The sequence below is a fragment of the Stenotrophomonas sp. YJH_SMC_130 genome, assembly GCF_059369035.1.
Window position 1 is genome coordinate 507,195 of the sequence record NZ_JCAFSH010000001.1, and the last position, 113,038, is coordinate 620,232.

107 protein-coding genes (2 of these 107 only partly in view) are annotated in these 113,038 nt (G+C 66.7%); 50 read left to right on the forward strand and 57 right to left on the reverse strand.

The annotated features are described in order from the left end of the window. The 5 genes from ispH to murJ form a co-directional block, all read right to left on the reverse strand. Positions 1–939, reverse strand: partial view of a 4-hydroxy-3-methylbut-2-enyl diphosphate reductase gene (ispH, locus tag AC5P5V_RS02360; RefSeq protein ID WP_019659291.1) — the 5' portion only. 12 nt of this gene lie to the left of the window's left edge; 939 of the gene's 951 nt are visible here — the first part of the coding sequence; the start codon lies at positions 937–939; the stop codon falls past the left edge of the window. Positions 940–966: 27 nt separating this feature from the next. Further along, positions 967–1,491, reverse strand: coding sequence for a signal peptidase II (gene lspA, locus AC5P5V_RS02365; protein WP_134968495.1), 525 nt, complete (start codon positions 1,489–1,491; stop codon positions 967–969). Next, positions 1,491–4,322, reverse strand: a complete 2,832-nt coding sequence (gene ileS / locus AC5P5V_RS02370; RefSeq protein WP_134968496.1) for an isoleucine--tRNA ligase — start codon at positions 4,320–4,322, stop codon at positions 1,491–1,493. The genes lspA and ileS overlap by 1 nt, the downstream gene beginning before the upstream one ends. Continuing rightward, complete coding sequence (locus tag AC5P5V_RS02375; protein WP_231352606.1) at positions 4,319–5,266, reverse strand: bifunctional riboflavin kinase/FAD synthetase; 948 nt, start codon at positions 5,264–5,266, stop codon at positions 4,319–4,321. The genes ileS and AC5P5V_RS02375 overlap by 4 nt, the downstream gene beginning before the upstream one ends. Positions 5,267–5,341: 75 nt before the next feature. After that, positions 5,342–6,946, reverse strand: coding sequence for a murein biosynthesis integral membrane protein MurJ (gene murJ / locus AC5P5V_RS02380; RefSeq protein ID WP_095377769.1), 1,605 nt, complete (start codon positions 6,944–6,946; stop codon positions 5,342–5,344). Positions 6,947–7,063: 117 nt separating this feature from the next. On the opposite strand from murJ, the gene rpsT reads away from it, so the two are divergent. Further along, positions 7,064–7,333 carry a 30S ribosomal protein S20 gene (gene rpsT, locus AC5P5V_RS02385; RefSeq protein ID WP_005408560.1) on the forward strand — a complete coding sequence of 90 codons (270 nt, stop codon included), beginning with the start codon at positions 7,064–7,066 and terminating at the stop codon, positions 7,331–7,333. A gap of 218 nt (positions 7,334–7,551) precedes the next feature. Here rpsT and cgtA read toward each other — a convergent pair whose 3' ends face one another. The 3 genes from cgtA to rplU form a co-directional block, all read right to left on the reverse strand. Beyond that, positions 7,552–8,604: an Obg family GTPase CgtA gene (gene cgtA, locus AC5P5V_RS02390; protein ID WP_061479125.1), complete on the reverse strand. Its 1,053-nt coding sequence runs from the start codon at positions 8,602–8,604 to the stop codon at positions 7,552–7,554. 177 nt (positions 8,605–8,781) lie between these two features. Then, positions 8,782–9,045, reverse strand: a complete 264-nt coding sequence (gene rpmA / locus AC5P5V_RS02395; RefSeq protein ID WP_005415704.1) for a 50S ribosomal protein L27 — start codon at positions 9,043–9,045, stop codon at positions 8,782–8,784. An 18-nt stretch (positions 9,046–9,063) separates the two neighbouring features. Next, the gene (gene rplU / locus AC5P5V_RS02400; protein WP_005408557.1) at positions 9,064–9,372 is read right to left on the reverse strand and encodes a 50S ribosomal protein L21; all 309 of its coding nucleotides are present in this window, start codon (positions 9,370–9,372) and stop codon (positions 9,064–9,066) included. 316 nt (positions 9,373–9,688) lie between these two features. Between rplU and uvrA the strand changes: the two genes are divergently transcribed. The 3 genes from uvrA to AC5P5V_RS02415 all read left to right on the forward strand — a co-directional run bounded on the left by uvrA (position 9,689) and on the right by AC5P5V_RS02415 (position 13,905). Then, complete coding sequence (gene uvrA / locus AC5P5V_RS02405; protein WP_061480766.1) at positions 9,689–12,682, forward strand: excinuclease ABC subunit UvrA; 2,994 nt, start codon at positions 9,689–9,691, stop codon at positions 12,680–12,682. After that, positions 12,682–13,089 (forward strand): acyl-CoA thioesterase, encoded by a 408-nt coding sequence (locus tag AC5P5V_RS02410; protein WP_061480767.1) that lies wholly within the window; start codon positions 12,682–12,684, stop codon positions 13,087–13,089. The genes uvrA and AC5P5V_RS02410 overlap by 1 nt, the downstream gene beginning before the upstream one ends. A 90-nt stretch (positions 13,090–13,179) precedes the next feature. Next, the gene (locus tag AC5P5V_RS02415; RefSeq protein ID WP_134968497.1) at positions 13,180–13,905 is read left to right on the forward strand and encodes an enolase; all 726 of its coding nucleotides are present in this window, start codon (positions 13,180–13,182) and stop codon (positions 13,903–13,905) included. Between the two features lie 72 nt (positions 13,906–13,977). Here AC5P5V_RS02415 and AC5P5V_RS02420 read toward each other — a convergent pair whose 3' ends face one another. Continuing rightward, the gene (locus tag AC5P5V_RS02420; protein WP_134968498.1) at positions 13,978–14,424 is read right to left on the reverse strand and encodes a copper chaperone PCu(A)C; all 447 of its coding nucleotides are present in this window, start codon (positions 14,422–14,424) and stop codon (positions 13,978–13,980) included. A 34-nt stretch (positions 14,425–14,458) separates the two neighbouring features. Here AC5P5V_RS02420 and AC5P5V_RS02425 point away from each other — a divergent pair, with 34 nt between their 5' ends. From AC5P5V_RS02425 to AC5P5V_RS02440, 4 genes are all read left to right on the forward strand, one after another. Continuing rightward, positions 14,459–15,235 (forward strand): enoyl-CoA hydratase/isomerase family protein, encoded by a 777-nt coding sequence (locus AC5P5V_RS02425; RefSeq protein ID WP_134968499.1) that lies wholly within the window; start codon positions 14,459–14,461, stop codon positions 15,233–15,235. Between the two features lie 96 nt (positions 15,236–15,331). Further along, the gene (tesB, locus tag AC5P5V_RS02430) at positions 15,332–16,252 is read left to right on the forward strand and encodes an acyl-CoA thioesterase II (RefSeq protein WP_005408551.1); all 921 of its coding nucleotides are present in this window, start codon (positions 15,332–15,334) and stop codon (positions 16,250–16,252) included. Positions 16,253–16,256: 4 nt separating this feature from the next. Beyond that, positions 16,257–16,751 (forward strand): pathogenicity-like protein, encoded by a 495-nt coding sequence (locus AC5P5V_RS02435; protein ID WP_231352605.1) that lies wholly within the window; start codon positions 16,257–16,259, stop codon positions 16,749–16,751. 224 nt (positions 16,752–16,975) lie between these two features. Then, entirely contained in the window at positions 16,976–18,193 is a 1,218-nt protein-coding gene (locus tag AC5P5V_RS02440; protein WP_231352604.1) for an RNA polymerase sigma factor, read from the forward strand. A 51-nt stretch (positions 18,194–18,244) separates the two neighbouring features. Here AC5P5V_RS02440 and AC5P5V_RS02445 read toward each other — a convergent pair whose 3' ends face one another. Then, a complete protein-coding gene (locus tag AC5P5V_RS02445; protein ID WP_134968946.1) occupies positions 18,245–18,805 on the reverse strand; it encodes an EF-hand domain-containing protein in 561 nt (186 codons plus the stop codon). A gap of 156 nt (positions 18,806–18,961) precedes the next feature. Here AC5P5V_RS02445 and AC5P5V_RS02450 point away from each other — a divergent pair, with 156 nt between their 5' ends. Beyond that, positions 18,962–19,717 (forward strand): arginyltransferase, encoded by a 756-nt coding sequence (locus AC5P5V_RS02450; protein ID WP_061480378.1) that lies wholly within the window; start codon positions 18,962–18,964, stop codon positions 19,715–19,717. A 37-nt stretch (positions 19,718–19,754) separates the two neighbouring features. Beyond that, positions 19,755–20,963 carry an endonuclease/exonuclease/phosphatase family protein gene (locus tag AC5P5V_RS02455; RefSeq protein ID WP_134968945.1) on the forward strand — a complete coding sequence of 403 codons (1,209 nt, stop codon included), beginning with the start codon at positions 19,755–19,757 and terminating at the stop codon, positions 20,961–20,963. A gap of 91 nt (positions 20,964–21,054) precedes the next feature. On the opposite strand, the gene AC5P5V_RS02460 is transcribed toward AC5P5V_RS02455, so the two are convergent. Next, positions 21,055–21,465 (reverse strand): immunity protein YezG family protein, encoded by a 411-nt coding sequence (locus AC5P5V_RS02460; protein WP_181357903.1) that lies wholly within the window; start codon positions 21,463–21,465, stop codon positions 21,055–21,057. A 287-nt stretch (positions 21,466–21,752) separates the two neighbouring features. Further along, positions 21,753–22,940, reverse strand: coding sequence for a formate-dependent phosphoribosylglycinamide formyltransferase (gene purT, locus AC5P5V_RS02465; protein ID WP_014646362.1), 1,188 nt, complete (start codon positions 22,938–22,940; stop codon positions 21,753–21,755). A gap of 137 nt (positions 22,941–23,077) precedes the next feature. On the opposite strand from purT, the gene AC5P5V_RS02470 reads away from it, so the two are divergent. From AC5P5V_RS02470 to AC5P5V_RS02490, 5 genes are read left to right on the forward strand one after another with little or no spacing between them, the layout of a single operon-like run. Beyond that, positions 23,078–23,959, forward strand: coding sequence for an SPFH domain-containing protein (locus AC5P5V_RS02470; protein WP_134968943.1), 882 nt, complete (start codon positions 23,078–23,080; stop codon positions 23,957–23,959). Positions 23,960–24,004: 45 nt separating this feature from the next. Next, a complete protein-coding gene (locus tag AC5P5V_RS02475) occupies positions 24,005–24,184 on the forward strand; it encodes a type II toxin-antitoxin system antitoxin (protein ID WP_005415691.1) in 180 nt (59 codons plus the stop codon). Continuing rightward, the gene (locus tag AC5P5V_RS02480) at positions 24,181–24,360 is read left to right on the forward strand and encodes a DUF4177 domain-containing protein (protein WP_005415690.1); all 180 of its coding nucleotides are present in this window, start codon (positions 24,181–24,183) and stop codon (positions 24,358–24,360) included. The genes AC5P5V_RS02475 and AC5P5V_RS02480 overlap by 4 nt, the downstream gene beginning before the upstream one ends. 3 nt (positions 24,361–24,363) lie before the next feature. Continuing rightward, positions 24,364–24,957, forward strand: coding sequence for a PH domain-containing protein (locus AC5P5V_RS02485; protein WP_061480382.1), 594 nt, complete (start codon positions 24,364–24,366; stop codon positions 24,955–24,957). Positions 24,958–24,966: 9 nt separating this feature from the next. Further along, the gene (locus AC5P5V_RS02490) at positions 24,967–25,776 is read left to right on the forward strand and encodes a M15 family metallopeptidase (protein ID WP_134968942.1); all 810 of its coding nucleotides are present in this window, start codon (positions 24,967–24,969) and stop codon (positions 25,774–25,776) included. 511 nt (positions 25,777–26,287) lie between these two features. On the opposite strand, the gene AC5P5V_RS02495 is transcribed toward AC5P5V_RS02490, so the two are convergent. From AC5P5V_RS02495 to AC5P5V_RS02510, 4 genes are all read right to left on the reverse strand, one after another. Beyond that, positions 26,288–26,659: a DUF423 domain-containing protein gene (locus AC5P5V_RS02495; protein ID WP_019659313.1), complete on the reverse strand. Its 372-nt coding sequence runs from the start codon at positions 26,657–26,659 to the stop codon at positions 26,288–26,290. A gap of 104 nt (positions 26,660–26,763) precedes the next feature. Next, positions 26,764–27,837: a polyketide cyclase gene (locus AC5P5V_RS02500; protein WP_005415686.1), complete on the reverse strand. Its 1,074-nt coding sequence runs from the start codon at positions 27,835–27,837 to the stop codon at positions 26,764–26,766. Between the two features lie 235 nt (positions 27,838–28,072). Then, positions 28,073–28,714 (reverse strand): response regulator, encoded by a 642-nt coding sequence (locus AC5P5V_RS02505; protein ID WP_006424175.1) that lies wholly within the window; start codon positions 28,712–28,714, stop codon positions 28,073–28,075. Then, on the reverse strand, positions 28,714–29,910 hold the full coding sequence (locus AC5P5V_RS02510) for a sensor histidine kinase (RefSeq protein ID WP_061480385.1): 1,197 nt from the start codon (positions 29,908–29,910) through the stop codon (positions 28,714–28,716). Before AC5P5V_RS02510 ends, AC5P5V_RS02505 begins: the two co-directional genes overlap by 1 nt. Before the next feature lie 151 nt (positions 29,911–30,061). On the opposite strand from AC5P5V_RS02510, the gene AC5P5V_RS02515 reads away from it, so the two are divergent. The 5 genes from AC5P5V_RS02515 to AC5P5V_RS02535 are packed head-to-tail and all read left to right on the forward strand — an operon-like array spanning position 30,062 to position 33,086. Then, a complete protein-coding gene (locus AC5P5V_RS02515) occupies positions 30,062–30,658 on the forward strand; it encodes a GNAT family N-acetyltransferase (protein ID WP_005415684.1) in 597 nt (198 codons plus the stop codon). Then, entirely contained in the window at positions 30,604–31,449 is an 846-nt protein-coding gene (gene minC / locus AC5P5V_RS02520) for a septum site-determining protein MinC (RefSeq protein WP_049413254.1), read from the forward strand. The genes AC5P5V_RS02515 and minC overlap by 55 nt, the downstream gene beginning before the upstream one ends. Before the next feature lie 35 nt (positions 31,450–31,484). After that, positions 31,485–32,294 carry a septum site-determining protein MinD gene (minD, locus tag AC5P5V_RS02525; RefSeq protein ID WP_006424120.1) on the forward strand — a complete coding sequence of 270 codons (810 nt, stop codon included), beginning with the start codon at positions 31,485–31,487 and terminating at the stop codon, positions 32,292–32,294. Between the two features lie 2 nt (positions 32,295–32,296). After that, positions 32,297–32,557, forward strand: a complete 261-nt coding sequence (gene minE / locus AC5P5V_RS02530) for a cell division topological specificity factor MinE (protein WP_005408532.1) — start codon at positions 32,297–32,299, stop codon at positions 32,555–32,557. 46 nt (positions 32,558–32,603) lie between these two features. After that, a complete protein-coding gene (locus AC5P5V_RS02535; protein ID WP_134968088.1) occupies positions 32,604–33,086 on the forward strand; it encodes a hypothetical protein in 483 nt (160 codons plus the stop codon). Positions 33,087–33,253: 167 nt separating this feature from the next. Here AC5P5V_RS02535 and AC5P5V_RS02540 read toward each other — a convergent pair whose 3' ends face one another. From AC5P5V_RS02540 to AC5P5V_RS02550, 3 genes are all read right to left on the reverse strand, one after another. After that, entirely contained in the window at positions 33,254–34,483 is a 1,230-nt protein-coding gene (locus AC5P5V_RS02540; RefSeq protein ID WP_134968087.1) for a DUF819 family protein, read from the reverse strand. A 141-nt stretch (positions 34,484–34,624) separates the two neighbouring features. Beyond that, positions 34,625–36,703: an alpha/beta hydrolase family protein gene (locus tag AC5P5V_RS02545; RefSeq protein WP_134968086.1), complete on the reverse strand. Its 2,079-nt coding sequence runs from the start codon at positions 36,701–36,703 to the stop codon at positions 34,625–34,627. Positions 36,704–36,934: 231 nt separating this feature from the next. Continuing rightward, on the reverse strand, positions 36,935–38,899 hold the full coding sequence (locus tag AC5P5V_RS02550) for an OPT family oligopeptide transporter (protein WP_134968085.1): 1,965 nt from the start codon (positions 38,897–38,899) through the stop codon (positions 36,935–36,937). A gap of 200 nt (positions 38,900–39,099) precedes the next feature. Here AC5P5V_RS02550 and AC5P5V_RS02555 point away from each other — a divergent pair, with 200 nt between their 5' ends. Further along, positions 39,100–40,248 (forward strand): acetyltransferase domain-containing protein, encoded by a 1,149-nt coding sequence (locus tag AC5P5V_RS02555; RefSeq protein WP_134968084.1) that lies wholly within the window; start codon positions 39,100–39,102, stop codon positions 40,246–40,248. 79 nt (positions 40,249–40,327) lie between these two features. After that, entirely contained in the window at positions 40,328–42,082 is a 1,755-nt protein-coding gene (locus tag AC5P5V_RS02560) for a peptide MFS transporter (RefSeq protein WP_231352603.1), read from the forward strand. A 56-nt stretch (positions 42,083–42,138) separates the two neighbouring features. Here the strand turns inward: AC5P5V_RS02560 and AC5P5V_RS02565 are convergent, their stop codons facing one another. Together AC5P5V_RS02565 and AC5P5V_RS02570 are read right to left on the reverse strand one after the other, a co-directional pair. Continuing rightward, complete coding sequence (locus AC5P5V_RS02565) at positions 42,139–44,127, reverse strand: alpha/beta hydrolase family protein (RefSeq protein ID WP_061480393.1); 1,989 nt, start codon at positions 44,125–44,127, stop codon at positions 42,139–42,141. Positions 44,128–44,290: 163 nt separating this feature from the next. Then, entirely contained in the window at positions 44,291–44,926 is a 636-nt protein-coding gene (locus AC5P5V_RS02570; protein ID WP_049422777.1) for a LysE/ArgO family amino acid transporter, read from the reverse strand. Between the two features lie 138 nt (positions 44,927–45,064). On the opposite strand from AC5P5V_RS02570, the gene AC5P5V_RS02575 reads away from it, so the two are divergent. The 4 genes from AC5P5V_RS02575 to AC5P5V_RS02590 all read left to right on the forward strand — a co-directional run bounded on the left by AC5P5V_RS02575 (position 45,065) and on the right by AC5P5V_RS02590 (position 51,004). After that, complete coding sequence (locus tag AC5P5V_RS02575) at positions 45,065–45,970, forward strand: LysR family transcriptional regulator ArgP (protein WP_061480394.1); 906 nt, start codon at positions 45,065–45,067, stop codon at positions 45,968–45,970. Positions 45,971–46,140: 170 nt separating this feature from the next. Beyond that, positions 46,141–46,587 (forward strand): GNAT family N-acetyltransferase, encoded by a 447-nt coding sequence (locus AC5P5V_RS02580; RefSeq protein ID WP_019336987.1) that lies wholly within the window; start codon positions 46,141–46,143, stop codon positions 46,585–46,587. 193 nt (positions 46,588–46,780) lie between these two features. Continuing rightward, positions 46,781–48,469 carry a malate dehydrogenase (quinone) gene (gene mqo / locus AC5P5V_RS02585; protein WP_231352602.1) on the forward strand — a complete coding sequence of 563 codons (1,689 nt, stop codon included), beginning with the start codon at positions 46,781–46,783 and terminating at the stop codon, positions 48,467–48,469. A gap of 327 nt (positions 48,470–48,796) precedes the next feature. Further along, positions 48,797–51,004, forward strand: a complete 2,208-nt coding sequence (locus AC5P5V_RS02590) for a TonB-dependent siderophore receptor (RefSeq protein WP_134968083.1) — start codon at positions 48,797–48,799, stop codon at positions 51,002–51,004. 127 nt (positions 51,005–51,131) lie between these two features. Here AC5P5V_RS02590 and AC5P5V_RS02595 read toward each other — a convergent pair whose 3' ends face one another. Further along, on the reverse strand, positions 51,132–51,452 hold the full coding sequence (locus AC5P5V_RS02595; protein ID WP_061479173.1) for a hypothetical protein: 321 nt from the start codon (positions 51,450–51,452) through the stop codon (positions 51,132–51,134). 442 nt (positions 51,453–51,894) lie between these two features. Further along, a complete protein-coding gene (locus AC5P5V_RS02600) occupies positions 51,895–52,326 on the reverse strand; it encodes an SMI1/KNR4 family protein (protein ID WP_229298514.1) in 432 nt (143 codons plus the stop codon). 306 nt (positions 52,327–52,632) lie between these two features. On the opposite strand from AC5P5V_RS02600, the gene AC5P5V_RS02605 reads away from it, so the two are divergent. Further along, a complete protein-coding gene (locus AC5P5V_RS02605; RefSeq protein ID WP_134968082.1) occupies positions 52,633–53,580 on the forward strand; it encodes a nucleoside hydrolase in 948 nt (315 codons plus the stop codon). 4 nt (positions 53,581–53,584) lie between these two features. Here AC5P5V_RS02605 and AC5P5V_RS02610 read toward each other — a convergent pair whose 3' ends face one another. From AC5P5V_RS02610 to AC5P5V_RS02640, 7 genes are all read right to left on the reverse strand, one after another. Beyond that, a complete protein-coding gene (locus AC5P5V_RS02610) occupies positions 53,585–54,844 on the reverse strand; it encodes an MFS transporter (protein ID WP_134968081.1) in 1,260 nt (419 codons plus the stop codon). Next, positions 54,841–55,344: a hypothetical protein gene (locus AC5P5V_RS02615; RefSeq protein ID WP_231352601.1), complete on the reverse strand. Its 504-nt coding sequence runs from the start codon at positions 55,342–55,344 to the stop codon at positions 54,841–54,843. The genes AC5P5V_RS02610 and AC5P5V_RS02615 overlap by 4 nt, the downstream gene beginning before the upstream one ends. A gap of 59 nt (positions 55,345–55,403) precedes the next feature. Then, positions 55,404–56,540, reverse strand: coding sequence for a metallophosphoesterase (locus tag AC5P5V_RS02620; protein WP_061479176.1), 1,137 nt, complete (start codon positions 56,538–56,540; stop codon positions 55,404–55,406). Positions 56,541–56,673: 133 nt separating this feature from the next. After that, positions 56,674–58,212, reverse strand: a complete 1,539-nt coding sequence (locus AC5P5V_RS02625; protein ID WP_134968080.1) for a TerC family protein — start codon at positions 58,210–58,212, stop codon at positions 56,674–56,676. 43 nt (positions 58,213–58,255) lie between these two features. Next, positions 58,256–58,480, reverse strand: coding sequence for a helix-turn-helix domain-containing protein (locus AC5P5V_RS02630; protein ID WP_061479178.1), 225 nt, complete (start codon positions 58,478–58,480; stop codon positions 58,256–58,258). After that, entirely contained in the window at positions 58,480–58,947 is a 468-nt protein-coding gene (locus AC5P5V_RS02635; RefSeq protein WP_134968089.1) for a DUF2975 domain-containing protein, read from the reverse strand. The genes AC5P5V_RS02630 and AC5P5V_RS02635 overlap by 1 nt, the downstream gene beginning before the upstream one ends. Before the next feature lie 204 nt (positions 58,948–59,151). Then, positions 59,152–59,733 (reverse strand): NMCC_0638 family (lipo)protein, encoded by a 582-nt coding sequence (locus AC5P5V_RS02640; protein ID WP_061479179.1) that lies wholly within the window; start codon positions 59,731–59,733, stop codon positions 59,152–59,154. A 128-nt stretch (positions 59,734–59,861) separates the two neighbouring features. Between AC5P5V_RS02640 and AC5P5V_RS02645 the strand changes: the two genes are divergently transcribed. Beyond that, on the forward strand, positions 59,862–60,173 hold the full coding sequence (locus AC5P5V_RS02645; RefSeq protein WP_004147836.1) for a metalloregulator ArsR/SmtB family transcription factor: 312 nt from the start codon (positions 59,862–59,864) through the stop codon (positions 60,171–60,173). Between the two features lie 24 nt (positions 60,174–60,197). Beyond that, on the forward strand, positions 60,198–61,592 hold the full coding sequence (locus AC5P5V_RS02650) for a DUF2867 domain-containing protein (RefSeq protein ID WP_134968079.1): 1,395 nt from the start codon (positions 60,198–60,200) through the stop codon (positions 61,590–61,592). A 38-nt stretch (positions 61,593–61,630) separates the two neighbouring features. Here the strand turns inward: AC5P5V_RS02650 and AC5P5V_RS02655 are convergent, their stop codons facing one another. Then, positions 61,631–62,062 (reverse strand): pyridoxamine 5'-phosphate oxidase family protein, encoded by a 432-nt coding sequence (locus AC5P5V_RS02655; protein ID WP_134968078.1) that lies wholly within the window; start codon positions 62,060–62,062, stop codon positions 61,631–61,633. Positions 62,063–62,347: 285 nt separating this feature from the next. Between AC5P5V_RS02655 and AC5P5V_RS02660 the strand changes: the two genes are divergently transcribed. Next, positions 62,348–62,785 carry a hypothetical protein gene (locus tag AC5P5V_RS02660; RefSeq protein ID WP_134968077.1) on the forward strand — a complete coding sequence of 146 codons (438 nt, stop codon included), beginning with the start codon at positions 62,348–62,350 and terminating at the stop codon, positions 62,783–62,785. Positions 62,786–62,821: 36 nt separating this feature from the next. Next, the gene (locus AC5P5V_RS02665; RefSeq protein ID WP_231352600.1) at positions 62,822–63,328 is read left to right on the forward strand and encodes a PaaI family thioesterase; all 507 of its coding nucleotides are present in this window, start codon (positions 62,822–62,824) and stop codon (positions 63,326–63,328) included. A 9-nt stretch (positions 63,329–63,337) separates the two neighbouring features. On the opposite strand, the gene AC5P5V_RS02670 is transcribed toward AC5P5V_RS02665, so the two are convergent. The 4 genes from AC5P5V_RS02670 to AC5P5V_RS02685 all read right to left on the reverse strand — a co-directional run bounded on the left by AC5P5V_RS02670 (position 63,338) and on the right by AC5P5V_RS02685 (position 68,591). Next, entirely contained in the window at positions 63,338–65,080 is a 1,743-nt protein-coding gene (locus tag AC5P5V_RS02670) for a GGDEF domain-containing protein (protein WP_134968076.1), read from the reverse strand. A gap of 162 nt (positions 65,081–65,242) precedes the next feature. After that, the gene (locus AC5P5V_RS02675) at positions 65,243–66,268 is read right to left on the reverse strand and encodes an AI-2E family transporter (protein ID WP_053497611.1); all 1,026 of its coding nucleotides are present in this window, start codon (positions 66,266–66,268) and stop codon (positions 65,243–65,245) included. A gap of 116 nt (positions 66,269–66,384) precedes the next feature. Continuing rightward, a complete protein-coding gene (locus tag AC5P5V_RS02680) occupies positions 66,385–67,437 on the reverse strand; it encodes a sensor domain-containing diguanylate cyclase (RefSeq protein WP_061479183.1) in 1,053 nt (350 codons plus the stop codon). Between the two features lie 149 nt (positions 67,438–67,586). Then, complete coding sequence (locus AC5P5V_RS02685; protein WP_134968075.1) at positions 67,587–68,591, reverse strand: LacI family DNA-binding transcriptional regulator; 1,005 nt, start codon at positions 68,589–68,591, stop codon at positions 67,587–67,589. A 95-nt stretch (positions 68,592–68,686) separates the two neighbouring features. Here AC5P5V_RS02685 and AC5P5V_RS02690 point away from each other — a divergent pair, with 95 nt between their 5' ends. From AC5P5V_RS02690 to AC5P5V_RS02710, 5 genes are read left to right on the forward strand one after another with little or no spacing between them, the layout of a single operon-like run. Continuing rightward, positions 68,687–69,739 (forward strand): sugar phosphate isomerase/epimerase family protein, encoded by a 1,053-nt coding sequence (locus tag AC5P5V_RS02690; RefSeq protein ID WP_134968074.1) that lies wholly within the window; start codon positions 68,687–68,689, stop codon positions 69,737–69,739. Positions 69,740–69,766: 27 nt separating this feature from the next. Further along, positions 69,767–70,984: a nucleoside permease gene (locus AC5P5V_RS02695; protein WP_134968073.1), complete on the forward strand. Its 1,218-nt coding sequence runs from the start codon at positions 69,767–69,769 to the stop codon at positions 70,982–70,984. A 12-nt stretch (positions 70,985–70,996) separates the two neighbouring features. Beyond that, positions 70,997–72,121 carry a Gfo/Idh/MocA family protein gene (locus AC5P5V_RS02700; RefSeq protein WP_231352599.1) on the forward strand — a complete coding sequence of 375 codons (1,125 nt, stop codon included), beginning with the start codon at positions 70,997–70,999 and terminating at the stop codon, positions 72,119–72,121. Positions 72,122–72,140: 19 nt separating this feature from the next. Next, positions 72,141–73,004, forward strand: coding sequence for a sugar phosphate isomerase/epimerase family protein (locus tag AC5P5V_RS02705; protein ID WP_154350381.1), 864 nt, complete (start codon positions 72,141–72,143; stop codon positions 73,002–73,004). An 18-nt stretch (positions 73,005–73,022) separates the two neighbouring features. Next, positions 73,023–73,319, forward strand: a complete 297-nt coding sequence (locus AC5P5V_RS02710) for a c-type cytochrome (protein ID WP_005415640.1) — start codon at positions 73,023–73,025, stop codon at positions 73,317–73,319. A gap of 10 nt (positions 73,320–73,329) precedes the next feature. Here AC5P5V_RS02710 and AC5P5V_RS02715 read toward each other — a convergent pair whose 3' ends face one another. The 6 genes from AC5P5V_RS02715 to AC5P5V_RS02740 form a co-directional block, all read right to left on the reverse strand. After that, positions 73,330–74,088, reverse strand: a complete 759-nt coding sequence (locus AC5P5V_RS02715; RefSeq protein WP_061479188.1) for a 3-keto-disaccharide hydrolase — start codon at positions 74,086–74,088, stop codon at positions 73,330–73,332. Next, a complete protein-coding gene (locus AC5P5V_RS02720; RefSeq protein WP_134969200.1) occupies positions 74,088–74,663 on the reverse strand; it encodes a gluconate 2-dehydrogenase subunit 3 family protein in 576 nt (191 codons plus the stop codon). Before AC5P5V_RS02720 ends, AC5P5V_RS02715 begins: the two co-directional genes overlap by 1 nt. Continuing rightward, positions 74,663–76,348 carry a GMC oxidoreductase gene (locus AC5P5V_RS02725; protein ID WP_134969201.1) on the reverse strand — a complete coding sequence of 562 codons (1,686 nt, stop codon included), beginning with the start codon at positions 76,346–76,348 and terminating at the stop codon, positions 74,663–74,665. The genes AC5P5V_RS02720 and AC5P5V_RS02725 overlap by 1 nt, the downstream gene beginning before the upstream one ends. A 27-nt stretch (positions 76,349–76,375) precedes the next feature. Further along, on the reverse strand, positions 76,376–77,272 hold the full coding sequence (locus tag AC5P5V_RS02730) for a hydroxypyruvate isomerase family protein (protein WP_181357916.1): 897 nt from the start codon (positions 77,270–77,272) through the stop codon (positions 76,376–76,378). A 210-nt stretch (positions 77,273–77,482) separates the two neighbouring features. After that, entirely contained in the window at positions 77,483–78,265 is a 783-nt protein-coding gene (locus AC5P5V_RS02735) for an SDR family oxidoreductase (RefSeq protein WP_061479191.1), read from the reverse strand. After that, positions 78,262–78,588: a nuclear transport factor 2 family protein gene (locus tag AC5P5V_RS02740; protein WP_061479192.1), complete on the reverse strand. Its 327-nt coding sequence runs from the start codon at positions 78,586–78,588 to the stop codon at positions 78,262–78,264. The genes AC5P5V_RS02735 and AC5P5V_RS02740 overlap by 4 nt, the downstream gene beginning before the upstream one ends. A 98-nt stretch (positions 78,589–78,686) precedes the next feature. On the opposite strand from AC5P5V_RS02740, the gene AC5P5V_RS02745 reads away from it, so the two are divergent. Then, the gene (locus AC5P5V_RS02745; RefSeq protein WP_061479193.1) at positions 78,687–79,598 is read left to right on the forward strand and encodes a LysR family transcriptional regulator; all 912 of its coding nucleotides are present in this window, start codon (positions 78,687–78,689) and stop codon (positions 79,596–79,598) included. A 123-nt stretch (positions 79,599–79,721) separates the two neighbouring features. On the opposite strand, the gene AC5P5V_RS02750 is transcribed toward AC5P5V_RS02745, so the two are convergent. Beyond that, entirely contained in the window at positions 79,722–80,294 is a 573-nt protein-coding gene (locus tag AC5P5V_RS02750) for a single-stranded DNA-binding protein (RefSeq protein ID WP_043034165.1), read from the reverse strand. Between the two features lie 291 nt (positions 80,295–80,585). On the opposite strand from AC5P5V_RS02750, the gene AC5P5V_RS02755 reads away from it, so the two are divergent. Continuing rightward, positions 80,586–81,617 (forward strand): LacI family DNA-binding transcriptional regulator, encoded by a 1,032-nt coding sequence (locus AC5P5V_RS02755; RefSeq protein ID WP_134969283.1) that lies wholly within the window; start codon positions 80,586–80,588, stop codon positions 81,615–81,617. A 124-nt stretch (positions 81,618–81,741) separates the two neighbouring features. Here AC5P5V_RS02755 and AC5P5V_RS02760 read toward each other — a convergent pair whose 3' ends face one another. The 6 genes from AC5P5V_RS02760 to AC5P5V_RS02785 all read right to left on the reverse strand — a co-directional run bounded on the left by AC5P5V_RS02760 (position 81,742) and on the right by AC5P5V_RS02785 (position 88,563). After that, positions 81,742–82,047 carry a hypothetical protein gene (locus AC5P5V_RS02760; RefSeq protein WP_061479195.1) on the reverse strand — a complete coding sequence of 102 codons (306 nt, stop codon included), beginning with the start codon at positions 82,045–82,047 and terminating at the stop codon, positions 81,742–81,744. Next, positions 82,044–82,508, reverse strand: coding sequence for a GNAT family N-acetyltransferase (locus AC5P5V_RS02765; protein WP_134969282.1), 465 nt, complete (start codon positions 82,506–82,508; stop codon positions 82,044–82,046). Before AC5P5V_RS02765 ends, AC5P5V_RS02760 begins: the two co-directional genes overlap by 4 nt. Before the next feature lie 140 nt (positions 82,509–82,648). After that, positions 82,649–83,035 carry an SseB family protein gene (locus tag AC5P5V_RS02770; RefSeq protein WP_134969281.1) on the reverse strand — a complete coding sequence of 129 codons (387 nt, stop codon included), beginning with the start codon at positions 83,033–83,035 and terminating at the stop codon, positions 82,649–82,651. A gap of 127 nt (positions 83,036–83,162) precedes the next feature. Beyond that, the gene (locus AC5P5V_RS02775; RefSeq protein ID WP_134969280.1) at positions 83,163–84,878 is read right to left on the reverse strand and encodes an alpha-amylase family glycosyl hydrolase; all 1,716 of its coding nucleotides are present in this window, start codon (positions 84,876–84,878) and stop codon (positions 83,163–83,165) included. Next, a complete protein-coding gene (locus AC5P5V_RS02780; protein ID WP_134969279.1) occupies positions 84,878–86,365 on the reverse strand; it encodes an MFS transporter in 1,488 nt (495 codons plus the stop codon). The genes AC5P5V_RS02775 and AC5P5V_RS02780 overlap by 1 nt, the downstream gene beginning before the upstream one ends. Further along, a complete protein-coding gene (locus tag AC5P5V_RS02785) occupies positions 86,362–88,563 on the reverse strand; it encodes a glucosidase family protein (RefSeq protein WP_231352598.1) in 2,202 nt (733 codons plus the stop codon). Before AC5P5V_RS02785 ends, AC5P5V_RS02780 begins: the two co-directional genes overlap by 4 nt. Before the next feature lie 237 nt (positions 88,564–88,800). Between AC5P5V_RS02785 and AC5P5V_RS02790 the strand changes: the two genes are divergently transcribed. Both AC5P5V_RS02790 and AC5P5V_RS02795 read left to right on the forward strand, forming a co-directional pair. Further along, positions 88,801–90,855: a glycoside hydrolase family 97 protein gene (locus AC5P5V_RS02790; RefSeq protein ID WP_061479201.1), complete on the forward strand. Its 2,055-nt coding sequence runs from the start codon at positions 88,801–88,803 to the stop codon at positions 90,853–90,855. 275 nt (positions 90,856–91,130) lie between these two features. Further along, positions 91,131–93,887, forward strand: coding sequence for a TonB-dependent receptor (locus AC5P5V_RS02795; protein WP_181357890.1), 2,757 nt, complete (start codon positions 91,131–91,133; stop codon positions 93,885–93,887). A 220-nt stretch (positions 93,888–94,107) separates the two neighbouring features. Here the strand turns inward: AC5P5V_RS02795 and AC5P5V_RS02800 are convergent, their stop codons facing one another. Then, a complete protein-coding gene (locus AC5P5V_RS02800) occupies positions 94,108–95,721 on the reverse strand; it encodes an alpha-glucosidase (protein WP_134968733.1) in 1,614 nt (537 codons plus the stop codon). 214 nt (positions 95,722–95,935) lie between these two features. On the opposite strand from AC5P5V_RS02800, the gene AC5P5V_RS02805 reads away from it, so the two are divergent. Next, complete coding sequence (locus AC5P5V_RS02805) at positions 95,936–96,934, forward strand: polyprenyl synthetase family protein (protein ID WP_061479203.1); 999 nt, start codon at positions 95,936–95,938, stop codon at positions 96,932–96,934. An 84-nt stretch (positions 96,935–97,018) separates the two neighbouring features. Here the strand turns inward: AC5P5V_RS02805 and AC5P5V_RS02810 are convergent, their stop codons facing one another. Next, the gene (locus tag AC5P5V_RS02810) at positions 97,019–97,804 is read right to left on the reverse strand and encodes a dienelactone hydrolase family protein (RefSeq protein ID WP_134968732.1); all 786 of its coding nucleotides are present in this window, start codon (positions 97,802–97,804) and stop codon (positions 97,019–97,021) included. 133 nt (positions 97,805–97,937) lie between these two features. Here AC5P5V_RS02810 and AC5P5V_RS02815 point away from each other — a divergent pair, with 133 nt between their 5' ends. Next, positions 97,938–98,531 carry an SMI1/KNR4 family protein gene (locus AC5P5V_RS02815; RefSeq protein ID WP_134968731.1) on the forward strand — a complete coding sequence of 198 codons (594 nt, stop codon included), beginning with the start codon at positions 97,938–97,940 and terminating at the stop codon, positions 98,529–98,531. A 59-nt stretch (positions 98,532–98,590) separates the two neighbouring features. Here AC5P5V_RS02815 and AC5P5V_RS02820 read toward each other — a convergent pair whose 3' ends face one another. The 4 genes from AC5P5V_RS02820 to AC5P5V_RS02835 all read right to left on the reverse strand — a co-directional run bounded on the left by AC5P5V_RS02820 (position 98,591) and on the right by AC5P5V_RS02835 (position 104,633). Further along, positions 98,591–99,124 (reverse strand): hypothetical protein, encoded by a 534-nt coding sequence (locus AC5P5V_RS02820; protein ID WP_134968730.1) that lies wholly within the window; start codon positions 99,122–99,124, stop codon positions 98,591–98,593. A gap of 95 nt (positions 99,125–99,219) precedes the next feature. After that, on the reverse strand, positions 99,220–100,629 hold the full coding sequence (gene murD / locus AC5P5V_RS02825) for a UDP-N-acetylmuramoyl-L-alanine--D-glutamate ligase (RefSeq protein ID WP_134968729.1): 1,410 nt from the start codon (positions 100,627–100,629) through the stop codon (positions 99,220–99,222). Further along, positions 100,610–101,962 (reverse strand): UDP-N-acetyl-alpha-D-muramoyl-L-alanyl-L-glutamate epimerase, encoded by a 1,353-nt coding sequence (murL, locus tag AC5P5V_RS02830; protein ID WP_061479208.1) that lies wholly within the window; start codon positions 101,960–101,962, stop codon positions 100,610–100,612. Before murL ends, murD begins: the two co-directional genes overlap by 20 nt. A 76-nt stretch (positions 101,963–102,038) precedes the next feature. Next, on the reverse strand, positions 102,039–104,633 hold the full coding sequence (locus AC5P5V_RS02835; protein WP_134968728.1) for a bifunctional aspartate kinase/diaminopimelate decarboxylase: 2,595 nt from the start codon (positions 104,631–104,633) through the stop codon (positions 102,039–102,041). A gap of 75 nt (positions 104,634–104,708) precedes the next feature. On the opposite strand from AC5P5V_RS02835, the gene AC5P5V_RS02840 reads away from it, so the two are divergent. Next, positions 104,709–105,584 carry a PhzF family phenazine biosynthesis protein gene (locus AC5P5V_RS02840; protein WP_231352596.1) on the forward strand — a complete coding sequence of 292 codons (876 nt, stop codon included), beginning with the start codon at positions 104,709–104,711 and terminating at the stop codon, positions 105,582–105,584. A gap of 113 nt (positions 105,585–105,697) precedes the next feature. Next, entirely contained in the window at positions 105,698–106,576 is an 879-nt protein-coding gene (locus tag AC5P5V_RS02845; protein WP_231352595.1) for a PhzF family phenazine biosynthesis protein, read from the forward strand. A gap of 99 nt (positions 106,577–106,675) precedes the next feature. Here the strand turns inward: AC5P5V_RS02845 and AC5P5V_RS02850 are convergent, their stop codons facing one another. Next, the gene (locus AC5P5V_RS02850; protein WP_061479212.1) at positions 106,676–107,107 is read right to left on the reverse strand and encodes an OsmC family protein; all 432 of its coding nucleotides are present in this window, start codon (positions 107,105–107,107) and stop codon (positions 106,676–106,678) included. 372 nt (positions 107,108–107,479) lie between these two features. On the opposite strand from AC5P5V_RS02850, the gene AC5P5V_RS02855 reads away from it, so the two are divergent. From AC5P5V_RS02855 to AC5P5V_RS02870, 4 genes are all read left to right on the forward strand, one after another. Next, positions 107,480–107,878 carry an HU family DNA-binding protein gene (locus AC5P5V_RS02855; RefSeq protein WP_005415606.1) on the forward strand — a complete coding sequence of 133 codons (399 nt, stop codon included), beginning with the start codon at positions 107,480–107,482 and terminating at the stop codon, positions 107,876–107,878. Between the two features lie 295 nt (positions 107,879–108,173). After that, a complete protein-coding gene (locus AC5P5V_RS02860; protein ID WP_005415605.1) occupies positions 108,174–108,482 on the forward strand; it encodes a DUF3861 family protein in 309 nt (102 codons plus the stop codon). A gap of 56 nt (positions 108,483–108,538) precedes the next feature. Continuing rightward, complete coding sequence (locus AC5P5V_RS02865; RefSeq protein WP_134968776.1) at positions 108,539–109,078, forward strand: hypothetical protein; 540 nt, start codon at positions 108,539–108,541, stop codon at positions 109,076–109,078. An 81-nt stretch (positions 109,079–109,159) separates the two neighbouring features. Further along, complete coding sequence (locus AC5P5V_RS02870; protein ID WP_005415603.1) at positions 109,160–109,756, forward strand: YceB family lipoprotein; 597 nt, start codon at positions 109,160–109,162, stop codon at positions 109,754–109,756. Between the two features lie 40 nt (positions 109,757–109,796). Here AC5P5V_RS02870 and AC5P5V_RS02875 read toward each other — a convergent pair whose 3' ends face one another. Further along, positions 109,797–110,339 carry a type 1 glutamine amidotransferase domain-containing protein gene (locus AC5P5V_RS02875; protein ID WP_134968777.1) on the reverse strand — a complete coding sequence of 181 codons (543 nt, stop codon included), beginning with the start codon at positions 110,337–110,339 and terminating at the stop codon, positions 109,797–109,799. A 102-nt stretch (positions 110,340–110,441) separates the two neighbouring features. After that, the gene (locus AC5P5V_RS02880) at positions 110,442–110,909 is read right to left on the reverse strand and encodes an SET domain-containing protein (protein ID WP_134968778.1); all 468 of its coding nucleotides are present in this window, start codon (positions 110,907–110,909) and stop codon (positions 110,442–110,444) included. Positions 110,910–111,120: 211 nt separating this feature from the next. Between AC5P5V_RS02880 and AC5P5V_RS02885 the strand changes: the two genes are divergently transcribed. Together AC5P5V_RS02885 and sufB are read left to right on the forward strand one after the other, a co-directional pair. Continuing rightward, positions 111,121–111,576, forward strand: coding sequence for an SUF system Fe-S cluster assembly regulator (locus AC5P5V_RS02885; protein ID WP_049414161.1), 456 nt, complete (start codon positions 111,121–111,123; stop codon positions 111,574–111,576). A 17-nt stretch (positions 111,577–111,593) separates the two neighbouring features. Further along, positions 111,594–113,038, forward strand: the 5' portion of a protein-coding gene (sufB, locus tag AC5P5V_RS02890) for a Fe-S cluster assembly protein SufB (protein ID WP_005408435.1). 31 nt of this gene lie beyond the right edge of the window; only the first 1,445 of its 1,476 coding nucleotides appear in the window; its start codon is at positions 111,594–111,596; its stop codon lies beyond the right edge, outside the window.

Sequence of the window (113,038 nt, forward strand, 5' to 3'; positions counted from 1 at the left end):
GCGCAGACGCAGTTCCTTCGGCAGCGCGAACACCATCGATTCCGGCTCGCCGTCCAGCTCGGACACGCCACTGGCACCCAGCTCGGCCAGGCGTGCCAGCACGCCATCGACCAGCACCTGCGGTGCCGAGGCGCCGGCAGTCACGCCGATGTGCTGCTTGCCCGCCACCCACGCCGGGTCGATCTCGTGCGCACCGTCGATCAGGTACGACTCCACACCTTCACGGCGGGCCAGTTCGCTCAGACGGTTCGAGTTGGAGCTGTTCGGCGAACCGACCACCAGCACCAGGTCGCAGCGCTTGGCCAGATCGCGTACGGCGTCCTGGCGGTTCTGCGTGGCGTAGCAGATGTCGTCGTTCTTCGGGCCCTGCATCGCCGGGAAACGCTCGCGCAGCGCATCGATGATGCCGCGCGTATCGTCCACCGACAGCGTCGTCTGGGTGGTGTAGGCGAAGTTGTCCGGCTGGTTGATCTGCAGCGTGGCGACCTGCTCGACATCCTCGACCAGGTAGATCTGGCCGGTTCCGGCTTCGCGGTTCCACTGGCCCATGGTGCCTTCCACTTCCGGGTGACCGGCATGGCCGATCAGCACCACGTCACGGCCGGCACGGCAGTGGCGGGCGACCTCGAAGTGGACCTTGGTCACCAGCGGGCAGGTCGCATCGAACACCTTCAGGCCACGACGCTCGGCTTCCTGGCGCACGGCCTGCGAGACGCCATGCGCGCTGAAGATCACCGTGTTGTTGTCCGGCACTTCATCGAGCTCCTCGACGAAGATCGCGCCGCGCTGCTTCAGGTCGTCGACCACGAAGCGGTTGTGCACCACTTCATGGCGGACGTAGATGGGCGCGCCCAGCGTTTCGATCGCGCGCTTGACGATCTCGATCGCACGATCGACACCGGCACAGAAACCACGCGGGTTGGCGAGCAGCACATCCATCAGTTCAATCTCCCGGCAGCGGCCGGCTTACGGTTTCGGATTGGCATTATCCGCCTTTTTGGCGGACTTGCCGTCGAACAGGCCAAACAGGGCGATGCCGATGGCACCCACCACGATGGCCGAGTCGGCGATGTTGAACGAGGGCCAGGTGTAGCTGCCCACGTACCACTGGATGAAATCGACCACGTGGCCGTGCACCTGGCGGTCGATCACGTTGCCGATGGCGCCGCCGATGATCAGCGCGTACGGCACTGCGGCCTTCCAGTTGCCACGGGCGGTACCGCGCAGCCACCAGGCCATCAGGCCGCTGATGGCGATCGCCAGCGCGGTGAAGAAGTACTTCTGCCAACCACCGGCGTCGCTCAGGAAACTGAATGCCGCGCCGGTGTTGTAGGTGCGGTACCAGTTCCAGAAGCCGTCGACGACCACCACCGGCTGGAACTCCGGCAGGCTCGACAGCACCCAGGCCTTGGACCACTGGTCCAGGCCGATGATGGCCGCCGACAGCAGCAGCCAGACCAGGGCGTTCGGATGCGGACGGGGCGCGGCCATCAGAACCAGCTCCGCACTTCGCCGGCGCCGGTCACGTTGCTCACGCAGCGGCCGCACAGTTCCGGATGGTCGGCGTTGCTGCCGACGTCGGCGCGGTGGTGCCAGCAGCGCACGCACTTGGCCTTGGTGGTCGGCTGGGCGCTGACGAACACCTCGTCGGTGGTCGCCGGGCGCACCTGCACGTCGCCACTGATGAACAGGAAACGCAGTTCATCGGCCAGCGGCTGCCAGCGCGCAGCCTGCTCTTCGCTGGCAGCGATGGTGATCTCCGCCTCCAGTGCAGCACCGATCGCACCGTTGGCGCGCATCGGCTCGAGCACCTTGGCCACCTGCTCGCGCACGGCCAGCAGCTGGTCGAAGTCGGCGGCGTTGAGCTGGGCACCGGCCGGCAGCGGCGCCAGGCCGTCGTACCAGGTGGTGAACAGCACATGGCCGGCACGTTCGCCCGGCAGGTACCCCCACAGCTCGTCGGCGGTGAAGGTCAGGATCGGCGCGACCCAGCGGGTGAACGCTTCGGCGATGTGGTACATCGCGCTCTGTGCCGAACGGCGACCGTGCGAATCGGTCGGCATCGTGTACAGGCGGTCCTTGGTCACGTCCAGGTACAGCGAGCCCAGGTCCACGCTGCAGAAGTTCAGCAGCAGCTGCACGATCTCGGCCATGTTGTAGCCGTCGTAGGCCGCCTTGATCTTCTCCTGCAGCTCCCAGGCGCGATGCACGATCCAGCGGTCCAGCGCGACCATCTGCTCGAGCGGTTGCAGGTGCCGGGCCGGATCGAAACCGTCCAGGTTGCCGAGCAGGAAGCGTGCGGTGTTGCGCAGGCGGCGGTAGGCGTCAGCATTGCGCTTCAGGATTTCCTGCGACAGCGACATCTCGTTGCTGTAGTCGGCCGAGGCGATCCACAGGCGCAGGATGTCCGCGCCCAGCTTGTTCATGATGTCCTGCGGCTCGATGCCGTTGCCCAGCGACTTGGACATCTTGCGGCCGTGCTCGTCCACGGTGAAACCATGGGTGAGGCACTGCTTGTACGGCGCGCGCTTGTCGATCGCCACGCCGGTCAGCAGCGAGGACTGGAACCAGCCGCGGTGCTGGTCGGAGCCTTCCAGGTACAGGTCGGCCGGCTTGCCGAAGCCACGCGCGGCGAGCACGCCTTCATGGGTCACGCCCGAATCGAACCAGACGTCGAGGATGTCGGTGACCTTCTCGTAGTCGGCCGCTTCGGCGCCGAGCAGCTCGGCGGCGTCCAGCGAGTACCACACGTCGATGCCCTCGGCTTCGACGCGGTCGGCGACCTGCTGCATCAGCTCCACCGAACGCGGATGGATCTCGCCGGTCTGGCGATGGGTGAACAGTGCGATCGGCACGCCCCAGGTGCGCTGGCGCGAGATGGTCCAGTCCGGGCGACCGTCGACCATGCTCTGGATGCGCGCCTTGCCCCAGGTCGGGAACCAGCCGACAGTGTCGATCGCAGCCAGCGCATCGCTGCGCAGGTTGGCCTTGTCCATCGAGATGAACCACTGCGGGGTGGCGCGGAACACCACTGGCGTCTTGTGGCGCCAGCAGTGCGGGTAGCTGTGGCGGATCGGGTGGAAGGCCAGCAGCGCACCGTTGTCGCGCAGCACGCCGACGATGGCCTCCTGCGCCTTCCACAGGTGCTGGCCGGCCAGCACCACCTCACCGGCCGGCGGGGTCGATTCCAGGTACACGCCACGGCCGTCGATCGGGGTCACCTGCCCGGCGTTGTACTTGTCCAGCAGGCCGTACTTCTGGCTGACCACGAAGTCTTCCTGGCCGTGACCGGGGGCGGTGTGCACCGCACCGGTACCGTCCTCGTCGGAGACGTGGTCGCCGTTGAGCAGCGGGATATCGCGCTGCGGATAGAACGGGTGTGCCAGCAGCTGGTTCTCCAGTGCCGCGCCGGTGGTTTCACCGTGCAGCACCACGCTCTCGACGCCGTAGCGCTGCAGCGCGCGCTCGGCCAGCGCGGCGGCCAGCACCAGCCAACGGCGCTTGCCGTTGTGGGCCGGGCCTTCGGCCAGCACGTAGTTGATTTCCGCACCCAGCGACACCGCCAGCGAGGCCGGCAGCGTCCACGGCGTGGTGGTCCAGATCGGTACGGCCACTTCGACGTCGGCCGGCACGCCCACGCCGAACGCCTGGCCGATGGCCTGCGCATCGCGCGCGGCGTAGGCGACGTCGATCGCCGGCGATTCCTTTTCCTGGTACTCGATCTCCGCCTCGGCCAGCGCCGAGCCACAGTCGAAGCACCAGTACACCGGCTTGGCGCCACGCACCAGGTGTCCGTTGGCCACGACCTTGGACAGCGCACGGATCTCGTTGGCTTCGAAGTCGAAGCTCAGGGTCTTGTACGGGTTGTCCCAGTCGCCGGTCACGCCCAGGCGCTTGAAGTCCACGCGCTGGATGTTGATCTGCTCTTCGGCGAACTCGCGGCACTTCTGGCGGAATTCGACGGCGTCGAGCTTGGTGCCGACCTTGCCCCACTTCTTTTCGACCGCGATCTCGATCGGCAGGCCATGGCAGTCCCAGCCCGGCACATAGGGCGCATCGAAGCCGGCCAGGTAGCGCGACTTGACGATGATGTCCTTCAGGATCTTGTTGACCGCGTGGCCCAGGTGGATGCGGCCGTTGGCGTACGGCGGGCCGTCATGCAGCACGAACAGCGGGCGGCCGGCGGCGTTGTCACGCAGCTGCTGGTAGAGCCCCTGCGCTTCCCACCGCGCCAGAATGCCCGGCTCGCGCTTGGGCAGGTCGCCGCGCATCGGGAATTCGGTGGCTGGCAGGTTCAGGGTGGTCTTGTAGTCCTGGCTCACGCAGTGGCTCGCAATCTATGTTCGGAAAGGAGGGCGCGCGCCTGTTCGGCGTCGCGGTGCATCTGGTCGGTCAGTGCCGCCAGATCATTGAATTTCTCTTCGTCGCGCAGCTTGGCGACAAACTCCACGTCGATGTGGCGCCCGTACAGGTCGCCCTGGAAATCGAACAGGTGGGCCTCCAGCAGCGGCTCCACGCCGTCCACTGTCGGCCGGGTGCCGAAGCTGGACACCGACGGCCACGGCTGGTCGAACACGCCGTGCACCCAGGTCGCGTAGATGCCCGACAGTGCCGGGGTCTTCGGGAAGCGCAGGTTGGCGGTGGGGAAGCCCAGCGTACGGCCAAGCTGGCGCCCGCGCACCACCCGCCCGCTGATCGCGTAGGGGCGGCCGAGCAGGTCGTTGGCGCGGGCGAAATCGCCCCCCTGCAGCAGCTGGCGGATGCGGGTGCTGGAAATGCGCTCGCCATGCAGGTCCACCGCTTCAATCTCGCCGGCGCTGAAGCCCAGTTCGGCGCCCATCTCCTGCAGCAGTGCCAGATCACCGCGGCGGCGGTTGCCGAAGCAGAACTCCGGCCCGATCCAGACTTCGCGGGCGCCCAGCCGGTGCACCAGCAACTGGTGCACGAAGGTCTCGGCCGGCATCGCCGCCATCGCGGCATCGAAACGCAGCAGGCCGATCGCATCGACGCCGAGCTCGCGCAGGATCTCGACCTTGCTGCGCGCCAGGGTCAGCCGCGGCGGCGGCGTGCCCTGCGCGAAGAACTCACGCGGCAGCGGTTCGAATGCCACGGCCACTGCGGCCACGCCCAAGGCGCGCGCGCGGGCGACCGCGTGGCGGACCAGCGCACGATGGCCCAGGTGAAGGCCGTCGAATGCACCGATACAGACCACGCTTCCGTTGGGGAACAGCTCCCCGCCCTCGACGCTTCTGAACAGCCTGCTCATCAACTCTCGTTCCGGCCCGACCGGGGCCGCCGCTTCAATGGTGTAACCCTGAAGTATAGCCGCCACGGGCCGCGATCAATGCCCGCGCAGGTCGCGCGGGCGGAAGCCCATCGCCAGCATGGCCACCGCATAGGTCGCGCCGCCGCCGCCGACCAGCAACGCCAGGGCACCGATCCGCTCCCACACACGCATCGCGGAGAAACCCGGCAGCCAGTGCAGCAGGGCCAACAGCACGCCAACCATGGCCGCGCAGGCCAGCACCAGGCGCAGCAGATAGCCGCCCCAGCCTGGCCGGCGCTGGTAGACATCGGTCTTGCCCAGCCAGTACCAGAGCAGGCCCAGGTTCAGGTAACTGGACAGCGCGCTGGCGATGCCCAGTGCCAGGTGCAGGCCCGGCTGCTTGCCGATCGCCGCCATCACGCCCTGCGCCTTCAGCGCGTCGGGGACCATCACCTGGTACAGCACGGCCAGCAGGGCGAAGTTGAACACCATGTTGGCCACCAGCGCCGCCACCCCGGCGCGCACCGGGGTCTTGGTGTCCTGGCGGGCGTAGAAGGCCGGCAGCACCACCTTCAGCAGGGCGAATGCCGGCAGGCCGAAGCTCAGGCCGTACACCGACAGCGCGGTCATGCGGGTGTCGAAGGCGCTGAACTGGCCGTGCTGGAAGATGGTCGCGATCAGCGGCTCGGCCAGCAGCAGCAGGCCCAGCATGGCCGGCACCGAGATCAGCAGGGTCATGCGCAGGCCCCAGTCCAGCGAACGCGAGAAGCCCTCGCGGTCGGTGCTGACATGGTGGCGGGCCAGCGCCGGCAGGATCACCGTCCCCAGGGCCACGCCGAACACGCCCAGCGGCAGCTCCAGGAAGCGGTCAGCCAGCGACAGCCAGGACTGCGAGCCGTCGGTCAGCTTGGCCGCGATCACCGTATCCAGCAGCAGGTTGATCTGCGCCACCGAGGAACCAAACAGGGTCGGCACCATCAGCGTCATGACCTTGCGCACGCCCGGGTGGCGCCAGCCCCAGCGCGGCAGGGTCAGCAGGTTGATGCCCTTCAGCGAGGGCAGCTGGAACAGCAACTGCAGGATGCCGGCGGCCAGCACCGCCCAGCCCAGCGCCAGGATCTGCTTTTCCGGCGTACCGCCCAGCCGCGGTGCCAGCCACAGCGCGCCGGCGATCATGCACAGGTTGAGAATGACCGGGGTCAGCGCCGGCATGGCAAAGCGCTGGAAGCTGTTCAGCGCACCGCCGGCCAGAGCGGTCAGCGAGACGAACAGCAGGAACGGGAAGGTCAGGCGGAACAGGTCGACCAGCAGGCCCTGCTTGACCGGATCGGTATCAACGCCACTGGAGAAGACCGAGGCCAGCTGCGGCGCGAAGATCAGCGCCAGTGCGGTGACCAGCATCAGCACCCCGCCCAGGGTGCCGGCGGTACGGGCCATCAGTTCGCGCAGCTCGGCGTGGCTGCGGGTTTCCTTCACTTCCGTGAACACCGGCACGAAAGCGGTGGCAAAAGACCCTTCGGCGAACAACCGGCGCAGGAAATTGGGTACTCTGAAGGCGACCCAGAAAGCATCAGTGATGGCGTTGGTGCCGAACGTGGTGGTCACCACGAAGTCCCGGACAAGTCCGAGAACGCGCGAGACCATGGTCATGCTGCTGAACGACAGCAGGCCCCGCAACAACTTGGGTGAACTCACTCAGCGTCCCTCTTGACAATCGACTTGACGTGCATTTCTTACGCCATCATACTAGCTAGCTTGCTGTTCCCATAACACCGATTTTTTCAGGAAACCACCACCGTGGCCAATATCAAGTCCGCCAAGAAGCGCGCCAAGCAGACCGTCGTGCGCAACGCGCGCAACGTGGCTCAGCGCTCGATGCTGCGCACCGCTGTCAAGAAAGTGATCAAGGCGCTGGACGCCAACGATGCCGCCGGCGCCGAAGCCGCCTTCGCCGTTGCCCAGCCGATCCTGGATCGCTTCAGCGCGCGTGGCCTGATCCACAAGAACAAGGCTGCTCGCCACAAGAGCCGCCTGAACGACCGCATCAAGGCCCTCAAGGCCGCCTGATCCGGCGTTGCCGCCCTGCCCTTCGGGGTTGGGCTGCAGACAAAAGCCCGGCCCCGGCCGGGTTTTTTATTGCCTGCGGTTTCCACCCTGTAGAGCCGAGCCCATGCTCGGCTGGCCGCGCGAACAGCAGCCGAGCATGGGCTCGGCCCTACAGAAGAGCGGTAGCCAACAAAAAAACCCGGCCAAAGCCGGGTTTTTTGCACGGAACCACAACGCCATCATTGCGCGTCGCGGGCTTCCTGCTCTTCTTCCTTCTGGCGATCGAAGAAGGCCATGATCCGGCTCATGATCGGGAAGGTGCCTTCGCGACCCAGTGCGGAGACCAGGAACCACGGCTCCTTCCAGCCCAGCTCGGCAACGATCTGCTCGGCCGCAGCCTGCGCCTCGTCTTCGAACATCAGGTCAGCCTTGTTCAGCACCAGCCAGCGCGGCTTTTTCAGCAGTTCCGGGTCATGCTTCTCCAGCTCGCGCTCGATCGCACGCACCTGCTCCACCGGCGAGATGCCGTCCACGCCCCCTTCCATCGGCGAGATGTCCACCAGGTGCAGCAGCAGGCGGGTGCGCTGCAGATGGCGCAGGAACTGCGCGCCCAGGCCGGCGCCATCGGCCGCGCCTTCGATCAGGCCCGGAATGTCGGCGATCACGAAGCTGCGGTGGTTCTCCACCTTCACCACGCCCAGGTTCGGGTACAGCGTGGTGAACGGGTAATCAGCCACCTTTGGCGTCGCCGCCGAAACGGCGCGGATCAGGGTGCTCTTGCCGGCGTTGGGGAAGCCCAGCAGGCCGACATCGGCCAGCAGCTTCAGCTCCAGCTTCAGCGTGCGCTCCTCGCCCGGCTCGCCCGGCAACGCCTGGCGCGGCGAGCGGTTGGTCGAGCTCTTGAAGTGCATGTTGCCCAGGCCGCCACGACCGCCCTTGGCCACCAGCAGGCGATCGCCGTGCCGGGTCAGGTCGCCGATGACTTCATCGGTGGCCACGTTGATCACCACGGTGCCGACCGGCACGGTGATGGTCAGGTCTTCGCCACCCTTGCCATAGGCCTGGCGGCCCATGCCGTTCTCGCCGCGCTGCGCCTTGAAGATGCGGTCATGGCGGAAGTCGACCAGAGTGTTCAGGTTTTCGTCGGCGCGGATGTACACGCTGCCGCCCGCACCGCCGTCGCCGCCGTCCGGGCCGCCGAGCGGAATGAACTTCTCGCGACGGAAGCCAATGCAGCCGTTGCCGCCGTTGCCGGCGAACACTTCGATTTCTGCTTCGTCTACCAGTTTCATTGTTTCGATGCCTGCGATGGGCGTGGCCTGCCGGCCGCCGCCTTGAATGTCATGCCGGCCGTGGGCCGGCAACCCGGCCCAGCCGGTCTTGCTTCAACTCTAACGAAAAGCCCCGCCGAAGCGGGGCTCTTCATGCAGCACTCCCGTGCCGGGGCACGGGTGCCGGCGATGCCTGGATCAGGCGTCGGCCGAGACGATGCTGACGGTGCGACGCTTCTTGGCGCCCTTGACCGAGAACTCCACCTTGCCGTCCACGAGGGCGAACAGGGTGTGGTCACGGCCCAGGCCAACGCCCGAACCCGGGTGGAACTGGGTGCCGCGCTGACGCACGATGATGTTGCCGGCTTCGATGGCCTGGCCGCCGAAGATCTTGACGCCCAGGTACTTCGGGTTGGAGTCGCGACCGTTGCGCGAGGAGCCTACGCCCTTTTTATGTGCCATGACTGCTTCTCCTGATGCTTAGCCGGCGATGCCGGTGATCTCGATTTCGGTGTAGTACTGACGGTGACCCTGACGCTTCATGTGGTGCTTGCGGCGACGGAACTTGATGATCCGGACCTTGTCAGCACGACCCTGGGACAGGACCTTGGCGGTGACGGCAGCGCCCTTCAGCGCATCGCCCAGCTTCACGCCGTCGCTGTCACCCAGCATCAGGATGTTGTCAAACTTGATCTCGCTGCCGACTTCGACTTCGAGCTTTTCAATGCGGAGCTTTTCGCCCTGCGCCACGCGGTATTGCTTACCGCCGGTGACCAGTACTGCGTACATGACCAGGCCTTCCTCTGTAGTTATTGTGGTCTGAGCTGCCGCCATCGAGGGCGGACAGGAGCGGGATTGTACGCAGAACATCGGGCGCGGGTCAAGTCAACCCCTGGACGGCCGGGGGGCCCGGCCGGAACGGGGTCAGATCCCTTTTCACGTCGTGAAAAGGGATCTGACCCCTGCCTGTCGGCCTGTCTCACAAGGTGAGACACGGGGCTGGCATTGTCGCCCATTGCCCCCATCTGGTCACCTCGGTAGGCTGACCGATTGCCGTTCCCTGCTGGCCCGGCACCCAGCCAACGCCCCCACAACCGGATCCCCCATGGCGATGGATTTCATCCGCATCCGCGGCGCGCGGACGCACAACCTGAAGAACCTCGACCTCGACCTGCCCCGCGACAAGCTGATCGTGATCACCGGCCTGTCCGGCTCGGGCAAGTCCTCGCTGGCGTTCGACACCATCTATGCAGAAGGCCAGCGCCGCTATGTCGAGTCGTTGTCGGCCTATGCGCGCCAGTTCCTGAGCGTGATGGAAAAGCCGGACCTGGACCACATCGAGGGCCTGTCCCCGGCGATCTCGATCGAGCAGAAGTCGACCTCGCACAACCCGCGTTCGACGGTCGGCACGATCACCGAGATCTACGACTACCTGCGCCTGCTGTACGCCCGCGTCGGCACCCCGCGCTGCCCGGACCACGGCTACCCGCTGGAAGCACAGACGGTCAGCCAGATGGTCGACCAGGTGCTGACCCTGGACCCGGAACAGCGCTACATGCTGCTGGCGCCGGTCATCCGCGACCGCAAGGGGGAGCACGCGCAGGTATTCGACCAGCTGCGTGCGCAGGGTTTCGTGCGCGTGCGCGTGGACGGCGAGCTGCATGAGATCGACGCGGTGCCGCCGCTGGCGCTGCGCCAGAAGCACACCATCGAGGCGGTGATCGACCGCTTCCGCCCGCGCGAGGACATCAAGCAGCGCCTGGCCGAGAGCTTCGAGACCGCGCTGAAGCTGGGCGACGGCATGGCGTCGGTGCAGAGCCTGGACAACACGGAAACCGCGCCGACCCTGTTCTCCTCCAAATACTCCTGCCCGGTCTGCGATTACTCGCTGCCGGAACTGGAGCCGCGCCTGTTCTCGTTCAACGCACCGATGGGCGCCTGCCCCGGCTGCGATGGCCTGGGCATGGCCGAGTTCTTCGATCCCTCGCGCGTGGTGGTGCACCCCGAGCTGTCGCTGGCCGCCGGTGCGGTGCGCGGCTGGGACCGCCGCAATGCCTACTACTTCCAGCTGATCGCTTCGCTGGCCAAGCACTACCGGTTCGACGTCGACGCGGCCTGGAACTCGCTGCCGGACAAGGTGCAGCAGGCCGTGCTGTACGGCAGCGGCGATGAAGCGATCACCTTCACCTACTTCACCGAAGCCGGTGGCCGCACCCAGCGCAAGCATCGCTTCGAGGGCATCATTCCCAACCTCGAGCGCCGCTACAAGGAAACCGAATCGCCGGCGGTGCGCGAAGAGCTGTCCAAGTACATCAGCGAACAACCCTGCCCGGAATGCCATGGCGCGCGCCTGAACAAGGCTGCACGCAATGTGTTCGTGGCCGACCGCCCGCTGCCGGAGCTGGTGGTGCTGCCGATCGACGAGGCGCTGAAGTTCTTCAGCGAGCTGAGTCTGCCGGGCTGGCGCGGCGAGATCGCCGCGAAGATCGTCAAGGAAATCGGCGAACGCCTCGGCTTCCTGGTCGACGTGGGCCTGGATTACCTGACCCTCGAGCGCAAGGCCGACACCCTGTCCGGTGGCGAGGCGCAGCGCATCCGCCTGGCCAGCCAGATCGGCGCCGGCCTGGTCGGCGTGATGTACGTGCTCGACGAACCGTCGATCGGCCTGCACCAGCGCGACAACGAACGCCTGCTCGGCACCCTCACCCGCCTGCGCGACCTCGGCAACACGGTGATCGTGGTCGAGCATGACGAGGACGCGATCCGCCTGGCCGACTACGTGCTGGACATCGGCCCGGGCGCGGGCGTGCATGGCGGCGAGATCGTCGGCCAGGGCACCCTGCAGGACATCCTGGAGGCACCGCGCTCGCTGACCGGCCAGTACCTGTCGGGCAAGCGCGCGATCGAGATCCCGGCGCGCCGGCACAAGCCGAACCCGAAGATGACCCTGCACCTGCGTGGGGCCAGCGGCAACAACCTCAAGGGCGTGGACCTGGCGATTCCGTCGGGCCTGCTGACCTGCGTGACCGGTGTGTCCGGCTCCGGCAAGTCGACCCTGATCAACGACACCCTGTTCTCGCTGGCTGCCAACGAGATCAACGGCGCCTCGCACCCGATCGCCCCGTACAAGGAGATCGATGGCCTGGACCTGTTCGACAAGGTGGTGGACATCGACCAGTCGCCGATCGGCCGCACCCCGCGTTCGAACCCGGCCACCTACACCGGCCTGTTCACTCCCCTGCGCGAACTGTTCGCACAGGTGCCCGAAGCGCGTGCACGCGGCTACTCGCCGGGCCGCTTCAGCTTCAATGTGCGTGGTGGCCGCTGCGAGGCCTGCCAGGGCGATGGCCTGATCAAGGTCGAGATGCACTTCCTGCCGGACGTGTACGTGCCGTGCGATGTCTGCCACGGCAAGCGCTACAACCGCGAGACGCTGGAGATCCTGTACAAGGGTTTCAACATCAACGACGTGCTGGAAATGACCGTCGAGGATGCGCTGAAGCTGTTCGAGCCGGTGCCGTCGATTGCACGCAAGCTGGAAACGCTGGTCGACGTCGGCCTGAGCTACATCAAGCTGGGCCAGAGCGCGACCACGCTGTCCGGTGGCGAAGCGCAGCGCGTGAAGCTGTCCAAGGAACTGTCGCGCCGCGATACCGGCCGCACCCTGTACATCCTCGACGAGCCGACCACCGGCCTGCACTTCCACGACATCGAAGCGCTGCTGGGCGTGCTGCACAAGCTGCGCGACGAAGGCAACACGGTGGTGGTGATCGAGCACAACCTGGACGTGATCAAGACCGCCGACTGGATCGTCGATCTGGGTCCGGAGGGTGGCCACCGCGGCGGCACCATCCTGGTCACCGGCACGCCGGAAGACGTGGCGGCCTGCCCGCAGTCGTACACCGGCCAGTTCCTGGCCCGCATGCTGCCCTCCACCAGCGCGCGCCCCGAGCAGCCGGCCGCCGTGGCCAACAAGCCTGACGCCCGCCCGCCGCGCAAGGTGAAGCCCGAGAAGCCGGCCAAGGTGGCGAAGAAGGCCGTGGCCGCCAAGAGCACCGGCAAGGCCAGCAAGAGCACGTCGAAGAAGAAGGACGCCTGATGAGCAGCGAACACAAGATCCTGGCCCGCATCCCGATCAGCGTGCGCTGGCGTGACATGGACAGCATGGGCCACGTCAACAACGCCAAGTACATTTCCTACCTGGAAGAAGCGCGCGTGCGCTGGATGTTGGGCGTGGACGGCGTGTCGATGACCGACCGCATCGCCCCGGTCGTGGCCGCGACCAACGTCAATTACCGGCTGCCGATCGTGTGGCCCAACGACATCGTGGTCGAATTGTTCGTCGAGCGCCTGGGCAACAGCAGCGTGACCATCGGCCACCGCATTGTCGACCAGCAGGACGCGTCGAAGCTGTATTCCGACGGCAACGTGGTGGTGGTCTGGATGGATACCCAGACCGGCAGGAGCGCGCCGCTGCCTGAGGCGATCCGCAGCGCTTCCACCTGAAGGTAGTGCCGGCCGCTGGCCGGCAACCTCCAGACGCTTCGCGCATGCCGGCCAGCGGCCGGCACTACCGAATCCATTCAAAGGACTGAGATGATCCACCAGACTGAACTGCGCGACCTGCTGCCCGGCATGGTCCCCTTCCCTGCCGATGTCTTCCCCGCCGACCAGACGTGGCTCGGCAAGCACCTGCTGCCGCTGCTGAAGATCGACCTCGGTGTGCTGCGCCCGGAACTGGCCGGCCAGGTGGCAACGATGCTGTGCCCGATCGAGCCGTACGACGGCTGCATCGGCGAAACCACCGAAGAACACCACAACGATTTCACCGGCACCAACTGGATCGCCTTCGAGCTGACCACCGGCAACCAGATGCGCTTCCTCGGCAACGAGGGCTATTTCATCGGCGACGCAGTACAGGACAAGGACGCGCAGGAACACATTGCGCAGATGCGCGACAGCTACGCCAAGGCCCGCCACTACCACGCCACGCATGGCCGCCTCGCCTGCTACTCGCGCTACGGCAAGGGTGAGGCCAGCGAGCGCGATTATCTGGATACGCTGGGGGGACAGATTTCCTGTGGCAACTGGATCGAAACGGCCGATATTCCGGCCGCCTTCACCCTGGAATTCACCGACGCCGCCAACGACCGGCATGCTCCAGATGATGCCGAACTGGCGATCATCCGCCGCGATGGCCACAAGTTCTTCGCCGTCGCCGAAGTCGCCGGCTACAACTGGTGCGCCACCGGCCCCGACGCGATCGTGATGCTGTATGAGCCGGTAAGCCGCACGGTGCTGTTCTCGTACGACTGGTCGTAAGACCCTGCGGTAGTGCCGGCCGCTGGCCGGCATTTCCTGTGCTGCCGGCCAGCGACCGGCACTACCCGACCGTCATTTCGCGGCCTTGCGCACGGTCAACGCCGCACTCGCTTCGCCGCCGCCTTCCAGCTGCAGCCGCAGCGGTACCGCCTGCCCCTCCTTCAGCGCGCCCTGGCCCTGCATCAGCATCAGGTGCAGGCCACCGGGCGTGAGCTCGGCGCGCGCGCCCGGTGCCAGCGGCATGCGCTCGATCGCACGCATGCGGCTGACCCCATCGACAATCGTGGTCTCGTGCAGCGACACGTCGCCGAAACTACTGCTGGTCGCACCGGTGATCACCACCGCCCTGCTGCAGCCGTTGTGGATCACGCCATAGCCGGCAGTCATGGGCATTGCCGGATTCGGTGGCAACCGCGCCCAACCCTGCTCCATCGTGACGCAGCGTGATTCCGCAGCCGAAGCCGATGCTGCGGCCGCACACAGCACCCACAGTACGCCAACGAATGGTTTGGTTATCATCGCCCAGGTTCCTTCTTCGCAACGAGACCGCAGCATGACGACGCTCATCGAGGTGATCAACCACGGCCCCATCCGCGAGCTGCGCCTGGCGCGGCCACCGGTCAACGCACTGGACACCGACCTGTGCCGGCAGTTGATCCATGCCATCGAACTGGCCATGGCCGAAGACGCGCACGGCATCGTGCTGTCGGGCAGCGAGCGCATCTTCACCGGTGGAATGGACGTGCCGCACCTGCTCTCGCATGGCGATGACAAGCACAGGCTGCTGGACACCTGGAACGCTTTCTTTGGCGCGGTGCGCACGCTGGCCGAGAGCCGTATCCCGGTGGTCGCGGCGATCACCGGCCACGCCCCGGCCGGCGGCTGCGTGCTGGCCCTGTGCTGCGACTACCGGGTAATGGCGCGCAGCGCCGATCCGTCGCGGCCGTATGCCATCGGCCTGAACGAGGTGCAGGTGGGCCTGATCGCGCCGGAGGGCATCCAGCGCCTGCTGCGCCGTGCGGTGGGCGTGCACCGCGCCGGCGTGCTGCTGACCACCGGTTCGCTGGTACCGGCCGAACAGGCGCTGCAGATCGGCCTGGTCGATGAACTGGCCGAAGGCGACCTGGTGGTGGCCCGCGCCGTGGCCTGGCTGCAGAACCTGCTGAAGCAGCCTCGGCAGCCGATGCTGCTGACCCGCGCCATCGCTCGCGCCGACCTGCACGAAGCGCTGCACCCGGACCTGATCCAGCTCGACCGCTTCGTCGACGCCTGGTTCGCCCCGGACGCACAGAACGCCCTGCAGGCCCTGGTCGCCCGGCTGGGCAAGTAGGCGGTTGGGGCATCGCGTGGCATCTGGGTCAGATCCCTTTCGCCAGGCGAAAGGGATCTGACCCCTGACCGGTATAATCGGGGCCTCTTCACTGCTGTGGCCGCCCCCTTGAACGACACGCCCGAACCCGTCGTCTCCGAGCTGATCGACCTGCTCACGCTGGAGCGGCTGGAGGACAACCTGTTCCGCGGGCAGAGCCGCGACATCGGCACCAAGTACGTGTTCGGTGGGCAGGTGCTGGGCCAGGCCCTGGCTGCGGCGCAGGCCACGGTCGACAATGGCCGCCACGTGCACTCGCTGCACGCCTACTTCCTGCGCGCCGGCAACATCGACCACCCGATCGTCTACGACGTGGACCGCACCCGCGATGGCGGCAGCTTCTCGGTGCGACGGGTCACCGCGATCCAGCACGGCAAGGTGATCTTCTTCTGCGCGGCCTCGTTCCAGCAGGCCGAGACCGGCGCCGAGCACCAGCACAAGATGCCCGAGGTGCCGCAGCCGGAAGACATCGAACCGAACCGGCCGCTGCCGGCCGAGGTGCTGGAGCGACTGCCGATCAAGGTGCAGCGCTGGCTGTCGCGTGGCGGCCCGTTCGAGTTCCGCCACGTCTACCCGCGCGACGAGTTGAACCCGCCCAAGCGCCCGCCCTACCACCAGGTGTGGCTGCGCCTGAGCGAGCCGGTCGGCGATGCCCCGGAGCTGCACCAGGCGCTGCTGGCCTATGCCTCCGACTTCCACCTGCTGGGCACGGCAACCTTCCCGCACGGCATCAGCTACTACCACCCGCACGTGCAGATGGCCTCGCTCGACCACGCTATCTGGTTCCATCGCCCGTTCCGCGCCGACGACTGGCTGCTGTACTCGCTGGACAGCCCCAGCGCGCAGGATTCGCGCGGCCTGGCCCGCGGCCAGTTCTTCACCCGCAACGGCGTGCTGGTGGCCAGCACCGCGCAGGAAGGCCTGATCCGCGTCGTTCCCGACCAGGCTGCGGCCGCCGCCGTGCCGGCCAAGGAGTAAACCCATGCGCCAGATCTTCAGCAGCCAGCGCGTGGAAACCGTCGAAGGCGTGGCCGAGCTCCTGCGCGGGCATGGCATCGAGGTCAAGGTGACCAACGGGCGCTCCTACAAGACCCGTCGCCGCGGCCAGTTCAGTTATACCGACCTGGGCAACGCCAACGCCTATCCGGCGGTATGGATCGTGCGTGCCGACGACCAGCCGCGCGCGCGCGAAATCCTGCGCGAGGCGCGCCTGCTCGACACTACCCGCCGCGACCACCCCACCGCCGAATTCGCCTTCCGCGACGCGGCGGAACCGGGCAGCGGCGGCCGCAGCTGGGCCTGGCGCATCCGCATTGCCCTGCTGGTGGTGATTGCTGGCGTGGCGTTGGTCATCGGCCTGCGCCATCGTGGTGCCCCGGCACCCACCCCGCAGGCCCAGCCGCAGCAGGCGCAACCGGCACCGCAGGCCGCCCCGGAAGAGGACGAGGTCCGGGTCCGCATCCAGCCCTCCAAGTAAGAGGCGGTAGCGCCGGGCCATGCCCGGCGAGCGCAGCGGCCTGTCAGCAGGGCCGCGACTTCACCGTAACCCGTCAGGATTGGCCCCCCCTTGTTGTTCAAGGGGGCGCGCCAACGGCGCGGGGATGAGGTGGAATGCGCGGACCGCAGATGCATCAGCATCTGCGGTCACACTTCGCGCGCGGCTCCGTCATGGGACACAATCCCAGCAGGAGAGCTGCCGCCATGACGACGTTCGCCGCATCGATCGACCAGACCCTGGAACGCGAACTGCCCGCCGCCGCCAGCGGTTGCCAGCACGCCTACGGCCGCATCGTGCTGGCCTGCCAGAACACGGTCACCGCCATCGCGCTGGCCATCACCCGCGACCGCCAGGCCAGCGAGGACATCGCCCAGGAGGCCTTTGTGAAGGGCTGGCAGCAGCTGCACCAGCTGCGCAGCGCGACCAGCTTCCTGCCGTGGCTGCGGCAGATCACCCGCAACCTGGCCCGCGACTGGCTGCGCGCCCAGCGTGGCCGTCCACTGACCGGCGAGGCGGCCGAGGTGGCGATGGGCATGGCCGCAGATCCGTCCCCGGGCGCAGCCGATCGCCTGCAGCGGGTGGAGGAAGAAATCGCCGCCGAGGACATCATCTCCACCCTGCCCGCCGACAGCCGCGAAGTGCTGTTGCTGTACTACCGCGAAGGCCAGCGCTCGCAGCAGGTGGCCGACCTGCTCGGGCTCAGCGACGCCGCCGTGCGCAAGCGCCTGTCGCGCGCGCGCGCGCTGGTGCGCGACGGCCTGCTGCAGCGCTTCGGTGAATTCGCCCGCAGCAGCGCGCCGAGCGCCGCCTTCGCCACCGCCGTGGTGTCGATGATGCTGGTGGCCGCGCCCGGCACCGCCAGCGCCGCGATCCTGCTCGGCACCGGCGTCGGCATCGGTGGCAGCAAGCTCGGCCTGGGCGGCGCCAGCGTAGCCGGTGGTACCGCAATGGGCACCCTGACCGCCACGCTCGGCCAACTGCATGTGCTGCCAGTGTCAAGCTGGGGGGCGCTCCTCGCCGGTGTCGCCGGCGGCGCGATCGGCAGCTACCTCGGTGCACGCTTCCTGATGTCCTATACCGAGACCGAACGCGAACGCGCGCAGGTTCGGCACTTTGTCCGCCTCAACACCGGTACAGGCCTGGTCTGGTGCCTGGCGATGCTGCTGGCGGCACTGTTGCAGGCTCCGATCTGGAGCCAGATGCTGCTGCTGGCATTGGGCCTGGGTGTGGTCAACTACCAGTGCCTGGTGCCGCTGCAACGGGTGATGGCGCCGATGATCGCGCGCGATTCGGCGCGGCGTGGGCGCCGCGGAACCAACTGGAAATTCGAATCCATGTACGGTCGCACCGGCATCATCGGGGCGAACCTGCTGGTGATCGCCCTGGTGGTGTATGTGCTGATGCGCAACGGCCACCTGTAACCGACAACGCCGGCACTGCGCCGGCGTTGTCTCCGATCACCGCATTGACGCTCAGCGCTGCGGCTTCGGTGCGCCGCCATCGCGTGGACCGCCCTGGCGCGGGCCGCCGTGCATCGGGCCCTTGGCTGCGTCGAACTCGGCCTTGCTCAGCTGGCCGTCCTTGTTGGTGTCGGCGGCAGCGAACCAGGCATCACGATGCTGCTTCATGCGCAGCTCGCGGTCGGCCTTGTCCAGGTAACCGTCCTTGTTGAGGTCGAGCTGGTCGAAGCGCGCAGCCAGGCGCGGATCGGCCTTGGCCTCGTCGCGGCTGATGCGGCCGTCCTTGTTGACGTCCAGCCTGGCCCAGCGCTCACCGCCGTGGCCACGGCGGCCATGCTGCCAGCGCGGCAGCTCATCGCGCGAGAGCTTGCCGTCCTTGTTCTTGTCCAGCTCGTCGAACTTCGCGGCCAGGCGCGGATTGGCAGCCGCCTCGCTGCGGTCGATCACGCCGTCGCCATTGGTGTCCAGCTTGGCCGGGCGCTGCGCCGGCATGGCCGGGGTGTCGGCGGCCAGCGCGATTCCGGAAGCGGAGGTGCCCAGCAGCAGGGCCAGCAGCAGGGGGGTACGGATCATGAGGTCACTCCTGGGGATGGGAACAGCGTCGGGGTGATCACTTCACCCTCGGGGGACAACAACGCCCGGGCGCGACGTCGGTTGACGCCACTGCCGATTCCATTCATCCGCTGGACAGTCGCCGCCTCTGCGACAGGCTGGGGCTATGCTGTGCCCATGGCGATACATGGCGACAGAGACGACGAACTGCGACTTTTCCAGACCGGCGAGCACCCCTGCGGGTACTGGTCGGACCGGGTGGCGCGCGACCTGGTGCTGGATCCGCACGATCGCCGGCTGGGTGGCCTGTACCCGCTGGCACTGAGCTGGGGCTTCCGCCGCAGCGGCGACCTGGTCTACCGGCCGCACTGCGCGCACTGCCAGGCCTGCGTGGCGGTGCGGATCCCGGTGGCGCGCTTCGCCCCGGACCGCAGCCAGCGCCGCTGTGCCGCCCGCAATGACGACCTGGAGGTGCGGATCACTGCCGCCACCGCCCGCGACGACCTGTTCGCGCTGTATCACCGCTACCTCACCCACCGCCACGCCAATGGAGGCATGGACGACCACGGCCCGCACGAATTCGAGCAGTTCCTGATCGGCAGCTGGTCGCACACCCGCTTCATGGAGATGCGCCTGCCCGGCCACGACGGCCAGCCCAGCCAGCTGCTGGGGGTGGCGGTGACCGACGTCACCGAGCATGGCCTGTCGGCGGTCTATACGTTCTTCGACCCGGACCACGCCGCGCGCGGGCTGGGTACCTTCGCGATCCTGCAGCAGATCGAGTGGGCGCGCCGCGAGGGGCTGCCGCACGTGTACCTGGGCTACTGGATCCGCGGGCACCAGAAGATGGACTACAAGCGCCGCTTCCATCCCCTTGAGGCCTACGACGGCCGCCGCTGGCACGATTTCGACAACGAACTGGACGGGCGCTGACAAACCGCTGACACCGGGCCGGGTGCAGAATAGGGGGATGAACGCCAAACCCCTGATCCTCGCCCTGGCCCTGCTCTGCGGCGCCACCGTCCCCGCCTTTGCCACGTCCCCCGCGATGACTGAGAAGCCGTCCACTGCGCTGCGCCTGGCCACCTACAACACCTCGCTGTACTCCGACGACGCCGGTGGCCTGATCAAGGAGCTGGAGGGCGACAGCGAGCACGCACGCAAGATCGCCGCCGTGCTGCAGCAGGTGCGCCCGGACCTGGTGCTGCTGAACGAATTCGATTTCGACGATGCCCATCGCGCCGCCGACCTGTTCCAGAAGCGCTACCTGGAAGTCGCCCAGCCCGGCGGCGGCAAGCCGCTGCACTTTGCCTACCGCTACCTGGCGCCGGTCAACACAGGTGTGCCCAGCGGCCTGGACCTGGACAACAACGGCGTGGTCGGCGGCGAAGGCCGCGGCCGTGGCAATGATGCGTGGGGCTACGGCCTGCACCCGGGCCAGTACGGCATGCTGGTGCTGTCGCGCTACCCGATCGATGAAACCAAGGTACGCAGCTTCCAGCTGTTGAAGTGGAGCGCGATGCCCGGTGCGATCCGCCCGGTCGACCCGCGTACCGGCCAAAGCTTCTACAACGATCATGTGTGGTCGCAGCTGCGCCTGTCGTCGAAGTCGCATTGGGACGTACCGGTGAAGACCCCGGGCGGCGTGGTCCACGCGCTGGTCTCGCATCCGACCCCGCCGGTGTTCGACGGCCCGGAAAAGCGCAACGCGGCACGTAACCACGACGAACTGCGCCTGTGGCAGGAATACCTGTCCAAGGGTGAGAAGCCCTGGCTGTGCGACGACAAGGGCCAGTGTGGCGGCCTGGCGCAGGACGCGCGCTTCGTGATCCTTGGCGATCTGAACAACGACCCGGTCGATGGCGATGGCCGCCACGAGGCGATCGTCGAGCTGATCGATAACGCGCGCGTGCTGCGCTACCCCACCCCGCGCAGCGTCGGCGGCGAGCAGACCAGCCTGGCCTATGCGGCCAAGGGCATCGAGCGCAAGGGCGCGCCGTTCCACGCCACCGGCGATTTCGGGCCGAAGTCCGGCACCATGCGCCTGGACTACGTGCTGCCCTCGACCGGCTTCGAATACGTGGGCAGCGGCATCTTCTGGCTGGCCAATGAAAGCCCGGAAGCGAAGATCGCCGACGGCAGCGACCACCATCTGGTGTGGGTGGACGTGAAGCCGTAACCGGCGCAGCCGCCGGGCATCACCCGGCGCCACCGGTTGCTGAAGATGTTGTAGAGCCGAGCCCATGCTCGGCTACTGCAACCAACCAAGCTTAGTAGCTCTGCCAGTCAATCTGAGCGTCAGCCCCGAGACAGCGGTCCTGCCAAGCCTGCTCCCGACCCAGGGAATCGATGAACTCATCCTCGGAAAGCTGCTCATATCCGAGCTCGATTTCCATCTTGTTCTCTGGATCCAGATGAAACGTCAAACTCGTCCAGAGTGCATGGTGCCATTGCGCAAAGAGCTGATGCATCTCCAGAAGCGCTGCTTCCGCATCATCTGGAATTTCCAGATAGCCGTATGAGCCTGACGGCTTGCGGTAGAACGCCCAACCCGACCAGGCATTCTTGATGATCTCGAAGTTCAGCCAGATCCCGCATTGGTCGGTAGGCACGGCATCAATCAGTGATTGGCCAATTCGGTGATACAAGGCAGGTAGCGCTGATGTAAGCCGCTCGTCCAAGCCTTCTCCTGAGGTGTCTTTGGCATTCATCCGTCAGAAAATAAAACACGCAGGATTCTGACGCTCAACCAGATGTCACTTTTCAGTTCGAAGGTGCGGCGAAGCGTTTACCTGCTTTGCGGCAAATCCTCCAACAGCGTCATTCGGCGCTCAATAGCGCCCCGGTAGACCGCGCAAGACTGAATACTTGAATCCATTGTCGGGCTGAAGCGTCACATGGAAAAGCAGCCGAGCGCGGGCTCGGCTCTACAGAAGATTCCCGCCGGGCATGGCCCGGCGCTATCGTTTTACGGGCGCAGTTCGACGCCGATGGCGTCGGCGGCATCACGCGCGATGGCGCGTGCTTCGTCGATGGTTTCCGCGCGCGCCAGGGTCACACCGACGCGGCGGTGGCCATGCACGCTCGGCTTGCCGAACAGGCGCACGGCGGTATCCGGCACCTGCAGCGCGGCGGCGACATTGTTGAAGTACGGCACACCCTCGCCGTGTGCCAACAGCGCGCACGACGCCGACGGACCACTCTGGCGGATCACCGGAATCGGCAAGCCGAGGATCGCGCGCGCGTGCAGCGCGAACTCGCTCAGCTCCTGCGATACCAGCGTCACCAGGCCGGTATCGTGCGGGCGCGGCGACACTTCGCTGAACCACACTTCGTCGCCCTTCACGAACAGCTCGACGCCGAACAGGCCCCAGCCGCCAAGGTCGTCGGTGATCGCACGCGAAATCTCTTCGGCACGCGCCAGTGCCGCGCTCGACATCGGCTGCGGCTGCCAGCTTTCGCGGTAGTCGCCGTCCTTCTGCAGATGGCCGATCGGCGCGCAGAACGAGGTGCCACCGGCATGGCGCACGGTCAGCAGGGTGATCTCGTAATCGAAGTCGATGAAACCCTCGACGATGCAGCGGCCGGCGCCGGCGCGGCCACCGGTCTGTGCGTAGTCCCAGGCCGGAGCGATGTCCGCTTCGCTGCGCAGGGTGCTCTGGCCCTTGCCCGAGGAAGACATGACCGGCTTGACCACGCACGGCAGGCCGATGGCGGCCACGGCAGCACGGTACTCGGCCTCGGTATCGACGAAGCGGTACGGCGAGGTCGGCAGGCCCAGGGTTTCGGCGGCGAGGCGGCGGATGCCCTCGCGGTCCATGGTCAGGCGCGCGGCGCGTGCGGTCGGGATCACCCGCAGGCCCTGCTCCTGCTCCAGCTGGACCAGGGTCTCGGTATGGATGGCCTCGATCTCCGGCACCACCAGATGTGGCTGCTCCTGGGCGATCAGGGCGCGCAGCGCCATCGCATCGAGCATGTCGATCACGTGCGAGCGGTGGGCGACCTGCATGGCCGGGGCATCGGCGTAGCGGTCAGCGGCGATCACTTCCACGCCCAGCCGCTGCAGCTCGATGGCCACCTCCTTGCCAAGTTCGCCCGAGCCCAGCAGCAGCACGCGGGTGGCGGAGGGGGACAACGGAGTTCCAAGCTTGGCCATGGCGGTTCCAGCAGCGACGTGAAGGCGGGTGGGCATTCTAGCTGGCCGCGCACCCTGACCATGGCATCCGACGAACGGTAGTCGACAAGTGATATCAATTTGATATCTTCAATTCGAACCCTCAAGGAAGTACCGCCATGAAAGAGAAGTCGCTTGCCTCCCTCAACGGCCTGGGCACCCTGGCCGGATCCCTGCTGGTCGCGCTGGCGGGTACCGCACTGTTCGTACTCGGGGCGACGACCAGGACCGATTCCGGCTCACCGAACCTGCTGCTGATGCTGGCCGGCATGCTGGTGATCTTCGCTGCGGTCTTCATCCTGGCCGGCCTGTACACCATCCAGCCCAACCAGGCGGCGGTGCTGAGCCTGTTCGGCAAGTACGTCGGCACCGTCAAGGACAACGGCCTGCGCTGGAACAACCCCTTCTATGCCAAGCGCCGGGTCAGCCAGCGCGTGCGCAACTTCGAGAGCGGCAAGCTGAAGGTCAACGAGCTGGACGGCAGCCCGATCGAGATCGCTGCGGTCATCGTCTGGCAGGTGGTCGATGCCTCCGAGGCCGTCTACAACGTGGACGACTACGAAAGCTTCGTGCACATCCAGTCCGAATCGGCGTTGCGCGCGATGGCCACCAGCTATCCCTACGACCAGCACGAGGAGGGACAGCTGGCGCTGCGCAGCCATGCCAGCGAGATCTCCCAGCACCTGAAGAACGAGCTGGCCGAACGCCTGGCCGACGCTGGCGTGCAGGTGATCGACGCACGCATCAGCCACCTCGCCTACGCCGCCGAAATCGCCCAGGCGATGCTGCAGCGGCAGCAGGCCAACGCAGTGATCGCTGCACGCACGCGCATCGTGGCCGGTGCGGTCGGCATGGTTGAAATGGCCCTGGCCGAACTGCAGAAGAACGGCGTGGTGCAGCTGGATGAGGAACGCAAGGCGCACATGGTCAGCAACCTGCTGACCGTGCTGTGCTCGGACCGCGGCACCCAGCCGATCGTCAACGCCGGTTCGCTGTACTGAACCACCCTCGCAACGGGGCGCCCCACCGCCCCGCCAGGAGCTTGCATGAGTGAGAAGAAAGCCTACCCGCTGCGCATCAATGCCGACGTCCTGGCCGCCGCGCAACGCTGGGCTGACGACGAGCTGCGCAGCCTCAACGCACAGATCGAATACGTGCTGCGCGACGCCCTGCGCAAGGCAGGACGCCTGCCGAAACCCACGCCATCTTCGGAGGACAAGGAATGAGCAAGCGTTGGAGCTACCAGACGATCGAGGTCAAGACGTCCATGATGGGCCTGCTCAAGGCCGAGGACATCCAGAGCGAACTGAGCCGCCAGGGCCAACTGGGCTGGGAGCTGGTCAACATCATCATCCCCGCACCGATGCGCCCGGCGATGCTGGTGTTCAAGAAGGAGGCCTGAGCCATGGGCGCCAGCGATCCGAAACAGTACGAGGTGGCCGAGAGCTCGCCGTTGCGCGTGCTGTGGATCGTGCTGCCCCTGCTCGCCGCCTTCGTGGCCTGCTTGTATGCGCAGCTGTACAAGACGCCGGCCAGTGCCCCCTGGATCGAAGTAACGCTGTCGCCGCCCTGGTTCCGGATGGGCGGCAGTGCCGCCTGGAGTCTGCTGGTGATCGCGGTACTCGGCATCGGGTTGGGCGCAGCATTCTTCCGTCGCCGGGTGGAACTGGCCGACAACGTGCTGGATGTGCGCTCGACGATGTACCGCCGCCGCGTTCCGGTGGCGCAGCTGCGGCTGGACCAGGCCGAGGTGGTCGACCTGCAGCGTGACCCCCGCTATGGCATCCGCTTCAAGACCAACGGCTACGCAATGCCGGGCTTCTATTCCGGCCACTTTCGCCTGCAGGGCGGTGCCAAGGGCTTCGCGCTGGTCACCAACCGCGCGCGCGTCCTCGCCCTGCCGGTCCGCGATGGCAGCACCCTGCTGCTCAGTCTCGATCGGCCACAGGCGCTGCTGGAAGCACTGCGCAAGGTGGCCGTGCCGGGCCCGCGGCAGTAAGCTGCGGCGATGCAACGACGCCTGCCCCTGCTGATCAATACCGAAACCATCGAACTGTGGCCGGCCGGCCTGCTGCGTGCGCGCAGCAATCTCGACGCGCGCCTGCTGTCACGAGCGAACTGGGTGCTGCGGCGCAAGTGCGATGGCCGTTACCTGGCGGCGGTGGTGGAACACGGCGTGCACGCCATGGTGCCGCGCCTGGCGCGCGAGCCCGGGGCCGAGGAAGCACTGGCCTTGCTGGATGCAGCCGCGGCCCGGCCATTCGGTGCAAATCTGGAAGCGCAGTGGCTGCCCCTCGCCGGGCTGCAGCAGCGCCTGCAGCAGCTCGGCCTGGATGCCCAGCGCTATGCCGACGACAGCGGCCTGCCGCTGGAACCCGAACCGTGCCTGCTGCACTTTGCTGGGCGCGACCGCTTCGCCCGCCCGCTGTGGCTGCGCCGCGGCGCTGCACAGGGCTGGCGGCGGATGCGCCTGCATGCAGCGCGCGATGGCATCGCACTGGATGCAATCTCTGGCTTCCGCAGCCATGCCTACCAGCTGGGCATCTTCGAACGGAAACGGGCGCGCGGGCTGAGCGTGACGGAGATCCTGAAGGTGAATGCCGCACCGGGGTTCAGTGAACACCACAGCGGCCATGCGCTGGACATCGGCACGCCGGGCGATGCCCCGGCCGAGGAATCGTTCGACGCTACCGACGCGTTCGCCTGGCTGCAGGCCCATGCCGCTGGGCACGGCTTCCGGTTGAGCTACCCGCGCGACAACCCGCACGGCATCGTCTACGAACCCTGGCACTGGTGCTGGAGACCGGCCAACGGCTGAGCCCCTCGTGGCGACCGCAAGGCGAAATTCATGGAGCTGTCCGGGCGGGTGCGCTGCGCAGGGGACGCCGTAAATACGTCCCTGTAGGCTCGGGCGCGCCATCCATGGCGCTTACGCCCCTGCGCAACCCACCCGCCCGGCCACGGACAGATTCCGCGTGCGTCCGCCACGGGATGGAACAAGAGAGCAAAGACAAAAGCGGGTCGCTTCGCTCGAAGCTTCTACAACGGATCAGCGCGCGGCTGTTGGGTCCGCCTTCAAGCGAGCCGAGCACCGCAGGTCCGGCGAGGGCGAAGAGGTGCGTGCGATTCTGTAGAGCCGAGCCACGCTCGGCTGCTCTCCGCCCCGCCCCTCGACGGGCCGAGGAGCGCAGAGGACCGGTGCACAGCACCGGCTCGCGGCCGGCGGCGCGTTTCTTTGGGTTACGTTTCTTTTCGCGCGAAAAGAAAAGTAACGCCCATGAACCATCACGATCGCATCGGCATGGATCGGAGCGACAGCCCTGCGACCCTCACCGCCTCAACGCATTGATCGCCAGCAACACCCATCCGGCCATCATGCTGGTGCCACCGATCGGCGCCATCCGTGTCGGCCACTGCCACAACGCCCCACCCACCAGGCTGCCGGAAAACAGCAGGACCCCCAGCAGCAGCACGTACAGCGCCAGGTGTGCGATCGCCCCCTGCGCGCGCGGCCCAAGCGCCACCAGCACCGCGCCATGCGCGAACGCATACAGCGCCGCCATGTTCAGATGCTGCTGCGCCAACGGGTCGGCTACGCCATGCGATGCATAAGCAGACAGGCCGATCGAGGCGGCAGCCAACAGCGCCCCCAGGCAGGCCAGCAGGGAAGGCTTACGTGCGCGACGTTCCAGATTGAACATGAGGGCTCCTTGCGAAGCGCCCCTTGCCGGGCGCCGGATGAAAAAAAACGCGCCGCAATGAGCGGCGCGTTTTCGTGTCCAACACTACATGGGTCAGCCGGGGATTACTTGACGGCCCAGTAGATGTCGTAGGTACCTTCCGGGGTGAACGACTTGTCGATGCCGTCCTTCCAGGTTTCGTACGGACGGTCGATGACTTCGTTGCCCGAGGTCACGGCCCAGGCACGCAGGCCGTTGCGCGCCACGTCCAGACCCGCCATGTGGCCGGTGTAGGCCGCATGCGCCGAACGGTGCGGAGCAACGTGCACGTACTTGACCGGAGCGCCGCCGTCGATCTTGACGGTCAGCTCGTCGGCAGCAGCACCTTCAGCACCCTTCTTCTTCACCGGCTGGGCGATGTCGAAAGCGTACTTCTCCTGGCCGAAGTCGGTGGTGATGATGCGGAACGGACCGGCAGCTTCAAGGCCATTGGCCTCCATCACGCGCTTGATCCACTCCTGGTTGTCCTTGATGGACTTGGTGATGGTGTCCTGACCGCGGTCCACGTTGCCGGCGTTGACCACCAGCAGGTTCTCGGCCGGCACTTCAACGATGGCCAGGTCGGTCAGCGGGGCTTCCGGCGTGCGGTAGTCCACGTTCGGCACGGTTGCGAGCATGTTGGCCATGCGCGACAGACCCATCTTGATGTCATCGCCGATCTGGCGGCTGACATACAGGCCGGCGTAACGGCCGAACAGGTCGAAGCCGTACTTCACCGAGTAGTCCTGGGTGATCTTGACGTTGCGACCGCCCTTGCCGGTCGGCTCCAGGTTGAAGGTGGTGACCTTGTCGTGACCCTTGGTGGCGTCCTCGATGGCGATCACAACACGCTTGTTCTCTTCGGCTTCGGTGATCTTCCAGGAACCGGTACCCAGGTCCTTGGAGGTGAAGTCGAGGGTGGCACCGACACCCGAGGCCGGGCCGGACAGCTTCAGATCAACGGCGGGATCGCGCAGTACCAGCGGGTTCCAGTCCTTGAAGCGGCGCAGGCTGCTGACCGTGTCGTACACGATCGTCATCTTGCGGTTGGTCTCGATGCTTTCGGTGATGTGACGCTCGCCCGGCAGACATACGCCAATGATGACGAACAGGCCAGCCACGATCCCCAAGGCGATCAGGAACTCGATAATACGGGTCATTCAGAGAGTCTCCGGGGCCGATCCCACGGCCGGGTTGATTGAAGCGAAGCGCCAATCCTAGCAGGCTTCGCGGGCATTGTTTATCGGGATTGGCGCACCGGTTTCCCTGCCGGCTGCGTATTTGTATGGACAAAGGATTCGAAGGGTAACGCATACCGCTACCCGGCAAGTAGGGGGCAACCTTGGCGGAAACCCCCGACTACGACCCAAGTCTTTGTACTTGAAAGATTTTTTCTCAGACCAGCTGGAGCTCGAACGCCTTCAATACGGCCCGCGTACGGTCGCGCACACCCAGCTTGGAAAGGATGTTGGACACGTGGTTCTTGATGGTGCCCTCGGCGACGCCCAGCGAATTGGCGATCTCCTTGTTGGAGAAGCCACTGGCCATCAGCCGCAGGATCTCGGTCTCGCGGTCGGTCAGCGGGTCCGGGCGGTCCAGGCTGACGAATTCATTGCGCATGTGCTCCAGGCCGGACAGCAGGCGCTGGGTTACCGCCGGCTGCACCAGCGATCCCCCGTCGGCCACGGTGCGGATGGCGCCGACCAGCTGTGCCAGGGTGACGTCCTTGAGCAGGTAGCCCTTGGCACCGGCCTTGAGCCCGGCCAGCACCAGCTGGTCGTCGTCGAAGGTGGTGAGGATGATGGTCGGCGGCAGCTGTTCCTGCCGCGACAGCACCTGCAGGGCCTCCAGCCCCGACATCACCGGCATGCGCATGTCCATCAGCACCACGTCGGGGCGTACCTGGGGGATCAGCTCGACCGCCTGCCGGCCGTCGCCGGCCTCGGCCACCACCTCGATGCCGTCGTCGAGCGCCAGCAGGGAGCGGATTCCCTGCCGCACCAGGGTTTGGTCGTCGACCAGGCAGACGCGAATCATCAACGCACTCCTTCAGGAACCTTGGTAAGGGCCGCCACCAGCACCGTTGCCGGCACCGTCGCCCGCAGCCGGAAACCCTCACCGGGGCGGGTTTCGATCTGCAGCTGGCCACCACATTGTTGCAGGCGCTCGCGCATGCCGCGCAAGCCATTGCCCACATTGACCATATCCGCGCCGACGCCGTCGTCGCGGGCCTCGACCACCACCCGATCGGGGGCTTCACGGTACACCCTGATCCACAGGTGGCGGGCACTGGCATGGCGCACCGCGTTGGTGATGATCTCCTGGGTGCAGCGCAGCAGTACGTGGGCCCGCTGCGGGTCCTCCACGTTCAGCGGATCCTCGATCTCCAGCTGGATGTCCAGCGAGGGCACGTTCTCGGTCAGCGGGCGCAGCGCCGCAGCCAGATCGATCGCGCCGGTCTCGCGCAGCTGGCTCACCACCTCGCGCACGTTGCCCAGCAGCAGCTTGGCCAGCGCGTGCGAGCGCTTCACGTGATCGAGGGCCTGGCCCTCGGCCAGGTGCCCGGCGACCTCCAGGTTCAGGGTCAGCGCGGTCAGCTGGTGGCCCAGCAGGTCATGCAGTTCGCGCGAAATGCGGGTGCGTTCGTTGACCCGCGCGCTCTCGGCCAGCAGGGCGCGGGTGGCGCGCAGTTCCGAATTGAGCCGGCGCTGCTCGTCGCGGGCCTCGGTCTGCTGCCGCGCGACCAGGCTGGTCACGAAGATGAACATGGAGAAGCCGCCATACAGCAGCGACTGCATCACCGCTTCGAACAGCGGGAAGCGCAGCAGCAGGTAATAGACCGGAGCCACGGCCAGCTGGCTGACCAGCAGCCACAGCACGCCCAGCCGTACCGACAGCATCCACGGAATGACCCCGGCGGCCACCATCATCAGGATGCTGCCCAGGCCCGACCCGCTGAGGAAGCTGACCCCCAGCGCCGAGACCGTCAGCAACAGCAGCAGGCCGCGGTCCAGCCAGCTGGTGTGGCTGTCGCTGCGCAGGATGCGGGTCAGCCAGTAGTAGGCCGTGCCGAAGGACAGGTAGGCGACGAACAGCAGGATCGCCCAGCCGCCCATGTCAGCGCGGCTGTGCAGGTTCTCGAACTGCGAGTACGCCAGCGGCAGGCCGACCATGACCCAGGTGAACAGGCCGGCCAGGCGGAGGACGCGGGTATGGCTGAGGACTCCCAACATGCCAGCACTCTACGGGTCCGGCCTGCGTCGCGCACTCCCACGGAAGTCATGCCCCTGCGGTCGCCTGTTCATGCCGCAGCCCACCCCGGGCATGCAATAATCGTGCGCAGGGTCCCTTGATGGACCAACCGCGTTACCCCACGGAGTCACAATGTCGATTGTCATCCGCGACGTGCGCGAGCACGAGCTCGATTCCGTCCTGGCTTTGAACAACAATGCTGGCCTGGCCATCCTTCCCCTGGATGCGGCCCGCCTGCGCCTGTTCTATGAAACCGCTGAATACTTCCGCGTCGCCGAGCGCGACGGCAACCTGGCCGGCTTCCTGATCGGCTTTGGCAGCGACAGCCAGCACGACAGCAGCAATTTCGCCTGGTTCAAGCAGCAGCTGGACACCCCGTTCTTCTATATCGACCGCATCGTGGTCGCCAGCCGCCGTCGTGGCGGCGGCGTCGGCCGTGCGTTCTATGCCGACGCGCAGAGCTTCGCCGAGCTGCGCTACCCGCAGATGACCTGCGAAGTCTTCCTCGACCATGGCGCCGATGCCGCCCTGCTCTTCCACGGCAGCTTCGGCTTCCGCGAGCTGGGCCAGAACACGATGCCGCAGGTCGATGTGCGCGCCAGCATGCTGGCCAAGGAACTGTGCAGCTACCCCTGGGTCAAGGAGACCTACGGCGGCAAGCTGCCGGATGTGGCATGGACACGCGCACGGCAGCTGCCGGCGCAGGCACAGCGGCCGACGGGGACCTGAGCGTGGCGGTGAATTTCGATTACGAACAAGCCGGTGAACTGAAGATCGGCCAGGTGGGCATCGCCAACCTGCGCATCCGTACCCTTGATGTCGAACGCCTCGTGCAGGAAATGCGCGAGCGCGTGACCCGCGCCCCGAAGCTGTTCGGCCGCGCCGCGGTGATCCTCGACTTCGGCGGCCTGAGCCAGGTGCCGGATGTGGCCACCGCGCAGGCGCTGGTCGATGGCCTGCGCAGCGCCGGCGTGCTGCCGGTGGCGCTGGCCTATGGCACCAGCGCGATCGACCTGCTCTCGCAGCAGCTCGGCCTGCCGCTGCTGGCCAAGTTCCGCGCGCAGTACGAGCGTGCCGAGGCCGAACCGGCCCCGCCGCCGCCTGCACCGGAGCCGCGCCGCGCAGCCCGTGCCGAACCGAAGCCCGCCCCGGCAACGCCGGTGGCCAAGGTGGCCGACGCGGCTGCACCGAAGCCGGGCCGCATGCAGCTGGGCAACGTGCGTTCGGGCCAGCAGCTGTACGCGGAAAACTGCGACCTGACCGTGATGGCCACCGTCGGCGCCGGCGCCGAGGTCATCGCCGATGGCAGCATCCACATCTACGGCACCCTGCGCGGTCGCGCGCTGGCAGGGGCCCAGGGCAACACCGCGGCACGCATTTTCTGCCGTGATTTCCATGCGGAACTGGTCGCCATTGCCGGCCATTACAAGGTACTGGACGATGTCCCGGACAACCTGCGCGGCAAGGCCGTGCAGGTCTGGCTGGAACAGGACCAGATCAAGATCGCTGCGCTGGACTGACGCAGCCCCCAAACAGAATCATCAGGAGAAGTCCTTTGGCTGAAATCATCGTAGTCACCTCCGGCAAGGGCGGCGTCGGCAAGACCACTTCCAGCGCGAGCCTGGCCTGCGGCCTGGCGCGGCGCGGCAAGAAGGTGGCGGTGATCGACTTCGACGTCGGCCTGCGCAACCTCGACCTGATCATGGGCTGCGAACGCCGCGTGGTGTATGACTTCGTCAACGTCGTGCACGGCGAAGCCACCCTCAAGCAGGCCCTGATCAAGGACAAGCGCTTTGACAACCTGTACGTGCTGGCCGCCTCGCAGACCCGCGACAAGGACGCACTGACCCAGGAAGGCGTGGGCAAGGTCCTGAAGGACCTGGCCGCCGACGGTTTCGACTACATCATCTGCGACTCCCCGGCCGGCATCGAGAAGGGTGCCTTCCTGGCGATGTATTTCGCCGACCGCGCGGTGGTGGTGGTGAACCCGGAAGTGTCGTCGGTGCGCGACTCCGACCGCATCATCGGCCTGCTCGACTCGAAGACCCACAAGGCCGAATCCGGCCAGGACGTGCCGGCCTTCCTGCTGCTGACCCGCTACACCCCGGTGCGCGTGGAAAGCGGCGAGATGCTGAGCATCGCCGACGTCGAGGAAGTGCTCGGCCTGAAGGCGATCGGCGTGATTCCGGAGTCGGGCGACGTGCTCAACGCCTCCAACAAGGGCGAGCCGGTCATCCTGGATGTCGAATCCGCTGCCGGCCAGGCCTATGAAGACGCCGTCGCGCGCATCCTCGGCGAAGAACGCCCGATGCGCTTCACCAACGTCGAGAAGAAGGGCTTCTTCAGCAAGCTGTTCGGAGGGTAAGCATGGGCCTGTTTGATTTCCTCAAAGCGAAGAAGACCACCGCCGAAACCGCCAAGAACCGCCTGCAGATCATCATCGCGCAGGAACGCAGCCACCGCGGTGGCCCGGACTACCTGCCGCTGCTGCAGCGCGAGCTGCTGGAAGTGATCAAGAAGTACGTGAACATCGACGTCGATGCGGTGAAGGTCGACCTGGTGAAGGATGGCCAGCACGACGTGCTGGACATTTCCGTGGCGCTGCCCGAAGGCCCGGACAAACCCTGATCCCCTGCCCCGCCCGTGCCTGCATGGGCGGGGCTGCCTGACCCGCATGACCGATACGACAACCGCCGTGGACATCACCTGCGTGGGCGACATCGCCTTCGCCGACGCGCAGCGCCTGCTCGCCGCGCATGGCCTTCGGCTGCACCACGTGGCGCCCGGCGAACCGATTCCCGGCAGTTACTGGGGCGAACCAGAGGCCGGCATCATCGCCAGCAACGTGTACGTGCGCGATGACACGCCCGTGCACTCCATGCTGCATGAGGCCTGCCACCTGATCGTACTGCCACCGGAGCGGCGTGCGCGGGTGCATACCGATGCCACCGACTCGGTGGCCGAGGAAGACGCGACCTGCTACCTGCAGATCGTGCTGGCCGGGCAGCTGCCCGGTGTCGGCAGCCAGCGGCTGATGGCCGACATGGATGCTTGGGGGTATACGTATCGGCTGGGATCCACGAAGGCGTGGTTCGAGCAGGACGCCGAGGACGCGAAGGCGTGGTTGATCGAACGCGGATTGCTGCAGGCGGCGTAACCGCCGCTGGTGGGTGCGGACCTTGGTACGCACCATTCACGCATGGCGTGGATCTACTGTAGAGCCGAGCCCATGCTCGGCTGCTCTTCGCTGTCACCTGCACAAATACAGATGCAGCCGAGCGCGGGCTCGGCTCTACAGGATCTGCCCCATCGCCCCGTGCACAATCAGCCCTGCCCGGCCAGCGTCCGCAAGGTAATGCCGACGATGTAGGCCAGGTACGTGCCGGTGGCAAAACCCATCGTTCCCAGCAGCACGCCGACCGGCGCCAGGGCCGGATGGAACGCCGCGGCCACCACCGGCGCCGAGGCTGGGCCACCAATGTTCGACTGCGAACCGATGGCGAAATAGAAGAACGGCACCTTCAGCAGCTTGCCCAGGCACCACAGCAGCACGATGTGCACGCTGATCCAGATGATGCCCAGCAGGAACAGCCACGGGCGATCCAGCAGCGCCAGCAGATCCATCTGCATGCCGATGCAGGCGATCAGGAAGTACAGCAGCAGCGAGCCCAGGCGCGATGCGCCCGCACCTTCCAGGTTGCGCGCACGGGTGAAACTGAGGCTGAGGCCGAGCGTGGTCGACAGCACCACCACCCACACGAACGGCGCGTCCAGGCTGAACTGCGCAGCCCAGCTGACATTCGCCTTGAACCACGCCGCCAGCGGTGCGCCAATGGCGTGAGCCAGGCCGACACCGCCGAAGGCCACCGCCACGATCAGCATCAGGTCGGTGAGGCTGGGAATGCGCTCGTGTTCGGCCTGGAAGCGCGCAATGCGCTCCTTCAGCTCATCGATGGCCGAGGTATCGGCACCACTGCGCGCGTCGATCTTCGCCGCGCGCCCGGCCAGGAAGATCAGCGCGGCCATCCATACGTAGCCGACCCCCACGTCGACCACCGCGAACTGTCCGAAGGTGGTCGCATTGACGTCGAACACTTCACGCATCGCCAGCATGTTGGCGCCGCCACCGATCCAGCTGCCGGCCAGCGCGGCCATGCCGGCCCAGGTGTCGCCGGCCACGGTTTCCGGATGCACGGCACGCATCAGCAGGAACGCCACCACCGCACCGAGCATGATGCTGGCCGAGGCCCCCAGGTACATCAGCACCAGCTTCGGGCCGAGCCGCAGGATGCCCTTGATGTCGACCGCAAGGGTCAGCAGGATCAGCGCCGCCGGCAGCAGGATGTCGCGCGCGATCGGGTTGTAGAGCCGGGTGTTCTGCCCGTCGATCAGGCCGACGGTGTTGTAGATGCCGGGAATCAGGTAGCACAGCAGCAGTGCCGGCACGAAGGTGTAGACGCGCTTCCACAGGCCCTGCTCCCGCGAGGCGGTCCAGAACACGGCGCCAAGGGTGGCGGCGATCAAACCGAAGACGACGATGTCGTTCTGGATCATGCAGGGGCTCTTGTAGAGCCGAGCCATGCTCGGCTGCTGTTGGCAAAGGTGTGCCGACCAACGGTCGGCACCCACCGGCGGGAACATCGGCACCCACCGGCGGAGACAAAAGCGCCGCCTCGAAGGGCGGCGCTGCAATCATCAATTGCCGATGTGCTGCTTCAGCCAGGCATTGACGGTGTCATGCCACAGGATGCTGTTGTTCGGCTTCAGCACCCAGTGGTTTTCATCCGGGAAGTACAGGAACTTCGATTCGATGCCCTGGCGCTGGGCGGCGGTGAATGCGGCCAGGCCCTGCTCGACCGGAATGCGGAAGTCCTGCTGGCCGTGGATGACCAGGATCGGCTTCTTCCAGTCCGCCACGTGGTTGACCGGGTTGAACTTCTCGTAGTTGGCGGCCTTCTGGTACGGCGTGCCGCCCTGTTCCCACTCGGTGAACCACAGTTCTTCGGTGGCGTAGCCCATCATGCGCTGGTCGAACACGCCGTCGTGGTTGACCAGGCACTTGAACGGGCCGTTCCAGTTGCCGGCGATCCAGTTGACCATGAAGCCGCCGTAGCTGGCGCCCAGCGCGCAGGCCTTGTCACCGTTGAGGAAGGCGTACTTCTTCAGCGCCGCATCCCAGCCCTTCTGCAGGTCTTCCAGCGGGCGGTCGCCCCAGTGCTGGCTGATCGCATCGGTGAATGCCTGGCCATAGCCGGTGGAGCCGTGGAAGTCGATCATCACCACCGCGTAGCCCTGGCCCGCGTAGGTCTGCGGGTTCCAGCGGTAGCTCCAGCCATTGCCGAAGCTGCCCTGCGGGCCGCCGTGGATCAGGAACGCCACTGGATAGGACTTGCCTTCCTGGTAGTTGTGCGGCTTGACCACGTAGCCGTGCACGGTGTCGTTGTTCCAGCCCTTGAACTCGAACTGCTCGTAGTCGCCGAAGGACACGTCCTTCAGCACCTCGCCTGCGGCCGGGGTCAGCGCGCGCAGTTCGCCGATGGCTTCGCCCGCGGCCGGCAGCAGGCCGACCAGCACCTGGTCGTTGCTCTTCAGGCTGTTGCGGGTGATCGCCACGCTCTTGCCGGCCACGTCGACCGCGGTCACGCTGCCGTCGCCGATCAGCTTGGTGGCCTTGCCGCTGGCCACGTCGATCTGGAACAGCGGGTGTTCGCCGAGGTCATCGGCAGTGGTGTAGATGCTGGCGCCGTCGGCGGACAGGGTGATGCCACCGGCCGAACGATCCCACTGCGGGGCAATCTCGCGGGTCTTGCCGCTGGCAACGTCCATCGCCATCAGGCCGAAGCGGTCGGCCTCGAAGCCCGGGCGCTTCATCGCGCGGTAGAACAGCGTCTTGCCGTCGGCACTGAACACCGGGCCGGCATCCCAGGCCGGGTTGGAGGCCGTCAGGTTGACCGGCGCCTGCTTGCCGGCGGCGTCGAAGCGGTACAGGTCGAAGTTGGTCGACCACGGCTCCTGCTTGCCGGCCACGCGGATGCTGGCCACCACGCTGGCGCCGTCCGGCGACCAAACGAAGTCGTCATTGCCGCCGAATGGCTTGGACGGCGCATCACCATCGATGGTCGCGCTCAGCGCCGAAGCGCCCTTGACCGCACCGGCCTTGGCTGCCGGCAGCGGAGCGACGAACAGGGTGTTGCGGCGACCGTCGTTCCAGGTGTCCCAATGGCGCACGAACAGCGAATCCCACACCTGGCCGCTGGCCTTGGCGTCCTTCTTTTCCTTCAGCTTCTTCTCGGTGCAGGCCAGGTCCGAGGCGCACGCCTGGAACACGCCGGCGCTGAACAACACGCGGTCGTCCTGCGGCGACACACGGTAGCTGTCCACGTCGACCGGGAAGTCGGTCAGCTGGCGCGGGGTGCCGCCGCTGATCGGCTGCGCGTACAGCTGCTGGCTGCCGTTCCTGGCACTGAGGAAATACACGGTCTGGCCATCGGCCGACAGCGAAGCGGAATTGACGTTCCAGCCGGCCGGGGTGATCTGCTTCGGCGGCGCTGCGTCGCGGGTGCGCAGGTTGCGCGCGAACAGCGCCGTGGAGGCCTTCAGGTTGGCGTCCACGCTGCGCTTGGCGAACACCACGGTGCCGCCGTCAGCGGTCAGTACCGGCGCGGAGACGCGGTCCATGGCCACCATGTCGCGGACTTCCAGGCCGCGGGCAGCGGCGACGCTGGGCAGGGCGGCCAGCAGGCTCAGTGGCAGCAGGGCATGACGCAGTTTCATCGGGGTCTCCGCAGGACGGCAAAAAACCGATGGTAGGCCCGCATGGCCGGGGCTGCCAAGGCCATCGGTCATGGCTGCAGGCGGGCAATCGCCAGAAACAGCAAACCCCGCCGAAGCGGGGTTTTGCGGTAGTGCCGGCCGCTGGCCGGCAACACCAAGGCCCTTGGAGGTTCCGTGGTTGCTGGCCAGCGGCCGGCACTACCCGTTGAACCCAGGGTCAGAGCCCGCCCCTTACGCCTTGGCGTACTTGCCGGTGCGGTAGATCAGCCAGCCGACCAGGAACAGCACGGCCAGGCCGATCCACTGTGCGCCCGGCAGGTGGAACGGCACCGCCAGCACGTCGGCACGGCTGCTGATCACGATCGGAATCGCGATGGCGATGCCCATCAGTGCCTCACCGGTGATCAGGCCGGCGGCAAACAGCACGCCCGGCTTGTGCACGCGGTCGCGGCCTTCTTCGTCATCGGCGCGCACCTTGTGGAAGCGCTCGACCAGATGGGCGATCAGGCCGCCGAGGAAGATCGGCACCATCAGTTCCAGCGGCAGGTAGATGCCGATGGCGGCGGCCAGCACCGGCACGCGGAAGCGCGCGTTGCGCGACTTCAGCCAGCTGTCGAAGGCGATGATGGCAGCACCGACCACAGCACCGATGCCGATGAAGGTCCACGGCAGTTCACCACCGAACAGGCCCTTGGCCACCGAGGCCATCAGGTTGGCCTGCGGCGCAGCCAGCGCGTTCGGGTGCAGCTCGGACTTCACGCCGATGCCGTAGGCAGTGGCCAGCAGGTTCAGTACCGGGGCCATGATCAGCGCGCACGAGAACGCACCGATGCCCAGCATCAGCTGCTGCTTCCACGGGGTGGCACCGACGATGTAACCGGCCTTGAGGTCCTGCAGGTTGTCACCACCGACCGCAGCGGCGCAGCACACCACCGCGCCGATCATGATCGCGGCCACCGCACCCAGCGGCGCACCGCCGGCACCGACCGGCTTGAGGCCGTCAGCGCCCAGCAGCACGACCAGCACGGCCGAGGCGAACAGGATGGTGGAGATGGTGATGCCCGAGACCGGGTTGTTGGACGAACCGATCAGGCCGGCCAGGTAGGCCGAGACCGAGACGAACAGGAAGCCGGCGACGATCATGATGAGGGTCATCGGGATCGACACGTGCCACTGGCCGACGATGGCCTGATACAGGGCCAGCAGCGGCAGCACGAACGCCACCAGGGCGACCAGCATCCACTTCATCGGCAGGTCGCGCTCGGTATGCGCCAGCACCGGGCCGCCACTCTTGCGGGCCGCGGCGAAGCCGCTCCTGACGCCGTTGAGCAGCGACTTGCGCAGCGAGATCAGGGTCCAGATGCCACCGATCAGCATCGCACCAACGCCCAGGTAGCGCATCTTCGCGCCCCAGATGGCGAACGCGGCCTCGGTGGAGGAAGCCGCGGCAACCGACGCGGCCAATGCCGGATCGGTGTTCATGAAGAACGCCTGGTAGATCGGAATGGCGATGTGCCAGGTCAGGATCGAGCCGGACACCACCACGATGCCGACGTTGAGGCCGACGATGTAGCCCACGCCCAGCAGTGCAGGCGACAGGTTGGTGCCGATGAAGGCGGTGACCTTGGAGCTGCCGACATAGGCCGAGGTGGCCCAGGCGTCCGGGATCAGGCGCATGCCGCTTTCCGCAGCCAGCTTGACGAAGGCGCCGATCACCGCCGACAGGCCGAGGATCTTCAGGCCCGGACCCGGGTTCTCACCGGCCTTGAGCACTTCCGCCGCCGCCTTGCCTTCCGGGAACGGCAGCGGGTCTTCAACGATCATCGAACGGCGCAGCGGCACCGAGAACAGCACGCCCAGCAGGCCGCCCAGGCCGGCGATGCCCAGCACCCACCAGTACTTGAAGTCCGGCCAGTAGCCCATGATCACCAGCGCGGGGATGGTGAAGATCACACCGGCGGCGATCGATGAACCGGCCGAGGCGCCGGTCTGCACGATGTTGTTTTCAAGGATGGAGCCACCGCCCAGCAGGCGCAGCACGCCCATGGAAATCACCGCGGCGGGAATGGCGGTGGCGATGGTCAGGCCTGCGAACAGGCCGAGGTAGGCGTTGGCGGCCGACAGCACCACCGCCAGCACGATGGCCAGGGCCACTGCGCGGAAGGTGAGCTGCTTGGGCGCAGCGTCGTGGTTCATGGAAGCCCCTGCTGGCAAAAAATCCCTTGCACGCTAGCGTTCAGGGCAGATCAAGTCCAGCGTGCCAAAGGATGGGGGCGTGCGCTGCAGCGCAACGGGCCAACACGTGGCCCGGCAATCGACCGACCCGGCAAAGTCCGGATGGGCGTATCGCAAATGATATGTTATATCTTAATGCTACCTTGTTCTTACTGCATCGCATGCCCCCTTCCCCCTCCCCTCGCCTGGCCTCCATCGACCAGCTGCGCGGCACCGTCATGTTGTTGATGCTGCTCGACCACGTGCGCGAGACCTTCTTCCTGCAGCACCAGGTGAGCGACCCGATGGATGCAGCGACAGTCTCTCCTGCGCTGTTCGCCTGCCGTCTGCTGGCCCACCTGTGCGCACCCGTGTTCGTCCTCTTGACCGGCCTGTCGGCCTGGCTGTACGGCCAGCGCCAGGCGGATCCGCGCCGGGCCACGGCCGCGTTCCTGCTCAAGCGCGGGCTGTTCCTGGTGGTGCTGGAACTGACCCTGGTGAACTTCGCCTGGACCTTCCAGCTGCCGCCGGACACGCTGTACCTGCAGGTGATCTGGGCCATCGGACTGAGCATGATCGCGCTGGCCGGCCTGCTGTGGCTGCCACGCCCGGCGCTGATGATGCTGGCAATCGCGGTGGTGGCCGGGCACAACCTGTTCGACGGCATGCGGGTGCAAGGCAATGGCCTGCTGGCGGTGCTGTGGAAAGTGCTGCATCAGCGCGACTGGATCGAGACTGGCGCGCTGCGCCTGCGTACCTCCTATCCGGTGCTGCCGTGGATCGGGGTGATCGCACTGGGTTATCTGATGGGGCCCTGGTTCGCCCGCGAGCGCGCGCCGGAGCAGCGCCAGCGCTGGCTGCTGTGGACAGGCGTCGGCGCGCTGGCCCTGTTCGCATTGCTGCGGTTCGCCAACCAGTACGGGGACGCCCCCTGGTCGTACCAGACCACTACGCTACGCACGTGGTTGAGCATCTTCAATGTCACCAAATACCCGCCGTCCTTGCAGTTCCTGCTGCTGACCTTGGGGGTGGGAATGTTGCTGCTGCGGCTGTACGAATGGCCGCCGCTGGCGCGGGCACTGCAGCCGCTGGCCGATATCGGCGCTGCGCCGATGTTCTTCTACCTGCTGCACCTGTATGTGCTGAAGGGGCTGTACCTGGGCGCGCTGGCAATCTGGGGCCCGACACACGGTGACCTGTACGCGCTGGATTCGGTCGCCGGCCTGCTGCTGGTGGCCTGTGTGCTGGCGGTGGTGCTGTACCCGCCGACGCGGGCCTTCGCGCGGTTCAAAGCGCGAAGGCGCGATCTGCGGTGGTTGCGATACCTGTGATCGCCCAGGCCAGCCCGGCAATCCACGCATGGCGTGGATCTAATGAAAGCGGATCAGGCCACAAGCCTATAATTCCGCGATGAATTCCACCGCTATCGCTTCCGACGATTTCCTGGGCCATCCCAAGGGCGTCTACGTCTGCTTCTTCACTGAAATGTGGGAGCGCTTCTCCTTCTACGGCATGAAGGCGCTGCTGCTGCTGTACCTGACCAAGTACCACCTGTTCGGCGACAAGGCCGGCCTGGACCTGCTCGGTGCCTATGGCGGCCTGGTGTACTGCATCCCGGTGTTCGGTGGCATGCTGGCCGACCGCTGGCTGGGCATGCGCCGGGCAGTGCTGTTCGGCGGCATCCTGCTGGTGCTCGGCCACCTCGGCATGGCCTTCGAGGGCCACGCCGCGTACCGGGTGAACGGCGAAGTGGTGCGCGACACCTCCGCACTGGCGGTGACCTACCTGTCCCTGGCGCTGATCATCATGGGCGTCGGCTTCCTGAAGCCGAACATCTCCACCATCGTCGGCAAGCTGTACGCCAAGGACGACCCCCGTCGCGACTCGGGCTTCTCGCTGTTCTACGCCGGCATCAACCTCGGCGCGCTGTTCTCTTCGCTGGTGTGTGGCTTCCTCGGTGAGGCCTATGGCTGGAAGTATGGGTTCGGTGCTGCCGGCATCGGCATGCTGGCCGGCCTGGCGATGTTCCTGTGGGGCCAGAAGTACCTGCAGGGCCATGCCGAACCGCCGCAGCCGGCCGCGCTGAAGCAGAAGGTGCTGGGACTGCCGCGCGAATGGCTGATCTACCTGTGCGCGGTGCTGGGTGTGCTGCCGGTCGCCTGGCTGATGTGGGCTGCCGGCAACGGCGCGTTCGCGCTGGGCGGAGAAATCAGCCTGGCGCTGATGCTGATGCTGGTGGTGCTGGGCGGCGTGCTGGTCTGGTTCGCCTGGTTCACCGGCACGAAATGCACGCCGGTGCAGCGCCAGCAGATGATCGCGCTGATGGTTCTGATCTTCCTGGCGCTGGTGTTCTTCACCATGTACGAGCAGTCCTACGGCTCGTGGGTGACCTTCACCGACCGCCTGTTGACCAAGGACATCGTGCCCTCGCTGGTGATCACCGGCGGCACGCCGCTGCCGTGGTCGATCCTCTCGCTGCTGCTGGCACCGCTGGGCTTCGTGATCAGCGCGCGGCTGTCCGAGCGCCGCCCGGGCTCGTCTGCACCGCGCACGTTCTTCGCCGCCATCGTCGTGCTGATGCTGGTGCTGCTGGTGCGCGACTGCCTGGTGATCCCGCAGACCGCCGGCTCGCTCACCTATCTCGGCGGCCTGTTCCTGGTGCTGCTGGCGCCGGTCTTCGCCGCGCTGTGGACGTGGATGGACCGCCGCGGCTGGGAGCCGGGCAAGCCGGTGAAGTCGGCCTGGGGCCTGGTGATCGGCGCACTGTCGTTCTTGCCGCTGGCACTGGCGGCGCAGCAGGTGGGCGCCACGGGCGAGATGGCCAGCGTGTGGTGGCTGGTGCTGGCCTACTTCCTGCTCGCCAGCGGCGAGATGTGCCTGTCGCCGGTCGGCCTGTCGGCAGTGACACAGCTGGCCGTGCCGCGGGTGATGAGCCTGATGATGGGCACCTGGTTCCTGGCCACCGCATTCTCGGAGACGCTGGCCGCGCTGTTCGGCAAGCTGGCCGCGATCGAGGTGCCGGAAGGCGAATCGCTGGACATGGTGGCCGCAGCCGGCGCCTATGCGCACCTGTTCTGGCTGCTGATGTGGATCGGCCTGGGTTGCGCACTGGCGGCCTTCATCGCCGCACCGCTGCTGAAGAAGATGATGCACGGGGTGAAGTAAACCCCGCGCTTGCGGAAAACCAGGGCGGCGGAACGTTCATCCGCCGCCCTGTCAGCTCAGGGCGCCTTGTCCTTGCCGGTCGCGGGCGCGGCCGTCGCGGTCTTGCCACCCAGGCTGCGCGCCAGGAAGGCCAGCAACTTGTCGTAGTACTCGCTGCGATGGGCCTCGGTGTAGAAGCCGTGGCCTTCGGTCTTGTAGTACAGGCTTTCCACCGGCGTGCCGGCGCGCTTGAGCGCCGCTTCCATGCGCTCGGTGTGCTGGATCGGCGCGCGCTTGTCTTCGCCACCGGCGGCCAGGAACACCGGCACCTTGATCCGTTCGGCCAGGTTCACCGGCGACACCGCACCCAGCTTGGCCGGATCCCCCAGCCATTCGCGCAGATAGGTCACGCCTGAACCCCGGTCCTGGATGTCGCCGCGGGTGTACATCATCGGCAGGTCGTAGACCCCGACATAGCCCGCCGCGCACTGATACAACCCGGGTTCGCGGGCGGCACCCATCATCGCCGAGTAGGCCCCGTAGCTGGCGCCGTAGATGCAGATGCGACGGCCGTCGGCGATGCCTTCGCTGATTGCCCAGCGGGTGGCATCGGTGACATCGTCCTGCATTGCCGCGCCCCACTGCTGCGCACCGGCCTGGGTGTGCGCCCGGCCGTAGTTGCCCGAACCACGGAAGTTGACCTGCAGCACGGCATAACCGGCCGCGGCCAGCATCTGCGTTTCGCGGTCGTACTGGCCGGAATCGAAGATGTCGAACGGGCCGCCATGCGGCATCACCACCATCGGCAGGTTGCGCCCGTCGCTGCCGGCCGGCAGGGTCAGGAAGCCATGCAGCGGCAGGCCGTCGCGCGCCTTCAGTGCAATCGGCTTCACGCTGGCACTACGGTCCACGTCGATCCAGTCGCTGCGGCTGATCAGGTGATCGGCCTTGCGCGCCACCGTGTCGTACACGTAGAAATCGCCCGGGTTCGAGCCCGACCAGGTTTCCACCAGCACGACACGGCCATCGCGGGTGCTGGAGGTGATGTAGACGGGCCCTCCGAAGGCGGCTTCCAGGCTGCGGTACAGGCGCGCCTCCGGCGACTTCTCGTCGAAGAACCGGGTACGCGGCGTATCGCCCAGATACAGCGCGCCCACCGGCACGTGGGTGCCGGGCCGATGGATGATGCGATACGGATTGACCACCTCGTCGCGCAGCAGCGTGGCACGCTCGCCGGTCTGCGGATTCCAGCTGACGATCGCATCCGGGCCCTGGGCCTGCTCGACGTTGAGGTAGGCCAGGCTGTCATCGGCCGAGAAGCCGAGGGCGGTTTCGATGCGCTTGCTGACCGCCTCATCGTTGATCAGCTTCCAGGTGTCGCCGCTGCGTTCGCGGAAATACAGCTTGTTGATGTTGTCGCTGCCCGAGCCGTGCACGAAGCGGACCTCGCCGGCGCCATCGGTGGTGAATTCGCCGCGCCGTACCGGCGAAGATGCCACCCGCGCACGGCGGCCGGTGGTCACATCCATGCGATCGACGCGGGTGAACGGATCCTCGGCCAGCGGCCATACGGTCACCAGCACGTTGCGCTCGTCGCCCGGCAGGTCGTCGGCCAGGAAGGCGGCGACCGCCTCGACCTTCTTCGGCTGGATGCGGGTTCCCGGGCCGTTGCTCTCCACGCGGTAGCCCACCAGCAGTTCGCCGCGATTGCCGTTGGCATCGATGGCGTAGAGTTCGCCGGTGGGATTGGGCTGGTCGAGCGAGCCCCACTTCTGGGCCAGGCCGATCAACAGGCGCTCGTTGCTGACCCAGTCGAATTCCTGCGCGTGGTTGCGGCTGGGTGGCCGGAAACTGCCGACCATCTGCTTGTCCTTCAACCGCAGCACGGCGATCGCGGTGGCGTCCTCCATCGGCACCGTCGCCGCCACGTACTCGCCCCCCGGCGAGATCTTGATATCGGTGAAGGTCTCCCGGCGCAGGTACTGCGTCAGGTCCACCGCCCCCGCGCTGCCTGCGGCAACGCCCCCGATGACGGCCAGTGCGGCCGCCAGAATCGTCTTGTGCATCCTTCCCCTGCTCCTCTGGACACCTTGTCCTGGTGGCCGATTCTAGGCAGGGCCATGCCTTTCCCGCCAGAGCCGGAAAAGACGACGGCACCGTTGCCGGTGCCGTCGTTGCCACTACCTTGGAGAGAGAGTCAGGACGTGGGTTCGGGGGGCGTGCGCCGGGTCAGTGGACCCCGCGCACCGCCAACATGAGGGCCAGGATGCTGAGGATCACGGCGATGGTGCCGTCGAGCACGCGCCAGGTGCCGGGCTTGGTGAACAGCGGCGCCAGCAGGCGGGCCCCGAGGCCCTGCGCGGTCAGCCACAGGCAGCTGGCGGTGACCACACCGGCGGCGAAGGCCATGCGGGCGTTGCCGAAGTTCTCGGCGATCGAGCCGATCACCATCATGTCCAGCCAGAAGTGCGGATTGATCAGCGAGAAGCCGACCGCGGCCATCAGCACCGCGCGGCGGCTGCCGTCGTCGCTGTCAGCCTCGCCCATGCCACCGCCACCCGCGATCGCACGGCGTGCCGACTTCATCGCATACCAGGCCAGGAAGGCCACGCCGGTCCACAGCACGGCGCTGGTCAGCCACGGCAGCGCCGAGGTGAGCGTGCGCAGGCCGGCCACGCTGGCGAAGATGAAGATGGCATCGATGGCCGCGCAGGTGGCGACCACCGGCACGATGTGCTTGCGCAGGATGCCCTGGCGCAGAATGAAGGCGCTCTGGGCGCCGACCACGGCGAACAGGCCGATGCCGGTGGCTGCACCAGAGAACCAGGCACCGAGGCCGGTGCTGGCGGAGATGACCGAGAACATGGGATTCACTGCCTTGTATTGCTTGGGGGGACGGTGCCTCGCGAAGGCGGACAGCACCGGAACGGGCGCCATTGTCGCGCCGCAACATGAAAAAGACGAGCTAAACTTCCTAAATCAACATTAGCGGAGCTTAATTCGATGCGTATCGACCATGCCCAGCTGCGCGCCCTGGCCGCGGTGATCCGCGAAGGCAGCTTCGACCGCGCCGCACAGTCGTTGAATGTCACGCCCTCGGCCATCTCGCAGCGGGTCAAGGCACTGGAGGACCGGATCGGCCGCCTGCTGGTCAAGCGCGGCACGCCGGCCACCGCCACCGCCGAGGGGCAGCTGCTGGTGCAGCTGGCCGAGCAGACCGCCCTGCTCGAACACGATGCGCTGCACCGGATGGGCCTGGCCGATGAGGATCTGCCCCAGGCCAGCATCCCGGTGGCGGTGAACCACGACAGCCTGGAAACCTGGTTTCCGCAGGCGGCCCACCAGTTCGCGCAGAGCACCGGCACCACCTTGGACCTGCGTGTGGAAGACCAGGACCACACGGTGGAGCTGCTGCGCCAGGGCACGGTGCTGGGCGCAGTGACCACCCTGGACGAGCCGGTGCAGGGCTGCCAGATCCATGCGCTGGGCAGCATCCGCTATGCAGCGACCTGCACCCCCGAATTCCGCGAACGCCACTTCGCCAAGGGCGTGACCGCGCAGGCGCTGGCGCAAGCCCCGGTGCTGGTGTTCAACCGCAAGGACGAAATGCAGTCGCGCTTCGCCCGACGCATGGCCGGCGACGACCTGCCCAGCACCGCACCGACCTGGTGGATTCCCTCCACCCGGGCCTTCGTGCAGGCCAACCTCGGCGGACTGGGCTGGACCATGAACCCGCTGCCGCTGGTCAAGCGCCACCTGGACGCGGGCCGCCTGGTCTACGTGCGCCAGCGCGCGTGGGAAGACGTGCCGCTGTACTGGCAGCATTGGAAGGGCGACGTGCAGACCATGGCCCTGCTGACCCGCGCGGTGCTGGATGCCTCCTCCGCGCTGGTCCGGCGCAAGCGCTGAAAAGGGGACGGAGGGGATTAAGTCGTTCAAGACCCAAACGACATATCGGGCAAAGACGACTTAATCCCCTCCGTCCCCTTTTTTGCTCCATCCAATCTCCACGAAACCTCCACACCGGGTCCATGCGTGATGCGGATACTGGTCGGCCGATCACTGCAAGGATGCCCTGCATGCCTGTATTCGTCCGCGATGCGCGCCCCGAAGATGCCGCCGCCTGCATCGACCTGCGCGGGCGCACCCGCGAGAACGCCTTCAGTGCCGCCCAACTGGCGGAACTGGGCATCACCGAGGACAGCTGGGCGGCCGGCATCGCCCAAGGCGATTCGATCGGCCGCGTCGCCTGGGAGGGCGAGCGCATGGCCGGTTACTGCTTCGCCGACCGCGACAGCGGCGAGGTGCTGGTGCTGGCCCTGCTGCCGGACTACGAAGGCCGCGGCATCGGCCGCCAACTGCTGCAGGACGTGGTGAGCCTGACCCGCGATGCCGGCCACCGGCGGCTGTTCCTGGCCTGCTCGGCCGACCCGCGATCGCGCTCGCACGGCTTCTACCGCCGCCTGGGCTGGCGCCCGACCGGCGAGATCGACGACGCCGGAGACGAGATTCTGGAGCTGGTCTGATTGAAGGCGTCGCCAGGCATGACCTGGCGCTATGGGTGACGGGGCCGCGAAAGGTCGGATGCTGCGTTGCATCAAAAAAGGACCGGAACCGGTTAGAATCGCGCCAGGATGTTGCAAGGCGTTGTTTCTTCACGCCCTTTCCCTGCCCCACGCGCATCCTGACCCCTTCCCCTCCGCCAACGATCCCGCCCCCATGAAGAAATTTGGCAAGGCTCTTCTCGCCCTGCTCGTGCTGCTGTTGCTGGCCGCCGCGCTGTTCCTGTACTGGCCGCTGACCCAGCGCTCGGTGCCCGCCGCCAGCAACGACAAGCCCGTCGATGTTGTGCTGGTCGGCGCCGGCATCATGAGCATTACCCTGGCCACCTACCTGCAGGAACTGCAGCCGGACTGGAACATCCAGGTCTACGAACGCCTCGACGGCGTCGCCGGTGAAAGCTCCGACGGCTGGAACAACGCCGGCACCGGCCATTCGGCGTTCGCCGAACTGAACTACACCCCGGAACTGCCCGATGGCAGCATCGAGACCAAGCGCGCGGTCGGCATCGCCGAATCGTTCGAGGTCTCGCGCCAGTTCTGGTCGCACCAGGTCAAGCAAGGCCGGCTGAGCCAGCCCAGCGACTTCATCAACCCGACGCCGCACATGAGCTTCGTCTGGGGCGATGACAACATCGCCTACCTGCACAAGCGCCAGCAGGCGCTGGTGAAGAACCCGCTGTTCTACGGCATGCAGTACTCGGAAGATCCGGCACAGATCAAGCAGTGGGCGCCGCTGCTGATGGAAGGCCGCGACCCGAAGCAGAAGGTGGCCGCGACCTGGATGCCGCTGGGCACCGACGTCAATTTCGGCGTGATCACCCGCCAGCTGACCGCCGGCCTGCAGCGCAACCCGAACTTCAGCCTGCACCTGAACCATGAAGTGACCGCGCTGCGGCAGAACGCCGACAAGAGCTGGAACGTGACGGTGAAGGATCTCAAGGCCGGCACCGAAACCACCACCCACACCCGCTTCGTCTTCATCGGTGCCGGCGGCGCCGCGCTGAAGCTGCTGCAGATGTCCGGCATTCCGGAGTCGAAGGACTATGCCGGCTTCCCGGTCGGTGGCCAGTTCCTCGCCTTCCAGGGCCAGGACGTGACCTCGCGCCATGGCGTGAAAGCCTACGGCATGGCCGAAACCGGTTCGCCGCCGATGTCGGTGCCGCATCTGGACGCGCGCAAGCTGGATGGCAAGCCGGTGGTCCTGTTCGGGCCGTTCGCGCTGTACAGCACCAAGTTCCTCAAGCACGGCTCGTGGTGGGACCTGTATTCCTCGGTGACCCACAACAACGTTGGCCCGATGCTGGAAGTGGGCAAGGACAACCTGGACCTGGTGCAGTACCTGATGGGCCAGGCGCGCCTGAACGATGCCGACCGCCAGGCCGAACTGGTCAAGTACTTCCCCAATGCCAAGCCGGGTGACTGGAAGCTGGTGACCGCCGGCCAGCGCGTGCAGATCATCAAGCGTGACCCGCTGAAGGGCCCGGTGCTGCAGTTCGGTACCGAGATCGTGACCGACAAGGACCACACCCTCGCCGCCCTGCTCGGCGCCTCGCCGGGTGCGTCGACCTCGCCGCCGATCATGCTGGACCTGATGGCCAAGGCCTTCCCGGAGCAGATGAAGGCCGGCTGGGAAACCCGCCTGCGCGAGATCGTGCCGTCGTATGGGCGCAAGCTCAACGACAGCCCCGCGCTGGTGAACGAGATCCGTACGCTGACCAGCCAGACCCTGCACCTGCCGTACCTGGAAGTGCCGGTGGATGCCAACGCGGCGGTGCCTGCACCGGCCGCAATTCCGGCTCCGGTCAAGGAAAAGCGCAACGCCAACGAGGAACTGCAGGCGCTGTAAGCCCGCGCCTTCCTTCGATGCAGACGGACGGCCACCTTCGGGTGGCCGTTCGTTTTTGGGGCGGCTCCCTGCTGTAGAGCCGAGCCCATGCTCGGCTCCAGCCAAAAGCAGCCGAGCATGGGCTCGGCTCTACAGAAGGCGATGCCTGGTGCCGGAAAGCCGATGCACGATGACGCGAATTGTAATGTTGTTAAGAATTATTTACATTTGCACCCCGCGCAGTGACCTCGCGCCTTAGCAGACGGACCTGACCGTGCCCGAAGCCGCCGCCCCGGGTGCTGGACGACTGTTGCCGCCCTTCCCCCGTTTCCAAGCTTCGAGCCCACCATGTCCACGCCTCTCCGTAACCGCCTGCCCCGCCGCGCGCTGCTGCCGGCTGCCCTGCTTTCGTCGTTGACCCTGCTGGCCGCGCCCAGCGTGTTCGCCGCCACAGATGGCGCTGCCGACGCCAAGACCCTGGACCGTGTCAGTGTGCGTGCCGAGCAGTCCGCTCCGCCATCCAGCACCACCCGCCTGCCGATCACGCTGCAGGAAACCCCGCAGTCGGCCACCGCGATCAGCCTGCAGCGCCTGCAGGACGAATCACTGTTCAGCATCAACGATGTGATGCGCAACGTGACCGGCGTCAGCGTGTCCTTCTATGACACGCAGCGCCCGCTGTACTACGCGCGTGGCTTCGCCATCACCGACTTCCAGGTCGACGGCATTCCCACCTACAGCGGCTCCACCAACCAGGAATACGACACCGCCTTCTACGACCGCATCGAAGTGATCCGCGGTGCCAACGGCCTGCTCAGCGGCGCCGGCGTGCCGTCGGCCACGGTCAACCTGCTGCGCAAGCGCCCCGGCAAGGAATTCGACGCGTCGTTCGCGGTCAGTGCCGGCAGCTGGGACTACCGCCGGATGGAAGCCGACGTCACCGCGCCGCTGACCGCCGACGGCCGCTTCCGCAGCCGCGTGGTCGCCGCCTACACCGACCGCGGGCTGTACTACGACCGTTACGACGAGAACAAGATGGCCGGCATGGCGGTGCTGGAAGGCGATGTCACCGACAGCACCACGCTCGCCCTCGGCTACCAGACCCAGGACAACAACCCGACCGGCTCCACCTGGGGCACGGTGCCGTTCTTCGACAACCAGGGCAACTTCGCCCACCTGCCGCGTTCGACCAACCTGTCGCCGAAGTGGAGCTACTGGAAGCGCGAGAGCAACACCGCGTTCGCCAACCTGGAACAGCGCTTCGGCGACAACTGGCTGCTGAAGATCAACACCGCCTACACCCGTGGCAACGTGCAGAACGTGCGCCTGTACGGCACCGGCAACCCAGACCCGGTGACCGGCTCGGGCATCTACCTGCGTGCCGCCGCCGGTGATTCCAAGGACACCCGCCGCAATGTCGATGCCTACCTGTCCGGCAGCTTCGACCTGTTCGGCCGCGAGCACGACCTCACCGTTGGCGCGCAGTGGTCGGACCTGGAAGGGACCACGAACACCGTGGCGCTGAACTTCCCGGGCGACTGGGCAACGTGTGTCAGCGCCACGGGTGCACGCGAGCGCTGCTACTACATCCCCAACGTATACAGCTGGAACGGCGACATCTCCGAGGTGACCTACCGCCGCACCGGCGCGCGCCGCGTGGCCAAGACCACGCAGAGTGGCGTCTATCTGGCCACCCGCCTGCACCTGGCCGATCCGCTGTCGCTGATCGCCGGTGCACGCCTGAGCCGCTGGGAAACCCTCACCCGCTCCTACAACGCCGCCGGCGCCTATACCGGCACCAGCGGTGCGTACAAGGTGAGTGATGAAGTCACTCCGTACGTGGGCCTGGTCTACGAGATCACCCCAAACGTGTCGGCCTATGCCAGCTACACCGAGATCTTCAATCCGCAGAACTACAAGGACCGCAACGAGAACCTGCTGGCGCCGGTGCAGGGCTCGAACCTGGAAGCGGGCCTCAAGACGCAGTGGTTCGATGGCCGCCTGACCGCAAATGCCGCTGTGTTCGAGGCCAAGCAGGACAACTACGCGGTGCGTGACATGGGCGTGCCGGAGGGTTCGCTTAGCGACGGCAGCTCGGCCTACATCGGCGTCAACGGCACCAAGGCGCGTGGCTGGGAGATGGATATCAACGGCGAAATCCTGCCGGGCTGGACGGTCAATGCCGGCTACACCCACGTCAAGGTCATCCGCGCCGCCACCGACCTGCTGTACGCCAACCCGCCCAAGGACCTGCTGCAGCTCAACACGCAACTGCAGCTGCGCGGTGCGCTGGAACGCCTGAGCATCGGCGGTGGCCTGCAGTGGCAGAGCAAGGTGCAGGGCTACAACATCGCCTACCCGCTGGGCGGCACGGTGACGGTGAACCAGCCGGCGTATTCGCTGGTGCAGTTCAACGCCAACTACCGCATCAGCGACAACTGGACCGCGACGCTGAGCGTGCGCAACGCGCTGGACAAGACCTACTGGGCCAACCTGGACTACAACAACTTCGGCGAGCCGCGCTTCGTGTCGGCCAGCCTGCGCTGGAAGTTCTGAGGCAGGCAGGGGTTGCCGGGCTGTGCCCGGCACCTTGTAGCGTCGAGCCATGCTCGACTGCTTCTCGATCAGGCGTCGCGGCTTTGGAACGAAGGGCAGTCGAGCATGGCTCGACGCTACAGAGACCTCAATCGCCGCAGCTGCCGCCGTCCCCCCCACCGCCATCACTGCTGCAGTCGGAGCTGCTGTGGCTGTGATGGCTGTGGCTGTCACCTGAGTAGCCACCTGAGCTGTCGTAGCTTGCGCCGCCATCCCCCCGGCTGCCCGAGCCATCGGCCGTGGCCACCGCCAGGCACAGGATGGCGCCGACCAGCGGCAGCAGCCAGACCAGCAGCAGCTGCACCGTGCGACCGCCCGCCGACACCTCTTCGCGCCCCAGCACCACGAAGGTGGCGACGACGTTCAAGCCCAATACCAGGGCGACCAGGACCAGGGTTACCACCAGCATGGAGCAGCTCCTTGAGCAGGGGGGCATACCTACCGCGACTGATCCATTGGTTGCAGCGCGGCTTTTCCATCGAATTTCCGTTCGAATAAATATTCTGCGAGGCTATCGATAAATGTTGACCAGGCATTTTAGTCAGACCTGCAGGAATTCTACAAACCATCTTGCGCGAGCCGGACATCCTCCGGTTCGCTTAGCAATTCAAGGTGTCTTATATAGCAGCTGACCGCTCCCGACCTACTCCTTCTACACCTTTCTATCTCCATCTACTTCGGCCCATCACGCAGACTTCTGACAATCCTATTCCAGTAGCGCACAGCCTCAAAATGCTGCTCTCTCGTCAACCAGGCTTTGTTCTCAGGGCTGACCGGATCACCACCAACGATAACGGGTCTAAGCTCGAACAGCTCCATGCCTTTAGGGCGTGCGTGCTTATCCAGGCCAATCATTCTCGCTCTGCCAATTGCGCAAATAAATCCGGAAGGTCGGCCGCTACCAAGATGGCGTATTGACGATCCATGCCTATAAAAGGAATCATTACTACCGGCATAGCGACATCCCACATATCGAATCCATACGCTTCTCCTCCCCCGCTGGAGCCGAACAAAAATATACCGGGCGCATCCGTCTCGACTTCATATTCACGATTGAAATCAACCAGCTCTTCTGCCCTCCAAAAAATGATGTAGTTATCGCCGATGAATCCTTCGCCACCGTCGTGAGTCTTAAGGAATTCAAGGTAGCTCTTAGGGAGTGCCGTTCTCAATTCTTCTGGCAGGCTATCAATGGCCGAAAGTTGAGCTGGACCATTGAGCTGTCCTTCTGTTAGTTGATATTTCATCGCTATTTTCCTGAAACTCTCTGCAATTGTTTCCACCAAGGAGACACCTCCTGCCAATGAGCCAGGTGCGCTCTTCAAATACGGAAGTGCTGCCGTTCTCTGCATAGTAGGTGTCGGCAATGCAAAGTGGCACAGGCTCGTCATCGATGAAGATGGTTCGGAGTCTGGCAGGACAGCTCTCAAACGGTTCGAGTCGATACCCTACCTTGAAGGCGATGATATGCCCCCACCGGCGCCCCGGTTCGCCCTGCCCGTCATGAAGATGGGACAATGCAGGGCGCGCCGGCCTGCTTCCAGGCCGCCGGCGCCCCTCGCACCACACGGAAGAAGAAGAACAACAACATGCTGAAAGTCATTTTCGATACCGACCCGGGCGTCGACGACGCCCTGGCCCTGCTGTACCTGCACAAGCACGCCCAGATCGACCTGATCGGTGTCACCACCACCTTCGGCAATGCCTCGGTGGAGTCGACCACGCACAACGCGCTGTACCTGAAGCAGGCCTGGGGCTTCGCCGCCCCGGTCGCGCGCGGTGCCGATGGCCCGCTGCAGCCGGAAGCCACCCCGGAAGCCTGGCCGGTGCACATCCACGGCCACAACGGCCTGGGCAACCACCCGGTGCCGGCCAGCCTGGACGTGACCGCCGATGCCCGCCCGGCCCATCAGCTGATCATCGATCTGGTCCGCGCCCATCCGGGCGAAGTGACTCTGGTCGCGGTCGGCCGCATGACCAACCTGGCCCTGGCCCTGCAGCAGGCCCCGGACATCGCCGGCCTGGTACGCGGCGTGGTGATCATGGGCGGCGCCTTCCACGTCAACGGCAACATCACCCCGGCCGCCGAGGCCAACATCTGGGGCGATGCCGAAGCGGCCGACGTGGTGTTCACCGCCAGCTGGCCGGTCACCGCGATCGGCCTGGACGTGACCACCCGCGTGGAAATGGACCGTGACGGCCTGGATAAGCTGGCCGCCATCGGCGGTGCCGACGCCGAGCTGGTCCGTGCGCTGTCGCAGGATTACGTCGACTTCTACCTGCAGGCCGGCCACAAGGGCATGGTCGTGCACGACTGCTGCGCATGCATCGCGCTGACCCGCCCGGAACTGTTCCAGTTCGAGCGCGCCAGCGTGCGTGTGGCCACCGACGGCGTTGCCCGCGGCATGACCATTCCCAAGCCGGAAGGCCTGGCATTCGGCCCCAGCGTGTGGGACGGCCACGTGGTGCAGTCGATTGCCATCGGTGTGGATGCGGCCGCGGTACTGGCCGACATCGAGCAGACCCTGAAGGTCTGACCGTCTAGCGCTTGGCCCTGCCCGGGACCGTCTCGGGCAGGGTCCACAGCACCGGCAGCACCAGCACCGCCACCAGTGCGATCATCGCGCCCGGCGCCGCCGCCCAGCCGCTGCGCTCCACCCACCATTGCGCCAGCCACGGCGTTGCGCCGCCGAAGAAGGCAGTGGCCATGGTTACCCCCAGTGCGAGACCGCTGACCCGGCCTTCGCCTGGGAACTGCTCAGCCGTGGCCGGGGCGGCCACCGCGCTTACACCGCCGGCCACGCAGGCCAGCAGCACCGCAGCCAGCACGATGCCCAGCGCCGTCGCCTGTGCCATCCACGCAAACAGGGACAGCGGCAGCAGCGCTGCCAGCACGGTCAGGCCCAACAACACCGGCCGTCGTCCGACCCGGTCCGACAATGCGCCACACAGGGGCGTGATCGCAATCACTGCCACCGCCGCGATCGTCGACAGCCACAGTGCGTCACCCTCATCGTGGCCCTGCGCGTGCAGGAATGCAGGCACATAGGTGATGCCCACGTAGTAGGTGATCGATCCCAGCGCCGAAATCGCGAACGTGCGCGCCACCGCCAACGGATGATGCTGCAGCACATGCCGCAGCGGTGTGGCGGGAATGCTGCCTTCGCGGCGCTGGCGCTCGAACTCCGGCGACTCGTGCATGCCCGAACGCGCAATCAGGATCACCTGCGCAAGCGCAGCGCCGACGAGGAACGGAATCCGCCAGCCCCAGCTGTCCAGCTGCGGTGTGGGCAGCAGCGCGACGGTAAGTGCAGAGATCGCCACCGCCAGCAGTGCGCCCACTTCGCTGGCCGCCGAAGCCAACGACGTAACCAGGCCGCGTCGGCGCGCCGGTGCGCTTTCCAGCAGGTACGCCACCACGCCGGTATATTCGCCGCCCACCGAGAACGCCATCACGCAGCGCAGCACCAGCAGCAGCACGCCGGCCGTGGCGCCTGCGGTGGCCGCGGTCGGCAGCAGCGCGGTGGCCAGCATTGCCGCTGCCATCAACGCCATCGACGCAAGCAACATCCATCGCCGGCCGAGCCGGTCACCCAGGTGACCAAAGCACAGCGCGCCCAGCGGACGCATAAGGTAGGACACGGCGAATCCGGCCAAGGTGACCAGCAGCGCCTGCTCGCCACCGCCGAAGAACACCCGCGACAGCACCGTGGCGAAGTACAGGTACAGGGTGAAGTCGTACCACTCCACCACCGTGGACAGGCCGGCCACCCACATCGAGCGCTGTCGCGCCACAGTCATTGCGTATTCGCCTTCAACAGCCTCGATCCCGGTTGGGCAGGTTCGGCGCAGCGTGGCATGGACGGGGTGAAATACCGGTCATCGGCTATCGGCTGCCTGCATGTACTGGGCTTCATGGCCGCTGAAGCGCTCACCGTCAAAGCCGAAGCAGAAGCGTCCTTGCTCGAACGCGCGGTAGACCAGCAGCGCACCGTCGAGGCAGAACTGCTGCTGATCCACGCCTGTTTCCAGCGTCCCGTAGCCAGCGCAACATCCAGCGTATCGGGATCGTGTTCGGCAAGTTGCTTCAGTGCGTTGGCGTAGCCACCCGGAAACGCGAGCCGTTCGTAGTGCTGGTGGAACGCCGCGCAGGCCTGGGTGTGCAGCAGCTTGCGTTCCGGGTCACGCCAGCGCAACGCAGCACTCTCCCGGATGGCCCGCGGCAACCGGTTGATCTCATCCGCATTGGCTCGGATCAGGCGTTCCATCAGGGCACGGGGATGGGCCTTCGTGCCTTCCATGTGGTTTGTCAGGGGTCAGTTCCCTTTCCCTGCGGGAACGGGATCTGCCCCACTTCAGGTCACGGCGCGCGGCGCAATGTCACCAGGGTGATCTCCGACGGCACGCCGATGCGTGCCGGGAAACCGGCCCAGAGACCCGCACCATTGCTCACGTAAAGGGTCATCCCGTCCACGTCGTAGCGGCCGGAGACGAAGCCACCATTGGCCCGCCTCACCAGTTGGTCCATGCCGATGATCTGCCCACCGTGAGTGTGCCCGGACAATTGCAGCTTCACGCCGCGCGCCGCCGCCTCTCGCGCGTTGCGCGGGCGGTGGTCAAGCAGGATCACCGGCGCAGAGGGATCGGCGCCGGCCAAGGCGGCGTCCAGATCCGGCAGCGGCAGGCCGTAGCGTGCGGCCACCGGATCGGTGACCCCGGCAATGGTCAGCGCTGCATCACCGCGTCGTACCTGCAGGTGGCTGTTCTCCAGCACCTGCATGTGCAGCGCACGGAACGCCTGCATCCATGCCTGGTACTGCGCGTAATACTCGTGGTTGCCGGTAATGGCGACGACACCGTCCGGCGCCCGCAGATCAGCCAGAGGACGCGCGTCGTCACGACGGGCCTCCACACTGCCGTCGATCAGATCGCCGGTGATCACGATCAGATCCGGCGCCAATGCGTTGCTCTCATCCACCACCCTGCGCACCCAGTCGCCGGTCAGCAGGCGGCTGGCATGGATGTCGGTCAGCTGCAGCACGCGATAGCCGTCGAACGCCGCTGGCAGCCCGGCAACGCTCACCTCGATCTGCCGGGGCTGGGGCACTGCCATGCCCTGGCTGACACCATAACCACTGACCAGCAGGGCCAGCACGCCGGCCGCCGGCCGCAAGCGCCGCGTGCGCAATGCGGCTACCGCACGTGGCCAGCGCAGCAGGCGGGACGCGAGCAGGCCCACATCCATCGCCAGCATCAGCAACGCCAACAGCAACACCGCCGTGGAGCCGGTGGCCAGCGTGGCGATGGCCAGCTTCGGGATTTCCGGCGACGCCATGGTGCCCCAGAAGGTGGCGACGATACGCAGCTGCACGGCTACGCCCACCAGCAGCAGCGACAGCACGACCTTCAGCCAAGTGGACATGCGCAGTGGCCAGAACAGGCGCCAGGCCACATACAGGCCCATCAACAAACCGATCGTACTCAGCACTGCAACCATCCAGAAGGGGAAACGAGCCCGCCATGGTGAAGGTTGCGGGAGATGTTGTGTAGAGCCGAGCCTGCGCTCGGCTGCTCGGGACGCAGTCGAGCACGGCTCGACTCTACAGAAAGCCAGTAGAGCAGGCCCGACTCTACGGATGGCCCAGGCGCTGCACCCGCAGGCGGGCGATACGGCGTTTTTCCATCGCCAGCACGGTGATGCGCACGCCCGCCACCTCCACCGCATCGCCGATGTCCGGCAGCCGGCCCAGCTGCTCGAGCACCAGCCCGGAGATGGTCATGTAGTCGGCACTGCGTGGCAGCGATACGCCGGTCAGCCGCTGCAGGTCGTCCAGAGTCAGTGCACCGTCGGCCTCCCACTGCTCCTCGCCCTGCGCGACCACGCCATAGCGCTCGTCCTGGGTATCGACCAGATCGCCGGCAATCGCCGCCAGCAGATCGTTGGCGGTCACCAGGCCCTCCACGCTGCCGTACTCATCCACCGCCACTGCCAGCGGTACCGGATGCTGGCGGATCAGTTCCAGCGCCTGCAGCGCACTGGCGCTGGACAGCACGTACTGCGGCTCGCGCAGGTTGCCTTCCAGCTGCAGCGGCCTGCCCTGCAGCAGGTCGGCCAGCAGATCGCGGCTCTGCACCACGCCACGCAGGCTGTCCAGGTCACCCTCACCCACCAGCAGGCGGGTGTGCGGCGACGCCACCAGGCGCGCCACGACGTCCTCCTGCCCACGCGCCAGGTCGATCCACTGCACATCGGCGCGCACGGTCATTACGCTCGACACCGGCCGGTCGGCCAGGCCCAGCACGCTGCGGATCATTTCGTGTTCGGCCGGCTGCAGGCGCTCTTCGGCGTCCACCTGCGCGTCCAGGCCTTCATCGTCGTGGCCATTGGCCGGGCGCGCGCCGAGCATGCGCAGCACCGCATCAGCGGTGCGCTGCCGGAACGGCTGGCGACGCTCGTTGCGCTCACGGTTGAAACGCACCCACTGGTTGAAGGCTTCCACCAGGATCGAGAAGGCGATCGCCGCGTACAGGTAGCCCTTCGGGATCTTGTAGCCCAGGCCCTCGGCCACCAGGCTGAAACCGATCATCAGCAGGAAGCCCAGGCACAGCACCACCACGGTGGGATGCTTGTTGACGAAGCGGGTCAACGGCTTGCTCGCCAGCAACATCAGCGCCATCGCGATGGTCACGGCGGCATACATCACGCCCAGGTTGTCGACCATGCCGACCGCGGTGATCACCGAATCCAGCGAGAACACCGCATCGAGCACCACGATCTGCGCCACCACCATGGCGAAGCTGGCGTAGACCTTCTTGCCATCTTCGTGGTGCGCGCGGCCTTCCAGCCGTTCGTGCAGCTCCATGGTGCCCTTGAACAGCAGGAACAGGCCACCGCCCAGCAGGATCAGGTCACGCCCGGAAAAGCTGTGCTCGAACAGCGTAAGCAGCGGCTCGGTCAGTTTCATGATCCAGGCCAGCGCCGCCAGCAGCACCAGCCGCATCAGCAGGGCCAGTGCCAGGCCGATCACCCGCGCGCGGTCGCGCTGGTGTGGCGGAAGCTTGTCGGCAAGGATCGCGATGAACACCAGGTTGTCGATGCCGAGCACGATCTCAAGCACGACCAGGGTTGCAAGGCCCATCCATATCGAGGGGTCAGCCAACCATTCCATTTCAGGTCCGTTTCGTCAGTAGGTAAGGGAGAAGAACAAACACTCAGTCTGCGTCCTGCGTGTGCGACGGGTCGTACCCGAGCAGGTCGCCAGGCGTGCATTGCAGCTCCCGGCAGATCGCATCCAGCGTGGAAAAGCGGATGGCGCGCGCCTTGCCGGTCTTCAGGATCGACAGGTTCGCCAGGGTGATGTCAATGCGCCCGGCCAGCTCGGACAGGGTCATGCCCCGTTCCTGCAGCACGCGGTCCAGGGTGATGACGATTGCCATCAGATGACACCGTCGAGGTCATCGCGCATCGCCGCGCCCACGGCGAAGACGCGTGCCAGCACGAACAGCATCATCACCGCCACCAGCCCGGTGATCGACATGCCGCCGCCCACCTCCATCCAGGTGAAGTCCGGGCCCATCCAGGCCGCGTAGGCGCCGATCAGGATCGACAGCAGCTCCATCGCCAGCATCAGCCACGCCATCCGTTGCAGTCGCTGCGCATTGGCGTGGGTGAACGGCCTTTCGCGCGCCGCCGATTTCAGCAGCCGCAGCAGATGGCGCAGGAACAGCAGGCACAGCACAAGCAGCGCGACGATCGCAGCCAGCCCCAGGCAGAAGTGCAGGAACAGAGCGTTGCCGTGTGCAGCAGCGGCAGCGGCATCGTGGACGCTGTCGAGCAGCCAGCGACGGTCGTGCGCGACCAGCGGCACGGCCAGCAGTGCGGCCAGGATGCCCAGCCAGCACATCGCCCGGACGGCTTGGACGGCGGCCTGGGCCAGGGTGAACAAGCCTCGCGCGGGTCTGGCGCTGGCGGGACGAGCGGTCAAGCGGCCTCCGGCATTGGGGCGGCCTCGCCGCCCCAGGGTGGATTTATCGATAAACGATATATCACAACCTGCATGAAAGGCTGAATCGCGGGCATGGGCAGCCTGCGCGGCGCGGGGCCAGCGTTATTGGCTGGGTGCAGCCTGCTCCAGCATCGCTTCGCCCGGCGTCACCGAGGCCATCGCCTGCACGCCGGCCTCGGCCGCCTGCCGCGTGACCAGCCGGAAACGCACCTGCAGCTTGGCCTGCCCGGGCGTGGCCCAGCCGTACTGGATCGCCACCTGGTCCGCCGACAACGGCCCACGGCCTGGCAGCGAGCGCGCCTGCAACGGCGTTGGCGCCGCCTGCACCAACCGGGCAAAGCCCTTCTGCACGACCGCCGCGTCGGCCTTTTCGGCGTAGACCGTGCACGTGCCATCGTCAGCCCAGCTGACCGCATAGCGGCCGCTGGCCAGAGGCACCATCCAGGCCACGCCCGACTGCCCCTGCAGCAACGTTGCCGCCTCGGCAGGCTGCAGCGGTGACAGCCCGTTGGATTCCATCAACGACTGCAACCGCGCCGGCGCGCCGATGTGCTGCATGCAGGCGGTATCGAACAAGTCACTGAAAGGGTCCTGCGCCTGTGCGCTGGCCTTGGGTGAACGTGCAGGCTGCGCCGCCGCCAGGGCAGGCAGCAGGGCCAGGATCAGCCAGGAGGCAGGGCGCATTGGAACTCCACGGTACGGAAAACAGCAGGGAGGATGGCAAAGCCCTGGCGCGGCGCGCAATGGTCATGGCTTGACAGCAGGCTTGGGCGGGAAGATTATCAATTAACGAATTAGTTAATTAGCTCGCCATGGACCGTATCTTCGAAGCCCTCGCCTCCACCGCCCGCCGGCAGATCCTGGCCTATCTCAGCGCCGGTGAGCTCAGCGCGGGTGAATTGGCCGAGCGCTTCGATTTCAGCAAACCGGCACTGTCCAGCCACCTGCGCATCCTTGAGGAAGCCGGCCTGATCGAACGGGAGAAGCGCGGCCAGTTCGTGTACTTCCGGCAGGTGCCCGACCGCCTGGCCAACACGTTGTTCTCGTGGGCGGCCGAAGTCTGTCCGGTCGGTGGCCCGCTGAAGCGCGAAGCACGCGCCCGCCGCAAGTCCCCTGCCCGCTAAGCCACTCCGCCGAGGAGCATGACCATGCCTGGTTCGACCCGCGACCGCCGTTCGTTTCCAGGCGTACAGCTTCCGGCACTGGAGGGTGGCAGCCCGACCGAAGTCACCCTGATCGCGCAGCTCGGCATCGGTGCCGGTGACGCGCTGGTGAGTGACGCCGGCCAGCGTCAGCGCCACCACCCGGCGTTCATCGATGCGTTGGATGAACCTTCGGCGCGACTGGGTGGCATGCACCTGCAGCACGGGGATGCCTCCTCGCTGTACAGCTTCACCGTCGGTGCCGGTGGCCACCCGTTTCATCGCCATGCAGGCCCGCGCATGTTCACCGCCATCGCCGGCAGCGCGGGAGCCGAGCTGCGTTTCGCCACCGTCTCCGACACGCAGCTGGCAGCAGATCCCGGTGCCTTCGCGCGCACGCTTCGGCGCATCCGCATCCCACCGGACTGCCTTTTTACCGTGCGCTTCGGCGGCGGCACCTGGCACCAGTTCGCGTCGAACCATCCTGCACATCCGGCGCTGTTCGCGCTGTCCTGCCACAGCAATGAACTGGCCGGCTCGATGAGCGAGCAGGCGCGTGCACAGGTGGAGCGCAATGCTGCCGATATCCCCAGCCTGACCGAGGTGCTTCCGGAATCGCACTGGCCTTCGGGCACCTCGCTTGCGGCGGCACCGCTGTTGCGACTGTCGCTGCAGGCGGCGCCTCCCAGCCTGTGCGCACACCTGTGCGCGCGTACCCGTGCCCTGCTCGGCCCGCTGCGCCGCATCCCCGTGCGGCCGCTGCGCGGGTTCGTCGAACGCGCCACACCGGCCTATCCCATCCATTCGCGGCCCGCCGCCACCGATGGCCTGCTGCCCACAGCGCTACCGCACAGCCACTACCAGGACCTGACCACCCTGTGCCTGGAACCCTCGCAGGTGATCCACCGTTCCGCATCGGCACTGCTGGCCGATGTACTGGACGGCTTCCTGCGCAATCCACCCAGCGGCGTAGGCTATCTGATGGCGCTGCGAAACCGACTGGTGGCACCGTTGCGGTTGCGCACGTCGCCGCTGGGATGCCCGGTGTCGTCACTGCTGTCTACCGATCACAGCCGGTTGTTCGCTGGTCGATTTCCGGTGCTGGATTCGCACATCGATACGCAGGACAACGACGCCGAAGTCCTGCTCGGCGCCGACGATCGGCACCTGCGTTTCCGCAGCAGCGTGCGCGTGCAGCGGCGTAGCAATGGACATGTCGAGGTCAGCCTGGGCTCACGCGTGCAGACCCTCAATGCGTTCGGCGGCATGTACATGGCACTGATCGACGTCGGGCACCGGCGCTATGTCGCGCCGGCACTGCTGCGTCGTGCGGTGGAGCACGCCTTGGCACCGGACCTGGCCAATCTTGGGGATTCGGCAGCACACCCTACGCACTGCTGACCCTGGAACGCGATGCGCCGGGCGCTGAGCGGTTCCGGTTAGATCACGATTTCGCCCTCGTCCTCGCCATCCCAGTAGTGGATACGGCTGGCGCGCACATGGATCAGTACCAGTCCCGGTGTATCCACTCCCTGTTCGAACCACCGTTCCAGGTCCTTCACCCAGTGCTCGCGCATCGTGGCCCGATCGCGCACCAGCGCCGCCCTTCCCTGCACGTGCACGAACAGCGGCGGCTTGCCCAGCAGCGATTTGCTGCCGGAGAAACCCAGTGCGACGGTGGGGTCAGCCTCGATCTCGCGCACCATGTCGGTGTCTTCCATGGTGAAGAACCAGCTGTCACCGTCATAGTCCACGTCACCGTTGTTGCTCATGGGGCGACCGGCAATTTCTCCACTGGCGTGGGTCTGCAGCATCGTGAAATCGATGCCGGCCATTTTCTTGGCAAGTTCTGGGAGGGTGAGCTCGGTCACGGCGCGGTCCTTGATCGGAGGGACGCCCAGCGTCTGCGCAGAGCGGTGACCGGAAAGTGGATGAGCACTTGCGGCCTCTTCACGGGAAACGAGATACGGCGCATGGTCCGGGCGTGACGCACTCCACACCGCCATGCTTACGTTAAAAGCAGATAGAGGAACGCCCCTGCGGAGCACCACACCCAGCTAACAGGGGCGTGCCCGAGAATCGCGCAACCCCGTGGCACGACCGGCATGGCAGCCGGCGTGCACGCGGCGACTCCTCCCCAACCGCATGGCCTCCACATGGATCTGTTCGCCTGGCTCGCGTTCGGCTGCTATCTGTTGGCGTTCTTCATTGTCTCGCTGTTTGCTGCGGCCTATCTGAAACGCTCCGACTTCATGCCCTACCACGGCCAGGCCGTGGGCAGGCCGTGGGCGGAGATCGACCCGCGCATGCAGGTGCTGCTGATGGCACTCATCCGCGTGGTCGGCGCCGGTTGGATCGCGCTGGCCGGCGCCGGCGCGATGCTGGCCTGGCTGATCTTCTTCGGGGGTCACCTGGCACTGCCGCAGCTGCTGGCGTTCCAGCTGTTCTGTCTGGTCGCCACCCTGCCGCCGGTCCTGGTTGCGTCCGGCGTGCGGCGACGCACCGGTGCGCGTACTCCGGTACCCGCCGGCGCCGCGGTGGTGCTGCTGTCGGTCATCGGATTCGTGCTGGCGCTGTTGTCGCTACCGCAGTGAGTTCCCTTTCTCTCCCCTCCCCCACGAGGCTCCACGATGAACCCCGAATCGATCTTCTACAGCGTGGTCAACGGTGATCTTCCACGTTCCCAGGCCGGCACCCTGCTCGGCTGGCGCTTCATCGGCTATGACGATGCACTGCGTCGCATCCAGGTCGAGTTCGACGCCGGGACGGTGCTCACCAACCCGATGGGCAACGTGCAGGGCGGATTCCTGTCAGCGATGCTGGACGACTGCATGGGGCCGGCGATCTACGCCACCCTGCCAGCCAACCGCATCGCGGTCACGGTGGAATCCAAGACCAGTTTCGTCAACCCGGCACGGCCGGGGCTGATCATCGGCTGGGGCGAAGTCGAGCACAGCAAGGGCAGCATCGCCTTCACCCGTGGCTGGCTGACCGACCCGGCCGGCAAGGTACTGGCTACCGCCAGCGCCACCTTCCGGGTGGGTGCGCTGCGCTGGCGCGGGCTCTCGATGCCGCGTCCCATCGCGCGCCGGATGATCGCGCGCACGCTGCGGCGCGTGCATGCGCGCATCGGCTGATGCGTGTCCTCAACGTGCGTTGCGGCCGCCGCCGGCCACCCGCACGCGGTCGCGGCCCTGCGCCTTGGCCTGGTACATGGCCGCGTCGGCGGCGCGCAGCAGGGTGCGCCAGCCCAGCGCATCGGTGCCCCCCTCGGCTACGCCGAAGCTGGCAGTGACCCGCAGCACGTTGCCTGCGGCCAGTGCGATGTCCAGCTGCCGCATGGCCACGCGCAGCGACTCGGCCAACTGGCGGCCGCCGTCCAGATCGCCGTCGGCCAGCAGCACCAGGAATTCCTCGCCACCGTAGCGGGCGATGCTGTCGCTGCGGCGCAGGTGGCGCTGCAGCAGCTGTGCCACCTGCACCAGCACCTGGTCCCCAGCAGCATGCCCATGGCCGTCGTTGATGGCCTTGAAGCGATCGATGTCCAGCAGGATCACCACCGCGCTGTTGCCACCGTCGGCATGGCGCTGCTGCACCCTCTGGTCCAGCGCGCGCCGGTTCAACAACCCGGTCAGTTCATCGGTGCCGGCCAGCTGGCGCAGCTCGCTGGTCAATGCCGAGCGCTCGCGCGACTTCTCGCGCAGCACTTCGATGGCATCGAACAGGCGCTGCATCTCGGCCAGCGGGTGGGTCACGTGCTGTTCCGGGCCGGGCGCTTCCGAGGCGATCTGGATCACCTGCTTCTGTGCCTGCAGCAGCGGCCGCAGGATCTGCAGATGGGCAATGCGCAGCGCCACGCCCAGCACCACCAGCGTGCCAAGCACCGTCGCCACCAGCACCACCAGGCGCGTCGCTTCGCGGTTGCGGGTGCGCTCGAAACGGGCGATGGACACGCTCAGGTAACCGTCACGCAGCGCTTCCAGCGACCGCAGGGTCGGTACGTAGCGCGTGGTGAACTCGGCGGCGGTCCACGGCGGCGACACGCCACGCCGTCCATCTTCGATCAGCCGTTCGATCATCGGCAGCGATTCGCCGAAGAACTGCCGGCGTGCCATGTCCCAATGCCAGGACAGCGTCGGATCGCTGCGGAACACGGCGTCATGGCTGCCTGCCAGCCGCCACAGTTCCAGCAGGCGGCCTTCGGTCTGCAATGCCGCCCGCACCTGTTCGTCACGCCAGGCCCCCGGTACCGCCACCGGCGCCATCACGTTCGAGGCCAGGCGGCCGCCATGCTCGCGCAGGTCGATCAGCACCTGGCCCTGCATCGCCGGGATCGCCGCTTCGCGGTCGGCACTGACCAGCACGCTGATCTGCGTCGAGGTCAACACGTGCAGGCGATCGACCACGGCGAACATGCTGCTGATCGCGCGCTCCACGTCTTCCACCCGGCGCGCGTCGTGCGGCTGTGCCGCCACCTGGTCCACCGCGGCCCGCGCCGACTGCAGGCGACGTCGCGCGTCGGCCAGCAGCCCATGTTCGTCGACCACGCCCGGATCGGCCTTGAACACGGTGTCCAGTTGCAGCAGGGCGGTGTCGACCCGCTTGCGCGCAACCGCCAGCTGCGCGGCCAGCCGCGCCTGTTCGGCCGCATCGGCCGTATTGGCTCCCAGCAGGCTGTTGGCGGGGCCGCGCTCGGCCGACACCCGGTTGGCCAGGTCGAAGGTCTGCTGCAGCCGGCGCAGGCTGACCAGGTTGTCCTCGGCGGCGGTGAAGCGCAGCGTGCCCTGCACCAGTGCGATGGCCATCAGCGGCAGCGTACAGACTACGAACAGCCCGGCCAGGATCCAGACCCAGGTCCGCAATCCGATGGGCGACGCCTTGCGGGCCATGCACATTTCCCCTGTCGTGCGGAACACTGTAGCGACCGTCTGCACAGGCGCCAAGCCGCTAGCGGGCCAACCGTGGCCGTCGGTACACCGTGCCCGCCGCGAACGCACCGACAAGGCCGCGCGGACACTCGAATCGGGACAAATACGTCATGCCCCGCCGCGTCAGATCCAGCGCTGGTCGACCAGTTCGCGCTTCACGTAGGCATAGAACACCGGCGCGGCGACCAGGCCCGGCAGGCCGAAGGCCGCCTCCATCACCAGCATGGCCAGCAGCAGCTCCCAGGCACGCGCCTGGATTTCGCCACCGACAATGCGCGCGTTGAGGAAGTACTCCAGCTTGTGGATCACGATCAGGTACAGCAGCGCCGCCACCGCCACGTAGAACGAGACCGACAGTGCGACGATGGTGATGATCGTGTTGGAGATGATGTTGCCCACCACCGGTAGCAGGCCGGCCAGGAAGGTGATCAGCACCAGGGTCTTGGACAGCGGCAGGTGCACTCCGAACAACGGCAGCACGCCCAGCAGGAAGATCGCGGTGAACACGGTGTTCAGCAGCGAGATCTTCACCTGCGCGAACACCACCTGGCGGAACGCGGTGGCCAGGCGGCTGGTGCGCCCGACCAGCTCCTGCGCCAGCGGACCCATCTTCGGCAGCGGCAGTTCGTCATACAGTGCGATCATCGCACCCAGCACCATGCCGATCAGCACGCGAACACCCACCTGGACCACCGAGGTACCGGCCACGCCCAGCTGGCGCTGATGCTCGGCGGCCCAGTCGTTCAGCGCCGCGCGCAGCGCTGGCATGTCTTCGGGAATGTAGGGTTGCAGCAGCGCCGGCACCTGGTGCCGCGAGGTGTTGAGGATCTCCATCAGGCGCGCCAGCAAAGCATCCGGGCCACCGGTCTCGTTGCGGAAGAACGAGGCCACGCCGATCCCGGCCAGCACCAGCGCGCTGATGATGATCGCCGACAGCACGATCACGGCGATTGCCCGTGCGCGTCCCGGCGGCAGCCTGCCTTCCACGGTGGAAGCCAGCAGGTGGGTCAGCTGGAACACCAGCAGGCCGGACAGAAGGGTGACCACCAGGCCCAGTTTCAGCGCCAGCCACATGCCCAGCAGCATCATCAGCCACGCCGCGATCCTTGGAATGGGGGGCTTGGGCTGGGCAACGAGAGCGTCTTGCATGGGAGCGCGTCCGGGCGGGGTGGCCCATGGTAGAGGATTGGCGTGCCGATTCCGCGTGCAGGATGAATGGGTATTTCATCCTCGTTCGGCGGCAGCCGTGCCGTCCCCACGCGCGCTCACTCGCCGTAGCTGGCGGTGTTCTTGCCCTGGCGCTTGGCGTGGTACAGCGCGCGGTCGGCCAGTGCCAACCAGTCCTCGACACTGCCGCCACGCGGCGTGGCCGCAATGCCGATACTGACGCTGAATTCCACACCCGGCGTGGCCTGCCGCGCGGCCTCGAGCAGGTGCAGGCGCACCCGCTCGGCCACGTGCATCGCATCGACGGGCGCGCAGTCGCGCAGCAGCACGACGAACTCATCGCCCCCCAGGCGCGCGGGCGTATCACCGGGCCGGGCAACGGTGCGCAATGTCGCCGCGATATGCCGCAGCACCTCGTCACCGGCGCGGTGGCCATGCGAGTCATTGATGCGCTTGAAGTCGTCCACATCGAGCATCAGCAGGCAGGCAAACCCGCCCTGGCCCTGTGCCCGGTCCAGCGCCTGCTGCGCACGCAGGATCAGGAAGCCACGGTTGGCCAGCTCGACCAGCGGGTCCATCCGGCTGAGACGCTGCAGCTGGCGGTTCTGCGATTTGACCCGGCGCGCCAGCTGCCAGCTGAGAATGCTCAGGCCGATGCCATACACGAACAGGAACGGGACACTCAGCACGATCGTGCGCTGCGAGGTGACCGGCTGGTAAGGGAAGCCGAGCACCCACCAGGTGAGAGCGAAGCCCAGCATCAGGGCCAGCGTGGCGCGCATCGCCAGGCGAACGCCACCGGCAGCGATCTTGTCGGCCACCAGCAGTGCGGCGAACAGTGCACTGGGCACCGCGCTCAACGCCATGAAGGCGATCCAGCCACCACCGAAAAAGGAGTCGGCCACCATGCAGCGGAACTGGACGAGCGCGGGCTGGCCGGAGCGCTGGGTCAGCATCAATGCCAGCGCAGGCCACGCCAGCGCGTTGAGCAGCAGCAGGACCCACGCCAGCGGCCCATCGTGGCGCTCGAGGATGATCGAAGCGATGGGGATTGCCCCCAGTGCATTGCCGACGAAACGCATCCAGCCGATGCGACGTGCCGCGCCAATGCCTTCGACCGCGCCTTCCGCCGAATCGGTGAAGAATGGCATTGCCCCCCCCTTGCGCGATCGCACCTGCTGCCACGGCCCTTGCCGGGCTGCCTGCGATGAGTCTGACAGCTTTGCGTCAATTCGGGATCAAGGTCGCGGCACGACGCGCGGGCCGGCCGCCCTGCTCCGGCTGCCCTGCCTCGCCTGCGCTACCGCCCAGGCGCCGCTGTCGAACCGCGCAGCATGAAGCTGAACTCCAGCGTCTGCTGAAGCGGTACATCGACCTGTTCGATGATGGCGAGCAGCAGGTTGACCGCGCGCTCACCGATTTCACGCATCGGCTGCCGGATGGTCGTCAGCGGCGGGGTGAGATAACGCGAAGAGGCCAGGTCGTCGAAGCCGACGATGGAGAGCGCTTCCGGAACGCGGATGCCCCGGTCGCGACAGGCCGCCAGTGCCCCCAGTGCCATCTGGTCGCTGAAGCAGAACACCGCGGTCGGCACGGGCGTGCCGTCCAGCAGCGCCATCACCGCCGCATGCCCGGACTCAACGGAAAAGTCCCCGGGCACGATGCTCAGCTGGCGCAGGCGACCCCGCGCCTTGCCGGCGGCCCGGACCCCTTCCAGCCGCTGCTGGTGCAGGGGGTTGTCAGGTGGCCCGCCGACCACGGCGATCCGTTCGTGCCCCAGGCCGTACAGGTGCTCCATCACCGCGCGTGCGGCGGCCGCGTTGTCGATATGGACGCTGGGGATGCCCAGTGCGGGGTCGAACTCGCATCCATTGACCACCGGCGCAGCTGCGCCGCGCTGCTCGACGATTTCGCGCGCGGTCGGTGGCAGGCGATGGCCCAGCACGATCATGCCGTCGGCCTCATTGCGCCGGAGCATCTGTGCGTAGCGCTCCTCACGATCGGGTTGATGCTGGGTATCGCCCAGCAGAACCGCGTAGCCGACCGCCTGCGCGGCCTCCTCCGCACCCTGCAGGATCTGTGCGAAGAACGGATTGGCGATGTCCGGGACGGTGACCAGGATCTTGCCGCTGCGCTGGGTCTTGAGCGTGCGGGCCACCGTGTTGGGCACATAGCCCAATGCGGCGGCGGCCTGCTCGATGCGCGCACGGGTGGCCGGCAGCACCTTGTCTGGCCGGGAAAGCGCCCGTGACACCGTGCCTGCGGAGACGCCGACGTGCCTGGCGATGTCGTAGATGGTGGCCATGGCGTTAGTTCTCCTGTCCGCTGTGCAGTGCACAACAGGTCCTGCGTGCGCCCCTGCTAGGATAATGCAATCGATTGCATCGAGGGCGAATCACGTTGAAGACGCTCAAGGGTCCAGCGCTGTTCCTGGCGCAGTTCATCGGCGACACAGCTCCTTTTGATCGGCTGGATACGCTGGCCGGGTGGGCCGCGGGTCTGGGCTATTCTGGCGTACAAGTTCCCACCTCCGCGCCCCACCTGTTCGATCTGGCCGAGGCGGCACGCAGCCAGGCGTACTGCGACGATGTTGCCGGCATGCTGGCCGGGCACGGTCTGCAGATCACCGAACTGTCGACTCATCTGCAGGGGCAACTGGTCGCGGTCCATCCCGCCTACGACAGCCTGTTCGACGGATTCGCACCCGTAGACGTGCGCGGCAACCCGCCCGCGCGCCAGGCCTGGGCCGTGGAGCAGCTGCGGCTCGCCGCGCAGGCGAGCCAGCGCCTCGGGCTGAGCGCGCACGCCACGTTCTCCGGTGCGCTGGCCTGGCCCTACTTCTATCCGTGGCCGCAGCGCCCGCCGGGCCTGGTGGAAGAAGCCTTCGCCGAACTCGGCCGCCGCTGGCGCCCGATCCTGGATGTGTTCGATGCCTGCGGCGTGGACCTGTGCTTCGAGATCCACCCGGGCGAGGACCTGCATGACGGTGCGACCTTCGAGCGCTTCCTCGATGAGGTCGACCATCATCTCCGCGCGAAGATCCTGTACGACCCCAGCCACCTGCTGCTGCAGCAGATGGATTACCTCGGTTTCATCGACCGTTACCACGCCCGCATCGGCATCTTCCACGTCAAGGACGCGGAGTATCGCCCCAGCGCGCGCAGTGGCGTGTATGGCGGCTACCAGGACTGGATCGATCGTCCGGGCCGGTTCCGCTCACCCGGTGACGGCCAGATCGACTTCAAGGCGATCTTCTCGAAGTTCGCCCAGTACGACTTCCCCGGCTGGGCGGTGCTGGAGTGGGAGTGCTGCCTGAAACACCCGGAGGACGGCGCGCGCGAGGGTGCCGCCTTCATCCGCGATCACATCATCCATGTAACCGAACGCGCCTTCGACGACTTTGCCGGGAGCGCCACGGACGCTGGATCACTGCGCCGCATGCTGGGAATCTGAGCCAAGACCGCCCCGGGAGGGCAAGCCATGACGCACGCCATGTCGCGCCTGGGCGCGATGATGTTTCTGCAGTTCTTCATCTGGGGGGCGTGGTTCGTCACCCTGGGCACCTACCTGGTACAGGGCCCGCTGCAGGCCAGCGCAAGCCAGGTGGCAACGGCGTTTCTCAGCCAGTCCATCGGTGCCATCGTGGCACCGTTCCTGGTCGGCCTGATCGCAGACCGCTATTTCGCGGCGCAGCGCATCCTGGCGGTACTGCACCTGGCCGGCGCGGTGCTGATGTGGCTGGCGTCCACCGCCACCAGCTTCAGCGTGTTTTCCGCGTGCGTCATGGGCTATATGCTGCTGTTCATGCCGACGCTGGCACTGGCCAACAGCGTGGCGATGCGGCACATGCAATCGCCGGAGAAGCAGTTCCCGCTGGTACGCGTGGCCGGCAGCGTCGGCTGGATCGTCGCAGGGGTGCTGATCGGCTGGCTGGGCTGGGAACAGGCGCATCGGCTTGAACTGACCTTCCGGATGGCGGCGGCGGCATCGCTGGTGCTGGGCCTGTATGCGTTCACCCTGCCGCACACGCCGCCACTGGCACAGCAGCGCGATGCCGGGCTGGGGCAGATCCTGGGACTGGATTCGTTGCGGCTGCTGAAGTCGCGCGCCTACCTGGTGTTCTTCCTGGCCTCCATCGCCATCTGCATCCCGTTGTCGTTCTACTACAACTTCACCAATCCGTATCTCAACGACCTGGGCGTGCAGGGCGCGGCCGGCCTGCAGTCGCTGGGCCAGGTGTCCGAAGTGCTGCTGATGCTGGCCATGCCGTTCCTGTTCGTGCGGCTGGGGGTGAAGACCATGCTGGCGGTCGGCATGGCGGCCTGGGTCGTGCGCTACGCGCTGTTCGCCTTCGGCGATGCGGGCAGTGGCTTCTCCCTGCTTGTGATCGGCATCGTACTGCATGGCATCTGCTACGACTTCTTCTTCGTCACCGGCCAGATCTACACCGATGCCCACGCCGGCCCCGCCGCGCGCAGCAGCGCGCAGGGCTTCATCACCCTGGCCACCTATGGCGTGGGCATGCTGATCGGCACCTTCCTGTCCGGCGCGGTAGTGGAGCACTTCACCACTGCAGCGGGCCCGGACTGGCAGCAGATCTGGTTGTTCCCGGCCGGCGTGGCACTGGTAGTGCTGATCGCCTTCCTGCTGCTGTTCCGCGACCGCCCGGTAGCGGCGGCCGCGTCGTCCACACCCTGAGGAGACCGGCCGATGCCCCCGCTTGGAATCGCCATCGTTGGTACCGGCATGATCGGCGCGGTGCATCGCCGCGCGGCACTGCTGGCGGGCGCCGAGGTGCGCGGCGTGGCCGCCTCGTCGCCGCAGCGCGCGCGCGAGGTGGCGCACGCGTGGAATGTCCCGCGCGCCTATCGCGATATCGAGGACGTCGTCGCTGATCCCCAGGTACAGGTCGTGCACATCTGCACGCCCAACCACCTGCACCGCGCGATGGCGCAGGCCGCACTGGACGCCGGCAAGCACGTGATCTGCGAGAAACCGTTGGCGACGACGCTGGACGATGCGCAGGCGCTGGCGGCGCTGGCCGCCTCGACCGGATTGGTCGCCACCGTCCCCTTCGTCTACCGCTACCACCCGGTGGTCCGCGAGGCACGTGCACGCATCGCGCAGGGCGACCTGGGGCCACTGCACCTGATCCATGGCAGCTACCTGCAGGACTGGCTGCTGGACCCGGCCAGCAACAACTGGCGGGTTGACCCGGCACTGGGTGGCACATCGCGCGTGTTCGCTGACATCGGGTCGCACTGGTGCGACCTGGTTGAATGGGTCAGCGGCGAGTGCTTCGCCGAAGTGAACGCGGCGTTTGCCACGGTGATCCCCGAGCGCAGCGCAACCACCTCCCAGAGTTTCAGCACGCCGGCGACAGACGGCGCAAAGCAAGCGGTCGAGAGCGAGGACGTGGCCGCAGCGATGTTCAGGACCGGCGCGGGCACGCTGGCGTCATTGACGGTCAGCCAGGTCTCGGCCGGACGCCACAACCGGCTCTGGTTCGAGATCGACGGCGCCAACGCCAGCGTGGCGTTCAACCAGGAGGATGCCGAGCGGCTGTGGATCGGCCTGCCCGAGCAGCGCGAGGAAATCTTCGTGCGCGGCCCGGGCGCCGGCAGTGCCGAACAACGCCGGTTGTCGCCGCTGCCAGCGGGGCACGCGCAGGGCTACGGGCAGTGCTTCGAAGCGTTCGTGGCCGACACCTATCGCGCCATTGAAGGCGAGCGGCCGCAGGGCCTGCCCACCTTCGAAGACGGCCTGCGCTCGGCGCGGATCGTCGATCGTGTCATTGCATCGGCCAGGTCACGCACCTGGACCGCCATCGGTTGAATCCCGGGAGGACCTGTTGATGAACATCCCTGTCCGTAGAACTGCAATCCTCGTCCTGCTGCTCGCCGCCCTGCCCGCCTTCGCAGGAAACACAGCCGGTGCGCAGAAGCCCATCGCCGTGCAGATGTACACGCTGCGCAACGCCGGCCCGCTCGACCAGCAGCTGAAGATCGTCCACGACGCGGGCGTGCGTGCGGTGGAGACCGTCGGTACGCAGAATGCAAGCGCTGCGGAACTGAAACAGTTGCTGGACCGTTACTCGATCAAAGCGGTTTCGTCGCACGTTCAGCTGGCCGAGCTGCGCGACAACCTGGATGCCGTGGTGGCCTTCAACCGCTCGATTGGCAACAGCACGCTGGTGGTGCCCTACCTGGACCAGAAGGACCGTCCGCGCGATGCCGCCGGCTGGACCGCATTGGGCCGGGAGCTGGGCCGGATTGCCAGGCAGGTGCGTGGCAAGGGGATGCAGCTGGCCTACCACAACCACGACTTCGAGCTGGTCGACTTCAATGGCAGGACCGGACTGGAGCTGCTGTTCGACGCCGCCGGCCCCGAGCTGCAGACCGAACTGGACCTGGCCTGGGTCGCGCGCGCGGGCCTGGACCCGGCCGTGATGCTTGGCAAGTTCCGCGGCCACATGTTTGCGGTACACGCCAAGGACAATGCGCCCAAGGGCCAGGCCGAAGACGAAGGTGGATTCGCTGCGGTCGGCCAGGGCGTGCTGGACTGGGACGCGATCCTGCCGGCCGCCGCCACCGCTGGCGTGCAGTGGTACATCGTCGAACACGACCAGCCACGCGACCCGGCCAAGGTCATCCAGGCCGGCGCAGACTACCTGCGTGAACACCTGACCACCAACCCGCCCACCCGTGCCCACCGCTGACGCATCAAGGAGCCCCACATGAAAATGATCCTGGCAGTGGCCGTGGCCCTGGGCGGCATGAACGTTGCGACGGCAGCGTGGGCCAAGGACGACCCGGCCGCCGGCGCGAAACTCTACGCCCAGCACTGCACCGCCTGCCACGGTGCTGAACGCACCGGTGTACCGCCGACGTTCCCGGCGCTCACCGATGTCGGCAAGCGGCTGCAGCCCGCCCAGGTCAAGGACAGGATCAGGAAGGGCGGCGGTCTGATGCCCCCCTTCCCGCAGCTGTCACAGCAGGAGATCGATGACATCGCCAGCTACCTGGCGAAGTAGCGGGTGGGCGCTACAGCTCGCGCACCCAGATGTTGCGGTAGCTGACCCTGGAGTCATGTTCCTGCAGATACAGCGGCGCGCACCCATGCGGTGCGTACGAAGGCGCACCGATGTATTCGGTCCTGCCCGCCAGCACGGTGTCGTCCTGTACCAGCACGCCGTTGTGCAGCACGGTGATCCGTGCGGGCGACGTCAGGCCGCCGCCCGGCGAGAAGCGCGGGGCCTTCCAGAGGATGTCGTAGACCTGCCACTGGCCCGGTGCGCGCGAGGCGTTCACCCGTGGCATGGCCTGCTTGTAGATCGAACCCGCCTGGCCATTGGCGTAGGTCGGGTTGTGGTAGCTGTCGAGTACCTGCAACTCATAGAGTCCCTGCAGGAAGATCCCGCTGTTGCCCCGGTTCTGGCCGTCGAAGCCCTTCGTTTCGGTGGGCGTACGCCATTCGACATGCAGCTGGACATCGCAGAAGGGTTGCCGGGTACGGATGCCCTTGCTGCCCGGAACAACCGTCATGGCGCCTCCGGCAACCTTCCAGGGCACGCGGCCACCCTGCTCCGATTCCCACGCGGAGAGATCCTTGCCATCGAACAGCACGATCGCATCGGACGGTGCCTTGCCGGGTGGCGTTGCCACGGTCGCGGGCACAGGGGTCCACACTTCCGTCTTCTTCGGGTCACGCACAGCGTCGGCACTGTCCTGTGCGAACGCAGATGCAGCGGCCAGCAGGCCGGCGGTGATCAACGCAGGGCGGATCATCAGGTTGGTGTCCATCAGCTGGTCCCCCAGGCAGGTGTGCCGGGGACATAGGCGAGGTCACCGTCGTAGCGCCCCGGCACGGCGACGTACTGCAGCACCCCGGTCGCACCGACCTTGGAGGTGAAGAAGCCGAAGATGGCCAGCTGCTTGATCATCGTGAAGTAATGCGGCATGGCTTCGCCCTCTTCGGGCGTTCCGGTCTCGGTCACGTCTGCATTGCGCGCCTTGGCTTCGGCATCCAGTGTACGCAGCAATCCGGTGCGCGCCTCCGGCGTGAGCGACACGAAGCGGCCACCGGCGCGCTTGTCGATGTCCGCCAGCCCGGCGCGGAACACCGCCTGCTGCCTGGCGGTGTAGCAGTCGCTGACGAACGTCGCCATGAACGCACCGGCGCCCGCGTCTTTCGCCCCGGGTGTCCGGGTCCGCGGCAGGATGGTCTCGGCAATCTCGTCCAGCGTGCCGATATCGGCATCGGAGAACGGAACCATCGCCCCGGCCGCTGGCGCTTTGCCTTGCACCAGCGCAGGCAGGCCGACCATGGCCGCACCGGTGGCGGCGACGATCATCTTCAGCAGTTCGCGGCGATCCATCACAGGTTCCCCGCTTTCAGTTCGCGCACGGCGTGGTCGGCCGCGCGCGCGGTCAGCGCCATGTAGGTCAACGAAGGATTCACGCAGGCGCTGGAGGTCATGCAGGCACCATCAGTCACATAGACGTTGGGTGCATCCCATACCTGGTTGTGCTGGTTCAATACCGAGCTCTTCCGATCACGTCCCATGCGCGCGGTCCCCATCTCGTGGATGCCCTTGCCCGGGGCATAGTCGTTGTCGTGCATCTTCACGTCCTTGACGCCGGCCGCCTCCAGCATCTCGGCGGCATCGGCGGCCATGTCCTTGCGCATGGCCAGTTCGTTGGCGCGCATGGCGACGTCCATCGCCAGCACCGGCAGCCCCCACTTGTCCTTGTGGTCGTGGTCCAGGCGGATCGTATTGTCGTGGTGCGGCAGCATTTCACCGAATCCGGTCATGCCGATGCGCCAGTCACCGGGCACGGTCAGCGCCTCCTTCAGGTCGGCACCGATGTTCAGCTCGGCGATCTCGCGCGACCAGCCGGTGCGGCTGGCACCGCCCTGGTAGCCGAAGCCGCGCAGATAGCCACGCTTGTCGGCGGCGACATTGCGGAACCGCGGAATGTAGAAGCCGCAGGGACGGCGGCCGAAGTAGTACTTGTCTTCGTAGCCCTCGACCCGGCCCGAGGCGCCCGCACCGAAATGATGGTCCATCACGTTGTGCCCCAGCTCGCCCGACGAAGAACCCAGCCCCCCCTCCCAGACATCGGTGGCCGAGTTCATCAGCAGCCAGGTCGAGTTGAAGGACGATGCGTTGAGGAAGATGACCTTGGCCGTGTACTGGTAGGTCTGCCCGGTCTCGGCGTCGATCACCTCCACGCCACGCGCGCGCTTGCGATCCTTGTCGTAGAGCACTTCCTTGACGATCGAGAACGGCCGCAGGGTCAGGTTGCCGGTCTTCATCGCCGCCGGCAACGTTGCCGCCTGAGTCGAGAAGTAGGCACCGAAGGGGCAGCCAAGGATGCACTTGTTGCGGTACTGGCAGTTGACGCGCCCCTGCTCGGGCATCGGCTGGGTGATGTTGGCGGTGCGCGAGTGGATCATATGGCGCGTTCCGCCGAAGGCCTTCTTGATACGCGCGGCCACATCCTTTTCGACGATGTTCAACGGGATCGGCGGCAGGAACTCACCATCCGGCAGCACGTCCAGTCCCTCGCGCGTGCCGGCGATGCCGGCGAACTTTTCCACATGGTCGTACCACGGCGCGATGTCGGCATAGCGGATCGGCCAATCGGTGGCGATGCCCTCCTTGAGGTTCGCCTCGAAATCCAGGTCGGAGAAGCGGTAGCTCTGACGGCCCCACAACAGCGAACGGCCACCGACGTGGTAGCCGCGGAACCAGTCGAAACGCTTGGTTTCGATGTAGGGTGAGTCCTGCTCGTTGGCCCACATTCCTTCCAGGTTCTCGGCGAGGCCGTAGTCGCGCATCAGCACCGGAAAAGCGGCCTTCATCGCCTGCGTCGGCCGGTTGCGATGCGGGAAGTCCCACGCTTCCTTCATCGCATTGACGTAGTCCTTGACGTGCTCGATGTTGCGCCCGCGTTCCAGCATCAGGACCTTCAGGCCCTTCTCGGTCAGCTCCTTCGCTGCCCAGCCGCCACTGATTCCCGAGCCAACAACAATGGCGTCGTAGTGATTATCTGCCATGGGTCTCTCACCTGGGTGGATATCGTTTCAGACGTCGCAGAGGCGGATCGCCTCGCGCAATGAAGCAACGGGATCGGGCGCGGCAGGCATGAACTCCTGCGCCAGATACCCCTTGAAACCGGTGTCGCGGATCGCGCGGCAGATGGCCGGATAGTTGAGCTCCTGCTGGTCTCCGATCTCGTTCCGGCCGGGCACGCCTGCGGTGTGGTAGTGCTTGAAACAGGCATGGTGTTTTCCGATGGTGGCGATGATGTCGCCCTCCATGATCTGCATGTGGTAGATGTCGTAGAGCAGGCCGAAATTGTCCGAGCCGAGCCGCTGGCACAGCTCCACGCCCCATGCGGAGTGGTCGCACAGGTAGTCGCGATGATCGACCCTGGAGTTCAGCAGTTCCATCACCAGCACGACGCCGCGCTTCTCGGCATGCCCGAGGATGCGCTTGAGGCCGGCTTCGGCATTGGCCAAGCCGTCGTGGGGGTCCATGCCATTGCGGTTGCCGGAGAAGCAGATGAGATGTCGGTAACCGGCATCGGCCACCAGATCGATGTGCCGCGTGTAGCGCTCTACCAGCTGGTCATGGAACTCGCGGCCGGCGAAACCCTTGGTCAGGCCCAGCTCCGCGCCGTTGCACATCGAGCTGTAGACGCCGTGGGCCTTCAGCGTGGGCCAGTCTTCGGGACCGACCAGGTCGATCGCGGCGAAACCGATGTCCTTCACCGTCGCGCAGAGCTGGGCAACCGACAGCTGCGGGAAGGTCCAACGGGCGACGGAGTGCTTCAAGGTGCCTTTGAGGGGGGCATCGGCCGCGAATGCAGGGAGCACACCTGCAGCCCCCAGGCCAATGCCGCCGGCAACCGCAAGGCGTAGCGCGTCGCGTCGCGTGATGCCCATCGCCGGGGCCGGTCTGATCGAATGGATGGACATCCATCTGCCGGCCTCCCAACCGACATCAAGCACTGAGGATTCACTGCAATGCAATCGATTGCACCATAGGGGAGGAATTTGTGTGTTTGCAAGTCGCAGTGCACGAAAATCAATGCTGCGAGGCACAACTCCGCAGCCGACCTGGCAAACAAAAGCCCCGCGTGAGCGAGGCTTTCCTTCTGGCGGTGGGAGCAGGACGACGCCTGTTGGCTACAGCGTCGAAATCGTGCCGCCGTCGATCCGATACTCCGTTCCGGCAATCGACGCCGACCGGGGAGACGCCAGGAACACAATCAGATCGGCCACCTCCTGCGGTGCCGCGGGCCGTCCCACCGGGATCCCGCCGAGCCAGTCCATGACCAGCCTCTTGCCACCTTCATAATCGGTTCCCGCTTCTGCCGCGATCCGCTCTGCAAATTCCCGGGATGCTTCTGTCTCGATCCAGCCCGGCGCTACGCTCAACACCCGCACGCCCTTGGGGGTGACCTCTCGTGAAAGCGACTTGCTGTAGGTCGTGAGTGCCGCTTTGGCGGCGGCATACGCGGTGGTGGACTCCGGCAGAGGCAGCATGCGCTGGATCGAACTGACGTGGATGATCACGCCAGCGCGCTGCGCGAGCATGGATGGCAGCAAGGCACGATCCAGACGCACCGCCGGCATCAGATTCAGGTTCAGCTCGGCAAGCCAGTGCGCATCACTGATCGCTGCGAAGCCGCCGCCAGGTGTCTTTGATCCCCCCAGCACATTGACCAGGATGTCTGCGCCGCCCCATGCCTGCAGCACGGCGTGGGCGAAAATGCCGGTGCCCTCGGCCGTCGACAGATCGGCGGCTACGTAGGCGACTCCTTCCACCGGGCGTGCCGGCAGGCTGCGCGCCGACGTCATCACCCTGGCCCCGGCCTCGGCGAGGGTCCTGACCACGGCCGCCCCCACACCGGCCGTGCCTCCGGTCACCACGGCCCGCAGGCCACCGAGTTGAAGATCGAAGCTCATGCGGTGATCTCCAGCGATGCGATCAGGCCCCGTTCCAGTTCGAAACGGTAGCTCAGCAGAATCGGACTGCTGGGGAAGTTGCCGCTCACGATGGCACGGACAACGTGGTGTTTCCCCTGCCGTTCGATGGCGCTCGGCACGCTGGTGGCGCTGTATTTGGCCGATGCCTCGGCCAGGAAGGCTTTGATGGCGTCGACGCCGACGAGGGTGTGCCCGTCGTCCTTCAGCACAGCCTGGGCGGCAAAACAACGCGCCAGCACTTCGGGGTCATGTTCGGCCGCGAAGTACGCGGCGATGGGTTCCGGGAGAGTCAACGCATTCATTCCTGGCTCCTGCAGTGGTGAGGCGCTCAGGATGTGCACGCAGGTCGGTTAAGTGAATGCCCTATAATCCGAATGGGTTATGTCACGAATCTTACATAATGCGCGGATCCGAGTTCGCTGAACTGAAGGCCTTCGTGGCGGTAGTGGAACGTCAGAGCTTCGCGCGGGCGGCGGAACATCTGGGGGTATCGCCCTCGGCCCTGAGCCAGACCATCCGTCAACTGGAAGGCCGTCTCGGCACCCGCCTTCTGAATCGCACAACACGAAGCGTGGCACCCTCGGCAAGTGGCGGACGACTGTACGCGCGCATCGCGCCGCTGTTCCAGGAGTTGGCGGTAGCGGTCGCTGAAACCAGCGAAGCGAGCGGACGGATCAACGGGACCCTGCGAATCAATACGCTGGGCATCGCCGCGAGAACACTGATTGCCCCGCGGCTTGCCCGCTTCCACCAGGCCTACCCTGATGTCGTTGTCGACATCGTGGTCGACGACGCGCTCAGCGACATCGTCAGTGGCCGGTTTGATGCGGGCATCCGCGTGGGTGGTCAGCTCGAGAAGGACATGGTGGCCATCCGCCTCACCCCGGACCTGAACATGGTGGCCGTGGCGTCACCGGATTACCTGGCACGCCGCGGAACACCGCGAATTCCGGCGGACCTGCAGGATCACGCCTGCATCAACTGGCGGCTGCAGAGTGACGGCAGGCAGTACCGATGGGAGTTCAAGAAGCGAGGCCGCCACCTGGAGGTCGCCGTGGACGGTCCTGTCGTCACCAATCACGCTGACGTCGGGATTGCAGCGGCACTGGCCGGCCTCGGAATCGCCTATCACTTCGAGCAGGATCGCGTGGGGGAACTGCTGGCCCAGGGATTGCTGGTGCGGGTACTGGCGGATTGGTCGGTCTCGCGCCCCGGGCTTTTTCTTTACTACCCGAACAGGCGGCACCGCCCCGCCCTGCTGGGTGCGTTCATTGATTGCCTGCTGGACCAGGGCGTGTTCGGTAATCGGTGACAACATCGAGGAACGTCCGCATCGGCCGCCGCCGGACAACAGGATCCCGGCAGTGCCTCAAGAACGACAAGGGCCCCAGGCAGGCATGCCAGGAGCCCTTGTCGGGATGCACCGAAGATGCGCTTAGAACGGAATATCGTCGTCAGCGAAGTCGTCCATCGGCGGCGCCTGCTGCGGCTGCGGACGCTGGTTGCCTCCCTGGTTGCCGTAACCGCCGCCCTGGTTGCCGCCCTGGTTGCCATAGCCACCGCCCTGGCCACCACGCTGGCCGCCGCCACCGCCGCCGTACTCCTGGCGCGGCGCCTGCTGGCGCTGCGGACGATCGCCGCCGTAGTTGCCGCCACCGCCGCCGCCGCCTTCACCGCGGCCGCCCAGCATCTGCATTTCATCGGCGATGATATCGGTGGAGTACTTCTCCACGCCGTCCTGGCCGGTGTACTTGTCGTAACGCAGGCTGCCTTCGACGTAGACCGAGCTGCCCTTGCGCAGGTACTCGCCGGCGATCTCGCCGAGCTTGCCGAAGAACACCACGCGGTGCCATTCGGTGCGCTCCTGCTGGTTGCCATCCTTGTCCTTGCGGACGCTGGTGGTGGCCAGGCTGATGCGGGTGATCGCCATGCCGCCCTGGGTGTACTTCACGTCCGGGTCGTTGCCGAGATTGCCGACCAGGATGACTTTGTTGATGCCGCGCGCCATAGGTACCTTCGTCCGTTGTCCAGGGGCAGACCGCCAGTGATAGCACAGCCCCGGGCGGGGTGCAGTACGCTGGGCCGCCCCTGGTGAAATTTGGGGGAATGCGAGAACGACGCATCTTACCATTGCCGCCGCCGTCCGCCCGGTCAGGAGACCCCGACCGCCCCGAAGGATCAGGCTGATTTCCTTGTCCGGCAATGACTTACCTGCGCCCCGACCGACGTTCAGAGGGGCATTCGCGTCGGCGCATGGCATCATGCCCGGGCACCTTCCATCTGCCCGCTCCGCCCGCCCATGACGATCAAAGGCAAAGCCACCTCCCTCGACATCGCCCACCTGGCCGGGGTCTCCCAGCCGACCGTGTCGCGGGCCCTGCGCGGCAGCCCGATGGTCAACGCCGAGACCCGCGAGCGCATCCTGCGCATCGCCCGCGAGCTGAACTACAAGGTCGACAAGAACGCCTCCAGCCTGCGCCTGCGCAATGCCGGCACGCTGGCCCTGCTGTTCTTCGAGGACCCGACCAACGACGACTCGTTGATCAACCCGTTCTTCCATTCGATGCTGGGCTCGATCACCCGCGCCTGCGCCCTGCACGGGCAGGACCTGCTGGTGTCGTTCCAGCAGCTGTCCACCGACTGGCAGGCCGATTACGAAGACAGCAACAAGGCCGACGGCATCATCCTGCTCGGCTACGGCGACTACCACGAATCGCGCGACCGCCTGCAGCGGCTGGTCGAACAGGGCACGCACTTCGTGCGCTGGGGCGCCGCCCTGCCTGGCCAGCCCGGTGTCTCGATCGGCAGCGACAACTTCCAGGGCGGGCATGACATCACCACCCATCTGCTGCTGCAGGGCTGCCGCCGCATCGCCTTCCTCGGCCATGCCTCCAGCCACTACCCCGAATTCCAGGAGCGCTACCGCGGCCACGTCGCGGCCCTGCAGGAACATGGCCTGGCCGCCGAACCGCCGCTGCAGCACGACGCCATCACCACCGAAGCCTCTGGCCAGCAGGCCTGCCAGGCGCTGCTGGCGCGCGCTGAACCGGTCGATGCGATCTGCGCGGCCAGCGACCTGATCGCCATCGGCGCGATCCGCGCCCTGCGCGAGGCCGGGCTGCGGGTACCGCAGGACGTGGCGGTGACCGGCTTCGACGATATCCCGTTGGCCGCTTCGGTATCCCCGGCGCTGACCACGGTGCAGCAGGACACCAAGCAGGCCGGCCAGCTGCTGGTGGAGCGCCTGCTGACGCTGATCGGCCGGCAGCCGGTGGAGAGCCAGAGCATCCCGGTGAAGCTGGTGGTAAGAGAGTCTTCGGTCCGCGATTGAGGCCCCCCTGCGCGGAGCGGTCAGCCGCCAAGTGCGGCCGCGCCACTCGGGCGGCCTCACCGTCGGCGATCACACGTTGCCGGCCAGGCAATGGAAGCGGATCTCCGGCGATGTACTCACGGGCTCACCGCGGACTGCGCGGCGGCGACGGCCGGGGCCCCAGCACCGCCAGCAGCACGTAGACCACGATCGAGGCGACGGTACCGAGTGCTGCCGTCACCCCGAATGCCCAGGCCGAACGGCCCTGCCCGCGTGCCCACTGCCCCAGATGCCAGGCGGCGCCCAGGTTGATCAACCAGGCAATGACAAACACCGGCCATTGCACCATGCCTACCGCGCGTAGCACGGGCATGGACACCAGCGCGGCGACGATGGCAGCGATCAGGAAGATCAGGGCCGAGCGGGAATGGTGTGCTGTGGAAACGCTCATGCGACCAACCTGCGCACCATCAACAGCACGCGATAGCTGCGGTTGTCGGCTTCCTGCAGCGGCTTCCAGCCTAGCCGAGCGTACAGGCCGCCATCCAGCGCTTCGGTCTGTAGATACAACTCGGAAACCCCCATCCGCACCGCCTGCGCCGTTGCCTGCTCCACCAGCGCACCAGCCAGCCCACGCCCGCGATGGCTGTCGGCCACGAACACGCTGCCCAGCCAATGTTCGTACTGCGGGAATGCCTGCATCTCCCTGCGCTTGAGCTGCACGGCACCGACCAACTGGTCTCCATCGAAGGCGGCGATCAGGTGCGGGAAACCTTCGGCGTCCTGCGGCGGATTGAGCCGCTGCAGTTCCTGTTCCAGTGTCAGGCCGGCGTCCTGGCCCCATTGTGCGTGGTACCACTCGGCCAGTTGCTGCCGTTCCGGTGCGCCAGCGGGTAATACCCTGAATTCCATGGCAATGCCTTGATCCCGATATTGCCCAAGAGGATCACGGACCGCGCTCGAAGGGAAGCCTTCTGTAGAGTCGCGCCGTGCTCGACTGATCCGGCATGGCGCGAACGGCAGCCGAGCATGGGCTCGGCTCTACATGACAATCAACCCTGGGCGAAGTCCTTCAGGATCTCGCCGACGCCGCTGGGCGAGATCTCGAAGCCCAGCGGGGTGCCGGGGTTGATCACCACGCCGTAGCCGCCGGGCACGCGGCGCAGCACGTCCAGCATCAGCCAGCGGATCTGGTGTTCGGCCTGCTGGCTGTAGATGCCCACCCGCGATGGATCGGTGAACACGGCCACGTGCAGCGTGCCCTGCTTGTCGAACAGCAGCGGGTCGAAACCGCTGCCATCGGGGGTCACCAGGCTGCCGGTCTGCAGCACCACCTCGGAGGCGACGAAGGCTTCCATGAAGGCGCGGATCGGCACCTCCCCATCCATCGCCGCCTTCAGCAGGGTTTCGATCGGGGTCTGCGGAGCGAGGTCGGTCATGGCGATACGGCGGGGAGATAGGGGCTCGTATTGTAGAGCCGAGCCCACGCTCGGCTGCCCCTATCTTTACTCCTCAGAAGCGCAGCCGAGCATTGGCTCGGCTCTACAGCCGCCTGGCCCAGGCCGATCAACGCCCCAGACGCACGTCCCGCGCCTTCTGGTCGGCCATCGCCTTGTCCAGTTCGGCCTGCAGTGCCGGCTGCTGCACGGGCGCATCCAGCACGTAAACCTTCACCCCATGCGCCGGCACGTCGGTCTTCAGCTGCCGCTCGACCTTCACCGTGCCGCCATCCAGCGCGTCACGCCACGTGCCGGCCTGCAGGTAGCGGTCCACCTCGAAGGTGCGCGCCACATCGCCCTTGTTCAGCAGCACCAGCGCCGTCTGCGTCACGTCACCGTGCTGCAGCACGCGGAAGAACACGGCCTCATCGCCCTGCAGCCGCTCGTTCACCTGCAAGCCACGCTGCAGTGCCGGGGTCGCTTCACGCAGTTTGGCGATACGCTGCAGCGGCGCGAAGATCGGGCTCTGCGGCGCAGCGTCCACACGCGGCTGGCCGAAGTAGGCACGGTTGCCTGCGTGCTCGGCGCGGCCACGCATGAAGCCGGTCTCCGAGCCGTAATAGACCACCGGAATGCCGCGTGCGGTGAACAGCCAGTTGTGCGCGTCGATGAAGCCGTTGTCGCTGGCCTGCAGGCGCGGCATGTCGTGGTTGTCGTAGAAGCTCATCAGCTCGTACGGATTGGCATACGGGCCGCCGCTCAGGTGCAGCGGCTCGGCCAGGGTCTCGAAGCCCTTGCCGGCGGTGCCGAAGGTCTGCTCCAGAGCACCGCGCAACGGGAAGTCGAGCACGCTGACATTGGCGTTGGCCGGCCAGGTGTGCTCGGCAATGGTCGCCGCGTTGTAGTCGAAGGCTTCGCCGAACATGAACATGCCCGGGTGCTCGGCGCGGATGCGCTTGACGAATTCATGCCACCACGGGTGCGGCAGCCAGCCGATGGTGTCGATGCGCAATGCGTCCACGCCCTGCGCGGTCCACTGCAGGTAAGCGCCGACCAGGTAATCCATCACCGCCGGATTGTCCTGGTTGAAGTCGGACAGCTCGGCCAGGTTGCCGTCGAAGATCGAGCCGTCCTTGCTGTCGACCGGACCGATGTTGTTGTAGAACGCGTGCAGCGGGTTGTGCTTCGGGTCCAGCTTCTGCGGCGGCAGGTTCTGGTGGTCGGCGATCAACTTTCCATCCTTGTCGAAGATCTGACCGAACTGCGGTTGCCGTGTCGGCATGGTCCAGGCCGGCGAACCGTGGTTGCCGACGATGTCCAGCACCACCTTCAGGCCGGCACCGTGCAGGCCCTTGGTCAGTCCGGCGAAGTCCAGGTCCCTGCTGGGCAGGTGCTCATCGAGTCTGTAGAAGTTGATGCCCCAGTAGCCGTGGTAGCCGGTCTTGCCGCGGTCGGTCAGCGTGCTGGTGCAGCTGATCGGCTTGCTGCCGGTGAAAGCTTGGTCGGGGTTGTCGATGATCGGCGTGATCCACACCGCGCCGAACCCCAGGTTGCGGATGTACTGCGCATTGTCGAGCACGCCACGGAAGTCGCCGCCGAGGTAGCCGATGTTGCCGTCCACCTTGTCCGGGCATGGCAACGGGATGTCGAAGGTGCGGTGCGCGCCACCCTGGCCGCGATGATCGTTGGATGGATCACCGTTGACGAAGCGGTCAGTGACCACGAAGTACACCGCATCGCTGGCGAACGGTTCGGTGGTGCCGACGTAGTCCGGGCGCGGCGTGGCCACGGCCTGGCCGGCGAACAGGGCAAGGGAAACGGCAACAGCCAGTACACCACGCATCACACCACCTCCGGACGGGACGGAACCCGCAGCACGCACAGGCCGGCGACGAACAGGCTGCAGCCGCCCAGCACCAGCACATGCATCGGCTGGCCACCCAGCCATGCGCGCAGGGCAAAGCCGAGCGCACTGGCCGCCACCAGCTGCGGGATCACGATGAAGAAATTGAAGATGCCCATGTACACACCCATCTTCGACGCAGGCACGCTGTCGGACAGCAGTGCATACGGCAACGACAGGATCGATGCCCAGGCAAAGCCCACACCTACCATCGACAGCAGCAGCCAGTGCGGGTCGCGGATGAACATCAGCGAGACCAGGCCGGCAGCGCCCAGCCACAGGTTGACCAGGTGGCTCCAGCGCAGGCCGATCGCACGCACCATCGGCGGAATCAGCACCGCCGCCAGCGCAGCGAAGCCGTTGTAGGCGCCAAACAGCACGCCCACCCAGTTGGCACCTTCGTTGTAGGCCGCCGACTGTGGATCGGTCGAACCGAAGTGGGTACCGGCCACCGCAGCAGTGGTGTAGATCCACATGGCGAAAAGCGCGAACCATGAGAAGAACTGCACCCACGCCAGGCGGCGCATGGTCACTGGCATCGCGCGCAGGTCGCCGACGATGGCGGCCAGCATATGCGTGGCCGGCAACGCGCGCGCGGCCGCCAGCAGCAGGCCGTAGCCGGCGCACAGGCCTGCCAGCACGTACAGCATCCTGTCGCCTTGCCGCCAGGTGATCAGCAGCGCCAACAGCACACCCAGCCCTAGCCACAGGGCCACCCGCGTCCATGGCGCCGGGCCGTTGATCACCGCTCCCGCATGATGCGCCGGCGGCTCGGCATCATCGAAGGCAGCCAGCTCTGCTGGTGAATATTCGTGGGTGCTGACCACCGTCCACGTGATCGCCGCCAGCAGCACCGCCGCGCCGAAGTAGAACGCATAGCGCACGGTGTCCGGCACCTCACCGGCGGCGGCCGTATTGGCAACGCCGAAGTGGGCCAGGATGAACGGCAGGAAGCTGGCGACGATGGCGCCCACACCGATGAAGAAGCTCTGCATCGCATAGCCGGCCGGACGCTGGCGTGGCGCCAGCTGGTCGCCGACGAAGGCTCGGAACGGCTCCATCGATACGTTGATCGAGGCATCGAGCACCCACAGCGTGCCGGCCGCGATCCACAGCGTCGGTGAATTCGGCATCACCAGCAGGGCCAGCGTGGTCAGCACCGCACCGATCATGAAGAACGGACGGCGCCGCCCCCAGCGCGTCCAGGTGCGATCGGACAGGTAACCGATCACCGGCTGCACCAGCAGGCCGGTCAGCGGCGCGGCGATCCACAGCCCCGGTACCGCGTCGATGTCCGCGCCCAGCGTCTCGAAAATTCGGCTGGCGTTGGCATTCTGCAGGGCGAAGCCGAACTGGATGCCGAGAAAACCGAAACACATGTTCCAGATCTGCCAGAACGACAGCTGGGGTTTGGCGGGGCGATTCATCGCGCGCCCTCTACGGCCACGGGCGCCACCGTCAGCGCCTGCACCTGCGCCTGGTTGAGCACGCCGTCGCGCCCGCCCTTGCCCCCGGTGTAGTGCGCGAAGTGCTGCAGTGTGCTCATGTTGAAGCCCTCTTCAAGCGTGACCGCGCATCGGCCCTTCGGCACCGGGAACGTCGCCGAGGTCGAGTCCTGCACGGCCACGCTGTGCGGCAGGGTGACGGTGTGCCGCTGCAACGGCTGGCCCGGGCACTGCAGCACCAGCTGCTTCACCGCGGCGGTCACGCCCGTGTTGATCGGCCCATTCGCGTTGCTGTACTGCAGGCGCAGGCGCACCTGCCCCGCCTTGGCCGAGGTGAACTGCCAGCGCTCGGCACCCTTCAATCGCTGCTGCGGACCGACGCAGACCATCGGACTGTGCAGCGATTCCAATGCGCCGCCGCGCCGGGTCAGGCTCAGGCAATGCTGCAGGCCATCGTCACCGATGCGTGCCAGGCCATTGCTGGCGGTGAGCGCGCGGCCGTCCTGCCACAGCACCTGGCCGGCAGCGACCTCGACATTCCAGCCCCTGCCCTCGCGTCGCGCCTGCGGTGCGGCCGGCGTGGCCGGTGCGCGCGCATTGGCGTCGGCCGTCGTCGCCACGCTGCGCGGTGCCGCTGCGGTGGCCACCAGCTGCACGGTGGTGGTGGCACCACGCGTCTTTACCTCGCCCGCCACCAGCAGGCCATCACCCACCTGCTTCGGCCGCTCCAGCACATAGCGCTTGCCATCGGCCTCCAGGGAGATGCGGCGCTGCTTGCCGAACAGTTCGGGGACCAGCGCGGCTGGCAGCTTGGGCTGCACGCGGCCATCGTCCTGCACGCCGAACACGCCCTCGACCACCATCGACAGATATCCAGCCACCGACCACAGCTGGCGCTCCGAATTGACGACCGGCCCGCTGAGCGCACCTTCATCGACATGCACGGCCTGGCTGACCAGCTCGTAGTTCTCCATGTTGGAGCCGGCCAGCGCGGCACCCTGCATCAGCGAGCGGATCTCGGCGGCAATGCGCGGCGCATCGTCCAGCTGCCGCGCCGCACGCAGCGAGTAGGCACTGACGAACGGCCAGATTGCCCGGTTGTGATAGATCGGCTGTTGTGCTTCCTGCGGCCAGACCACCGGGCTGCCGGCCGGGCCCATCGGATACTCCGCCAGCGCACGCCGCGCGCGCTCGGGCGGCAGCACCTCGGCGAGGATGCCCAGCGAGAGGCCGAGCAGATCGACCTTGGCGTACGGCACCGGGTGCGCGGCTTCGCCGATGTAGCTCATGTACTGGCCGATATCCTCGCGCCAGAAGCGCGCATCGATCTGCTGCGCCAATGCATCGGCCCAGGCCTTGTAGTCGGCAGCGCGGGCATCGCCGCGCTGCCCGGCCAGGCGTTCGGCCAGGCGCAGTGCCTGGTAGTGCAGCACGTTGGTGGACAGTGCGTAGGAATCACCGATGAAACGCACATCCTCGCGGGTCCAGTCTGGATAGGTCTGCTCACGCCAGTCCAGGAAGGAGGTCTCGCCGCGGTACAGGCCCATCCGCGCGTCGAACACCATCGCGCGGTCCTGCGCCAGCGTGCCCTGCAGCGCCTGCCAGACCTGGTCGGCAAACGCGCGATCCTCCAGCAGGTGACGCGCGGCCAGGAACCAGACCACGCGGTCGCTGCTGATCGGCCAGCTGCCGCCGGAGCCGGTGTCCTGCGCAACGAACAGGCCGGGCGTATGGCCATCGCGCGCCGCCGACAGCTTGAACTGCAGCGACTGCCGGGTGCGCTTCGGGTCCAGGCGTGCGAGCGCCAGATCGGCGGCAAAGCTGACATCGCGCGTCCACACATAGGGCCAGCGCGCGCCGGTCTGGAAGCACTCGCAGGGCACCGGCCGGCCTTCGTCGAAGGCGGGATCACGGATCGCATCCACGCGGTCCTGGTCCATCTCCTGCTGGGCCAGTGCGAACAGGGCATCGAACATCACGCTGCCGGTCTGGCTGCGCATCGGCATCGGCGCGATGCGCACCTCGCCGCGCCCTTCCGGTGTGCGCGCATGCAGCACGAAGCTGCCCTTGGCAGCGGCTTCGGCGCGCGCATGGCGGCCGTCGAATTGCAGGTCGGCCGCCTGCGCGGTCGTCCCCAGCGCTGCCCCCAGGGCAGCGGTCAGACAAATGATCTTCAGCATCGAAGCGGCGGACCGGCTCGCGCCCGTCGGCCTCCCTCCCTCTCTGCACGCGTTGTAGGTCCGCACCGTCGTTGCCGGCGGGCGGGCGCGGCCCCTCCCTCAAGGTGCCCTGGCGCCATGGTAGACGCGGGGCTGTCGGCTGCGTCCAGTTGCATACGTATTCATGGCGTCGCGCGGTAGCGCACCCGCCGCGCTGGCTTATGGTCCGGGTCTGCCAACGGCGCCTTGGGAGGGGAATTGCCGATGTCACCCACTGCTGTACGCGCGGTATTCGCGCACATGCTGGGCCTGGCCCTGATCGGATGGGCCACGCTGGTCCAGGCCGCGCCCCAGGTGGCCAGCGTCGAATCGCCGGGCAAGGTGTTGAAGGTCAGCCTGGTGCTGGACGGCGGCACGGCCCGCTACCGGGTCGAGCGCCTGGGCGACACTGTGGTGGAGGATTCGAAGCTCGGCTTCGCCCTGCGCGACGGTCGCCTGGACCGCGATTTCACCCTGCTGGGCCAGCAGCGGCGCAGCGTCGATGACACCTGGGAGCAGCCGTGGGGCGAACGCCGGCTTACCCGCAACCATTTCAACGAACTGACCGTGCAGCTGGCCGAAACCACCGGCAGCAAGCGCCGGCTGGATGTAGTGTTCCGCGTCTACGACGATGGCCTCGGCTTCCGCTACGTATTCCCCGAGCAGCCGAATCTGCGCGAGGCCATCATCGATGACGAGCTGACCGAGTTCGCCATCGCACAGGACTCCACCGCCTGGTGGATCCCCGCCGGCGAGCCGATCCACTACGAGTACCTGTACCAGCGCACCCCGCTGCGCGAAGTACCGCTGGTGCATACGCCGATGACCCTGCGCAGCCGCGATGGCCTGCATGTGGCCATTCACGAGGCCGCGCTGGTGGACTACGCCGGCATGTGGCTGCGCCGCAGCGAGGGGCAGCGCCTGCGCGCGCAGCTCTCGCCCTCGGCCGAAGGCTGGAAGGTGCGCCGCACCCTGCCCTTCGCCACGCCGTGGCGCACGCTGCAGATCGCCGACCGCGCCGGTGGCCTGGTCGAATCGGACCTGATCCTCAATCTCAACGAACCCAATGCGCTGGGTGATGTGAGCTGGGTGAAGCCGGCCAAGTACCTGGGCGTGTGGTGGTCGATGCACCTGGACAACGAGAGCTGGGCGACCGGGCGGAAGCATGCGGCTACCACCGCCAAGACGAAAAAAGTCATCGACTTCGCCGCGGCGCACGGCTTCCGCGGCGTGCTGGTGGAAGGCTGGAATCCGGGCTGGGACGGCATGTGGGTGGGCAATGGCTACGACTTTGATTTCACCCGCGCCACGCCCGATTTCGATATCGAATCGCTGTCGGCGTATGGCCTGAACAAGGGCGTGCACCTGATCGGTCACCACGAAACCGGCTGCGCCATCGAACATTACGAGGCCCAGCTGGGCGCCGCGCTGGACCTGTACGCACGGCTGGGCGTGGACCAGTTCAAGACCGGCTACGTCTGCGACGACGGCCAGGTCGACCGCCGCAATCCCACGGGGGGCCCCTTGTGGCGCGAGTGGCATGACGGGCAGTTCATGGCCCGCCACCATCTGAAGGTGGTGCAGGAAGCCGCGCGCCGGCACCTGTCGGTGAACCCGCATGAGCCGATCAAGGACACCGGCCTGCGCCGCACCTATCCCAACTGGATCTCGCGCGAAGGCGCTCGCGGCATGGAGTACAACGCCTGGGGCCAACCACCGAACCCGCCGGAGCACGAGGTCAACCTGGTGTTCACCCGCATGCTGGCCGGGCCGATGGACTACACCCCCGGCATCCTCAGCCTGAAGGGCCGCCACGGCCAGGCCATCCCCAGTACGTTGGCCCGCCAACTGGCGCTGTACGTGGTGCTGTACAGCCCGATCCAGATGGCCGCCGACCTGCCCGAACACTACCTGCAGCATCGCGAGGCGTTCCGTTTCATCGAGGACGTGGCGGTGGACTGGGAGCAGAGCCGCGTGCTCGATGGCGAAGTGGGTGACTACGTGACGATCGTGCGCCGCGACCGCAACAGCCGCGACTGGTTCCTCGGCAGCATCACCGATGAACACGGCCGCGTGCTGCCGGTGTCACTGGGCTTCCTGGAACCTGGCGTGCGCTACCGCGCCGAGATCTACCGCGATGGCGAGGGCGCGGATTTCCGCAGCAATCCATTCGCGTTCGTTCGCGAAACCCGCGAAGTGACCAGCGCCGATGCAGTGACGCTGGTGCTGGCACCCGGCGGTGGCCAGGCCATTCGCTTCACGCCGATCCGCTGAACGTTTTCCTGCATGCGCCCCCGTAGCGCCCGAGCCCACGCTCGGGCGGCGGTGCGTAGCACCGAAATGCAGCCGAGCATGGGCTCGGCTCTACAGAACGAGACACATGAAAGCGATTACATCCCTGCAGACGCCATTGAATACGTATGCAGGGTGATTCCCGCGAAGAACGCGCTGCCTACCATAGCGGCGACGACAGCGGCCACCGCGTCGCACGTTCACGGCGCCGCCGGAACGCTCACAAATCGATCTGCAACATTGCCTGGGAGGGGAAAATGTTGAACCACAAGCGCAGCGCGCTGAGCATCGCGCTGGCCGTTGTCCTGGCGCCGACGCTGGCGTCGGCACAGTCCACGCAGAGCACCACCACACCGGCCGGCACCGCCGCCACCAACCTCGATACGGTGCAGGTCACCGGCATCCGCCGCGGCATCGAGAGCGCGATCGCGGTCAAGCAGGACGCCACCTCGGTGGTCGAAGCGATCTCCGCCGAAGACATCGGCAAGCTGCCCGACGTCAGCATCGCCGAATCGATCTCGCGCCTGCCCGGCCTGGCCGCCCAGCGCGTGGCGGGCCGCGCGCAGGTAATCAGCGTCCGCGGCCTGTCGCCGGACTTCGCCACCACCCTGCTCAATGGCCGCGAAGTGGTCAGCACCGGCGACAACCGTGGCGTCGAGTTCGACCAGTATCCGTCCGAGCTGGTCAACGGCGTGACCGTGTACAAGACCCCGGACGCGGCGCTGGTCGGCCAGGGCCTGTCGGGCACCATCGACATGCAGACCGCGCGCCCGCTCAGCTTCGGCGAGCGCGTGATCGCGGTCAGTGGCCGCTACCAGAAGAGCTCGCTGGGCCGCGCCGCCAACACCGATCCGTACGGCAACCGCTTCAGCGCCAGCTACATCGACCAGTTCCTGGACAAAACCCTGGGCATCGCCATCGGCTATGCGCACAGCGACATGCCGATCCAGGAGAACCAGGTCGGCCTGTACGAACCGTGGACCACCGAGCACACCGACAAGGGCGACCGTCCGGGCGTGGGTGCCGGCACCTACTTCTCCGATGGCATCAAAGCGCTGCGCCGCACCGGCAACAACAAGCGCGACGGCGTGATGGCCACGATCCAGTTCCGGCCGAACAACAGCTGGACCAGCACCTTCGATGCATTCCACACCGAAGCCGAGCAGATCGACACCGCCAACCAGTTCGAGCTGAACCTGAGCAACTACAACGGCAACTACACCCCGGGCCTGCTGGTCAGCAACCCGCAGGTCAACGCCAATGGTTCGTTCACTGGCGGCACCGCCAGCGGCGTGTACCCGCTGGTACGCGGCATGTACAACAAGCGCAAGGACAAGATCGACGCGTTCGGCTGGAACAACGAGTTCAACTTCAGTGGCGTCAAGCTGGTCGCCGACCTGAACTACTCCAAGGCCACGCGCGATGAGCTGAACCTGGAAAACAACCTGCAGCTGACCCCGATGCCGCAGCTGGATACGGTCGGCGTGTCGATCCGCCAGAACGGCTTCTCGCAGATCAGCCCGGGCCTGAACTATTCCAACCCCGACGCGTTGTTCCTGACCAACACCATCTACGGCTCCGGCTACGGCAAGGTGCCGCAGGTGGAAGACCGCCTGAAGGGTGGCAAGCTGGCCGCAACGATCGCCTTGCCCGAAGCGATCGCCTCGTGGGCGCCGGACATCGACATCGGCGTCAACTATGCCGACCGCCGCAAGGTGAAGACCCAGTCCGAAGGCAACATCCTGCTGGGTGCGCAGGGCGACGCCAACATCGCCTCGGACCTGCAGTACCGCCCGGTCAACCTGGGCTTCGCCGGCCTCGGCACCATCCCGGCCTGGAACGTGCCCGCCGCGGTGGGCCGCTACATGACCTTCAACCCGGTCGACAACCTGGACTACCTGATTCCCAAGTCGTGGACGGTACAGGAGAAGATCACCACCGCCTGGGCGCGCCTGAACATCAACGCCGACATCGGTGAAGTCGGCGTGCGCGGCAACATCGGCGTGCAGATGCAGCACACCGACCAGAGTTCGGATTCGCGCTACTGGGACAGCTCGCAGTCGGCCGGCAACAACGTGCAGCCGTACTCGAACGGCCGCACCTACAACGATTGGCTGCCGAGCCTGAACCTGGCCTTCCTGTTCCCGCACCAGCAGACGCTGCGCTTCGCCGCTGCAAAGCAGGTCGCACGCCCGCGCGTGGACCAGATGCGCGCCGGCCTGGAGTTCGGCGTGGACACCGGCACCGGCCGCCCCGGCGGCAGCGGCGGCAATCCGCTGCTGGACCCGTGGCGTGCCACCGCGCTGGACCTGTCCTACGAGAAGTACTTCGGCGAGAAGGCCTACGTGGCCGCCGCGATCTTCTACAAGGACCTGAAGAGCTACGTCTACACCCAATCGGTCGACAACTACGACTTCACCGCGCTGCTGGGCAGCTACGTGCCGCCGCCGGGCATGACGGCACCGGTGCTGACCACCGGCACCTTCTCCGCCCCGCAGAACGGCAAGGGCGGCACGCTGAAGGGCCTGGAACTGACCGCATCGTTCCCGCTGGAGATGCTGACCGACAGCCTGCGTGGCTTCGGCGTGCAGGCCAGCGCGACCTTCAACAAGAGCGACATCACCATCCTGGACCCGGAGAGCGCCTCCAGCGTGGGCAGTGATCCGATCAGCCTGCCGGGCCTGTCCAAGCGCGTGTACAACTTCACCGCGTATTACGAGCGCAGCGGCTTCGAGGCACGGGTGAGCCAGCGCCGCCGTTCGGACTTCATCGGTGAGATCGGCAACTTCAACGGCAACCGCAGCCTGCGCTACGTGGTCGGCGAGAACGTGACCGATGCGCAGATCAGCTACACCTTCAGCGACAGCAGTGCCCTGCGTGGCCTGACCCTGCTTCTGCAGGGCAGCAACCTGACCAACGAGCCGTACCGCACCTACGCCGGCAGCAAGGACCGCCCGCTGGAGTACATCGAGTGGGGCCGCACCTACATGCTGGGCGTGAACTACAAGTTCTGATCACGGCCGGGTCGTGCCGGCCGCTGGCCGGCAACCACCCCATCGGTAGCGCCGGGCCATGCCCGGCGACGGAAGCCAGGAGCAGGACCGGAAACCCGCTGCGCAGGCAGCGGGTTTTCTTTTGCGCGGATGCCGGCCGTTGGTCGGCAAGGCCCACCCACAAAAAAGGGACGGGGCGCTTCGGCCCCGTCCCCGCAAGTACCGCCACCGGAGAAAACGGTCAGCTGCATCGGGCGCAATACACCGCGCGCGGCGGCAGCTGGAGTTCATTGCCCTGCACCGTGCCCGCATCCGGGCCCGGTACCGCCACCTGCTGCCAGTTGCCCGGCGGCAGCGGATGGGTCACTGCCTCGGCCGACAGGTTGAAGGCCAGCAGGAGGGTTTCATCTGCAAGCATACGCTCGAACAGCAGCACTGGCTCGGCGCTTTCAAGGAATCTGATGTTGCCATGCAGAAGCGCCGGCTGGGTATGCCGCCAGGCCAGGAACGCCCGGAACGCCGCCAGCACCGAATGCGGGTCGCGTTCCTGCACGGCCACCGCCGCCGCCCGGTGCTCGGCCGGAATCGGCAGCCAGGGCTGGCCGCTGGTGAAACCTGCTAACGGCGCATCGGTCCATGGCAGCGGGGTGCGGCAGCCATCACGGCCCTTGAAATTCGGCCAGAAGGTGATGCCGTAGGGGTCCTGCAGTGCCTCGAACGGTACCTCGGCCTCGGCCAGGCCCAGTTCCTCGCCCTGGTACAGGCAGACCGAGCCGCGCAGCGAGCACAGCATCGCCACCAGCATCCGCGCCAGGCGCGGATCGGCCGGGTGGCCGCCCCAGCGGCTGACCGCCCGCTCCACGTCGTGATTCGAAACCGCCCAGCACGGCCAGCCTTCGGTCATCGCCGCTTCCAGCCGCGAGACCGTGTCGCGGATATAGGCCGCGCTGTAGTCATCCACCAGCAGCTCGAAGCTGTAGCCCATGTGCAGGCGGCCTTCGCGGGTGTACTCGGCGGTGGTCGCCAGCGAGTCCTCCGAGGAGATCTCGCCCAGGCTGACCGCGCCCGGGTACTGATCCAACAGCGCGCGCAGGCGCTCCAGGAACGGCAGGTTCTCTGGCTGGGTGTTGTTGTAGTAGTGGTACTGGTAAGCGTATGGGTTGTCCGGGCTGAAGCCGCGCCCCACCCGCTTCTCCGCCGGCTTGGGCGGGTTGTCACGCAGCTGCGCGTCGTGGAAGCAGAAGTTGATCGCATCCAGGCGGAAGCCATCCACGCCGCGATCGAGCCAGAAACGGACATTGTCCAGGGTGGCCTGCTGCACGTCCGGGTGATGGAAGTTCAGGTCCGGCTGGTCGACCAGGAAGTTGTGCAGGTAGTACTGCTCGCGGCGCGGCTCCCACTGCCAGGCGCCGCCACCGAACAGCGACAGCCAGTTGTTCGGCGGGGTGCCGTCCTCGCGCGGGTCGGCCCATACGTACCAGTCGGCCTTCGGATTGCTGCGATCCTGGCGGCTCTCACGGAACCAGGCATGCTCGATCGAGGTATGGCTCAGCACCTGGTCGATCATCACCTTCAGGCCCAGGCCATGGGCCTTGGCCAGCAGGCGGTCGAAGTCGTCCAGGCTGCCGAACAGCGGGTCGACGTCGCGGTAGTCGGCGATGTCGTAGCCGAAGTCGGCCATGGGGGACTTGAAGAACGGCGAGATCCAGATCGCATCCACGCCCAGCGCGGCAATGTGGTCCAGGCGCTCGATGATGCCCGGCAGGTCGCCCACCCCATCGCCGTTGGCATCGAGGAAACTGCGCGGGTAGATCTGGTAGATGACGGCTCCGCGCCACCATGGATAGTGCGACATCGACAGCCCCCCTCCGGGCATGCGGGACCCGCCGGCAGCGGGCCGAAATCCTGATCCGGCAAGCTTAGCGGTGGCCTCGCGGGCATGGCGCAACCTGCATACGTATTCACGCGGAGGGCCGCGCAGGCCGGGTTGGAATTGCCGCCCGGGCCGGTTTGCGCCCGAATTCACGGCCAGCGCCTATAATCGATGGTGAGCCTGAAAGCCTGATCGCATGACCATCACCGAAGACACCCGTCCCGCCCTGGGCCTGCCCCAGATCCAGTCGCTTGCCGCGGCCGACATGGCCGCCGTCGACGCCCTGATCCGGCGCCGGCTGTCCTCGGACGTCGTGCTGATCAACCAGATCGCCGACCACATCATTTCCGCCGGCGGCAAGCGCCTGCGCCCGATGCTGGTGATGCTGGCCGGCCACGCGGTCGGCCAGGCCGGCCCGGAGCACCACCAGCTGGCGGCGATCATCGAGTTCATCCACACCTCTACCCTGCTGCACGACGACGTGGTGGACGAGTCCAGCCTGCGGCGCGGCCGCAGCACCGCCAACGCGCTGTGGGGCAACGCGCCCAGCGTGCTGGTGGGCGACTTCCTGTACTCGCGCAGCTTCCAGCTGATGGTCGAGCTGGAGCGCATGCCGGTGATGCAGATCCTGGCCGATGCCACCAACCGCATCGCCGAGGGTGAAGTGCTGCAGCTGCTGCACGTGCACAACCCGGATACCGACGAAGCCGCCTACCTGCGCGTGATCGAGCGCAAGACTGCGGTGCTGTTCGCCGCCGGTACCCGCCTGGGCGCGCTGGCCAGCGGCGTGGATGAAGCCACCCAGCAGGCCCTGTTCGACTACGGCATGCACCTGGGCTATGCGTTCCAGATTGCCGACGACGTGCTGGACTACTCGGCCAACGCCGAGGAGCTGGGCAAGAACCTGGGCGACGACCTCGCCGAGGGCAAGGCCACGCTGCCGCTGATCCACGCGATGGCCCACTCCGACGACGCTACCCGCGAACGCCTGCGCACCATCGTGCAGGACGGCGACGCCTCGGCGATGCCGGAAGTGCTGGCCGCGATCCGCGCCACCGGCGGCCTGGAGTACAGCCGCCGCCGTGCCGAAGAGTACGCCGAAGCCGCCGAGCGTGCGCTCGACGGCCTGGGCGACAATGACGCCGTGGCGGCCCTGCGCGGCCTGGCGCGTTACGCGGTGCAGCGCTCGCACTGATGGGTTGAGGTGTGCCGACCAACGGTCGGCACCCACCAAACCGGCATTCCGGTGGGTGCCGACCGTTGGTCGGCACGCCGTTTATTACCGGAAGCGTTCCTCGAAGAACTCATCCAGCGCCTTCCACGCGCGCTTGGCCGCCCGCTCGTTGTACTGGCAGCCCGGTGGGCTGTTGGCGTCGCGCTCGGCGAAGCAGTGCACGGCACCGCTGTAGTTGGTGAACTCCCAATCGACCTTGGCCGCATCCATTTCCTTCTGGAAAGCGGCGATGTCCTCGGCGGTCACGCTCCTGTCATCGGCCCCATTGAGCACCAGCACGGACGGATGGGTGCCACCGGCCTGCGCCGGCAACGGCGAACCCAGCCCGCCGTGCAGGCTGACCACAGCGGCCAGCGGCGCACCGGCGCGGGCCAGCTCCAGCACCGTGGTGCCACCGAAACAGAAACCGACCGCACCGATCCGGCTGGCATCCAGCGGCACCTTGCCGGCCTGCGCCTTGAGCACGTTCACCGCCTCCAGCGCGCGGGCACGCAGCAACGGCCGGTCGTTGCGCAGCTTGGTCGCCACCGGCCCGGCCTCGGCATCGGTCTTCGGCCGCACACCCTTGCCGTAGACATCGGCCACCAGCACCACGTAGTCGTCACCGGCCAGCTGCTTGGCCTTCTCGATGGCCGATTCGTTCACGCCCTTCCAGTTCGGCACCATCACCAGGCCGGGGCGCTTGTCATGCTCGCCATCGTCATAGACCAGCACACCACTGAAGGTCGTGCCCTGGTGCTTCCACTCCACCGGCTGCGTCTTCATCGCCGCCCAGGCCGGCATCGCCGCCAGCCCCAGCATCATCGCCACACCGCATCGCCAACGATTCATGCGCCTGCTCCGCAAGAAAAAGGGGACGGAGGGGATTAAGCCGTAATCGCCCCTCCCGCGTCGCATTCTGCATTGGCGGCGTGACGCAGGTGTGGTTGGATACGACTTAATCCCCTCCGCCCCCTTTTCTCGCATGAATCCTGTTGATCGCTTTCTGTCTGGCCTGATCCCGCGTTTGCCTGCCGAGGATGTCCCGCAGTGGGCACATGTCCAGGGCGCCAGCGCCGAGGACCTGCAGCGCCTGCGTGCGCAGTGGCCGCAGGTGCCGGACAGCCTGGTGGAACTCCTATCGCGCGTGGATGGCACCCACTACCGGGAGTACCCCGGCGGCAAGGTCTGCGTACTGATGCTGGGCTCGGACGTGGAGGACGGTGGCTACCCGTACTACCTGCGATCGGTCGCGCAGATCTTCGAGGACCAGCAGCGGTGGGACGACAGCATCCGTTCCATCTACGAAGAGTGGCTGGATGAGGAACCGGAGATTCTCGGCGAGGGCATCGACGCGGATCTGCCGATGAACCGCCGGCTGTGTTTCTCGCACTGCATGAACAACGGTGGCACGTCGACGCTGTACCTGGATTTCGATCCCGCGCCAGGCGGCACCGTCGGCCAGGTGGTGCGCTACCTGCACGATCCGGACAGCTATGCAGTCATTGCGCCGGGCTTCGATGCGTACCTGCAGGAGCTGATTGATCGCGATTACGCGTTCATCGATGAAGACGGATGAAGGCAGCCGAGCGTGGGCTCGGCTCTACAGTAGAGCCACGCCATGCGTGGATGACGACCTCACCCACGCTCGATCCAATGCAACGTGCCCGGCTCGAACGCCAGCAGATCCGCTGCGGCCAGCTGGCCACGCGGCCAGTGACGTTCCGGCGGCTTCGGCTGCCGGGCACCCACCGAACCGTCGTAGTCGCGCACCAGCAGGCCGATGCGCGCGGCCCCAGCCTGCAACAGCGCATCGATACGCTGCAACCACTGGCCGGCATCGTCCAGGGCTTCATCGCGGCGTGCCTGCTGATCCAGTTCATGCCGCGCCAACTGCGCCGCCAACGCGCGCGTGATCTTCGCTTCGCTCCAGCCCTTCTTCCGCCAGCGTTCGGCATCGCCCTTCCACTCCCGCTCGGCCCGCGACGAGGCCAGCGCGGTACCGCAATCGCAGTGCACGGCACTCAACCACGGCTGCCAACCGGGCCCGACCGCTGACTGCAGGCTGGGCGAATCCTGCGCGAACAGGCGCCGGCCACTGCGCTGCATGATCGCGGCGGCTTCAATGTGCGATAAGGATGCGGGCAGGAACAGGGTAATGAAGGTGCACACGCGGCTATCCGGGTCCGTCCGGGGATGCGCCCATGGTAACTCGCCGGGGTCAGAGCCCTTTCCTGAGGAAAGGGATCCGACCCCGATCCGGCGGATCAGGCGATGCCCAACCCCGGAATCGCGCTGATGCTGTCCGGATCGAATCCGGCCAGTTCGGCGAAATGGCGGCCACGCGCCACGTAATCGCGGTAGGCCCCGAAGCTTGGCGCACCCGGCGACAGCAGCACCACCCCGCCCTGCGCGCCCAGCGCCGTGCGCGCCAGTGCCATCGCCTCGGGCAGATCAGCGGCGGCGTGCAGGCCGAAGCGACCGGCGTCGGCCAGCGGCTGCAGCATCGTGTGGATGCGCGGGCCGTTGCTGCCCATGGTCACGATCTCCACCGGCGGCACATCGTGCGCCATGTGCTGCATGAAGTCGGTCCAGTCCAAGCCACGGTCGTGCCCGCCCACCAGCAGCGCGATGCGCTGCCCAGCAAAGCACTCCAGCGCGGCCAGGCTGGCATGCGGCGTGGTGCTGATCGAATCATTGACGTAGGTCAGGCCATGGGCCACGCCGATGCGCTGCAGGCGGTTCGGCAGCGGGCGGAAATCCTGCACCGCCGGTGCCAGCGCCACCGCGTCCAGCCCCAGTGCCTCCAGCGCGGCCAGCACCGCGCACAGGTTGCCGCGGTTGTGGCGGCCCGGCAGCGGCGTGTTGCGGGTATCGAACACCGCCTGTTCGCCGCGATGCACGATTTCGCCCCGCATATGCCAGCCCTGCGGCTGGTTGAACCAGACCACCTCACTATCGGGCAGCGACAGTGCCGCCAGGTGCGGATCGGCGGCATTGAGCACGGCAATGCGCGGCGCGGCTTCCGTCACCAGCCGCAGCTTGTCCTCGATGTAACGCTGTTCGCTGCCGTGCCAGTCCAGGTGTTCCGGGAACAGGTTCAGCACCACCGCCACCTGCGGGCGGGCGCCACTGCGCGCCACTTCACCAGTCTGGTAGCTGGACAGCTCGACGGCCCAGTACTCGGGCGCCGGCTGCGGGTCCAGCACCTCCAGCAGCGGCAGGCCGATGTTGCCGACCAGTCCGGTGCGATGCCCGGCCGCGCGCAACAGGTGCGCGACCAGCGCGGTGGTGGTGCTCTTGCCCTTGGTGCCGGTCACGCACACGGTGTCGTGCACGATGCCATCGTCGGCCGCGTGTTCGGCGAACCACAGCGCGGTGCCGCCGATGAAGGTGGTGCCCTGCGCTGCCGCCGCCAGCGCGATCGGCTGATAGGGACTGATCCCGGGCGATTTGATCACCACGTCGAACGCGGCCAGCGCTTCAGCAGAAGGCTCGCCACGGACGTCCAGCGCGCCCTGTGTTTCCACGCGTGCGGCCCCGACTTCGGCGGCCGGGCAGAACAGGCTCAGCGGCAGCGTGGGCAGGCGCTCACGCAGCACCGCAAACGCGGCGCGGCCCTCGCGGCCCCAGCCCCACAGCGCGACGCGCTTTCCTTCAAGCTTCGAAATCTTCACGCACCCGTTCCCACAGCGCAGCCGGAACGCGGTGCTCGCCCTGCAGTTGCAGCAGCGGTGCCAGTTCCAGTTCGGCGGCATCCAGCTGCGGCTGGATCTCGTTGCAGAAGCGCTTCACCAGCACGTCTTCCTTCCACTCCGGGCGCTGCGCCAGCGTCGCCATCGCCGCACGCGATTCGCGGCCTTCACCCACGCACTCGAACGGCTTGTGGTCCTGGAATTCCAGCAGCGCATCGAAGCCACCGGCCTGCTCGGCATCGTCCAGCAGGTTGCGGCCGAAGATGCGCACCAGGCGCGTCTTGGGCATGAACGGGGCCAGCGCCAGGAACACGAAATGGCACTTAGGGCAGACGCCACACCAGCGGTTCACCGGGCGCTCGCCGAGGATGTGGAAATTGCGGTTGCAGCTGGAGAAGTGCGCGTCGTAGAAATCAGTCTTGGCGAACTGGCGGGCCACCGCCAGCTCGGACATCGGGCGCAGCAGCGAGTAGTACTGCAGGTCCGCCGCCACGTACTTGCGCACATGGCTGCCGAACGCCTGCTCGCAGGCCCAGCCCTTGGACCACTGGTGATTCACTTCGCCGGTGCCCGGAATCTGGCTGCCGTAGCTGGCCGAACGCTCGTTGGAGAACACGACCTGGTCCACGCCGTGCAGCAACGCGGCCAGCACCATGATTGCCGAGTTCACCACCGTCACCGGGATATGGCCGTTCCAGGCACCCTGGCGGTTGAGCTCGAACAGTTCCGGTGCCAGCGTGCGGCCCAGGTTCAATGTCGGCAGGCCGGTGCGCTCGGCGCACGCACGGATCAGCTGCGAGCCACCGATCCAGGTCACCGTCTCGTCCACGCCGGCACGGCGCAGCGCTTCGATGCTGACCAGCGAATCCTTGCCGCCGCCGATGGCCACCAGCGCGTGCGGCCGCAGGCCCAGCGCCGGCGCCTGCACGGCCTCGCCCTGCACCGGCAACCGGAAGCGGCCGCGCAGGTTCAGGCCGTTGCGGTAGGCGAATTCGCCCAGGCCATTGAGGTAAATGGTCTCCACCAGTGCGGCGGTATCGGCATCGATGCTGTAACTGTCGATGCTGACCGTATCCGGTACGCCGGCCTTGTAGTAGCTGACGCCGGCGATCAGGTGCAGCAGCTGCAGCGCACGCTGCACGGCGGCGGCGCGCGCCTCGTCCAGCACGAACGGGGCGCCGGGCACGGTGATGGTTTCCACCATCTCCGGGCCGTCGTCGAAGGCGTAGACCAGCCGGGCCACGCCGGTATCCGCCGCGAAGTCGCAGCGGACGAAGCGGAAGCGGGAAACCTGGTGTTTGTCGAAAGCAGTCATGGTGTATCCGGTCAGGCACGGGTCCGCGCGAGGGCGCGGGGCGTGTCGGTGGGCGGGTGCAGGGCGCGGGCGGTGTTCATTCGATCACGTCTTCGCGCGGCAGCATCCGCTGGTTGTAGGTGTTGGCCATCACATAGCCGTAGGCACCGGCATCGGCGATCAGCATCACGTCGTCCGGCGCGGTCGACACCGGCAGCTTGCGGCGCTTGCCAAACACATCGCTGGATTCGCAGATCGGGCCGACCACGTCGAACGCCGCTTCGGCATAACCGCCCTGGCGGCTGAGGTTCTCGATGTCATGCCAGGCGTCGTACAGCGCCGGGCGCATCAGTGCGTTCATGCCGGCGTCCAGGCCGACACGGCGCACGCCGTCCTTTTCCACCACCTGGGTGGCATGGGTCAGCAGCACGCCCGATTCGGCCACCAGGTAGCGGCCCGGCTCGATCGCCAGGCGGAATGCCGGGTGCAGTGCCTTTACCTCGGCCAGGCCCTCGGCCCAGGCGTCCAGGTCGAAGGGTTCGTCTTCATCGCTGTACGGAATCGGCAGGCCGCCACCGATATCGATGGTCTGCACGCTGCCGATGCGGCGGGCGAAACCGGCCAGCTCATCGCACATCAGGCGCCAGTGCTGCGCGGTTTCCACGCCGCTGCCCAGGTGCGCATGCAGGCCCACCACGCGGCTGCCCAGTTCGGTGGCCGCGCGCACGAACTCGTCGACGCGGGCGATCGGCAGGCCGAACTTGGACTCCTTGCCACCGGTGCGGACCTTGGCGTGGTGGCCCTCGCCCCGGCCCAGATCGACGCGCAGCCACAGCTCGCGATTGCGGAACAGGTCCGGCCAGCGCTGCAGCGCTTCCACGTTGTCGACGGTCACGGTCACGCCCAGCGCAAACGCCGCCTCGTACTCGCTGCGCGGGCAGAAGCTGGGGGTGAACAGCACGCGCTTGGGCGACAGTTCCGGCAGGTGCTGGAACACATGCTTCAGCTCGCCGTGCGACACGCACTCCAGGCCGAAGCCTTCGGCTTCCAGCAGCTGCAGGATGGCCGGGTGGCTGTTGGCCTTGATCGCGTAGTAGCGCTGGTCGATCGGCTTGATCGCGGCCAGTGCACGGGCGCGGGCGCGCACCGTCGGCAGGTGATAGACGTAGCGCGGCGTACCGGCATCGGCCAGCTGCAGCAGGTGCGCACGCTGACCGCGCCACCACGGCGTGCCGCGCGGGCGCACGGTGCCGGCAATCTCACGCCAGCGCGGGCCGAACACTTCGGTCTCCTCCACCGGCATCGCGCCGCTGTCGATCAGCTCTGCGTGCAGGATTGGCAGCAGGCCATCGGCATCGGCCTCGTCGATGACGAAGGTCAGGTTCAGGTCGTTGGACGACTGCGAGATCATGTGCACGCGCTCGCGGCCGAAGGTGGCCCACACGTCCGACAGCTTGTGCAGCAGCGACCGCATGCCGCGGCCCACCAGGGTGATCGCCGCGCACGGCACGATCACCTTCACCTTGCAGATCTGCGACAGGTCGGCCGACAGCGCGGCCAGCACATCGGTGTTGACCAGGTTCTCGGACGGGTCCAGCGACACGGTGACGTTGGTCTCGGCCGAACCGATCAGGTCCACCGACAGGCCGTGCTTCTTGAACAGGTTGAACACATCGGCCAGGAAGCCGACCTGCTGCCACATGCCGATGCCTTCCATCGACACCAGCACGATGCCATTGCGGCGGCTGATCGCCTTCACCCCCGGCACCGGTGCGGCGCTGCCATCGATGCTGGTGCCCGGCAGTTCCGGGCGCTCGGTATCGAGGATGGCCATCGGCACGCCGGCATCGCGGCACGGCTTGATCGAGCGCGGGTGCAGCACCTTGGCGCCGGTGGTGGCGATTTCCTGCGCTTCGTAATAGTCCAGGCGGGTCAGCAGGCGTGCGTCCGGCACGTCCTTCGGATTGGCGCTGAACATGCCCGGCACATCGGTCCAGATCTCCACCCGGCTGGCGCCGAGCAGCGCACCGAAGTACGCCGCCGAGGTATCCGAGCCACCACGGCCGAGGATGGCGGTACCGCCATCGGCATGCCGCGAAATGAAGCCCTGGGTGATCAGCAGGCGGGTCGGCTGCGCGCGGAAGCGCTGCATCCACTCCGCGTCGGCGCGCCACTGGCAGTTCACCGACAGCCGCTGCGACCAGTCGCTCTGGTTCGGCTGCGGCGGCATCGCGTCCAGCCACTGGCGGGCATCCATCCAGCCCATGTCCAGGCCCGAGGCGCGCAGATAGGCCGCGCCCAGGGTGGAGGACAGCAGCTCGCCCTGGCCCAGCACTTCGGCCTGCCAATCCAGCGGACGGGTGACCGCCCGCGCATCGTCGAGCAGGCCCTGCAGCGCCGCCAGCCGTTCGGCCAGCACCTCGCGGCCCAGGCCGAGTTCGGCCAGGAAGCCCTCATGGCGCTCGACAAGCGCTGCCACACGATCACCGCTGTCCGGCGCGCCGTCGGCAATCGCGGTCAGTTCGTTGGTGACCCCGGACAGCGCCGATACCACCACCAGCACGCGCGATCCGGTCTCTTCCGCGCGTTTTTTCGCCAGCTTCCCGATCGTGTCCCAGCGGTGACGACGCGACACCGAAGTGCCGCCGAACTTCAGTACGATCCAACGATCGACAAGGGGGGAAGCTGACATGGATTGGCTATGTAGAATGTGGGGAAGCCGCCCTCGGGGGCGGAACCTTTGATTCTAAGCGCAATATCCCCGTAGATGGCCGTCCTCCGTTACCTGCAGCTCGATGTCTTCGGTCCCCGCCCCGGAACCGGCAATCCACTGGGCGTCATCCTGGACGCCGACGCGCTCTCCAGCAGCCAGATGCAGGCCCTGGCCGCCTGGCTGAACCTGTCCGAGACGGTGTTCTTCCTGCGCCCCACCGCGCCCGGCGCCGATTACCACATCCGCATCTTCACCCCGACCCGTGAGCTGGCCTTCGCCGGCCACCCCAGCGTCGGCGCCGCCTGGGCGGCGGTGACCTGCGGCCTGGCCCAACCGCGCGCCGGCGCCCTGCTGCAGCAATGCGCGGCAGGGGTGCTCCCAGTACGGGTGAGCGGCCCGGCCGAGGCACTGGAGATCCAGCTGGCCAGCCCGCCGGCACGGCAACTGGACACGGAGGCAGGCGGAGCGCCCGCCGCGCTGTTGGCGCTCGCTGCCGACGGGCAGGTGCCGGAACTCTGGGACAACGGCGCACGCTGGTGGCTGCTGCCACTGCGCGATGCCGACGCCGTGCGCAGCCTGCTGCCGGACATGGCCGCGCTGGCCGACTGGAGCCTTGCCACCGATGCCACCGGCGTGGCGGTGTTCGCCGATGAAGCCGGCACCGGCCACACCCGCGTGGTGCGTGCCTTCTGCCCCGCTGATGCGCCCGCCGTGCCCGAGGATCCCGTGACCGGCAGTGCCAATGCACTGATAGGCGCCTGGCTGCGGCAGCACAATGCCCTGCCCGGCCGCGAGGGCCGCTACGTGGCCAGCCAGGGCCGCGAAGTCGGTCGCGATGGTCGCGTGCAGGTACAGGTCGATGCGCAGGGCACGGTATGGATCGGCGGCCAGGTGCAGCCGGTCATCGACGGCCAGATCCGTTGGCTGTAGAGCCGAGCCCACGCTCGGCTGCTTCTTCTCACACCCCGACACAGCCGAGCATGGGCTCGGCTCTACAACCGCGCGTTAAGCTGCGCGCCACCCGATCCTGGAGTTTCGCCCCGATGACCACCCGCCGTTTCCTGCAGCTGGATGTGTTTTCCCCGCGCGCCGGCGCTGGCAACCCGCTGGCCGTGGTACTCGATGCCGATGGCCTGGACGATGCCAGCATGCAGGCCATCGCGCGCTGGACGCGCCTGCCCGAGACCACCTTCGTGTTCCCGCCCCAGGCTGCCGGTGCCAGCTACCGGCTGCGCATGTTCAGCCCGCAGAAGGAAGTGCCGTTCGCCGGCCACCCCAGCGTCGGCACGGCGCATGCGGTGCTGCAGGCAGGCCTGGCCACACCGATCGACGGCGTGCTGGTGCAGGACGGCATTGCCGGTGTCCTGCCGCTGCGCGTCAGCGGTGAGGGCGCGCAGCAGCGCATCGCCATCCGCACCCCGCGCGCGCAGCTGGCCGAGACGACCGAGGTCACCGATCCTCGCCTGCAGGCCGCACTGAAGGGCTGGCCGCTGGGCACGCTGCCGCCGGCACGCATGCAGGGCGGACGCAGCTGGTGGGTGGTTCAGGTGGCCGATGAAGCGGCATTGCGCGCGCTGCGCCCGGACTGGGACGCGGTGGCTGCGCTGGCCGAGTCCACCGACAGCATGGGCGTGTTCGCCTATGCCTTCAGCGATGGCAGTGAGGGATTCGATCTGGCCGTGCGCGCTTTCGTCGGCAATGGTCGGCGCTTCGAGGACGCCGCCTCGGGGGCCGCCAATGCAGTGCTGGCCGCGTGGCTGGACCTGCGCGACGCGCTGCCACGTGGCCGTGCACCGTTCGAAGTCAGCCAGGGCCGCGAAGTCGGCCACGATGCACGCCTGACCCTGCGGGTCGACGAGGACGGCGAGGTCTGGTCGGGCGGCCAGGTGCAGACCGTCATCACCGGCACCCTTGATTGGTAAAGGGATACTGTAGAGCCGAGCCCACGCTCGGCTGCTCTTCGGCCAGATCACGGGAGCTGCAGAAGCCGAGCATGGGCTCGGCTCTACAGATGCGCCGGCTCAGCCCAGCTCGGCTTCCAGGCTGATCGGCACGGCGCTCAGTGCCTTGGACACCGGGCAGTTCTGCTTGGCGTCATCGGCAATCGCACGGAACTGCGTCGCGTCGATGCCCGGCACCACCGCCTTCACCTTCAGCCGGATCTGCGACAACTGCGGACCGCCTTCCAGCGACAGGTCGACCTTGGCTTCGGTGTCCAGCGAGGTCGGGGTGAAGCCGGCTTCGCCGAGCTTGGCTGACAGCGCCATGGTGAAACAACCCGCGTGCGCGGCGGCAATCAGCTCTTCCGGATTGGTGCCCTTTTCGTCGCCGAAGCGGCTGTTGAAACCGTAGCGGGTCTTGTCCAGCAGCCCACTCTGCGGCGTGCTCAACTGCCCCTTGCCCGTCTTCAGATCGCCTTCCCAGTGCGCGGTGGCGTGTCGCGAGATTCCCATTGTGCTGCTCCTGCGTGGCGGTGATGAACGGCTACCCTCGCACGCCACGCGTTAGCCCTGCGTCGCTCCGCCGCACGCCGGACGTCGCCCCCGAGCCCGGCGCGTGGACACTTCCGCGCCAGCCCGGAACGCATTTTCCTCTTGTTTTCAGTGGTTTCGCGCACCCCACCGATCGGCGGGCGCCGGCGATCGAACACGCTGGCGTGCCCCCATCCCCCACCGCCGGCCATGTACTGAATCGGCCTGGATATGAAAAAACATGCACTTTCCGCGCTTCGGGCTATTGGCGGCGCCCAAGAGTTGCCCTACATTGCGCTTGCCGACGGGGTTCGGCGCCGACCAAACAACCAACCGTTCACGGAACAGGAAACCATGGCAAAGACCGCTAAGAAGGCTGCCCCGAAGAAGGCAGCGAAGAAAGTCGCGACGAAGGCAGCCGCCAAGCCGGCCGCTCCGAAGCCGATCAAGGAAGTGCTGACCAAGTCCGGCCTGGTTGCACACATCGCTGAAGCCTCCGGCGTCATCGCCAAGGACGTCCGCGCTGTGCTGGCCTCGCTGGAAAGCGCCGTCGCCTCCTCGGTGCACAAGAAGGGCGCTGGCTCCTTCACCCTGCCGGGCCTGCTGAAGATCACCACCGTCAATGTGCCGGCCAAGCCGAAGCGCAAGGGCATCAACCCGTTCACCAAGGAAGAGCAGTGGTTCGCCGCCAAGCCGGCCACCACCAAGCTGAAGGTGCGTCCGCTGAAGAAGCTGAAGGACGCCGCGCTGTAAGCGCGCGCCCCAACGTGGATTCCGACGGGACGGCTCTGGCCGTCCCGTTTTTTTTTTGCGTGCCCGGCGGTAGATCCACGCCATGCGTGGATGCGTCGCGCTGCGGCAATCCGCAACACAGCGTTGCCGCCTCCCCGGGAATGCCCGTACAGGCCCGTCACCACTGGCCGAGCGCAGCCTGGGCAGGTGCTGGAACGTACCGGGTGGAACACTGCGTGCAGCGCCGGCCGTCGCCTCAGGCCGTGGCCTTGCCTATGGTGGGCACATCCTCCACAGCTACGGCGAGCACACCCTCATGGCCAGCCCCTCCACCCGCTACCGGATCTCGGTGACCCCCATCGAAAAGGACGGGCTGCAGTGCACAGGGCGCTGCACCATCGAACTGGAGCATCGCGCCAGCCGCGACCTGATGCGCCTGCTGGAGGCGGCCCCGCGTACCGCCGGTATCAGCGGCGACGAGCGTGCGACCCTGGTGATCGCCACCCAGCTGCTGCGCGACATCGTGCAGCGCCATGCCGAGACCGGCGGCCACGCACTGGCGGCCATCGCCGGCCAGGTCCTGCCAGCGCTGGACGCTCTGGATCAGCTGCCCTCCTCCCGCTGATCCCGGCGCAATCGCTACACTGCCACCCTCCAGGTTGCCTCGGGGAGGAGGCAGACATGCGCAGGATAATGTTGCTGATCGCCCCCCTGGTGCTGCTGGGCTGTTCACGCCCGGCAGCACAGACGACCGGCGACATCGCGGCAGCGTCCGCTCCCGTCGCTGCTACCGCAGCCGTGGACACCCGCACCGGCCCCGATCCCGCAGCAGTGCAGGCAAGTGAAATGCCGGTGCTGTCCGCTGTCGCCGACGATGCCGAGCCGCCATCGACGATGCTCAACCGCTACGTAGCGGCATTGCTCAACCGCGACCGCGCCGCCAGCGATGCCGCCTGGACGATCCCGCCCAGCGACCCGCGGCATGCGGACGACGCCGCGCTGCGGCAGCTGCAGGACCTGCGCACCCTGCGCCTGCACAGCGATCCCCCGGTCGCCCGCGACGACCGGCAGCCACCGCAGCTGCTTGAAGTGCCGGTGCAGATCCGCGCGGTCACCGCCAACGGTACATTCCGCTTCGGTGGCTGGTACCGCGTGCAACCCAGCAGCGACGGCAGCGCCTGGCAGATCCAGTCGGCGCAACTGCGTCCAATGCTGGACTGAACCGTTACAGCCGCATGCACGCGCGATTCAGCCTGCACGGCTACTCTTTGATCCATCCATTCCCTGCCATCGGTCACCGCCATGCGCCTGCGTTCCCTGATGACCCGCCTCGCTGCCTCCACCGTACTGATCGCCGCTGCGATCGGCGCGCAGGCGGCTCCCTCCATTTCCGGCCGCGAACTGTCGGTGGGTGCCAGCGACGTCCAGCAGTACCTCGATGGCAGCTTCCCGCGCACCCAGGACGCCCTTGGCGGCCTGATCTCCCTGACCATGAGCCATCCTCAGCTGAGCCTTCCGGCCGGCGAGCGCTTGAACCTGGGCATGGACGTGGCACTGGCCACCGCCGGCGGCAACCCGGCCAAACTGGGTACGGTCAAGCTCAGCAGCGGCCTGCGCTACGACGCGCAGACCCAGGGCTTCCACCTGCAGCAGCCCAGCGTGGACGACTTCACCCCGGCCAACCAGGGCGGCCGCCTCGACTCACGCACCCGTGGCCTGCTCAATGCCTGGCTGAGCGACTACGCCCAGCGCGAACCGATCTACAAGCTGGATCCGGCGGTGGCCGGGGTGCTCGGCGCGCTTCAGGTACAGGCGGCACAGGTCAAGAACGGCAAGCTGGTGGTCACCTTCAACCAGAACCTGGGCAACCTGGTGCCGGCAGGCCTGCTGGGCAAATAAGGTAGTGCCGGCCGCCGGCCGGCACTACCGGTAGAGCGGATCACGCGGCAAGCGCTTTTACCACCGCCTCGCTGAAAGCAGGAATGTCATCCGGCTTGCGGCTGGTGATCACGTTGCCGTCGACCACGACCTCGGCGTCGCGCCAGTTCGCACCGGCGTTGGCCAGATCCTGCTGAAGGGACGGCCAGGAGGTCAGCGCGCGGCCATCGGCCAGGCCGCTGTTGATCAGCAGCCACGGGCCATGACAGATCGCGGCGACGGGCTTGCCGGCTTCATCCACTGAGCGGATGAAGCTGAGCACCGCATCGTCGGTGCGCAGTGTGTCCGGATTGATCACACCTCCCGGCAGCACCAAGGCATCAAAGCCCGCCGGGTCCGCCTCGTCCAGCGGGATGTCGACCGCGACGGCGTCGCCCCAGTTCTTCTCTTTCCAGCCCTTGATGGTCGCCTCCTTTGCGGGCGACACCACGCTGACCCGCGCACCTTCCGCTTCCAGCAGCCGTTTGGGCTCGGTCAATTCGGACTGTTCAAAGCCGTGGGTCGCGAGGATTGCGATCTGTTTGCCTTTCAATCGCTCTGCCATGGGTGCACTCCAGTTCGGGGAGTGCACAGCGTGGACGAACGGCCCTTGCACGGCGGTGACCCTGCCGTGCACGGCAGGTGGAGAGCCTCCGGGTGGTGCCGGTCAGCGCTTGGGCTGCAGCATGGTGCCGGTGCACTTGGGCGAGCCGCAGCGGCATTCCCAGATCTTCTTCAACTTGGCGGTGTGGCGCTCGGCCAGGGTGATGCCGTAGTTGTAGGTCAGCTCTTCGCCAGCCTTGATATCGCGCAGCGCCTCGATGAACACCTTGTCGCCACGGCTGTCGCCGTCCTCATCCTCCTCGATCACCGCCTCGCAGTTCGGGTCGCAGCTGTGGTTGATCCAGCGCGCATCGTTGCCCTTGTAGTTGGCATCGATCACCCAGTCGTCATTGAGGGTGAACAGGAAGGTATGGCCGCTTTCGACGTCGCCGCTGTCATCGGCATCAACGTCGCCGTGGCTGCGCAGCAGGCCCTTGTACTGGATCACGCGCTCGCCCTGCTTGATCGGGGCGAGGGCGAACACGCCGTTGCCATGGATGGCGGACTTGCGGGCTTGGATCTTCTTCGGCATCGGCACGGGCTGTTTGCAGCGAATGGAACAGGGATTCTCGCCCATTCCGGGTGATTGCGAAAATCACCCGGTTGGCGCAGCATGGCGCCCCCGGCAGCGCCCGCTGGCAGAGCCTCCCGGCCCGGCCCCAGCGCCGGCTGAATGCCCGGGTTGGATGGTGGCGAATAAAAGCGTACAATTTCAGTCCGCTTTAAGAACCACTCGAATCCCCATGTTGCGCGTCACCAAGCTCACCGATTACGCCACCGTCGTGCTGACCGTGCTCGCCGCCCGTCCGGGCGAGGTGCTCAGTGCCACCGAGCTGGCCGAATTCACCGGCCTGGAGCCGCCCACCGTCAGCAAGGTACTCAAGCCGCTGGCCCAGGCCGGCCTGGTCGAAGGCCTGCGCGGTGTCCGTGGCGGCTACCGGCTGACCCGCCCGGCCATCGAGATCTCGCTGTTCGAAGTGGTCGAAGCGATGGAAGGGCCGCTGGCCCTGACCGAATGCAGCCACGACCACCACCAGTGCGGCATGGCACCCAAGTGCGGCGCGCGCAGCAGCTGGCGGTTGATCAACGACGTGGTGTCCGAGGCCCTGCGCGACGTCAGTCTTGCGCAGATCCTGCCCCCCCTTCCCCTTGCCGATGACGAACAGCGCCGCACCATCGCTGTCGACGTCGTCTCCTGATCCACAGGCAGCCCCCCATGGCCACCGAAACCATCGAAAACGTCGCCCACGACGACACCCCCAACCGCGAGATCCACGAGCAGCTCGGCCGCAAGTATTCGGCTGGCTTCATCACCGAGATCGAGTCGGACTCCCTGCCGCCGGGCCTGGACGAGGACACCATCCGTGCCCTGTCGGCCAAGAAGGACGAGCCGGAGTGGATGACGCAGTGGCGCCTGGACGCCTACCGCCACTTCCTGACCATGCCGATGCCGGACTGGGCCAAGCTGGAGATCGCCCCGATCGACCTGCAGGCGCTCAGCTACTACTCGGCGCCGAAGGGCCCGAAGTACGCCTCGCTGGACGACGTGCCGAAGGAACTGCTCGACACCTACGACAAGCTGGGCGTGCCGCTGCACGAGCGCGCCAAGCTGGCCGGCGTGGCGGTGGATGCGGTGTTCGACTCGGTCTCCGTCGGTACCACCTTCCGCAAGGAACTGGCTGAGAAGGGCATCATCTTCTGCTCGATGTCCGAGGCCATCAAGGAACACCCGGAGCTGGTGCGCCAGTACCTGGGCACCGTGGTGCCGGTGGGTGACAACTACTTCGCCGCGCTCAACTCGGCGGTGTTCTCCGATGGCAGCTTCGTGTTCATTCCCAAAGGCGTGCGCTGCCCGATGGAACTGAGCACCTACTTCCGCATCAACGCCGGCCACACCGGCCAGTTCGAGCGCACCCTGATCGTGTGCGAGGACAAGGCCTACGTCTCCTACCTGGAAGGCTGCACCGCGCCGATGCGCGATGAGAACCAGCTGCACGCTGCGGTGGTCGAACTGGTGGCACTGGAAGATGCGGAGATCAAGTACTCCACGGTGCAGAACTGGTATCCGGGCGACGAGAACGGCGTCGGCGGCATCTACAACTTCGTCACCAAGCGTGCCGAGTGCCGCGGCGCGCGCAGCAAGGTCACCTGGACCCAGGTCGAGACCGGCTCGGCGATCACCTGGAAGTACCCCTCGTGCGTGCTGCTGGGCGACGATTCGGTCGGTGAGTTCCACTCGGTCGCGCTGACCCATCACCGCCAGCAGGCCGACACCGGCACCAAGATGATCCACGTCGGCAAGCGCACCAAGAGCAAGATCGTCAGCAAGGGCATCAGCGCCGGCCGCGGCCAGAACACCTACCGCGGCCTGGTGCGGGTGGACCGCAACGCCGATGGCGCGCGCAACTACACCCAGTGCGATTCGCTGCTGATCGGCAAGCAGTGCGGCGCCCACACCTTCCCCTACATCGAGGTGAAGAACCCGGGCGCCACCGTCGAGCACGAGGCCACCACCTCCAAGATTTCCGACGACCAGCTGTTCTACTGCCGCGCCCGTGGCATCAGCCAGGAAGACGCGGTGTCGATGATCGTCGACGGCTTCTGCAAGCAGGTGTTCCGCGAACTGCCGATGGAGTTCGCAGTGGAAGCCAAGAAGCTGCT

Coding starts and splice junctions, on each gene's coding strand:
- AC5P5V_RS02845 (WP_231352595.1), top strand. CDS start 105,698: ATGACCACCCGCCGTTTCCTGCAGCTGGATGTGTTTTCCCCGCGCGCC.
- AC5P5V_RS02835 (WP_134968728.1), bottom strand. CDS start 104,633: ATGTCAGCTTCCCCCCTTGTCGATCGTTGGATCGTACTGAAGTTCGGC.
- rpmA (WP_005415704.1), bottom strand. CDS start 9,045: ATGGCACATAAAAAGGGCGTAGGCTCCTCGCGCAACGGTCGCGACTCC.
- AC5P5V_RS02760 (WP_061479195.1), bottom strand. CDS start 82,047: ATGAGCGTTTCCACAGCACACCATTCCCGCTCGGCCCTGATCTTCCTG.
- AC5P5V_RS02685 (WP_134968075.1), bottom strand. CDS start 68,591: ATGGCCACCATCTACGACATCGCCAGGCACGTCGGCGTCTCCGCAGGC.
- AC5P5V_RS02885 (WP_049414161.1), top strand. CDS start 111,121: ATGTTGCGCGTCACCAAGCTCACCGATTACGCCACCGTCGTGCTGACC.
- AC5P5V_RS02805 (WP_061479203.1), top strand. CDS start 95,936: ATGACCATCACCGAAGACACCCGTCCCGCCCTGGGCCTGCCCCAGATC.
- AC5P5V_RS02870 (WP_005415603.1), top strand. CDS start 109,160: ATGCGCCTGCGTTCCCTGATGACCCGCCTCGCTGCCTCCACCGTACTG.
- AC5P5V_RS02725 (WP_134969201.1), bottom strand. CDS start 76,348: ATGGCAGATAATCACTACGACGCCATTGTTGTTGGCTCGGGAATCAGT.
- AC5P5V_RS02680 (WP_061479183.1), bottom strand. CDS start 67,437: ATGCCATTCTTCACCGATTCGGCGGAAGGCGCGGTCGAAGGCATTGGC.
- AC5P5V_RS02640 (WP_061479179.1), bottom strand. CDS start 59,733: ATGCGCCCTGCCTCCTGGCTGATCCTGGCCCTGCTGCCTGCCCTGGCG.
- AC5P5V_RS02675 (WP_053497611.1), bottom strand. CDS start 66,268: ATGCAAGACGCTCTCGTTGCCCAGCCCAAGCCCCCCATTCCAAGGATC.
- AC5P5V_RS02425 (WP_134968499.1), top strand. CDS start 14,459: ATGACGACGCTCATCGAGGTGATCAACCACGGCCCCATCCGCGAGCTG.
- AC5P5V_RS02455 (WP_134968945.1), top strand. CDS start 19,755: ATGAACGCCAAACCCCTGATCCTCGCCCTGGCCCTGCTCTGCGGCGCC.
- AC5P5V_RS02495 (WP_019659313.1), bottom strand. CDS start 26,659: ATGTTCAATCTGGAACGTCGCGCACGTAAGCCTTCCCTGCTGGCCTGC.
- AC5P5V_RS02535 (WP_134968088.1), top strand. CDS start 32,604: ATGACCGATACGACAACCGCCGTGGACATCACCTGCGTGGGCGACATC.
- AC5P5V_RS02490 (WP_134968942.1), top strand. CDS start 24,967: ATGCAACGACGCCTGCCCCTGCTGATCAATACCGAAACCATCGAACTG.
- AC5P5V_RS02780 (WP_134969279.1), bottom strand. CDS start 86,365: ATGAATCGCCCCGCCAAACCCCAGCTGTCGTTCTGGCAGATCTGGAAC.
- AC5P5V_RS02740 (WP_061479192.1), bottom strand. CDS start 78,588: ATGAATGCGTTGACTCTCCCGGAACCCATCGCCGCGTACTTCGCGGCC.
- AC5P5V_RS02855 (WP_005415606.1), top strand. CDS start 107,480: ATGGCAAAGACCGCTAAGAAGGCTGCCCCGAAGAAGGCAGCGAAGAAA.
- AC5P5V_RS02450 (WP_061480378.1), top strand. CDS start 18,962: ATGGCGATACATGGCGACAGAGACGACGAACTGCGACTTTTCCAGACC.
- AC5P5V_RS02375 (WP_231352606.1), bottom strand. CDS start 5,266: ATGAGCAGGCTGTTCAGAAGCGTCGAGGGCGGGGAGCTGTTCCCCAAC.
- AC5P5V_RS02755 (WP_134969283.1), top strand. CDS start 80,586: ATGACGATCAAAGGCAAAGCCACCTCCCTCGACATCGCCCACCTGGCC.
- lspA (WP_134968495.1), bottom strand. CDS start 1,491: ATGGCCGCGCCCCGTCCGCATCCGAACGCCCTGGTCTGGCTGCTGCTG.
- AC5P5V_RS02475 (WP_005415691.1), top strand. CDS start 24,005: ATGAGTGAGAAGAAAGCCTACCCGCTGCGCATCAATGCCGACGTCCTG.
- purT (WP_014646362.1), bottom strand. CDS start 22,940: ATGGCCAAGCTTGGAACTCCGTTGTCCCCCTCCGCCACCCGCGTGCTG.
- AC5P5V_RS02735 (WP_061479191.1), bottom strand. CDS start 78,265: ATGAGCTTCGATCTTCAACTCGGTGGCCTGCGGGCCGTGGTGACCGGA.
- AC5P5V_RS02555 (WP_134968084.1), top strand. CDS start 39,100: ATGCCCCCTTCCCCCTCCCCTCGCCTGGCCTCCATCGACCAGCTGCGC.
- AC5P5V_RS02795 (WP_181357890.1), top strand. CDS start 91,131: ATGTTGAACCACAAGCGCAGCGCGCTGAGCATCGCGCTGGCCGTTGTC.
- AC5P5V_RS02515 (WP_005415684.1), top strand. CDS start 30,062: ATGTCGATTGTCATCCGCGACGTGCGCGAGCACGAGCTCGATTCCGTC.
- AC5P5V_RS02575 (WP_061480394.1), top strand. CDS start 45,065: ATGCGTATCGACCATGCCCAGCTGCGCGCCCTGGCCGCGGTGATCCGC.
- AC5P5V_RS02765 (WP_134969282.1), bottom strand. CDS start 82,508: ATGGAATTCAGGGTATTACCCGCTGGCGCACCGGAACGGCAGCAACTG.
- AC5P5V_RS02880 (WP_134968778.1), bottom strand. CDS start 110,909: ATGCCGAAGAAGATCCAAGCCCGCAAGTCCGCCATCCATGGCAACGGC.
- AC5P5V_RS02810 (WP_134968732.1), bottom strand. CDS start 97,804: ATGAATCGTTGGCGATGCGGTGTGGCGATGATGCTGGGGCTGGCGGCG.
- AC5P5V_RS02410 (WP_061480767.1), top strand. CDS start 12,682: ATGAGCAGCGAACACAAGATCCTGGCCCGCATCCCGATCAGCGTGCGC.
- AC5P5V_RS02625 (WP_134968080.1), bottom strand. CDS start 58,212: ATGGAATGGTTGGCTGACCCCTCGATATGGATGGGCCTTGCAACCCTG.
- cgtA (WP_061479125.1), bottom strand. CDS start 8,604: ATGAAACTGGTAGACGAAGCAGAAATCGAAGTGTTCGCCGGCAACGGC.
- AC5P5V_RS02745 (WP_061479193.1), top strand. CDS start 78,687: ATGCGCGGATCCGAGTTCGCTGAACTGAAGGCCTTCGTGGCGGTAGTG.
- AC5P5V_RS02560 (WP_231352603.1), top strand. CDS start 40,328: ATGAATTCCACCGCTATCGCTTCCGACGATTTCCTGGGCCATCCCAAG.
- AC5P5V_RS02540 (WP_134968087.1), bottom strand. CDS start 34,483: ATGATCCAGAACGACATCGTCGTCTTCGGTTTGATCGCCGCCACCCTT.
- AC5P5V_RS02595 (WP_061479173.1), bottom strand. CDS start 51,452: ATGCTGGTGGTAACCCTGGTCCTGGTCGCCCTGGTATTGGGCTTGAAC.
- AC5P5V_RS02570 (WP_049422777.1), bottom strand. CDS start 44,926: ATGTTCTCGGTCATCTCCGCCAGCACCGGCCTCGGTGCCTGGTTCTCT.
- rplU (WP_005408557.1), bottom strand. CDS start 9,372: ATGTACGCAGTACTGGTCACCGGCGGTAAGCAATACCGCGTGGCGCAG.
- AC5P5V_RS02665 (WP_231352600.1), top strand. CDS start 62,822: ATGAACCCCGAATCGATCTTCTACAGCGTGGTCAACGGTGATCTTCCA.
- AC5P5V_RS02860 (WP_005415605.1), top strand. CDS start 108,174: ATGGCCAGCCCCTCCACCCGCTACCGGATCTCGGTGACCCCCATCGAA.
- AC5P5V_RS02785 (WP_231352598.1), bottom strand. CDS start 88,563: ATGCTGAAGATCATTTGTCTGACCGCTGCCCTGGGGGCAGCGCTGGGG.
- murL (WP_061479208.1), bottom strand. CDS start 101,962: ATGACTGCTTTCGACAAACACCAGGTTTCCCGCTTCCGCTTCGTCCGC.
- AC5P5V_RS02580 (WP_019336987.1), top strand. CDS start 46,141: ATGCCTGTATTCGTCCGCGATGCGCGCCCCGAAGATGCCGCCGCCTGC.
- AC5P5V_RS02705 (WP_154350381.1), top strand. CDS start 72,141: ATGAACATCCCTGTCCGTAGAACTGCAATCCTCGTCCTGCTGCTCGCC.
- AC5P5V_RS02440 (WP_231352604.1), top strand. CDS start 16,976: ATGACGACGTTCGCCGCATCGATCGACCAGACCCTGGAACGCGAACTG.
- AC5P5V_RS02470 (WP_134968943.1), top strand. CDS start 23,078: ATGAAAGAGAAGTCGCTTGCCTCCCTCAACGGCCTGGGCACCCTGGCC.
- AC5P5V_RS02730 (WP_181357916.1), bottom strand. CDS start 77,272: ATGTCCATCCATTCGATCAGACCGGCCCCGGCGATGGGCATCACGCGA.
- AC5P5V_RS02660 (WP_134968077.1), top strand. CDS start 62,348: ATGGATCTGTTCGCCTGGCTCGCGTTCGGCTGCTATCTGTTGGCGTTC.
- AC5P5V_RS02610 (WP_134968081.1), bottom strand. CDS start 54,844: ATGACTGTGGCGCGACAGCGCTCGATGTGGGTGGCCGGCCTGTCCACG.
- AC5P5V_RS02865 (WP_134968776.1), top strand. CDS start 108,539: ATGCGCAGGATAATGTTGCTGATCGCCCCCCTGGTGCTGCTGGGCTGT.
- AC5P5V_RS02635 (WP_134968089.1), bottom strand. CDS start 58,947: ATGTGCTGGCTGGGCATCCTGGCCGCACTGCTGGCCGTGCCGCTGGTC.
- AC5P5V_RS02550 (WP_134968085.1), bottom strand. CDS start 38,899: ATGAACCACGACGCTGCGCCCAAGCAGCTCACCTTCCGCGCAGTGGCC.
- mqo (WP_231352602.1), top strand. CDS start 46,781: ATGAAGAAATTTGGCAAGGCTCTTCTCGCCCTGCTCGTGCTGCTGTTG.
- AC5P5V_RS02435 (WP_231352605.1), top strand. CDS start 16,257: ATGCGCCAGATCTTCAGCAGCCAGCGCGTGGAAACCGTCGAAGGCGTG.
- uvrA (WP_061480766.1), top strand. CDS start 9,689: ATGGCGATGGATTTCATCCGCATCCGCGGCGCGCGGACGCACAACCTG.
- AC5P5V_RS02750 (WP_043034165.1), bottom strand. CDS start 80,294: ATGGCGCGCGGCATCAACAAAGTCATCCTGGTCGGCAATCTCGGCAAC.
- AC5P5V_RS02510 (WP_061480385.1), bottom strand. CDS start 29,910: ATGTTGGGAGTCCTCAGCCATACCCGCGTCCTCCGCCTGGCCGGCCTG.
- AC5P5V_RS02630 (WP_061479178.1), bottom strand. CDS start 58,480: ATGGCAATCGTCATCACCCTGGACCGCGTGCTGCAGGAACGGGGCATG.
- AC5P5V_RS02645 (WP_004147836.1), top strand. CDS start 59,862: ATGGACCGTATCTTCGAAGCCCTCGCCTCCACCGCCCGCCGGCAGATC.
- AC5P5V_RS02840 (WP_231352596.1), top strand. CDS start 104,709: ATGGCCGTCCTCCGTTACCTGCAGCTCGATGTCTTCGGTCCCCGCCCC.
- AC5P5V_RS02850 (WP_061479212.1), bottom strand. CDS start 107,107: ATGGGAATCTCGCGACACGCCACCGCGCACTGGGAAGGCGATCTGAAG.
- AC5P5V_RS02800 (WP_134968733.1), bottom strand. CDS start 95,721: ATGTCGCACTATCCATGGTGGCGCGGAGCCGTCATCTACCAGATCTAC.
- AC5P5V_RS02695 (WP_134968073.1), top strand. CDS start 69,767: ATGACGCACGCCATGTCGCGCCTGGGCGCGATGATGTTTCTGCAGTTC.
- AC5P5V_RS02500 (WP_005415686.1), bottom strand. CDS start 27,837: ATGACCCGTATTATCGAGTTCCTGATCGCCTTGGGGATCGTGGCTGGC.
- minC (WP_049413254.1), top strand. CDS start 30,604: ATGGACACGCGCACGGCAGCTGCCGGCGCAGGCACAGCGGCCGACGGG.
- AC5P5V_RS02770 (WP_134969281.1), bottom strand. CDS start 83,035: ATGACCGACCTCGCTCCGCAGACCCCGATCGAAACCCTGCTGAAGGCG.
- AC5P5V_RS02720 (WP_134969200.1), bottom strand. CDS start 74,663: ATGGATCGCCGCGAACTGCTGAAGATGATCGTCGCCGCCACCGGTGCG.
- AC5P5V_RS02620 (WP_061479176.1), bottom strand. CDS start 56,540: ATGGTTGCAGTGCTGAGTACGATCGGTTTGTTGATGGGCCTGTATGTG.
- AC5P5V_RS02710 (WP_005415640.1), top strand. CDS start 73,023: ATGAAAATGATCCTGGCAGTGGCCGTGGCCCTGGGCGGCATGAACGTT.
- AC5P5V_RS02485 (WP_061480382.1), top strand. CDS start 24,364: ATGGGCGCCAGCGATCCGAAACAGTACGAGGTGGCCGAGAGCTCGCCG.
- AC5P5V_RS02565 (WP_061480393.1), bottom strand. CDS start 44,127: ATGCACAAGACGATTCTGGCGGCCGCACTGGCCGTCATCGGGGGCGTT.
- AC5P5V_RS02875 (WP_134968777.1), bottom strand. CDS start 110,339: ATGGCAGAGCGATTGAAAGGCAAACAGATCGCAATCCTCGCGACCCAC.
- AC5P5V_RS02480 (WP_005415690.1), top strand. CDS start 24,181: ATGAGCAAGCGTTGGAGCTACCAGACGATCGAGGTCAAGACGTCCATG.
- AC5P5V_RS02605 (WP_134968082.1), top strand. CDS start 52,633: ATGCTGAAAGTCATTTTCGATACCGACCCGGGCGTCGACGACGCCCTG.
- AC5P5V_RS02590 (WP_134968083.1), top strand. CDS start 48,797: ATGTCCACGCCTCTCCGTAACCGCCTGCCCCGCCGCGCGCTGCTGCCG.
- AC5P5V_RS02715 (WP_061479188.1), bottom strand. CDS start 74,088: ATGGACACCAACCTGATGATCCGCCCTGCGTTGATCACCGCCGGCCTG.
- minE (WP_005408532.1), top strand. CDS start 32,297: ATGGGCCTGTTTGATTTCCTCAAAGCGAAGAAGACCACCGCCGAAACC.
- AC5P5V_RS02420 (WP_134968498.1), bottom strand. CDS start 14,424: ATGATAACCAAACCATTCGTTGGCGTACTGTGGGTGCTGTGTGCGGCC.
- AC5P5V_RS02545 (WP_134968086.1), bottom strand. CDS start 36,703: ATGAAACTGCGTCATGCCCTGCTGCCACTGAGCCTGCTGGCCGCCCTG.
- AC5P5V_RS02445 (WP_134968946.1), bottom strand. CDS start 18,805: ATGATCCGTACCCCCCTGCTGCTGGCCCTGCTGCTGGGCACCTCCGCT.
- AC5P5V_RS02670 (WP_134968076.1), bottom strand. CDS start 65,080: ATGGCCCGCAAGGCGTCGCCCATCGGATTGCGGACCTGGGTCTGGATC.
- AC5P5V_RS02650 (WP_134968079.1), top strand. CDS start 60,198: ATGCCTGGTTCGACCCGCGACCGCCGTTCGTTTCCAGGCGTACAGCTT.
- AC5P5V_RS02700 (WP_231352599.1), top strand. CDS start 70,997: ATGCCCCCGCTTGGAATCGCCATCGTTGGTACCGGCATGATCGGCGCG.
- AC5P5V_RS02415 (WP_134968497.1), top strand. CDS start 13,180: ATGATCCACCAGACTGAACTGCGCGACCTGCTGCCCGGCATGGTCCCC.
- AC5P5V_RS02505 (WP_006424175.1), bottom strand. CDS start 28,714: ATGATTCGCGTCTGCCTGGTCGACGACCAAACCCTGGTGCGGCAGGGA.
- AC5P5V_RS02775 (WP_134969280.1), bottom strand. CDS start 84,878: ATGCGTGGTGTACTGGCTGTTGCCGTTTCCCTTGCCCTGTTCGCCGGC.
- AC5P5V_RS02815 (WP_134968731.1), top strand. CDS start 97,938: ATGAATCCTGTTGATCGCTTTCTGTCTGGCCTGATCCCGCGTTTGCCT.
- AC5P5V_RS02615 (WP_231352601.1), bottom strand. CDS start 55,344: ATGGAAGGCACGAAGGCCCATCCCCGTGCCCTGATGGAACGCCTGATC.